Here is a 115,343-nt window from a genome sequence, read left to right as displayed (position 1 = left end):
TAGATGATTATCGAGTAGATTTAGAGAAGCTGGAAGCGATCGTGTCCAGAATGCAGGACGTCGAAATTGTCTTTTCCACCGATTCAGCGAAGGAAGCCTACAGGCGGGTAAAGAACGGAGACATTGATCTGCTGCTTGCCGATATCGAGATGCCCCATATGTCTGGCTACGAGCTTGCTGATTTGATCAAATCCCATTCACTTGATGTGGATGTGATTTTTGTTACCGGCCACGGCGGTTATGCGGTTCACGCCTTTGACCTGAACGTCCATGATTATATTATGAAGCCGTACTATGCCGACCGTCTGGCCGCTTCCTTCGACCGGTACTTGAAAAAGAAAACGGAAACGAGTTTGAATGGGCGTATATTGATAAAGCAAAAGTCTGAAATGCACGTCCTGCAAAAGAAGGATATTATTTTCGCAGAACGGACGGGACGTTCGACGACGATTGTGACAACCGCCGAAGAGGTGCAAACGTATCAAACATTAAATGATATTAAAGGCGACCTGCCCGAAAAGGATTTTCTTCGTTCGCATCGTTCCTTTATTATCAACATTCATTACATAAAGCATTTTTCCGCTTATACCAAGCATTCATTCACAGTTTCCTTTGAGGGAACGTCTAAAAAAGCGATGATCACCAAGCAGCAGCTTGATTATTTTCAAAACTACTACTTTTGAGGAGTTCAGAACGTGATTACCCTTTTTCAATGTCTTTATCTGGTTTTATTTAGTTTCATATGTTATCAGGGAGCTGCTGCTCTTTCACACAGCACAGCCGCCTCTTGGCTCACCGCTGTTTTAGGCGCAGCTGCTGCAGGATTGTACATTTGGAATACGAAGCGGGTGTGGGACTGCTGTTCCTTCCAGCTTTGTGCGTGGATTGCGGTGATTCAAGTGATGTCGGCGGGAGTAGTGCTGATCGGCACAGACATCATGCCGGCATTATGTGTAATCGCGATATTTGCAGGGTGTGAAGGGCTCCGTATCGGACAGTCTGCTTTGCAGGCAAGGCTTTCTGATCAAATTGATAAGCTGACTCAAGCTGAACAGCACGCCAATCAAATGCTGATTGATGTCAGAAGCCGGAATCATGACACAATGAAACATATCACTGCAATCAAATCAGCTCAGCCCAAGGCAGATACACAAGCATATATTCAAAACTGGGCGGATCAATACAGTCAATATGACCGATTTTTGAAGGGAGAGAACGCGTACGTTGCAGGGGTGCTTTATGATTTTTTAGAAAAAGCCCGCGCCTCGAATGTGAGTGTTTCGCTGCATATGCATACACCGCTTTCTTCCCTTCCATTTTCGCCTGCTGATCAGGTCAGCTTGGTCGGCAACATATTAGAAAATGCGCTCGACAGCGCGGAGGAGGCCCGAGAAAAAGCAGAGATTAAACTCGAGACTTCACTGCGCAGCGGACTTTATGTACTGACTTGTGAAAACAGCACTCCCGGGATGGACCCAAAAGTGCTCGATACAATCTATCAATCGTTTGGCCGCTCAACGAAAAACGGCGCTCATGAAGGCATGGGCACATATATCATTCAAAAACTGGTGAAGGGCGCTTTTGGCAGGCTGGATTTTACCTACCGCCACTCCGTCTTCCGGTTAGAAATCAAAATTCCGTTTCAGAAATAAAAAAACCTTGAAAAGCCTGGCTTTTCAAGGTTTTTTCCATTATGAGGATAACGCTTGTGCAAAACGATCCGCTTCATCCTGCAGCGTGCTTTCAATTTCTTTGTAACGGCTGGAAATCGTTGATGCGCTGACGCCGTATTTTTTCGCCAGTTTAGCTTGAGAAACGGACGCGCCGTTAAGAGAAATTGCGTTTACATAATATTCAACTGCCGCAGCAAAAGCTTCCGGCTTTCTGATGACAGGTGATTTTTTCTCGCAGAATGTTTTCCAAATGTCAATAACAGCTGGGATCAATTCAGTCGGATACTCTTCCCCGCTCATGCCTTCTTCAATAGCCGCAGCGGTTTCTTTCTCCAAATCGTTTGCCCACTCAACAGTGCTTACTTCCGCTTTCTCTGCTTGTGGCTCTTCATCTTTCTCAGCTAACAACGCGAACAGAACGTTGTTGAATTCCTGCTTCATGAAGTCCTCCGGCGTTTTGCCTTCCTTCACAGCGGCATCCGCATATTTCTTCACCTTGCTGATCAGCGCTCCTGTTCTCTTCACCGGGAAGATCGTGAACTGCATGAAGAATTCTGCTTTTTCCGCTTCGTGGATTGGATATCCAAGAATCAGGCTTCCCACTGGAGGAAGGTCTTGATTGCTGGCGTCCATTTCCACTTCGAATTGTTTTGCCGTAATGACATCTTCAAAGTGAATGATGCCTTCCTTCAGGTCCTTCAGCAGCAATAAAGCAGGCGTCATGCTCTGCCATGATTCTACGATCTCACGCGTTTTCGGACGAGTGATCGAATCGCCTTTTTTCTGAAGGTACTCTTCGAAGATTGTCTTCTCACCAGCAAGCGGGTGGAAGAAGATTCCCCAGATTCCTAAGTTAAATACGCTGATGTCTTTCGTCTGTCTGTCCATAGCAGAAAGAAAATCATGCTGGTTGATAAAGCCTGAAATGCTTTCTCTATGTACTGTGAAGGCATACTCCACTAAGTCTTCCTGAATTTGCTTCGCTTCTTTTGCCGCTAGTTCCGCCGGGAAGTCGACAACTTTACTTCCGCAGCATTTTTTATATTTCTTGCCGCTGCCGCATGGGCAAGGGGCATTTCGTTTCACTTTTCCCACAATAAACCCTCCGAATTCTGTTGTAACTTTTCTATTTTAACAAAAATAACTTCTGAGGGCTTGGTTTCGGGCTAAAAAAGAATTTGGTAATGTGATAAGCTGGCTGATTATGCCAATTTACCTATGACATTTTCACCAACTTTTGTGATTTAAGGCTTATCACCTATTCCCACTTTAGGCCCTTCTTTTTTACAATCATTAGGTATTTATTTAACATTTTAAGGAGTGTTTCTATTGGAACTAGCTGGTTTCATGCTGCGCGCCTGCGCGCTTGTACTTGATGTAATCATTGCCGCAGCAGTGATTTTGGCAGCCGGATTTACGTTTGGCGATGGGTCCGCCGGTGTCATTATTGTCGCCATATTGATGCTGATTGTGTATCCTTTGCTGATGCCGCTGACAAATTGGAAGGGCACACTGGGCAAAAAAATCATCGGGCTGCAAATCGTGAGGGACGAAACATATAAAAAAATATCCTTCCCGCAAGCCATTGTCCGTTACCTGATAGCGTGGGTGCATGTATTCTCCCGCCTGATCTATTTGACAGCCGCATTTACGAAGAAAAAACAAACCGTTCATGATATGGCGGCGAAAACCATTGTGCTAAAAGCAGAATAACCTTGAAGAATAGGACTCTTCAAGGTTATTTATCTCATTAGTTTGTATTCTGGCCCCCGCCGTTCAGCCCTTCTTTAATCAGGCTGTTGACTTGGCTGCTGTACAGAAGGCCGATGTGTCCAACGCCATGGATTTGAACGTTTCTAGCACCGTCTAATCTTGATAAATAATTCATGACAATCATATCGGCACTGCTGTAAATGGATGTGTATAAAATCTTTTGATTTGGATCTGTTCCCGGAAGCGCCTTGCCTGTCGTCAAACGGTTGGCGCCGCCAAGCGTCACGACGTTTTCAACTTTATTTCCGCCGTCCAGATTTTTTATGTAGTAAAGTGTGTTCGCGCCCCCCATGCTGTGAGCGACAATATCCACTTTTTTCGCACCCGTTTCATCTAAAACCTTTTGCACAAATCGTGACAATACCGGGCCATTGTTATAATTTGTGCCTGTCTTGTCCCAAAAATCAACTGCATACAGCTTGTCCCGCGACCAGCCCTGAGATACGAGATAGCTCTTAATTCCCGCAAAATTGAATGATGCCCCTCCAATGCCGTGAACCATAACGACTGGATTGTGTTCAGCGGCTTTTGCTGACGGCTGCAACGCAAACAGCGATGTAACAGACAGCATCAAAATTGTTACAAGTGCAATGATCCTTCTTTTTACAAATTTCATAATATCCTCCTTTTTTTGTAACAAATTCTCCAATTATATTACGTTACCAAATTAATTAAGTAAAGGGTAATTTTGGCTTATTTTTAAAGAAATTTTAAGATTCAGAGGTCATTATTGGTCCTAAAAAGCCAAAAAAAAGAAGGCTTATTGCCTTCTTTTCTTCAATACTCATTGAAATAAGCTTGGATTTTTTGAGGATCATTTGTTTTGGTAAGCGCAAGCATCAGCAACATCCGTGCTTTTTGGGGGTTTAAAGAGTTCGATGCCAGCAAGTCCTTTTCCGCATAGTCTTGGTTTGGTGTGACGACACCATTTCCCGTGCGGGTAGAGCGCACCACTGTAACGCCTTTTTTGACTGCGCTGTCCGCCCCTTTTTCGGCTGCATCAGATAAAGACCCGTTCCCAGAACCGGCAAATACAATCCCCTTTGCTCCGGCTTTTACAGCAGCGTCAAACAGGTAGCTTCCGTCATTTTGGTATCCATAGATAATGTCAACCTGCGGCAGCTCATCAAGATTAGAAACCGAGAAATCCGTGTCCTTCGTATGCTTACGGGTAATCTCATTATTAAAATAGATATCATCTGCAATTGTTCCGACGAAGCCCATTTCTTCTGATTTAAATGTATCTGTTGTAGTTGTGTTTGTTTTGGTGACATATCGGGCTGAGGCAATCCGGTCGTTAAGAACAACAAGCGTCCCTTTCCCTTTTGCCTCAGGGGCACCTGCCACTTTCACTGCATTGTACAGGTTAGAAGGCCCATCAGCGCTGATGGCTGTGGAAGGTCTCATCGAACCGACAATAACAACCGGTTTATCACTTTTCACGGTAAGATTCAAAAAATAAGCGGTTTCCTCCAATGTATCTGTTCCATGAGTCACGACGATTCCGTCTACATCATCTGAAGCGAGCAAGTGGTTGATGCGTTTCGCCAGCTTCAGCAATATTTTATTATCAATATTTGTGCTGCCGACGTTAACAATCTGCTCGCCGCTGACGTTTGCAATGTCTTTCATTTCTGGAACTGCCTCAATCAGTGATTCAACGCCGACAACACCTGCTTTATATTCAGTCGTTGAGGTTTTCGATTGATCGGCACCAGCTATCGTGCCTCCTGTCGCTAAAATTCTAATGTTTGGCAGACCTTTTTTTTCAGAGGCAGAAGCCGAAGAGACTTTTTGTGTCTGCGTTTTTTCTTTCGGGGATTCTTTTGTTTCAGGAGAATGTGAACATCCGGTAAAAACAAACAATAGTGCGGTAAAAAGTACGAGCATTCGTTGTTTTTTCATCTATTTCTCTCCTTACATCCATATGATGATTAATCATTGAACATTTTATCTATTCAGTCAAAAGATCAGTCAGCTTTTCTCTCAGTATTTTTTGTTGTCATATCCTTCTTTTTTTGTCTTTTCATACAATGAATTTTTCTTGACAATTGATGATTGAATCAAGATAATAGACCAGTCACTATATTTTTGATTGCAATTCAGTAAGGTGGGAATGTTATGAGTTATGGAGATTCCCGTGAGAAAATCCTTTCGGCAGCTACCCGGCTTTTTCAGCTGCAAGGGTATTACGGCACGGGGCTGAACCAGATTATAAAGGAAAGCGGTGCGCCTAAAGGCTCTCTTTACTACCACTTTCCCGGGGGTAAAGAACAGCTTGCGATCGAAGCCGTAAATGAGATGAAGGAGTATATCCGTCAGAAAATCGCGGACTGCATGGAAGCCTACACCGACCCAGCGGAAGGCATTCAAGCCTTTTTGAAGGAGCTCTCCTGCCAGTTTTCATGTACGGAAGACATTGAAGGCTTGCCTGTGGGCTTGCTAGCGGCTGAGACGTCATTGAAAAGCGAACCGTTGCGCGAAGCCTGTCATGAAGCCTACAAAGAATGGGCCTCTGTATATGAGGAAAAACTGCGGCAGACTGGCTGCAGCGAGAGCCGTGCAAAAGAAGCCAGCACTGTGGTTAACGCGATGATTGAAGGCGGTATTCTTTTATCTTTGACGGCAAAAAACAGTACGCCGCTCCTTCATATCTCCAGCTGCATTCCTGACCTGCTGAAGAGATAAAAAAACGACATCCTACATGCAGTTGATAGAGAGGGGAAATGATTTTGGAAACAACAGCTAAAGCATCTCAGCAATACAAAGTGATGCCGATTATGATTTCCTTGCTGTTGGCCGGTTTTATCGGCATGTTCAGTGAAACAGCACTGAATATTGCGTTAACCGACCTTATGAAGGAATTGAACATTACAGCGGCAACCGTCCAATGGTTAACGACGGGCTACCTGCTTGTACTCGGTATCCTTGTTCCTGTTTCAGGACTGCTGTTACAGTGGTTCACAACAAGACAGCTTTTTACCGTGTCACTAATCTTTTCAATTATAGGAACCTTGATCGCGGCGCTTGCGCCGAGCTTCTCGTTTTTATTAGCAGCAAGGATCGTTCAGGCACTTGGAACCGGTCTTTTACTGCCCCTAATGTTTAACACAATCTTGGTGATTTTCCCGCCTCATAAACGGGGCGCCGCAATGGGAACGATCGGTCTTGTCATTATGTTCGCGCCCGCCATCGGCCCAACTTTCTCAGGATTGGTTCTGGAGCACCTCAACTGGCACTGGATTTTCTGGATCTCTCTTCCATTCCTTGTGCTGGCGCTTGTGTTCGGTATCGCATATATGCAGAATGTATCTGAAACGACAAAGCCGAAAATCGATGTATTGTCTATCATCCTGTCGACGATTGGCTTCGGCGGCATTGTGTTCGGATTCAGCAACGCGGGTGAAGGCTCCGGGGGATGGTCCAGCCCGACTGTTATCGTGTCGCTGATTGTCGGCGTTGTCGGCCTTATCCTATTTTCAATCCGCCAGCTGACAATGAAGCAGCCGATGATGAACCTCCGTGCGTTCAAATACCCGATGTTTATTTTGGGTGTGATCATGGTGTTCATTTGTATGATGGTCATTCTGTCATCTATGCTGCTTCTGCCGATGTATCTGCAAGGCGGCTTAGTCCTGACTGCATTTGCATCTGGTCTTGTTCTCTTGCCGGGCGGTATTTTAAATGGATTTATGTCCCCTGTTACAGGCCGCTTGTTCGATAAATACGGGCCGAAATGGCTTGTCATTCCGGGATTTGTGATTGTCACAGTTGTACTATGGTTCTTCTCAAATGTAACGACCACTTCAACAGCTGTGCTGATTATCATCCTGCACACCTGCTTGATGATCGGGATTTCTATGATCATGATGCCTGCACAGACAAACGGTTTAAACCAACTGCCGCGTGAATTTTATCCAGACGGCACCGCCATTATGAACACGCTGCAGCAAATGGCCGGCGCTATCGGAACAGCGGTTGCGGTCAGCATTATGGCTGCAGGCCAGCATGATTATATGAGTACAGTTAAAAACCCTGCCGATCCGGCAGTCATCCCGCAAGCTTTGACAGCGGGTGTACAGCACGCATTTGTGTTTGCAATGATTGTTGCCATTATCGGTTTAATTGGCGCTTTCTTTATGAAGCGCGTGAAGGTAGATCATTAATATGAAAAGCCCCTGACTAATGTTCAGGGGCTTTTTTATGTTTACTTGTGGATCGTTTTCGCCGCGATTTCATCAATCGCGTGACGCATTTCCTCCTTCGTATTATAAAAATGGGGAGCGAGACGGATAACATTTTCCCGCGGCGCGCAAATCACTTTTTTCTTTTTCAGCAACGCCGCCGTTTCCGATGCCCGCTCATCCCGGATCGCAACCATGCCTGGCTGATCCCCACCTTGTGCCGCCGCCAGCTGCAGGCCTTTTTCAGCGGCATATTGAACTGCATCGGCACAGATCGTTTTCACATGATCCCTGATATGAGAAACCCCAATATGATTCAGCAGCGATAAAGCCGCTGCAGCTGCGTATACGCTGATAAAAGCTGGGGTGCCCGTTTGAAAACGGCGCGCGTCTTTTGCATAAGCCCCATCAAATCCGCTCTCTCTGCCGAACCAAGCTGATGCTTTCGGCTTCAGTGCGTCAGCCAGTTCCTTTCTCACATAAAGAAACGCCACACCCGGTATGCCGAGCAAATACTTCCGGGTGCCTGCTGCCAGCATATCTACGCCCCATTCCTTCACATCAATGGGAATATGCCCGGCTGATTGATAAGCATCTACAAACAATAAAGAGCCTTTTCTCTGAGAAATCTCGGCAATCGCTTTTATATCCTGAACATAGCCGTCACGATAATGAACGTGAGGAACACACGTCAGTACTGTTTCATCCGAAATATGCGTTTCATATTGTTCAAGCGGCAGCACGCCGTCTATTGATGGAATGACGGATACGGTATAATCGGAGTGTGCCTGCCAAACATGAGGCACCGCCGGAAAATCCATATCTGTATATACAACGTGCTTCTTTCCAAATGCAGTTAAGGACGATGCTACAGAAACCAGTGCATCAGAAACTGACGGCACAATCGCCACTTCATCCGGTTCAGCCCCGATCAGCTTTGCAAACTCGTTTCTCGCAAACTCTGTTTTTTCGATCGCTTCTTTCCAGTTCGTCCCCATATACAACAGGCTATCATGATAATCCTGAATCGCCCTTGATACAGGCTCTGCCAATGCGCTCTGAGAACAGCTGGCAAGCATCGTATGCGTCTGCAAGGTTGGGAATAAATGACGATACTGCTGCGGCAAATGCTCCATTATGATTCACTCCTTTACATTATTTTGATGAAAAACCCATAAATAAACAATAGAATAAAAGAAAAAGGAGATGGGAGAATGAGAAAAAAAGTGCTGATCACTGGCTTTGACCCTTTTGACAAAGAAACCGTCAATCCATCATGGGAAGCGGCGAAACGGCTTAATGGCTTCGAGACGGAAGAAGCCATAATTACAGCGGAACAAATTCCAACCGTCTTTAGATCCGCTCTGGGCACTCTGCGCCAAGCCATTCAAACACATCAGCCGGATATCGTAATTTGTGTCGGCCAAGCAGGAGGACGGATGCAGATTACACCGGAACGGGTGGCGATCAACCTTGCAGATGCGCGAATCCCCGATAACGAAGGACATCAGCCGATTGATGAAGAGATTTCTCCAGATGGGCCCGCCGCTTACTGGACAGGGCTTCCCGTGAAACGAATGACTGCTAAGATGAAGGAACATGGCATTCCAGCTGCGGTTTCCTACACAGCAGGGACCTTTGTATGCAACTATTTGTTCTACGGGTTAATGGATCACATTAGCCGGACATCCCCGCACATTCGCGGCGGTTTTATTCATATTCCTTACATTCCGGAGCAAACAATCGACAAAACAGCGCCGAGCCTCAGCCTGGACACGATTGTCCGGGCATTGAGAATCGCCGCTGTTACGGCCGCACAATATGATGAGGATGTGAAGTCACCGGGCGGTACGCTGCACTAAGCGGCCGCCGCTGTTTCTTCCCTCAGCCTCTTTTTATAGACAAACGCCGATAGGGTGACACTCACTTCAAACAGGACAAGAAGCGGGATCATCACGAGAAAATCAGAAATAAAATCAGGCGGTGTAATTAATATAGATACGACAATCAGCAGAAAATAGGACAGCTTTCTCGCTTTGGCCAGTCTGTAAGGATTTAAGATACCCAGCCTTGTTAAAAACATCACTACCAAGGGCATCTCAAACAAGAAGCCGAACGGCAGGCTCAAATTCACCATAAACCTAAAGTAGCGGTCAGCCGTAAACATCGTTTCAAAGTGGCCGGAGGATAAATGAGTCAAAAAGCTGAGCACGATCGGAAACAAGACAAAGTATCCGAAGGAGATGCCCGCCAAAAACAACGCAAATAAACCTGGTATGTACATGAGCGTCACCTTGCGCTCCATTTTCGTCAGCGCCGGTGCAACGAAACGCCACAGCTGGTACGCGGCAACAGGGATAGAAGCCGCAATGGCACAAATGCCGGAAAGCATCATATACACCCAGAGGATTTCACTCGGCCCAAGCACAGCCAGCTTTCCATCCAAATCCCTGATCAGCCAGTCATAAATGTCCTGTACGAACAAAAAAGCCGTGATGAGAAATAGAAAAAATGCCGCAAGGGTGACGATAATCCGGCGGCGAAGCTCTTCTAAATGCCCGATCAGATGGGTTTCTTTTTTATCCATTCAAAAAAGCCCTCCCTTTCATAAAAAAAGAGGCAGACCCGGTGTCTGCCTCATCAACATTCAGCCCGCGTTTTTGTCCTGCTTTACCGCTGTCAGCTCAGCTGATTTCTCTTCTTTTTCATCACCAGACACAAGTGATTTTGTGGCGCTTTTAAATTCCAGCAGTGTCCGTCCGGCAGCACGCCCGATTTCCGGCAGCTTGGAAGGGCCAAAAATAATGAGGGCGATGACAAAGATCAGAATCAAGCCCGGTATTCCAATGTTTGAAAACATAATTTCCACTCCTTAATTCGTGATTTTTGCCCGCTTCTTAATCATTTGTTTTTCGTGGGCTTTGTTGTGCGCAAAGAAACGATCCTCTTCGACCTCATCGGATTGCTTCACCCCGCCTTGGATTGTTGTGGATGATACCTTTCTCAACCCAGTTTGGTCTTTCTGGTAAACGAATGAAGCCCTCGTGGAAATGGCTGCGCCCGGCTCGGTCACAAACGGCATCACCCGATAATCGGCTTTCCACTGGTGAGGCGTCACTGTACAGCGGACATATCCGCGATAGTCGTTAAAGAACTTGATGTGCGGATTTTCTTTTAAAATTTGGTCCGTATCCGCTCGCTTATCGGCGCCGTTCCCTCCGGAAGTGATCGAGGTTCCGACAAATTCGGCTCCGAATATTTTTGAACTTGTCTTCTCGAAATCGACATGCAAGTTCGATGCCCAGCTTGCGTGTACATCACCTGTCAGTACGACAACATTATTCAGATTTTTGCTTTTAATGAAATTGATCACCCGTTCGCGCTGAGCCGGGTAGCCGTCCCACGAATCCATGCTGTAGATCGGGCTTGCGCTTGTCCCGAAATTCCACTTGGCAAAGAAAATCTGCTGCGCCAGCACATTCCAGTGGGCTGTCGAACTGCCCAAATTGTTGAAGAGCCACTGCTCCTGTTCTTTTCCAAGCAGGGTCCGATTCGGATTGCGCGATTCATCAGAAGGCGGCTTATTGCCGTCGTTATTGGCTTGGTCGTCCCTGTACTGGCGGGTATCAAGCACATTGAAGGACGCCAGGTTTCCGTACGTAAAGTGCCGGTACAGCTGCATATCTGGGCCATTCGGCAAAGAGGAAATGCGGAGCGGCATATGTTCATAGTATGCCTGGTATGCTGCCGCGCGGCGGAGCACGAATGCTTCAACCGACTGTCCTTTTTCAGGTATTTTATTGGCATAGTTGTTTTCAACTTCATGGTCATCCCAAGTTACAACCCAAGGGAATGCCGCATGTGCAGCTTTAAGATTGGCGTCAGAACGGTATTGAGCGTGACGGTTCCGATAGTCTTGCAGCGTAATGATTTCCGCGCTGTTGTGCGTGCGGACATTGCCTGTTTTTGATACATATTCATTTGGGCCGTATTCATATATGTAATCACCGAGATGGAAGACAAGATCAAGCTTTTCCTTTGCCATATGCTTGTAGGCCGTATAATATCCGTGCTCATATTGCTGGCAGGAAGCAAATGCAAAGGTCATTTGCGGTACATTGGCGCCAGGGGCAGGCAGTGTTTTTGTTTTTCCGACAGGGCTTAGTTCATGTCCGGTTTTGAAACGGTAATAGTACACTTTGTTCGGCTCAAGCCCGTCTGCTTCCACATGAACGGAATGGGCAAGACTCGGTTTAGCCATTTCAGTGCCTTTTCTTACGATTTTGCGGAAATGCTCATCCTTTGCGACCTCCCATTTGACAGGCACGGCTTGCTTCGGCATTCCTCCGCCGTTCAGCGGATCTGGTGCCAGGCGCGTCCAGAGCACGACACTGTCAGAAAGCGGATCACCTGACGCTACCCCTAATGTAAACGGATAGCTTGAGAATTTAGGCGCAGCATTTACTTCAAAAGCCCCAACCGACTGGGCAATCGTTAATCCAAGAGAAAGTCCTGCAATCTTCCCCGCTCCTTGAATAAATTTGCGGCGGTCAAACGTATTGTTTTGAAAGCTTTCCTCTTTCAGTTTCTGTACCCATTCATCAAAACGACTGTCGTATGCCATTCAAGATCCCCTCTCTCCTCATTGATCGTCTCCATTATAGGAAATCGTTGTTAAACGACTGTGAAGAAGTGTGAACCGATTGTAAGCGCTGAACATCAAAAACAGGTCTTCCCTCACAAGCCTGCCGCTGAAACATGCCGAAAGCTGGCTGAATGACGCGTTTTCTGCATATCCTGTCGTTTGCAAGCCGCCCATTCGGACTATTTTTCTTCACATGATCTTAAAAAAACAAAAACACCGAGCCATTTCGCAGAATGGCTCAGTGCCTTATCAGTTATTTCGAAAACAATCTGCTGAAAAAGCCCTTCTTTTTCGGCTTTTCAGCAGGAGGCTCTTGTTCTCTTACAATCCCTTTTTCCTTCGCTTCTTTCAGCCAAAATGGAAATTCAGCAAGCAGAGCATCATAAAGCTCATCATCAGAAATGCGGTCAATCTCTTCGATATGCAGGAAATTCGTGTTATCAGTGACACGCCCTTCTAACGTATCCAGTTTATTGAGAAAATCAAAGTTTCCGTTTCCGATGCCGACAAACTGCCAGAACACCGGTTTATCAGAAGAAGCTTCAATTATCGGTTTGATTGACTTTTTACAGCCCCCGTCATTGATAAAAACAATGAAAGCAGGATACGAGCTCGGTTCCTCCGCAACATATTTGCGCAGCACGTCCTTCATGACTGGCGGCTCATCATTTCTGCCGAATTTATGCAAGCGGTCATTATTTAAAATTTCACGATCGACATAGCCCGAAAAATCCTTTTCTGAAACTGGCTTTAATCGGGAAAATTCATTATCATACACCCATACATCCAGCAAACCGTTATCATCAAACTGATCAGCCACTGCCAAAATCCGCTCCACCACATTTTGAACCGTCCCGTTTTTGTAGAGCGGTCTCATCGATCCCGTAATATCAAGAACCAGTCCGACACGAGCCGTCACCTTCGTTAACTGCTTTTTCTCCAGTACGATCTTTACACTTTTCTTTTGCAGGTCAATTGTTGCCATTCTGTCATCTCCGTCAGCTCTTTTTTCTTCGATTATCTCACAGGAATATTTTCCATTGCATCTTTTCAAAGAAAAACACCGTTCAACTTGAACGGTGTCCTGTCTCTAAAATGTGTTATATACATTTTCACACGTCTCCGCCGTCGGCTGATAAAAGCAGTGTGACTTAAATCTGGCCACAAACGGCTGGTTATACCACTGGGCTGGACAGTCCCCCTCCGGCCTGAAATACCATAAACTAAATTTTGCAGGCCAGCGCCTTTCACCATTAATCGACCGGCGTGCAAGGGCACGCTCGCTATCCCGCGCTCTTTGATAAAAATATCCATGAGTCACAGCCTCAAACGCGTGTGGCTGATAAATCATCTGCCTGATGGTGCGGAGGCCTTTAAAATCTGAGCAATTCGCCCGCAGCCGATTAATTCCAACGTTGCCGACAAGCAGCATCCCCTGCTTGCCTTCACCTTCCGCTTCCGCTCTGAGCAGCCTTGCCATCAAATCGACATCCGCACTCGTTGCTCTCACGACCGCCATCACGTCACCTCCCCTTGATCTCTTTTCATCATATTTCATTACTTCTGAAGTGATGACGGAGGGACAGGAGAAGTTTTTAAATTTATTCATCTAAAAACAGCAAACATAATGGGCTGTTGGGCATCAAAGCAGCGTCCGGTGCAGTACAAGCTTCACATTTCCGCTGTCGAAGCGCCGCAGCCTCAATTCCTGGATTCACATCATTGACCCCTCCCCAGCAGATTTGCACCCGCCTCCGAAAAAAAATAAGGTTTAACTTTTTACATTTGAGGAATTATACATAACAAATCAAATGACAAAAGGAGGAATTGTAATGACACATGTGAAAGCGCTCGCTATTAAAGGTATTATGACGATTATTGTGTTGTATGTGGTGCTTGGTCTGGGCTTTGGGTTCACGTTTGGTGATACGCTGCTAATGACGATTGTGTTAGGGGTTATTTCTTATTTACTGGGCGACCTTTATGTATTGCCGAAATGGAATAATATGATTGCAACTTTGGCTGATTTTGGTTTGGCCTTTCTCGTGATCTGGCTGATGGGCATGCCGCTTTCTATGGGGATGACTGGCGGTGAAGTTGCATTGGCGGCTTTATTCGGCGCGATCGTCATGGCAATCGGTGAATATTGCTTCCATTTCTATATGATGAGCAAAGAGATTGGCAAGAAGCATTATCTTGAAACAAGAACAGACTCATAATGGAAAGGCCGGTGCTGACAGCATCGGCCTTTTATACATATTGGGCGCCTTTGTTTACGCATCCTGCTTGTCCGCATTCCTGATCGCCATGTAGGAAAAGAACAATCCGAATGCCGCTAACGATAACGGGATATACACAACAGATGAAATCGAGAAGCCCGGACTTGTTGAGCTGATGAGCATCACAATTACTACAGATGAAATGATGGTCGCCGGAACCGAGTGTCTACGCATCCCAAAAAAGATGGGAACTAAACTGGTTCCAGCGGCGCCAAAAGCGAAAACCGCCATTTTGACCGCCTGTTGAGAAATGATCTCGGAAGTAAGCTCTCCCGGTATGAAATGGTAGATCGAGTTCAGCCAAAAGAAACCGGCGGCTATGAGTATATTTGAAAGTAAAATCGTGATAAACGTCAGTCCGCCCGCGATCATGAGCTTAGCGGTGAGCAGCTTTTTACGGCTGATCGGGTACGTGAACATCACAAGAATGGTTTTGTTTTTATATTCCGAAATCACCAATTTTACGATCAGCACAGCGCCAAATACGATAAATACCGCTCTGACGAAGGTACCGATGATGAGGAATGCTTCATCCGTACTTTGGAACGAAACCCCGCCATCGGCTTTTTCGGAATAACTGATCAGCCACATAAAACCCATAATGATCACGTTGGCAATAAGGGCACCTCTGATATACCAGCCCATTTTCATTTTTCTTAATTCGATTCTGATCAAATTCATCAACGTGTCTCTCCTCCTTTACGCACTGATGCTATTGCCGTTGATCAATTTGATAAAATAATCCTCCAGCGACGTATACTTTTTGTTCATTGATTCAATGTCTACATCATTTAAAATCAATGCTTTGGATATGGCAGCCTGAGAGGCTTCAGCCTCGTAAATTCGGATTGTTTTCTCATTTAAAATTTTAAAGTTGGTTAATTGCAGCTCTTTCTCAAGAACAAAGCAGGCCTTTGTCTGATTCGATGTAACAAGCTCGATGTATTCAGTGTTCTGGCCCCTGACATCCTCCATTGATACCTCTTCAAGCAGTCTGCCGTCCCGAATGACGCCGATCGTGTCCGCAATTTGTTCGATTTCACTCAGTAAGTGGCTTGAGATCAGCAGTGTCATCCCGTACTCTTTGCTCAGCACTTGAAACAATTGCCTGATCTTTTTAATGCCGATAGGGTCAAGACCATTCACCGGCTCATCCAAAATGAGCAGGTCCGGCTTCGTGAGGATGGCACGCGCAATTCCAAGGCGCTGCTTCATTCCGAGGGAAAAGGTTTTGACGGGTTTTTTGTCGATTTGTTTTAAATTCACCATATCCAGCACTTCTTGTATGGCTTTTTTATTGTGGTATCCCATATATTCACAATGCAGATCTAAATTTTCTTCAGCTGTCAGGTTTTCATAAAAAATCGGATATTCAATCATGCTGCCGATGTTCCCCAGCACCTCATATGACGTGTGGGTGAACTTGTTCCCAAGAATGATGATTTCACCGCTTGTCGGTTTGACAAGGCTCGTCAGCATTTTCATAATGGTTGTTTTCCCCGCGCCGTTCGGGCCGAGAAAGCCGTAGATTTCACCTTTTTTAATATGCATGCTGACATTGGATACGACCTCTATGCCCTGATACGTTTTGGTCAGCCCGTTTGTTTGTACGATATAAGTCAACTTTGTTTCTCCTTCCCTCTCTTTTCCTGTTTTCTATTGTAGCGGCGAGCCCTGTCATTTTTATTTCTCAAACCTTAAGAAATTCTTACGATTAATATGTCATGCGTTTCAATGTGATCGTAAATGCAGTCCGTTCGTACGGCTTGCTTTGGACGGATATCGTGCCTCCCATTTTTTCTGTAAGCCGTTTTGTGATGGTTAAACCCAGGCCGCTTCCTTGAAATGCTTTATTTCTGGATTCTTCAAGTGTGTACAGCCTCTCAAACACCCGCTGCTGATCGGTTTCACTAATCCCTTTTCCGCGATCCCATACGGTGATGGCGATGTTCCTCTCATCATAAGACAGCGTCAGCCCGATTAACTTGCCGGCCGCGCCATATTGAATCGCATTGGACAATAGGTTTTGCAGGATTCTGTCCAGAGCCTCTTCATTCGCCTGCGCATACACCGGCGTATCCGGGATATCGATGGCTGCTTGAAAGCCTTTTGACTGAACAGCGTCATAATAGTGCAGGATATTTCTTTTGCATATGTCATTCATATGTACTTTGGTGATCGGGATCTCTTTATCTTCAGATTCTAATTTCGCTAAATCAAAAAAGGAGTTGATCATCTGAATGAGTTCATTTGTTTTCTGGCGGAGCTTCTCCAGCAATCTTTCCCGCTCTTCGTCCGGCATGTTCGGATCACTTTGAATCGCTTCGATATAACCAAGAATGACTGTTAACGGCGTTTTCAGGTCGTGCGACATATTGGTCAGCATCCGCTTCATGGATTGCTCTGTTTTGGCAAATTGGGCGCTGATCTGCTGACGATTCTCAACGATAAGATTGATGTTAACAAGCAAGCCTTTGAGCGTATGATCGTCTGTAGGAAGCAAAATTTGCCCTGCCGAATCCCGGCTGAGCATGTAGCTAAGCTGGTCAGCCGTGTAAGCCAGATTCCCGTCCCGCTTCTTTTTCATTATGAATTGAATCACATTCAGACACGCCAGAGCGATGACAGCGGCCACCCATAGCACTGTCATTCTAAAACTCTCCTAATTTATAACCGATGCCCCATAGCGTTTTAATATATTGAGGGGAGGAGGGGTCATCCTCAATCTTTTCTCTGAGCCGCCGCATATGTACGTTAATGATGTTCTGATCATCAAAGTACTCTTCATTCCAGACGGAACGGTAGATTTGTTCTTTCGTAAACACTTTTTTAGGATTTGATGCAAATAAGCACAGCAGCTGCCATTCTGTTGACGTCAGCTGGAGCGGTTCTCCGTTTTTCAAAACGGACACATTGTCTACGTCTATCGCAAGCTGGTGAATCCAGATCACCTTATTCACAGCCGGCTCCTCTGCCGAATATTGCGTCGCCCGCCGTATCGCGGCTTTTACTCTGGCTGTCAGCTCAATCATCGAAAACGGTTTGGCGATATAATCATCCGCCCCAAAGCCCAGTCCCAATGCCTTGTCCACATCTCCGTCTTTTGCCGAAATCATTAAGACCGGTATATTGCTTTTTTCCCGGATGATTTTCAGAAAATCCATGCCGTTCAGCTTCGGGAGCATGATATCAAGGAGGACCAAATCGTATGAACCCTGCTGAAACAGCCGGATGCCCTCTTCTCCGTCGAAAGCATGCACAATTCCAAAGCCTTCTTTTGTTAAATAATGATCGACCATTTCACTGATTGAGTGGTCGTCTTCTACAAGCAATATGCGCTGCATCTTCTCACCTAACCTTTACAAAATCAAAAAACACACACGTAATTACACTTATTGTAATTGAAAAACGTATGCGTTTTATAAAAATTATTCATTTTTTCCTGTTTTCAGCTTCCTGTATTCCATGCCCGTAATGACAAAGAATACAGCAGTGCATCCAATGACTTGAATAAGCCGAAGCCGTTCACCGAGAAATAAAGCTCCATAGAAAATCGTCAGGATAGGCCCTGCCATTGAAATGGCGGCGGCTCGCTGTGCCCCGATTCGTTTTATGCCCTCAAGCATTAGCACAAATGGAATCACAGTGGTCACGACTGCAATTACCGCGAACAAACCATACATAGAAAGCGGATATGCTGCGATTGGCGTATTCATGCCAGCCGCCGATTTTATCCCTGTGTAAAGCATCATGGCAGCTCCAGCAGCTGTCATCCCGTATGCATTGAGACGGATCCCCCCGATTTGATGGACGAGATGCCCGGAAAGGACAAGATAACCAGCATAGACGGCCGAAGATAACAAAATGAATACAGCTCCAATCATATTCGCCTGGAAAAGCTCAGCATTCCAGCCGCCCAGCGCCAAGAAAAGCCCAAACATGACCGCCAGAACTGCGAAAAGGTCCTGAATTGAGGACATTTTCCGGTCACGACACGCGGTGAATCCAAACACAAACAACGGATAGCTCATCAGCAATATACGTTCAACCATTGCGGATACATGGTTCAGCCCGATAAAATCAAGCAAGGGAGACAGAAAAAAACAAAACACTCCCGCGCCACAAGCCTTCCATAGGTCTCCTTTTTTCTTACCGTCTGGCATTGGAGGACGGTATATTAAAAAAATCAGCCAAAACAGCGGAACAGCCAGCAGCTGCCTGTATAGCAGCACGGCATCTGGCTCAGCACCCATTTGGTATGCCCATTTTATCCAAATCGATTTAGACGCAAAACAAACTGTTCCGATCAGCAAAAAAATCGTACCTGCTGCGGCCTCACGAATCTTACTCTGCTCTTCTGCTCTCATCTCAGCTCAGCTTTTCTCCTTTACTTATTCAAATGCTTTTGGATAAAATCCAGAAGCGTATATCCTTGAGCAGTCAGAATAACACCTTTTCCGTTGCAGGCCGGGCAAGGTGTTCCTTCGATTTCTCCCGCTCTTTCACATTTAGGACATGCGACCTCAAGATCATCAGTTGCAATGACCATTTGATATCCTCCTTTCTAACTCATCTGCTATGCCACCACCAGCCATCGTCCATTGGCCGTCACCTCCTTTAAGAAACACAAAAACCCCCGTCCTATGCAAAGGACGAGGGTCTCGCGGTACCACCTTTATTAACAGCTATACAGCCGTTCACTCTAAGTACAGAAAACCTATGTTTCGATACTCCTCTCTTGGTAACGGGGAGAGAAACCCGGCATCGCCTACTATCCGTTCAGCAAAGCAATTCAGAAGCCCATTCGGCATCAGGAGAGGATCGGTTCACACCTGCCACCGACTCTCTGAACCTCCATTCTGATGCGTACTTGCTCTTCCTCACGATTGTTGATCCGTTCTATTATTTGTAGAGTTTATAATACTCGGTTCATGAAACGAAGTCAATTCTTAATCCGATGTTACACCGAGTGCTTCCAGCGCCATATTGACGTGCTCCTCCTGCTGTGTTTGCAGAGCGAATTTAGCTATTTCCAACGGATATGCCGCTTGCATCTCTGAGATGTGTTCCTGCATTTTTGCCCATTTCCGGCCGCCTGCTTGATCATAGTATTCAAGCAAACGGGCAGTTTCTTTTTCTCCGAAAATGGTTTGATAAAGAACAAAATCCTTAGCTGGGTCAGCAACCTTCGCTTCTGTCCAATCCAGAAGTCCTGTGACACGTCCATTTTGATCGATAAGGATATGCGGCGGGTGGAGATCGCCGTGTATCAAAGAAGAGAAACCCGGCCAGTATGCATCATCATCTATCCACTTTTGCCATCTTTCCCAAAGCGTCGTAGATACGCCGAGCTTATTCTTCACATCAACCATAGAGTCTGCTGTCATTTGCCTGAAATCTTCTGGCCTTATCACTTCTATTCCGGATTGCCCAGCAGATATTTGATCCGTGCCATGTAATTCAGCCAGTATGTCGGCAAGTGTGCGGACAAAGTCGTCTGACGGCGGCTGATGATCCATATTCCATACATATTGCTTTTGTTCCAAGTCAATTCCAGCAGCCGGCGTTCCTTTTAACATTGGGTAAGCGATCAATTCCGGTGTATGAATTCTCCAATCCGGCACATCAGCAGTCAGATTCGCGCGGAGAAAGGCAAGCGTTATGCCTTCTGCAGATGCTCTTTCCACAACATCACTTCGCCGCGGTTTTCGCAGCACCCATGGCATACCTGTGTCGTCCTTGGCAAATACAACTTGAAAGTCCATTCCAGTTTCATTCAATTGCGCGTTCTCAGAATGAACCGTCAAACCTTGGCTGCGTGCAAGCCCGACAATCTCAGTGATAAGCTGTTTTTCGTTAAGGTTTGTCATCCCATTTCCCCTTTCTCATGCTCCGGCCTGCAGTAGAGAGAAGGGATGCTTGAAGGCACAAAAAAGGGCAGGCACGCCACCCTCTTTTTTGATAATCATGTAAGGGCTCATACATAGGCGGATTCATCCCGATTCTCTCGCATTCAGGCGAGAGTTGTTCACTATTGAATTCGTGTCACTCGGAATCTAATGAATGCCATGCTGTAACCCCTCCGTTTCCTATACGCTGATTTTCATTTTACAGCATATTCCATCTTTCCGCTATAAAAACATGAATCAAGTCACTGGAGCAGGATTAAACAAGCACAAATCATTATGAAGGCCCCAACGGTCTGCCCACGTTTGTTTGCGGCCGCTTGCCACATCCAAAATCGTCCTGAAGATTTCCCAGCCTACGTCTTCGATACTGGCCTCTCCTGTCGCGATTCGGCCGGCATTGATATCGATTAAATCAGCCCAATGCTCTGATAAGGAATGCCGCGTCGATACTTTCAGCACCGGTGCAGCAGCCAGGCCATATGGTGTTCCCCTCCCTGTCGTAAACACCTGCAGATTCATGCCCGCAGCCAGCTGCAGGGTGCCGCACACAAAATCGCTTGCCGGTGTCGCCGCGAACAGCAGGCCTTTTTGCTCTGCTCTTTCACCAGGGCCGAGCACGCCGGAGATGGGGCTTGTGCCTGATTTCGCTACCGAGCCTAACGCTTTTTCCACCACATTGGATAATCCGCCTTTTTTATTGCCTGGTGACGGGTTTGCGCTTCGGTCTGCGTCTCCCCGCCGGAGATAGCTGTCATACCACTTCATCTCTTTGATCAGTGATTGTCCGACCTCTTCACTGACAGCCCGCGGCGTTAATAAATGAATGGCATCCCGCACCTCTGTCACTTCAGAAAACAAAACCGTTGCACCTGCGCGAACCAATAAATCAGCCGCATACCCCACGGCAGGGTTCGCCGTCACGCCGGAAAACGCATCACTGCCGCCGCATTGCAGACCGATAACCAGATCCGAAACAGGGCATGACACCCGGGTTCTGCTGTTCAGCCTGATTAACCGATCCTCCGCCATTTCCAAAATGGATTGGATCATCGCCGCAAAACCTCGGTGATCCTGGAGCGATAGAATGTCATCATCATTTTCGGAGGCAATTCTTTCCGGGAGGAGCTTTTCACATCCCAATCCGATTACCATTACTTCTCCGCCGAAGTTCGGATGCTTTGCGAGATTTTGAATCGTGCGGATCGGAATGACAGCGTCGGGCGCATTGATCGCCACGCCGCATCCGTATTGATGATGCAGCGGCACAACGTCATCGACATTTGGGTATTTCGGCAGCAGCTCTTCTTTTATTCGTTTGACTGCATAATCCAAAACGCCAACAACACATTGAACACTTGTCGTGATGCCGAGGATATTTTTTGTCCCCGCACTGCCATCCGCATTACGGTATCCTTCAAACGTGTAGCCTTCAAGAGGCGGCCGCGGCTGCGGCACCCTGTTTGCGAGAGGAAGATCGTCTAACGCCGGAGGAGCGGGCATTCTCACGAGGGCTTCCCGTATCCAGCTCCCGCGTTTGATCGTCTCATCAGCAAATCCAATCACCTCTCCGTAACGCACGATCTCGTCCCCTTGATTAAGATCGGTGAGGGCCACCTTATGGCCTTGAGGAACATCCTCTTCAAGTACGAGCCCGCATGAGAAAACAGTGCCCTTTGGCAGTCCTCCATCATTTACAATAATCGCGGTGTTATCTATTTCATGCACTTTGATGTAAAGGGGCGCTTGGTTCTTCCTGAGGTTCATCGCCATATGAAAATCACTCCTCATATCTTGGTAAGCGTTTTCTAAATTAGTTTTAAAAAAACCGCAGCTCTTACGTTTCAACTGCGGTTGCTCACCATTATTTTTCATCCATTCCTTTTAGAATTTTGTCACGGACAAATTTCAGATGCTCATACATGTGGTAATGTGCTTTGTACGGATCTCTTTTGGCAAGGGCATCGTAGATTTTTTTGTGATATTCGACCGTTACATCTCTCTCCCTGTACGGAATTTGGCTGTCAATTTTCGCATGGGTGATCAGCAGGGACTGAATCATCCCTTCAACGACGGGGTTATTGGCGCTTAACGCAATAATTCGATGGAACTCTTTATCCGCTTCACCATAAAGATTGTCAGTGCTGTTGGCAATATCGTCGATCGTCTTCTGCAAACGCTGAAGCTCTTCCTCATTGATTTTTTCCGCGGCAATTGTCACGAGTCCGAGTTCTAGCGCCATCCGCGCTTCAATGATAGCCGGAAGATTATCAGTGGCCAAGGCAAGCATGACGGAAAACGGCTGCATGCCGATTTTATCGTTGAAATATGTGCCCCCTCGTGTTTTTCTCGTAATGACGCCCAGCGTTTCAAGTGAACTGAGTGCCTCCCGAAGCACCGGCCTGCTGACATGCAAAATGTCCATCAGTTCCATTTCTGTCGGCAATTTGTCTCCGGCCCTCAACTGTCCGCTCGATAATAAATGGACAATCCGTTCGATGACCTGCTTGGCTAATGTTTTCCGATTGACTGTATCGACTTTCAAATCCTCTAAACCTTCGTACACGAACAACTCTCCCTTCAGTTGTTCAATTGTAAGACAAAATAGCGGATATGACAATATTTACAATCAAACTTATCGCACAAGACATGGACGCTTCCGGTCAAATTCCCAGTTGCTGATCAGGAACTGCATTGGGATCGCGTCATTCCGTGCGCCTAAATTCATTTTCCGGTAGATCTCATGCGCTTTTTCCACTTGTTCCATATCAATATCGACGCCTAGTCCAGGCTTATCCGGCACCTTGACACAGCCAGAAGAAATCTCAAAAGGCTGTTTCGTTAATCGCTGCCCGTCCTGCCAGATCCAATGGGTATCAATCGCCGTGATCCGCCCCGGAGCCGCTGCTGCCACATGGGTAAACATCGCAAGGGAAATATCAAAGTGGTTGTTGGAGTGTGAGCCCCATGTCAAACCCCAATCATGGCACATTTGCGCAACCCGCACCGATCCTTGCATCGTCCAAAAATGCGGATCAGCCAGCGGTATATCGACCGAATGGAGCTGAATCGCGTGACCCATTTCCCGCCAGTCAGTCGCAATCATATTTGTCGCAGTCGGAAGCCCTGTCGCGCGGCGGAATTCAGCCATTACTTCACGAGCGGAGTAGCCATTCTCATTCCCGCACGGATCTTCCGCATACGCGAGCACATCTTGCTTTCCTTTGCATAATGCAATAGCTTCCTCTAATGACCATGCCCCGTTCGGATCTAGAGTGATCCTTGCCTCTGGAAAACGTTTCGATAATGCGGTAACAGCTTCGATTTCCTCTTCTCCCTGCAGCACCCCGCCTTTCAACTTGAAATCCTGAAAGCCATAGCGCTCCTGTGCGGATTCGGCAAGACGCACAATGGCCTCCGGCGTCAGCGCTTCCTCATGGCGCAGACGGAACCACGCACAATCTGACTGCTCATCGCTTTGATACGGCAAGGTCGTCCGCTTTCGGTCGCCGATGTAAAAGAGGTAACCGAGCATTTTTACTTCATCACGCTGCTTCCCTTCGCCCAGCAAAGCCGCGACCGGTTCCTGAAGAAACTTTCCAAGCAAATCTAACAAAGCCGCTTCCAGTGCAGTGACGGCGTGCACAGTGGTGCGCAAATCAAAGGTCTGGATTCCGCGTCCTCCCCTGTCCTGATCGCCAAACTGCTTTCTGACTCTTTGCAATATCGCCTGGTACGCACCGATAGATTTTCCGACAACAAGCGGCTCTGACAGCTCCAGTGTGCGGCTAATATGCTCTCCGCCAGGCACCTCGCCGACTCCCTGATTTCCGCTGCTGTCCGTTAAGATTACGATATTCCGGGTAAAAAACGGGCTGTGTGCTCCGCTTAGATTCAGCAGCATGCTGTCATGTCCCGCAACAGGAATCACCTTCATTTCAGAAATTGAGGGAATATTCGATCTTTTCTCTTTTTGAACCTGCTCTTGTATCGGTGAACTCATGCATTTTCCTCCCTTTATAAAGCGCTTTCATAAATATTAGACAGGCAACGATTGATCGGGGTCTTGTTCTTGTTTCTTTAACATGACCCGTTTGATCGGCCCGACCAGCAGCAAATAGCTGAGGATCGCCGCAATCGCGTTAGCGCCGACAAACACAAGCGCGCCATTGAAAGATCCAGTGGCATTGACAATGTATCCGATAATAATCGGTGTTGTAATTGAGGCAATATTCCCGAAAGTGTTGAACAAACCGCCGCTTAATCCTGCACATTCTTTCGGAGACGTGTCCGACACGACAGCCCAGCCCAATGCGCCGAAGCCTTTTCCGAAAAACGCGAGTGACATAATGACAACGACGAGCCATGCTGAATCTGTGTAGTTGCAGACAATCATACTGCAAGACAGCAGCATGCCGGCAATGATTGGCACTTTTCTTGCAAAGGTCAGTGAACGGCCTTTTTTGAGCAAGATGTCTGACACAATGCCCCCAAGGACGCCGCCGGCAAATCCGCACAGCGCCGGCAGGGAAGCGACAAACCCAGCTTCAAGAATAGACATGCCGCGGGCCTGAACCAAATATACCGGAAACCATGTGAGAAAGAAATAGGTGAGAGTCGTAATACAGTATTGCGCGATGTACACGCCAATCAGCATGCGGTTCGTTAACAGCTGTTTGATATACGGCCATTTCGATTCTGTTTCTTGTTTGCTTTTACTGTCATCCATGGAAATCAGCCCGCCGCCCTGTTCGATGTAAGCAAGCTCAGCTTCATTAACCTTTGGGTGTTTTTTCGGTTCATACACCGTTTTTAGCCAGATGACAGCCAGAAGAATGCCCGCAATACCCATGACAACGAAGACGGAATGCCAGCCGAAAGAGTGGGTAAGCCAGCCCATTAAAGGAGAAAAAATGACGATTGCGAAGTATTGTGCTGAATTAAAAAAGGCTGAAGCTGTCCCGCGCTCGGAGCTTGGAAACCATGAGGCAACAACTCTGCCGTTTCCGGGAAATGAAGGCGCTTCTGATAAACCAACCAGAAAACGCAGTGCAAACAGCAGGATAATCGCTGTGCCGGCGGAGAAAAAGCCAATCGCCCCTTGCAGCAGCGTAAAAAACGACCAGAAAAAGATGCTTAACGCAATGATAGTCTTTGAACCAAAACGGTCCAGCAGCCAGCCGCCCGGAAGCTGTCCGATGACATAGGCCCAGCCAAAGGCAGAAAAGACATATCCCATGGCGACCGAGTCCAATCCCAAATCGTGCTGGACGGAATCTCCGGTGATGGAAAGCGTCGCTCGATCCGCGTAGTTAATAGAGGTCACAAGAAACAGCATAAACACGATAAACCAGCGCACGGACGTTTTTTTGCCCGCCGGTGTAACATTCGCAAAGTCTTTTTTCATAGTATCTTCTCCTTTTCAAAGTAGAGAATCATATGCTGGCTGTGATAAAGCTGGGAAAGAGACGCATGCCTCTTTCCAGCACCATTACGGCTTCACAAAAACGGTTTTGATCGCTGTGAAAAAGTCCTTCGCTGCCTCACCCTGTTCTCGGGAGTGGGAGCTCGACTGCTTCATGCCGCCAAAGGGAGCCTGCAGCTCAACACCTGCGCTTTCTGCATTGATCCGAACCAGTCCGGCATCGATTTCATCAATGAAAGAAAGCATTCGGCCGATGTTTTCCGTGAAGATGGATGCACTTAAACCGAACTTCACATCATTGGCAATGTTCAGCGCCTCCTCCATCGAGTCCACCTTGATCAAGGCGATCACCGGACCGAAAATTTCCTCCTGGGCAATTGTCATCTCAGTTGTCACATTGTCAAAGATGGCAGGCTGAACATAATAGCCGTTTTGATACTTTCCGTTCTCCAGCTTTTCTCCTCCTATTAAAAGGGAAGCGCCCTCCTGTTTGCCTTTCTCAATGTATGACAGGCAGTTATCAAGCTGATTCTTGCTGGCTATCGGTCCCATCCATACATCCTCTTTTAAGCTGTCTCCGATTGTAATATCTTTTGTGCGCTGGAGCAGTTTTTCTTTAAAGCGCTCATAAATTCCGCTTTGTACAATGACACGGCTTGTCGCAGTGCATTTCTGGCCGGTTGAACGGAAGGCCCCTGTTATGACTGCTTCTGCCGCAGCTTCAAGGTCAGCGTCATCAGCTACGATGACAGGGTTTTTGCCGCCCATCTCAAGCTGGTACTTAGCTCCCCTCGCTAAAGCGGCTTGCCCGATGATTTTTCCGACTTGATTTGAACCGGTAAACGTAACGGCGTTTACACCGTCATGCTCAGCAAGCCCCTGCCCGACAACAGAACCCGGGCCTGTCACCAAATTGATGACCCCTGCCGGGAGCCCCGCTTCCTCAAAGCAGGCAATGATCTTCGCGCATGTCACAGCTGTTTCTGTCGCCGGTTTGATGACAACGGTATTGCCGTATACCAATGCCGGCGCCATTTTCCAAATCGGAATCGCCACTGGGAAGTTCCACGGAGAAATCACGCCGACCACACCGAGCGGAACACGGGTGGTAAACATGAGCGCGTCTTTGTCAGTAGACGGAATGACGTCACCCGTTTTTCGCATGCCCTCTCCGGCGTAATAGCGCAGAATGGCAATCCCCCGGGCTGTTTCTCCCTTCGCTTCCGGCAATGTTTTACCCATTTCACGCGTTGCACAGGCGGCGATTTCCTCCAAGCGCTGCTCCATGATATCCGCTGTTTTGTATAAGTATTGGCCGCGCTCGGCACCCGTCAGCTTTCTCCAAGCCGTTTTGGCTTCATTGGCGGCGGCGACGGCACGTTCCACATCTTCAGCCGTTGAATTCTGTACATATCCGACAATATCATTCACATCGGCAGGGTTTTCGACCTTGACCATATCGCCTGATTGAGACTTAACCCACTCTCCTTTAATAAAGTTGAGGTACGTGTTTTGTTCCGTGATCACAGACATGCCCATTGCCCCTTTCGTGTTTTTTCTGGTCAAACCGTCGCGGCTTTTTTCGGAAAACGGTCAGCCGCCTGCTTCAAAATTGCTTCCAATTGCTGATAATGATCTTTTTCAACCGGGCCGACAGGCGGTCTGGCTGTATTCCTTACATTCAAACCCATGATTTCCATACCGGCTTTAATCAAGGATACGGCGTAGCCTTTTCGTTGTTTGCGAATGTCGTTGATCGGCAGAATCACATGCCGATAGAGTTCCTTCACAAGCTCGTCATTTCCGTTTTTCAATGCATCATAGAACATTCGCGAAATATGCGGGATATAATTTGAAATCGCTGAAGAGTAAGAGTGGAACCCGATCGGCAGATATGCCGGCATCGTCACTTCAGCCATCGGCATTCCGTTGAGCCATCCCAAGCGGTCGCCGATCGTATAGACGAGGTTGATATTCAAATCCATATTTCCTACCCCGTCTTTGACACCGACAAGCTGTTCACATTCGGTCAGACGTTTGATCTGTTCAACAGAGAGAACTGCGTTATCGCGCTGATAAAGAATCGCGTTCAAGTCAGTGCTTTCAATAATCGTTTTCGCATACTGGTACAGCCCCTCCTGTTCGCCATGCACCAAATACGGAGGCAGAATCAAGTAGCCGTCGGCGCCTTTTTTCTCCGACAGCTGCGCCCAATCAAGCGCTGTGCTGAGGTTGCCGCCCACCCCCGTGTAGACCGGCACCTTTCCTCCGGCTGCCGAGACTGCGACTTCCACCATTTGCTCATATTCCTTCTGGCTGAGAGATTGGAATTCACCAGACCCGCAAGCGATAAATATCGCTTCCAAGCCCTCATTCAGCAAAAACTCAATGTTTTGAAAAAGAGCTTCTTCCTCCAGTTTTCCTTGTGTGTTAAAAGGAGCAACCGGAAAACCTAAAATTCCAGCGGGTGCTTTTCTGATACGGCTCATCAACATAACCTCCTGTTATTTGTGTATACAGCCTCTATCTGTAAGCGCTTTTATTAATTTTTCTTTCACATCCGCTCCTTCCCCATATATCCTTTTGTTTAATTGTAAGACAAATAAACAATAAGTCAATATCTTTATTTTCTGATATTTTATAAAAAAGCGGCAAATCACTGTCCGGCCGGGATTCTGCGCAGCAAAAAAACAGCCTGGTCAGCCGGCTGTTTGGTTTATATCCTTCTTTGTTTCATCGTCTCATGCAAAAGCTTTGCTTCCAAAAAAAACACGTGGATGAATTTTTTCATATTTATTCTAGCAGGTGCAAGGGGTTTTGCATCCTTGGATTGGAGTTCTTTCATTTTCTGGCTGACAACCGGAAAATCAAAGAATTTCGATGCATAGGTTTCAAATTTTGGATTCGAAAAATCAGTTGTGCCCAGTGAAGCAAAATGGTGCAGCGAATGAATAATCGCTCTGCGGATACGCTGCTCCGAGGCTTTCATTTCGCGATTGACGTCCGTTTGTGAGGCCCCTGTCCCCAGCTTCCGTACCGCTACTTGGGTGAATATTTGTTTTAACGAAGGGCTTTGTTTTTCGTGCGGCTCGGATTGCTCGTGTTCTGCTAAATACTGCAGGACCGCCATGAGATCATGTGCGCCGCCTTCTCCCATCATGCCCAGCTCGGACAACAGGAATGTTCCTGCCTCTTTTAAACCGCTGTCACTCTTCTGCTGGGGACGCGCTTTCCGTTCAGTCCGATTGACAAGCCGGCTTAGAGAATGCTGGATGGCTCCAATCGAGTGTTCAAGCTCGATCCGCTCCTTCACCTTTTGGAGAACCGTGACAATTTCAATGCGGTTAATCGGCTTATGGATAAAATATTCGATGCCGAGCGAGTACGCTTCCCCGACCATTTCCTTCGCCTCCACTTGAGAGATCATTACGATTTTGCCGGAGTACGTATTCTGGATCTGACGAATCGTCTCAATGCCGTCTCTTCCGGGCATTAACAGATCGATTAATAAAATATCAATCTGCTTAAATTGCAGCATATGCCCTTCCACTTGGCTTCCGTCGTCAGCTTCACCAGCAGCTTCCCCGAGATCTTCGTCCTCAATGATCTGCCTTAAAATTGACCGCACCGCACGGTCATCATCTGCAATAAAAAAACGCATAGCTTTCGGTTCACCCTTTCTGAATCAAATGCCGGACAGGCAGCCTGATGGCAAACACCACTCCCCGCTGCTGATTATCAAACGTGATATCCCCTTCTAGCTCTGTCACGATTTCCTTTACGTAGGAAAGTCCGATACCTGTAGAAGGCGTGCCAAATTCGTCATATTTTGAAGTAAAGCCCGGGTCAAACACAATGTCTCCGATTTTCTCGGAAATCCCTGGGCCATTGTCTTCCACCTGGAATTCTACCATACTCTCATTTGGCTTACGGAGCCTCAGGCTGACCATTCCCTCTTCATCCATAGCCTCTACCGCATTTGCTGTTAGATTATTAATGATCGAAAGCACGATAAATACGTGATATTCGTCATGCTCTCCCTCGATCGAGCAGTAAAAATCAATCTGCTTCCCTAGTGCTTCAGCGTACTTTTCATTCATTCGAATCACGAGCTGCAGCAAATCAGAAGCCCTCATATAATCTCTCAAACTCTCATTCGAAATCAGTTTTGAAAGCCCTGCGAATATCCGCTGGTTGTCCTTTTTCACTTCATGAATTTCTCCGGCCAGTCTCAGGATTCTGCCGCTCAGCTGAACATCCTTGCCCTTCATTTCCCGATAGAGCTGATACGAATCGTTTGTCACTTTCTCTGTCGTTTTCAATGTCTTTTTTAGGTGCACCGTTTCTTCATATAAATTGGAAACGATCATCAGCATGTGCTCGTGCTGCTGCCTTGTCTGTTTTTCTCTCGATTGTGTTTCATATAGCTTCAGCACACTATAAAAGCTCATCACAATAAATGTGTGAGAAATCGCAATCACCGCAATGTCAGTGATTTTCTCAGGCGTGACAACCGTATGAAAAATGAGAAATTGCACAGCCAGCTCGACACAATCTGACACAACTTCAATCATAAACCCAATGAAACCGAGCATAATCGGCCGTTCACGGAAACGATTGGCCTTTAATATGGAAAACAGACAGGCATAAGTCATATAAAAGAAAAAGCCAGACGCTTGATCATACAGAATCGGAGTCAGTCCATTGTGTCCTCCGCCCCATAATTCCAGAAAGACGCGAAAGATGAAAACAGCCGCTCCAGTCAGAAAACCCGGCAGCACAGCGGGCACATGCCGCAACAATGATAAAAAGAAGAAAAAAACCGGTGCCCCAAAGCTGACCCGGAATTCTTCATTGAGGGGATAAAATTTCAGTTCACCGGCCAGCGGCACCGTAATCAGCATGAGGGCCAATATATATCCGTCTTTTTCAATAAACCGTTCCAGTTTTATGTTGATCACATCCTCGCTTTTAATTTTGGGGAATCGGGAGAAAACCTGCAAATTGCTTTTGACCCAGAACATGAGGTTTTTATAAATCTTACTGCTTATTTTCAAAATGTTTTTGTCGTATTTTGTATGATTCTGTAGTCTCCATTATACAGTAATTATACCTTCCGCTATTATGAAAGCGTTTAACGCCCCCTTAGCCTTCGTTTTGATACACCTCAGTCCTTTAAGAAAAAATCAGTGAGGAGGAATTCGATGAAAGAATTGATAAAAGAGCACCAGAAAGACATAAACCCGGCGTTACAGCTTCATGATTGGGTTGAATACTATCGCCCTTTTGCCGCCAATGGACAAAGCGCAAACTATATCCCCGCTTTAGGAAAAGTCAATGATTCACAGCTCGGCATCTGTGTATTGGAGCCTGATGGAACGATGATACACGCCGGCGACTGGAACGTCTCTTTTACCCTGCAAAGCATTTCAAAAGTGATTAGCTTTATTGCCGCCTGCATGAGCCGCGGCATTCCCTATGTGCTTGACCGCGTAGATGTCGAGCCGACAGGTGACGCCTTTAATTCAATTATTCGGCTCGAAATCAACAAGCCGGGAAAGCCCTTCAATCCCATGATCAACGCGGGTGCCCTCACCATCGCTTCGATCCTTCCCGGAGAATCGGCATACGAAAAGCTCGAGTTTCTTTACTCGGTGATGGAAACTTTGATAGGAAAACGGCCGAGAATTCATGAGGAAGTATTCCGTTCTGAATGGGAAACCGCCCACCGCAACAGAGCGCTGGCCTACTATTTAAAAGAAACAAACTTTTTAGAAGCTGACGTAGAAGAAACACTTGAGGTGTACTTGAAGCAATGCGCTATGGAGAGCACCACAGAAGACATTGCGTTGATCGGCCTGATCCTTGCTCATGACGGGTATCATCCGATTCGACGCGAGCAGGTGATTCCAAAAGATGTGGCAAAATTGGCCAAGGCATTAATGCTGACGTGCGGCATGTACAACGCTTCAGGCAAATATGCGGCGTTTGTCGGCGTGCCGGCCAAAAGCGGCGTCTCCGGCGGCATCATGGCGCTGGTGCCTCCAAGTGCCAGAAGAGAACAGCCTTTTCAATCCGGATGCGGCATCGGCATTTACGGGCCTGCCATTGATGAATACGGCAACAGCCTCACTGGCGGTATGCTGCTGAAGCATATGGCGCAGGAGTGGGAGCTCAGCATTTTTTAAACATGAAAAAAGAGGTGATTGTATGCAGCAAATCCTGGAACATATCGTCGGTATTGCAAATGATCTTTTGTGGTCAAAGCTATTAATTGTTTTGCTCCTTTCTCTGGGAATCTATTTTACGTTCAGGCTTAAGTTTTTACAGGTTCGCATGCTGAAAGAAATGGTCAGGGTATTAAGAGAAGGTGCTGCTTCCCGGTCAAAAAACAGCATTTCTCCGTTTCAAGCCTTTTGCATCAGCATGGCGGCCCGTGTCGGAACGGGAAATATTACGGGTATTGCCATCGCCATTGCACTCGGCGGGCCCGGTGCAATCTTCTGGATGTGGATTATCGCTATTATCGGATCAGCATCCAGCTTTGTGGAAAGCACACTGGCTCAGATTTATAAAGTAAAAGATGTAAACGGCTTCCGCGGCGGGCCGGCGTATTACATGGAAAAAGGGCTGAACAAAAGGTGGATGGGCGCGCTGTTCGCTGTGTTAATCACCTTATCGTTCGGTATCGTCTTCAACTCGGTTCAATCCAATACAGTCAGCCTTGCCTTTGAAAACGCGTTTGGCACAAACCGCCTGACATTGGGACTCATTTTAATTGCTGTATTCGGCACGATTATTTTTGGCGGAGTCAAGCGCATTGCAAAGCTGGCTGAATCCATTGTCGTCGTATTGGCTGTCCTGTATATCGGAGTTGCGTTTTTCGTCATTTTCTCCAACATTACGCAGCTGCCAGGTGTGCTTGCGCTAATCGTGAAAAATGCGTTTGGTTTTGACCAGGCCGCCGGCGGGGCTTTGGGCGCGGCACTCATGCAAGGCGTCAGACGGGGAATCTTTTCAAACGAAGCGGGAATGGGAAGCGCACCGAATGCCGCTGCCACCGCCACAACAAGCCATCCCGTCAAACAGGGGCTGATCCAAGCTTTTGGTGTACTGACAGATACACTGGTCATTTGTACAAGCACCGCCTTTATCATCCTGTTTTCGGATGCCTATCATACTCCGGGTCTGAGCGGAATCGCCTTGACACAAGCCTCTCTCAGCTCCCATGTCGGATCATGGGCATCAGGCTTTCTCGCCATTCTGATTTTGTTATTCGGATTCTGTGCTTTAATCGGAAACTATTATTATGGCGAAACCAATATCGGCTTTTTGAACAAAAGCAAAAAACTGATTTTTGTCTACCGTATCGGCGTGCTGGCAATGATCGTGTTTGGCTGTGTTGCCAAAGTCCAGCTCGTCTGGGATCTTGCTGATTTGTTCATGGGTTTGATGGTCGTCGTGAATTTAATCGCGATTTTCTTACTATCAAAAGTTGTTTTTACGGCGCTGAAAGACTATACACGCCAGAAAAAAGCAGGCAAAGATCCGGTCTTTTATAAAAATGTGCTCAAAAACCACAATGGCATTGAGTGCTGGCCGGTTTCAGACACAAAGACTGACACGCACAACAAACAAATATCATAAGAAAAGGTGTTCAGACATATGGGCTGAACACCTTTCTCTTTTTGCGTTTATTGACAAACACGTAAGCCTCCATTACGATTTTCATATCTTTTTCAAAAAAATCTGAAAGAAGGCATCGGTACATTCTATGAATCCTATCCAACACATACTAGATACATACCCGCTTATTGTGCTAGACGGCGCCATGGCGACCGAGCTTGAACGCAAGGGCTGTAATTTGAATGACAGTCTGTGGTCGGCAAAAATCCTGATGGAAGAGCCAAATCTGATTAAACAAGTACATACTGATTATTTCGCGGCAGGCGCCGATTGTGCAATCACTGCCAGCTATCAGTCTACATTTGAAGGCTTTGCCGCACGCGGGCTGAGCGAAGCGGAAGCACGCCGGCTCATCGAGTTGTCCGTCAGCATCGCAGCTGAAGCACGTGATGAATTTTGGTCGCTTGAAGAGAACCGTTTGAATCGGCCAAAACCGATCATTGCGGCTTCTATAGGCCCTTATGGCGCTTATCTTGCAGACGGGTCTGAGTATCGCGGCAACTACGCAATATCAGAAGATGAACTGATTGAATTTCATCGCCCCCGGATGAAGGCGCTGATTGAAGCCGGAGCTGATGTTTTGGCATGCGAAACGATTCCATGTCTGACTGAAGCCAAAGCGATTGTTCGGCTGTTGAAGGAATTTCCTGAAACGTATGCATGGATCAGCTTCAGTGCTAAAGACGGCCTGCATATCAGTGACGGAACACCTGCAGCTGACTGCGCATCATGGCTTGATGAACACCGCCAAATTGCAGCACTCGGCATCAACTGCACGCCGCTTCAGCATATCCCTTCCTTGATAGAGGAGTTAAAAAAGAACACGTCAAAACCGATCATTGTCTACCCGAATTCAGGTGAGCAATATGATCCGGAAACAAAAACATGGAACGGCGCAGCATGCGCAGAATCTTACGGGGCGAGCGCCCGCACCTGGCATGAAAAAGGAGCGAGGCTGATTGGCGGCTGCTGCCGGACAAAACCCGAAAATATTCAAGAAATTGCGGCTTGGGCCCGCTCTTTAAAAACAACTTGACTTATCGGAATAGTTTGTATATTCTAACTTAAAGCCGGTTCGCCGGAGTCTCGTGTCACTTTCTGACATGAGATTTTTTATTAGGAGGAAATAAATCGCTGATAGAAAGTTGGAAAAAGATGAACTCTGCCCACAACAAGAATGAGACAACCTTTCAGAGAAGTATGAAAAGCCGGCACCTCTTTATGCTTTCCTTGGGAGGTGTCATCGGAACCGGGCTGTTTTTAAGCTCAGGTTATACCATTCAGCAAGCAGGCCCGGCCGGAACGATACTCGCCTACTTAGTCGGGGCCGGCATCGTCTATCTGGTCATGCTATGCCTCGGTGAGCTGTCAGTCGCCATGCCTGTGACCGGCGCCTTTCACACCTATGCAGCCAAATACATAGGGCCGGGCACCGGATTTACGGTCGCTTGGCTGTACTGGCTGACATGGACCGTGGCATTGGGATCAGAATTCACAGCAGCCGGCCTGTTAATGCAGCGCTGGTTCCCCCATACATCGGTTTGGATGTGGAGTGCCGTCTTTGCGCTGTTCATCTTCTTGCTTAACGCATTTTCGGTCAAGTTTTTCGCTGAATCAGAATTTTGGTTTTCCAGCATCAAAGTATTAGCCATTGTATTATTTATTCTTTTAGGCGGCTCTGCCATGTTTGGCATCATTCCGATCAAAGGCGGAGAAGCCGCTCCGATGCTGTCCAACTTCATGGCGGAAGGCGGGCTTTTTCCAAATGGATTTGTCCCGATTTTGATGACGATGCTGTCCGTTAATTTTGCCTTTTCGGGAACGGAACTAATCGGAATCGCAGCCGGTGAAAGCGTTGATCCTGACAAGACAATACCAAAAGCGATTAAAACAACGGTCTGGCGTCTCTCACTCTTCTTTGTCGGAACAATTTTTGTGCTGTCAGGGCTGATTCCGATTCAAGATGCAGGTGTCATCAAAAGCCCGTTTGTCGCTGTCTTTGACAGAGTCGGTGTACCATACGCAGCCGATATCATGAACTTTGTTATCCTGACAGCGATCCTGTCAGCGGCTAATTCCGGACTCTACGCTTCTTCCCGGATGCTGTGGTCTTTATCAAAAGAAAAAACGCTTCATCCGACATTTGCAAAGCTGACGTCAAAAGGAACCCCTTTTAACGCGCTGGTGTTCAGCATGATCGGCGGCATTCTGTCGTTGCTGTCCAGCGTATTTGCGCCAGACACTGTATACGTTGTGCTCGTGTCGATTTCCGGTTTTGCCGTCGTTGTCGTGTGGATGGGAATCGCTGCTTCTCAATTCATGTTCAGAAAACGTTATATTGAAGCGGGAAACAAGGTTACTGATTTGAAATACAGAACCCCTTTGTATCCGTTCGTGCCGATTGCCGCGTTCCTGTTATGCCTGGCTTCCGTTGTTGGCATTGCCTTTGATCCGAATCAAAGAATCGCACTCTATTGCGGCGTTCCATTTATGGCCATTTGCTATGCAATATATTATGTAAAAAACCGCAAAAGCCAGCCGGCTGCTGATATGACTCATTCAAAATAAAAAGAACCTGCCTCCGGGCAGGTTCTTTTTCAGTTTTCACACTTCCACTGTCCAGTTAAACGGGCCCTTCACCTTGCCAAGCTGAATATCTGTTATCGTTTCATACAGCTTTTTCGAGAGGTCCCCGATTTGCCCGTCGCCTACAATTACCGTTTTTCCATGAATATTGAGTTCACCGACAGGCGTAACGACGGCTGCCGTGCCTGTGCCGAAGACCTCTGTCAATTCTCCGCGTGCAGAGGCCGCATACACCTCATCAATCGATATTCTCTCTTCACGAACCGGAATGCCCCAGCTTCGAATCAGTTCAATCGCAGACGCACGTGTAACCCCGCTTAAAATGCTTCCGCTTAAAGCAGGTGTGACAGCTTCCCCGTTTATGACGAAAAAGATGTTCATGCTCCCTACTTCTTCCACATATTTCTTTTCGATGGCGTCCAGCCACAGTACCTGGTCATAGCCCAGTTCATTCGCTTTCCGCTGTGCCTGAAGACTGGCGGCATAGTTTCCAGCCGTTTTTGCAAACCCGACTCCTCCGTTGACCGCCCTCACATACTCATCTTCGACATAGATTCTAACCGGCTTCAGCTGATCGTCGCCATAATAGGAGCCGACAGGCGAAAGCACGATCATAAATGTATAGCTCCTGGATGCCTTCACACCGAGACTCGGTTCTGTGGCAATGACAAAAGGACGAATATACAGTGACGTTCCTTTTTCCTTTGGAACCCAATCTTTCTCCAGCTCAACTAATTGCGTCAATGCCTCAAGCACCAGCTCTTCGTCTAAAGGGGGCATGCTCATGCGCTCACACGATCTGTTCAGCCGTTTGATATTTTGATCCGGACGGAACAGCAGCACCCTGCCGTCGTCTGTTCTGTATGCTTTTAATCCTTCAAAAACAGCCTGGCCGTAATGAAAAACAGATGAAGACGGATCAAGCGTAAGCGGTGCGTACGGCGCAATTCTCGGATGATGCCATCCAATCCCCTCTTCGTAGTCCATCACAAACATATAATCTGTAAAATATTGTCCAAACCCCAAGGAAGACGGGTCGGGCTTTTCCTTATAATATACAGTTTTTTCTCGTTCAATAAGCTTATTCAATCTAATCAGCACACCTTTCGCATAATTGTTTAAATATTCAGTCTTTTTAAAGCTGCAAAAAGTATACAGCCTTTCCTTTAATAATACGCCGCTTCACACCTATAAATTTCAGAATATTCTTTAGGATCATCAGCTATTATACACCACATTCATTGTCAGATGAAGCTGAAATTAAAGAAAAACAGCCAGTTTTATTCTGGCTGTTTGATTTAGACCGCTAAACAAAGGACGACAATGTGGCAAATCAGCAAAATATACACTGCGAACACTAATTGCCAATTGATCTTCCGCGCCCATGCAAACACCACCATCAAAACAGGCAGCATCACAGTCCCCGCCAGCTTGTTAACCGTCAGATTCGGACTGTTCGCAACATCATAATGAATCGGCATCTGCGTCGGCAGAGAAGGGTAAAATAAATACTATTGAAAGGATGAATGCAGCAATCACTGCTCCCCACAGCACTTTTCCATTCGTCAATAAAAACATAGAACCACCATTCCCTTCTTAAAACACATTGCTTTATGAATGATATGACTGTTCTATGGTGAATTTCGTTCGGTCTCCCCGGGTAATAATTTGCGCATATTCCACCACTTCTTCATTTTTATCATAGGTAAGGGATTCTGATAAAAACGCAGGCGCTCCGACATTGGTTAATAAGTGGCCGCTGATCGTTTCATCCGTTAAAATCGGTTCGATCGATTCCGTGCCCCTGCTGATTTCAATATTGTATTTTGTCCTTAACAATTCAAACAGCGAGCCGGTGCATTCCTCCTGCACCAGCCCCGGTGCCGCCTTCCAGGGAATATATGAGGTATGATACTGCAAAGGTTCCCCCTCGGCGTATCTGACTCTGACAAGCTTGTTGACAGGTTCATTCTCTTTCATTTTCAAAAGCTCGGCAATGGAGTGATCGGCAGGAATCACAACAAGCTCAAGCACTTTTGATTCAGAACGAAGGCCTCTCATTTGTTCTGCAAAGCTCGTAATCTTATGCGGAATCGGCGTTTGTATTTTTGCCGCCGATACAAATGTCCCTTTTCCTTGAATTCTTTTAATATATCCCTCAAGCTCTAGCTGCTGCAGAGCCAGTCTCACAGTTGTTCTGCTGACATCATATTGTTCGCAAAACTCACTCTCTGTCGGCAGCTGATCATTCGCCTGATATTTGCCCGATTTAATTAACTCAATGATTTTAAACTTGATAACAGAATATAAAGCTGTCATTTCATTCTCCCCATTCTGTATGCAATCCGTTCTTTTTCATTGAGACCATAATACCATTTGCCATCCCAATATGAAAGATTTGTATCCTTCTTTTATAACAAATTTTCAGAAATTAATATTGACAGTTTAATAATGTTGGTGCTAAATTCGTAATGACAAGTATTATAAATTGGTCATAACAAATATGGTGCTTGTCTATCTCTTTGAGGGGGTGTCACATGAAGATTCTGATCGCCGAGCACTACGAAGAACTCTGTAAGTTAAGCGCTGCCATTATTAAAGAACAAATACAAGCTAAGAGAGATGCCGTTCTCGGCCTGGCAACAGGAAGCACACCGGTCGGCTTGTATAAGCAGTTGATTTCAGGCTATCAGGCAGGCGAAATTGATTTTTCAAAGGTTACTACATTTAATTTGGATGAATACGCTGGTCTCTCTCCATCTCATCCGCAAAGTTATAACCACTTTATGCATGAGCATCTATTTCAGCATATCAATATGCAACCTGATCATATTCATATCCCGCAAGGAGACAACCCGCAGCTTGAGGCGGAATGCAAAGTATACGAGGATCTCATCCGCCAAGCGGGAGGCATTGATGTCCAAATTCTCGGCATCGGCGCCAATGGCCATATCGGTTTTAATGAACCGGGATCTGATTTTGAAGACCGGACACGTGTTGTGAAGCTCTCGGAAAGCACGATACAGGCAAATGCCAGATTCTTCGGCGGCGATCCAGTGCTGGTGCCGAGACTCGCGATTTCAATGGGCATTAAAACCATCATGGAATTCAGCAAACATATTGTGCTTTTAGCAAGCGGCGAGGAAAAAGCAGACGCTATTCAAAAGATGGCTGAAGGTCCTGTCACGACAGATGTACCAGCCTCTATTCTTCAAATACACAATCATGTAACCGTTATCGCCGATTATAAAGCAGCTCAAAAATTAAAGATTGCACCATGCTCATAAAACAATAAAAGGAGACTGTCATGTTTAAAAAGGCATTTCAAATTCTGCAGCAGCTTGGCCGCGCGTTGATGACTCCGGTTGCCGTCCTGCCGGCAGCCGGTCTTTTGCTCCGTTTCGGAGACAAGGACTTACTGAACATCCCTATTATAAAGGATGCGGGCGGCGTTGTATTCGATAATCTCCCGCTGATTTTCGCCGTGGGGGTCGCGATCGGATTAGCCGGCGGAGAAGGTGTAGCCGGACTTGCCGCTGTCATCGGATACTTAATTTTAACCGTCACCCTCGACAATATGGGAAAATTACTCGGCCTTCAGCCTCCGTATGAAGGAGCCGAGCACCTGATTGATATGGGGGTTTTCGGAGGAATCATTATCGGGCTTCTCGCCGCCTATTTATATAAGCGATTTTCATCAATCGAGCTGCATCCGGTCCTTGGATTTTTCTCTGGAAAACGCTTTGTCCCGATTATTACTTCCGTCAGTTCATTGGTGATCGGTGTCATTTTCTCATTCGTTTGGCCGCTGATCCAAAACGGAATTAACGCAGCCAGCAGTTTAATTGCCGATTCAACAGTCGGCCTGTTCTTTTATGCAACGATCTATCGTTTGCTGATTCCTTTTGGCCTGCATCATATTTTTTATACGCCTTTCTATTTTATGATGGGAGAATACACAGACCCATCAACAGGCAACACCGTAACCGGCGACCTGACAAGGTTTTTCGCGGGAGACCCGACAGCCGGGCGCTTTATGATGGGGGATTTCCCTTACATGATTTTCTGTCTGCCGGCCGTTGCTCTTGCCATTATCCATACCGCGCGTCCGGAAAAGAAAAAAATGATCTCCGGCGTGATGATTTCTGCGGCGCTCACATCTATGCTGACCGGAATTACAGAACCGGTTGAGTTTTCTTTCTTGTTCGTTGCGCCCGTGCTCTATTTGATTAACTCTATTCTTGCCGGCGTCATCTTTGTCGTTTGTGATTTATTCCATGTCCGCCACGGCTATACGTTCTCAGGCGGGGGAATTGACTACGTCTTGAACTACGGACTGTCTACAAATGGCTGGGTTGTCATTCCTGTCGGGATCGTGTTTGCTTTCATTTATTATTATTTGTTCCGATTTGCGATTCTGAAATGGAATTTGAAAACGCCCGGCCGTGAGACAGATGAAGACGGTCAGAATGAGGAGAAAGCTCCAGTTGCAAAAGACCAGCTTGCCTTTCACGTGCTGCAGGCCTTGGGCGGACAGCAAAATATCGCTAACCTGGATGCATGTATCACAAGGCTTCGTGTGACCGTTCATCAGCCAAGCCAAGTCAGCAAGGATGAATTAAAACGGCTTGGTGCAGTAGGTGTGCTGGAGGTCAACAACAACTTCCAGGCAATATTCGGAACCAAGTCCGATGCCTTAAAAGACGACATCAAAACAATCATGGCCGGAGACGTCCCTGCCACCGCCGCCGCGCTGGACACGGTAACTGACAAACCGCTGAAGCCCGATTCCGGTGAGACCTTTATTTATCCGATTAAAGGAGAAACAGTCTCTTTAGGGGATGTGCCTGATCAAGTCTTTTCAGAAAAAATGATGGGCGAGGGATTTGCGATTATACCATCAGAAGGAAAAGTCGTTGCACCTGCGGACGGCGAGATCGTCTCGATTTTTCCGACAAAACACGCCATCGGCTTTATGAGCGCCGGCGGCACTGAAATCCTGATTCATGTCGGCGTTGATACCGTCAAACTAAATGGGGAAGGCTTTGAAGCACATGTCACAAGCGGACAAGCCGTCAAACAAGGCGAACTGCTTCTCACCTTTGATCTCAATTACATCAAGCAGCATGCCGCTTCAGCCATAACACCGGTTATTTTCACAAATACCTCTGAAGAAGATCTAAAGCACATTCAAATGAAGTAAAAAAGTCCCCCCTGCTGCGGGGGACTTTTTCGCCAACATAATGAAAGCGCTGTCAAAATAAAATAACTTGAAAAAAGGTGTTTGCATTTGAATCACGAATGATATGAATATGCCTACATTCTATCGTTCTAAAGGGGGATTCATTTGAAAAAATTAATCGCGTTTCAAATTTTAATCGCTTTGGCTGTCGGCGCGGTGATCGGCCACTTTTTTCCTGATTTCGGGATGGCACTGAGGCCTGTCGGAGATGGATTTATCCGCCTGATTAAAATGATTGTTGTGCCGATTGTGTTTTCTACCATTGTCATTGGAGCCGCAGGAAGCGGAAGCATGAAAAAAATGGGCAGTCTCGGCATCAAGACGATCATTTGGTTCGAAGTGATTACAACGTTGGTATTAGGGCTTGGACTTTTATTAGCGAATGTCTTAAAACCAGGTGTCGGGCTTGACCTCTCCCATTTGGCAAAAAAAGATATTCATGAACTTTCCGGCTACACAGACAAAGTTGTTGATTTCAAGCAAATGGTCCTGGATATTATCCCTACAAACATTATTGATGTCATGGCCAGAAATGATTTGCTTGCCGTTATTTTCTTCGCCATTTTATTTGGTGTCGCCGCAGCTGGTATCGGCAAAGCTTCTGAACCAGTAATGAAGTTTTTTGAATCTACAGCTCAGATTATGTTCAAGCTCACGCAAATCGTCATGGTCACTGCTCCTATCGGCGTGTTAGCCCTGATGGCTGCTTCTGTAGGCCAATATGGCATTGAACTCCTCCTCCCTATGTTTAAGCTGGTTGGCACCGTATTCCTTGGCCTGTTCCTGATCCTCTTTGTCCTCTTTCCGCTTGTCGGTCTCATCTTTCAGATTAAGTATTTCGAAGTATTGAAAATGATATGGGATCTGTTTTTAATTGCATTTTCCACCACCAGCACTGAAACCATTCTCCCTCAGCTGATGGATAGAATGGAGAAATACGGCTGTCCCAAACGAGTGGTATCATTTGTCGTTCCCTCCGGCTTGTCATTGAACTGTGACGGCTCCAGCTTATATTTATCGGTTTCTTGTATCTTTCTCGCACAGGCCTTTCAAGTAGACATGACATTGTCCCAGCAGCTGCTCATGATGCTTGTGCTTGTGATGACCAGTAAAGGCATTGCAGCTGTACCCTCAGGATCGCTTGTAGTTCTTCTGGCGACTGCCAATGCTGTAGGACTGCCGGCTGAAGGCGTTGCCATTATCGCGGGTGTTGACCGCGTCATGGACATGGCGAGAACAGGCGTGAACGTACCGGGACATGCGATCGCCTGTATCGTGGTATCAAAATGGGAAAAGGCCTTCCGCCAAAAAGAATGGGTTTCCGCAAACAGCCAAACCGAAAGCATATAGAAAAAAGAACACCTCAATCCGAGGTGTTCTTTTTTTATTCAGCAGCAGCGTGATCTTCTGTTTCAATCGCTGCCAGTCTTGCGTTTACTTCTTCTTCTGTCATATTATGCTCTTTCACATACAGGTTTCTTGGGTTCGTGCGGCATTCGTGGCTGCAGCTGCGCATATATTTATACTCATTTTCCGGTGTGCATATCATTTTTTTATTGCAAGATGGATTTGCGCAGTTCACATAACGCTCACACGGTTCTCCTGTAAAGTAGTCCTTGCCGACAATCACATGCTCGACACGGTTGACAGGCACGCTGATTCTTTCATCAAATACGTAGCACTGGCCGTCCCAAAGCTTGCCTTGCACCTCTGGATCTTTTCCGTATGTCACGATTCCGCCGTCAAGCTGTGCTACATCTTCAAAGCCTTGCTTCACCAGCCATCCTGAGAACTTTTCACAGCGCACGCCGCCTGTACAGTACGTTAAAATCTTTTTGCCTTCAAGCATATCTTTGTGTTCTTCAATCCATTCAGGTAATTCGCGGAAGGCTTCGATGTCAGGACGGACCGCACCTCTGAAATGGCCAAGGTCATACTCGTAATCGTTACGCGCGTCGATGACAATTGTGTTTGGATCCTGCATCTTCTCATAAAATTCTGCAGGCTTCAAATGCTGGCCTGTTGTTTCGTTCGGATCGACATCATCTTCAAGACGAAGCGTTACAAGCTCTTTTTTATGGCGGACGAAGATTTTTTTGAAGGCATGGCCTTCTGCTTCATCAATTTTAAATACCATGTCCGCAAAACGAGGATCAGCTTTCATCGTTTCCATATATTTTTCAGTCTGTTCAACCGTACCTGATACCGTACCGTTAATTCCTTCAGAAGAAACAAGGATACGGCCTAACAAACCAAGCTCCTTACAAAAAGCCAGATGCTGCTCTCTAAACGCCTCTGGATCTTCAATCGGAACATATTTATAGTAAAGTAATACTCTGTATTGTTTTTCCATGCTTTAAACACCCTGTTCAATTATAGTTAGTTGCTATGCACACTCTTACTATATCATACAGGAAAATGCCACAAAGATGAACAGATCCGCCCAGACTGATAAAAATATCCAAGCTCTTACAAACCTAAGCGGCACAAGGGTTTCTCACAGTAGACAAGTATTTTCCATTCATTTACTAATCAATGTAGTTATCTGAAAACTATCAAACAAAAGGTACACTCCATCTGTTATAGCACAGGGGACACCGCTCACTTGATAATGACAGAGGGCGTGATATGCTCCAGCCAAATGACACCGTCATATTGTTCCTTAAGGATCATCTGCTCTTCCATGTACCCCCAATAGAGCGCAGTCCGCGGGGTATACATCCACGAAGTGCCTTTCTTGTTTTTTGTATGGAGAAAATCAACAAAAACAACTGGATGATCCGCAGCTTTCAGCAAAGCTTCAAGACTTCCAGACGGCGGCGGGCTTGTAACCGGCATAACCGTCTTATTATCAGAACTATCCAGACTTGCACCTGAGTAAGCATAAATGCCAATCGTATATGTTTGTTTTTTCAGCCGCTCCGGCAAATAATCACCCATGTTAGGGCCGTTTAGCTGTACCCAGTCCTTTATCATCTTCGTATTCTGTTTGCGTAGATGGTAATTGTGGCCCCAGACAATGATTTTCTTTTTCGGATAAAGGGTGTCAGCTACCCACTGAAATTGTTCAGCCATCATGCGGTCTCTCATAAAGAATGAAAAATCCTCAATATTCTCCGGATACTCCTCTAGTTTTTCTTTCATTTCTTCCAGCATATACGTTTCCATTACGTCAATTCTTAGCTGAAGAGACCGCATAAACATCTCATAAGCTTTCGGCTCTTTTGGAAGGTTTTCTTTTAGCTCTGAAGCATGTGTTTCAGCGAACTTGATCAGCTTCTGATAGTTTTTCACAAGCTTTTCCTTCTTTTGCGAAAATTCATCAAACGTATTGCTGTCTGTCACTAATGTTGAAAAATTATTTTCTGATTGGGAGAGCAACTCTGCTTTCTCAGGGTTCACCGCTTTTACCCATTGAGTCGCAGCATCATTGAATGAATTCTTCATGCTTTGAATATCAAAACCGGTAAGGATCAGCGGATCGCCTTTCTCTTTTTGCTCTTTCATGTAATCAAACAATTCAACGACATCTTCTGTGTGCCATACAGCGTAAATGGAGTTTTTCATCGTGCTTTTAGGGGTTAATTGGTCCATATTAAGGTAGGATGCATTTGTATCAGGAAAACCGGACTCAAAGGCCAATACATCGTATCCCAGCTCTTCGTGGAGATATTTGATCATTCTGACCTTTGTGGCGTTGATTTCACCAGCGCCGTGTGTGGTTTCTCCTAACTGAACGATTCGTTTTCCCTTCAGCACCTTCTTCAGAAAGCGAAGGTCTTTGTTTGAAGCATTGGAAGCACCCAGCGGCTGTGCATGTCGTTCAATCCATGAACCCCAATATTTTTCTTCAGAAGCAGCACGGGCAGAGGCTGAAAAAGAAGAAAACGCCAGACAAACGATCAGCAGCGGCAGGGTCATTCTCACTATCATTCGTTTCAATTCTATCTCTCCTTTTCTGCTAGGTTCTCTAGTCATTACGAGATAGATATAGAAAAAGTTTCCTTTTCCTGCCAACAAAAAAAGCTTCCCTGTTGAAAGAAGCTTTAGCTGGATTCTCTCATCACCTGATGAAAGTAAAACCGATACGTATTTCGTAAAAATGTCTCAACCGGAAGCTGCACATCCGCTTGGTATTTGCTGATGATGAATGGAAACCGCTCGATTCCTTTTTCGCGCAAATTGTTCGCTTGTTCATCATCTATTGCCTTCTCTTGCAAAACCGCTTCAACGATCGGCCAGCACACTTCTCGCACTTGCCGCAGGACGGCTTCATCTCCGGTGTTCTGATAATCTGTAATCCAGCTGATGATTTGTTTCTCCATAAGTCTCACCTTTCTTCAAAAAAAGAGGCGCTGCGTTTATGCAAGCTCCTCTTTTTACTCTTCATAACCTATCAGTTCTCCGACTTGAACTTCTTGGCCTTCTGCTAAATGGGCGGACGGCTGGAACGCGTCTTTTTCAAAAATCAAAATGACGGTTGACCCGAATGAAAAGTATCCCAGCTCTTCGCCGATCTCCAATTCAGCACGGGTGCTCGTCTGCACGATAGAATTAATATTCATCGCGCCGACAGGAATCATCAGGACATTTAGGCTGCCGCTATTCAGCTCGTACACAAACCGATAATTTTTCGACAGCACATCTTTCCCGTATTTTAAGCCTAGTTGATTTACCGGGTATGAGCGATTTCCGAGCTCGGCCAGCTTTTGATACCTGCAGCTGATCGGAGAATGGAAACGGTGATAATGCCTCGGGCTTAGATACAGCACGACGAAGTATCCGCCGTTGTATTGATGGTCTGCGCTTTTACAGCCGGTGAGTTCAGCGAATGAGTAATCTTTTCCCTTCACCGTAAAGGTTTGATTCGGGTTGATGATTCCTACCGTCTGAACCACACCGTCAACAGGGCTGACCACCGCATGCGCCTCTTTTGACACAGGGCGCCGCTCCAGATTTATTTGTCGAATAAACAATTCAGACAGCGATCCGTAATCAGCAGCCGTACCGTCCACATCATCCCAATTCAGCCGAAAATGTTTTGAGAAAAGCGGAATGACCGGTTTGCTGATTTTTGACTCGCAAAATCCTTTAATCAGATAGGATGACAGACGATGATTCGTCAGCTCTATCAATGATCGATACAGAATCTTTACAGCCGTATTAAACATGAATAATCCCTATAACCCTTCCGATTGTAATAAAAACAAAGCACCATAAAAAGGCGCCGATTGCCGCAAACGCAACATACGTTTTCAGATCCATTTTGCCGATCCCCGAAAAGTAGCACGTCACATGTCTGACGCCGGGAATAAAATAACCTAAAATAAGAGAATATGGACCGTATTTCTTCATCCATTTTTCCACTTTCATCATTCTTTTTTCTTTTAAGCCGACCCACTTGCCGTACTTGTCGATAAACGGGCGTCCGGCTTTTCTGCCAATCATGTAGCTGATCAGCATACCTAACAAAGCCCCGACAAAACTAATCAATATCGAAAGCTCATAATTCAATACATCGGTATGCGTGAAATAGCCAACAACGGTCATCATCACTTCATCTGGAATCGGCAATCCTACAATTCCTAATACCAGCATCAAAAAAATAGCGAGATAACCGTAATCCGCTATGAGCTGCTGAACTAATTCCATCTCCCAGACTCCAGGTTTTCTGCCGCATGTTTTTTAAAATGAGGGAATTTTATTTTACTCACCATCAAATATGAAAGTCCGCAAGTGCCGATTGCCAGAAGGATCGGGTTATAGGTAAAGCTTAAAATAACGAGACACATGCCCGCAAACGGAATCGGCATACCGATAAACGTCGGGAGCTTGCTTTGTTCAATGTTAAATTTAGAGAGGCGAAGCATTCCGCAAATGCTGTACGTCAATGCGCATAAGATCCCGATAAATGGCAGGGTATACAACGCGACACTGTAAGCAAGCATAGCAGGAGCCACCCCAAACGTAACCAGATCGGCAAACGAATCCAGTTCTCTCCCCATATCAGAAACGGCATTCAGCTTACGAGCAGCCATCCCGTCAAAGAAATCAAGGAACATGCCTGTAAAAATAAAAAGCACTGCTGAATGAATGTTGTGATATAGCAAGGAATGAATCGCCAGCAATCCGCAAATGAAGTTTCCTATCGTAATCATACAGGGGATGTAATTCACAGTGTAACCAAACCTCCAATTGTAAAACCATCTATATTATTTGACGATAGTGATCGAATAGCGTTACAGGAAAAATTTTTCTCCAATAAGCATGATAACATAGAATGCTCCCAAAAAAAGCAGCATTCAAATTCTATTATTATACAACATTTGTTACCTTTTGAAAAATGAATGCCAATCTTTTCATGTTCCTTACTAGTTTATCCCCCCGCATAAAAAGGACAAGACGCGTTGATTGACGTACTCTGGCTGCTCCAGAGATAACAGATGTCCGGCGTTCTTTACGATTTCAGCCTGAATTCCCGGCACCAATACCGAAGCCCGCTCAAAGGCCATTTGCTGATGGTACATGACCTCGTGCTCACCGAACATCAGCAGTACCGGGACTTGTATCGATTTCAATTCCTGGTCTGTGAACACGTACGGAAAGCCGTTTTCTGTCGGCTTCAGGCTCCTTTGTTCATCCTTCCATTCCACGCCCGCCACAATTTGTCTTTGCAGTAAAGGATGCAGATCATAACTGTCGCCTGTGATCCACTTGATATATGATTCAGCTCCTCTTGCCCCTGTAAGCTCTGCAGCGTATTTATAGACATCCGGATGAAATGAAATAAACGCTTCAGCGGGACTCATAACAACCGCCCGCTCTACTCTTTCAGGCGCGCGGAGTAAGAAATTCACGATATGGGACCCGCCAAGCGAAAGGCCGGCCAGGTGTGCCGTCTCTAGTCCAAGAGAATCAAAGACATCTTTCATCCATTCTGCAAAATCAGCTCTCGTTTCCATTGCTGCTGATGGTATACTTTTATTTTTGTCTCCTATTATATCGACCGCATATGTACGAAATTGACGGCTCAACGCCGCGATATTCGGATACCACATTGCAGAGCTGAAAAGGCCCCCGTGAAGCAAAATGAGCGAAGGTGCGTCCTTTGGCCCACTTGCAATGATATGTGTTTTTCCAAAACGAGTAGAAACATAGAATGCTTCCGACTCAATCGGCCACAAAGAAAGGCTTTGATCATATGCCTGGTAAAAGCGCAGACCACTTTCAACCGCGGCAAACTGCATTGAATCTTGTATCATCTTCTTCTTTTTCCTCCGGGTTTGATTAATATAAAATAAAGGATAACGCCCCTTTTGTCTCGTAAGAAAAAATACCTATTTCTTATTATCTCACATAATAAATTTCCAGTATATAGTTTGGTTTCCTGCAGTAAATAAAAAAGGCAGTTCCCTTAAAATCAAGGAAACTGCTATTCTTTGAAGACTAATGGAATGGCATGATCTTTTTTATCCTCTGTTAACGAGATGTGATGGGTTACTGATGTTTCACCCTTCGTCAACGCGACTGAGTAATCGCCTTTTCTGCCGGTATCCCATTTGATATCTCCGTTTTTGTCTGTTTTACCGAGTATCTCGCCAATCTCTGTACTCGGCTCCTCATCTGAAGAGGGCGCTTTGACAATCGTCACTTGAACCCCTTCGACCGGCAGCCCCTTAGCATCCTCCACATGAAGAGTGACAGGAATAGTCGTTTCTTTTGGAGAAGAATGCGTCTGCGAACTGCACCCGCATAAAAACAAAATAGACATGAATATGGCTAGTTTGCTGTATTTATTGATTTGCCCAATATTGAATATTGTTGAATACATCGTTCGTCACCCTTGTTCCCAAGTTATATGACGATCCTCCGTTCGTGTGAATGGCAATAGCTGTCTGCCCTGTATCACTGTAGTTTCGATAAACAGGCGAGCCGCTTTGGCAGCCGTACGTATCGGTTGTATAGGTCAGCTTATACGTTTCAGCGGAGCGAATCGGCTTTGTATCAGACCACATCGTGCCAAAGGTTTTGTCACACGGGAATCCTGTCACTGACGAGGAAAGGCCCACGGGACTGCTGCTGTTTGTAGTCCGGTAGCCGTACCAGCCAACCGTGTTTCCAGGAGAACCGTTTAATTTAATAGCTCCGTAATCATAATTGGTGTCTTTGCTTTCCGTCCATCCTTTGACGGAGTAAAACATCGTGCCTGAATAAGTACCGTACGGATATGACGAACCATTGCGGCCCGGCGCGGCGGTTATCGTCGAAGCCCATCCATGATCCTGGCTGTACACACAATGTCCAGCCGTGACGACTGTATTTGGATTGACTAAAAATCCAGTACATCCATAAGTGCTTGAAGTGTTGGGATACTTGATTGACAATTGAACGGTTGCTCTATATGGAAAAGATGTCGTGCTGGAGATTCTGGTGCGTTCATCAGTTCCGATAATGCTCGAAGGCTGTAAGGTTTGAATATTTTTCTCCAGTTCCGTTTGGCCGCCGTATAACGATTTACTTGTTTTTCCGGTTCCCTCATAAGGGGCGGAAACCTGTTCTGCTTTTGACGTTTGGTTTTTCGTAGCATCAGCTTCTTGACCGGTATTCGATACAGAAGTTTGCGGGTTCTCTGCCGCTTTTGCCGGTACGCCAAAAGAAACCGCTGCTGCCAAAGCCAAACACAAAACCGTTAAGTAAGCGAACCATTGTTTTCTGAATCTTGGAACTAATTTCATTTTGTCATCTCCCTCCTTTAGTGTCAACCACCCGCATTGATGGAAGACTTTTACATTATAATCAGGTTTCTGATTCTTATGATAAAACTTTTATGGAGGAAGAAAAAAACAAGCCTTGTACCATGACAAGGCCTGCTCAAACTCTATTTTATCGTTAGCTGGTCCAACGCTTTCTTTGCATTCTCTCTTGCCGTTTCAACTGTATCAGCAGCAGAAAGCGCAACTGCCATACGACGTCCGGCTTTCGTTATCGGCTTTCCAAAGACGCGCATTTGAGTCTTTGGGACTGCCAGTGCGTTTTCCAATCCTTCAACAGTGTAATCCGCTAATTCTTCCGGCGCTTTGAGGGGCCTGCTGGCGCCAGGAGAAAGCTGTGTGATTTCTGTAATCGGAAAGCCGAGAATCGCCCGGACATGCAGCGCAAATTCTGACAAATTTTGCGTCACCAGCGTGACAAGACCCGTATCATGCGGACGGGGAGATACCTCACTGAAATATACCCTATCTTTCGCAAGGAACAGCTCAACACCAAACAGGCCGTATCCGCCAAGCTCATCCGTGATCGTTTTCGCAATATGCTTCGCTTCTTCTATTTGCTGCTCTGTCATATCATGCGGCTGCCATGATTCGATATAATCCCCGTCCTTTTGCACATGACCGATCGGCTCGCAAAATGCCGTACCGTTAACCGCACGTACGGTTAAGAGTGTGATTTCTGATTCGAATGGGATAAACTCCTCAACGATCACGCGGCCGTTTTTCACCCGTCCGCCTTCCATCGCCGTCTCCCAGCAGCTCTCTAAATCCGCTTCAGAGCGGCAGATGCTTTGGCCTTTTCCAGAAGAACTCATCAATGGTTTAACGACACAAGGAAAACCGATCTGTGCTGCCGCTTGTATAAATTCATCATATGTATTCGCAAATTCATAGCCAGCCGTCGCAAGTCCAAGCGTTTCCGCCGCAAGCCGTCTGATGCCTTCCCGATCCATCGTCAGCTTGGCCGCACGGGCATTCGGGATGACGTGAAATCCTTCCTCTTCAAGATTCAGCAATTCATCCGTCGCGATCGCCTCAACCTCAGGCACAATCAAATCCGGCTTTTCTTTCTCAATAATAGTTCTGATCTGCTCTGGGTCCAGCATATCAACGACATAACTGTTATGCGCGACCTGCATCGCCGGAGCATGCTCGTAACTGTCAACTGCCACCGTCTGTACCCCAAGACGCTGGGCTTCAATCACTACCTCTTTACCTAATTCACCTGAACCTAACAATAAAACCTTCTTTGATTGATACATCTTTGCCCCTCCTATCTGTTCCAAACCATTATAACTGAAATATTTGAAAAATAAATTTTTATTAAAAAAGATAAAATAAGAATTCATCACGAGTTGCATGATTAGAAGGCTTTCCACAAAAAAATGGCTGGCGAACTCCGCACATACCGTACAGTACCACCTGAAATCTTCAATATAAAAACTGAGATCTGGAAGCCACCAAGAATGGGTACGACAGCTGATTCCAGTAGATTTTATATCTGCGAGTAAAATGAATAATTAGAATCAGTAAAAAAGTACTGTTTTTCCTTGATTTCTCAGTTTGCGCTCCTTTCCTAAATTCACCATGGTACCATATTTACAGGAAAATTCAGGCGAAAGGACATGTATTAAATGAAGATTCTTGAAGTAAGTACGATTTTAGAAACTGCCGAAACGCGCCTTAAAGCCTACCAAACATTGAGAGAGCACATGGCTACATTGAAAAAACAGTTCAAAAAGATGGCAAACTTGGATGATGCCATGACAGGCAAAGGAGCTAACGCAATTAAAGCCTTCTATAAGGAACAAGCGACAGGGGCGGATCTGTGGCTGGACCTCATTGACATGAGAATCGCTTTTTTCAAAAATATTCCATCCGCTATTGAAGCAGCAACATTTGATGACGATGCATATATCGAGGAATCTTATCTCGATAACGAACTGTATAATGGTCTAGTCAAAGCAGACGGTATTATAGAGGCACAGCAAAAAGAAATTAAATCAATTCTGAATTCTATTGATGACATTTTACCGCTGTCCCTCTTTGACAATTCCACAGTGACCGATAAACTGGATAAAGCAGATAAAAAACGAAAAAAAACGATTACACATCTGCATAACCTTGATGAGAAACTGAACAGTGATTACGAGGCCTCCGAAGTTGTAGAACATGAGGTTCGGGCATTTTTCGAAGCGCTGACCGGTGCCACCAGCAAAGGCGGAAGTACCAACCCAATAAGTTTTAATGCAAAAGCCTTTCACGAAACAGATGTTTATCAAAACAAAGCGGATATACACAAACAAGCTCAGCAGTTCATCAAAGCAAAAAAACAGGAAGAAATCGAGTATCTCAAGAAAAAACTCGACAAAACTACTGATCCTGATGAATACCTGAAAGTTGCAGAAAAGATTGGCACTGACAACCTGAGCGCTGAGCAATTACAATATTATTCAAGCATCGTTCAAATGAAAGCACAGCAGCAAACAGGAAAAATGCTTGTCGAAGGAGGAAAAGGTGTAATTGTCGGGCTTTGGGATGCCGGAAAGGATATCGTTACCGGTGCATGCGACCTCGCAGTCGGTGCTTACGATCTTGCTATATGGTCGTATAGAGCACAGGGCAAGATGGGCATCGAAGAACAAGTCAAAGCCGGACAGGAACTCCAAAATATCATTTATAGCGCTCCCGAAACTTTTGAATACATGGTCGATTCATTTAAAAAATCTTGGAACGACAATATGGTTCATGGTGATGTCTATAGCCGCTCCCACTACATCACCTACGCAGTTGCTTCCCTTTTTGGCGCCAAGGGACTCGGAAAAGTGGCATCTGCAACAAAAGCAGGGAAATTCGTGACAAAGGAAACAAAGGCTTTTGTGAACGATCATAAATCTATAGCAAAGAACATTACTGAAAAAGCAAAACCTTATTTCAAATTGCCAAGTAACAATCAACTAGAATCTGCAATACAAGGAGTTGGGAACATTGAAAGCCCTATTCCGAAACTAGAGAAGGGTTTTGATAAGAAACTTGAAAACTTTGTCCAGATTAATAGCAGCGACCATAGCAAATCAGGTGGCGTAGGACCAAATGAAAATTCTAAAATTACACGTGATATTAAAACCGTAGAGGAAGCACACCAATGGGGGAGCAAGTATTATGACGATTGGATTAAATCATTAACCCCAAGTGAACAAGAAGCAATTAAGCAATATACTGGTGATGATTATAAAAAAATAAATGATTATCTAAGAGGAATTAGTGATTCTTTAGATGGCATTGATTTAGATACAATCTATAATATAAAGAATGGGTTGGATAAAGCGCGAGTTCCACACAATTTACAAGTTTATAGAGGAACAGACCTAAGACCTTTAGAGTCATTAATTGAAATTAACAAATATGGAGACATTAATGCTGAATCATTAATTGGAAAGATTTTCAGAGACAATGGTTTTGTTAGTACAGCAATTGTTAAGGAATCATCCTTTGATCACATGGAAGTCTCATGGGAAATAAATGTTCCAGCAGGAACCAATGCAGCCTATCTCGGAAAGATAAGCCACTTTCCTAATGAAGCTGAGTTACTTTTAAATTTTGGGCAAGAGATGGTTATTAAAAGCGCACATGTTGATAGCAACAATAAGTTACATATTATTTTAGACTTAATTTAAGTGGGTGAAAAAATGAGAGGCAGAAGAATGATAGATAGATGGGAAGATGACAATAAGAGCTTTCTTAAACTTAATATAAAAAACAAAGTTCTTCCAACAATATACGGTGGCATTATAGGAGATATGTTAGGAGTCCCTGTTGAATTCAAAAAAAGAGGAGATTTTCATGTGCAGGATATGGTAGGATACGGCACCTATAATCAACCTCCTGGAACCTGGTCTGACGATACATCTCTGACCTTGTGCCTGATGGAGAATATGATTGAAAAAGGGAACATAAATGATTTAATGCAGAAATTTAAACTGTATCAAGATGAAGGTTACTGGACGCCGTATGGTGAAATGTTTGACATTGGCAGGACGACCGTTGAAGCAATTACCCGATTTAGGAAAGGTGTTCTGCCAGAAAAATGCGGCGGTCAGTCAGAATTTGATAACGGAAATGGAGCATTAATGAGAATTTCACCATTAGTGTTTATTTTGCATAAGGAATTCGATTTTGTGAAAAAAGCAGAGATGATCAAGAAATACACTGAAATAACCCATGCCCATCCGCGTGCTATAGTTGGTTCCATTATTTATGTTGAACTATTACTAAGGCTATATTATAACAATTCAATTGATACATCTTTAAGAGAAGTGAAAGAGCTTTTCGACGAGAATTTCAAAAAAGAACATATATACCATAAAGAGTTAACACATTATAAAAGAATTTTTGAAAAAAGCTTTTTGAATACACCAAGAGAAGAAATTCGATCAGACGGGTATGTCGTTCATACTTTAGAAGCGGCAATTTGGTGTTTCGGCACTACATCTTCATTTACCGAGGCTGTACTAACAGCAGTGAACTTAGGAGAAGATACTGATACTGTAGCATCAATAACAGGATCGATAGCAGGAATGTATTATAAGCTAGATGGGATCCCAGGAGATTGGTTAGAAAAAATAGCTCGTAAGCAAGATGTTGATAAATTAATAGAAGAATTTTATCAGTATTGTGCAGATAAAGCGATTATCGAGCAATATGGGGATATTTAGATTTACGTTAAAATACTTAATCATACAAGGTAACGAAAGCAGACCAATAACGGTCTGCTTTCTCTATTCCTAAACAGCAACATCATACAAGAAATCCCCCTAAATCATGCTACACTTAATCCAAGACCACCACACCGACAGGAGGCATCCCATGCAAAACGAAACCCGCACATTGCAGCTTGACCCACACCTTCATATAGAAGCCTACCGTTTCAAGGGAATTATGCAAAAGTTCCCGAACCACTTTCACGATTATTATGTGATTGGATTTATTGAAAAAGGGCAACGGTATCTGGCCTGTCAGGATCAAGAATATATCATCAATCCAGGTGATCTTCTCCTCTTTAACCCCCGTGACACGCATAGCTGTGAACAGATTGACGGCCGGACGCTTGATTATCGGTGTATCAATGTTATGCCGGATATCATGGAGAAGGCGGTGAAAGAGATTACTGGCTCCGGGCATCTCCCTTATTTCTCCCAGCATGTGTTATTCCGCCATGAGCTGACAGCCAGCCTGCAGGAATTGCATATTTTGATATCCGAGGAAAAACAAGCTTTGCGTAAAGAGGAGCTGTTTCTTCATCTATTAGAAGAGCTGATCCGCCATTATTCAGATGTCACGTTCCTTAGCAGCGTTCCAGAACCATCAGACGAAGTCAAAATGGTTTGTGAATTTTTAGAAGAGCATTATGCCGAAAATGTCACACTCAATGATTTGAGTGAATTAACAGGCTGGAGCAAGTATCATTTATTGCGTTCATTTACAAAACAAAAAGGCATTACCCCTAATAGCTACATGGAAACAATCCGGATTAATCAAGCGAAAAAACTTCTTGAACAAGGGGTAAGGCCGATTGATGCGGCATTTCAGACAGGATTCAGCGATCAGAGTCATATGACGAAGTTTTTTAAACGGCAGGTGGGGCTGACGCCGAAGCAATACATGAAGATTTTTGAAAAGGAGCTTCACAGATGAACATACAAAGAAAAACTTCGGGGCATATCGCAGCCATTGTGACCATTCTGATTTGGGGGACGACCTTTATTTCGACAAAAGTTCTGCTGGCTGACTTCTCTCCAATGGAAATATTATTTTATCGGTTTTTGATGGGCTTTATCGCTCTTATCCTCGTCCGTCCCAACATGATTCCGTTCAGAAATTGGCGGCAGGAGCTGTTGTTTGCCGGGGCTGGTTTATTTGGCGTAACCTTATACTTTCTATTAGAAAATATAGCTCTCACCTATACATACGCATCCAATGTCGGCATGATCGTGTCCATTATACCGATGATCACTGCGGTTTTGGCCCATTTTCTGCTCGAAGGCGAAAAACTGCGTCTGACTTTTTTGATTGGATTTGTCTCGGCACTGATCGGGCTTTTATTGATTACGTTTAACGGCAATGTGGTACTTCGTCTAAATCCACTCGGAGACATCATGGCAGCCGGGGCTGCTCTCGTGTTTGGCGGATACTCGATATTCATGAAAAAATTAAGCGCTTACAAATACCACATCATCGAGCTGACACAGAGAGTATTTTTGTATGGTTTATTGTTTATGGTTCCCGCTTTATTTTTGTTCGACTTCCATTTTGACCTAAGCCGATTTTCATCTGCTTCAAATATACTCAACATGCTTTTCTTAGGGATTGGCGCTTCGGCCCTGTGCTTCGCCACTTGGAATTATTCAGTCGGCGTGCTCGGAGCCGTCAAATCCAGTGCGTATATATACATGGTCCCGGTTATCACAATCGCCGCTTCCGTCCTGATCCTGCATGAAAACATGACATGGATCGCTCTTCTAGGAGGCGCCCTTACGCTTTTAGGCCTCTACATCTCGGAGATGAAACCGAAAGCGAAGCTGTTGGAGAATGGATGTAAAATGGATGCTTAACGGCATCCATTTTTTTATTTTGTCCTACGTTTGCCACCTATAAATGAACGCAATCTAACAAAGGAGGAATCGAAATGGTTGATGAAATGGTCTTAATCACACAGCAATGGCTGAACGATACGTACAGCGGCAAACATGGGTATAACCCTGTAGAAGAAAGCGGGAAAACTGGGTGGGATACGATCTACGGTCTGACTCGGGCGCTTCAAATTGAATTGGGTATCTCAGAGCCAGCCGATAACTTCGGGCCGACAACACAGCGTTTATTTAAGCCTCTTAAACGCCAAGCTCCAGATTCAAAACCAAGCAACATGAATTTTATTTTACAAGGGGCTTTATGGTGTAAAGGCTTTAATCCCGGCGGTTTTACAGGCGTCTTTTACGAAAAAACAGAAAATGCGGTAAAAGAATTTCAAAAAGCTGCCGGACTGACAACACAGGATGGGATTGTCACCACGTTAATTATGAAAGCCTTATTAGACATGAGCGCTTTTAAGCTGGTGTCTGGGGGTGATTCAAGAATTCGCCAGATTCAACAAAACTTAAATCGGGACTACAATGACTATATCGGGTTAATGCCTTGTGACGGACTGTATGGCCGCGATACAAATAAAGCTCTTATTTATGCCCTGCAAAAAGAAGAAGGCATGAGCACAAGTGTTGCCAATGGATTTTTCGGAAACGGCACCACAAGTTTATGCCCTACTTTAACTCCCGGCGATTCAAGAACAGGATTTGTCTTAATTGTACAGTACGCCCTCTATTGTAACGGAAAATCGTTCGATCCTGGTGAGTTTGACGGCAAATATGGTGTGGGTGTTGTTTCAGCTGTTAAAGCATTTCAAGAGTTCATGTGCCTGCCGCAAACAGGTTATGCAGATATGCCAACCATTAAAGCTTTATTATCAAGCTCAGGAGACACAACTCGCGCCGCTTCTGCTTGTGACACTGCTACAATTATAACCGCAGAAAAAGCTCAAACACTACGGAATAACGGTTATAAAACGGTTGGCAGATATTTGACCGGAAATGTGCGGACAAGCAGCGGCCTCACATCAAAAGCCCTGACATCTAAAGAGCTTGCAGTTATTCTTGATGCCGGATTGAAGGTTTTCCCAATTTATCAAGACGGCGGCTATGAATCTTCTTATTTTGTCAAAGACCAAGGCACAAGAGATGCATATAGTGCCGCTTCTGCTGCTAGAAGATTAGGTTTTCCGTCAGGCACGACCATTTATTTCGCTGTCGATTTTGATGCATACGATTATGAAGTGACCGATAAAATCATTCCTTATTTCCAAGAGATTAAGTCAGCATTTACAAAAATGCAGACATTTTCAACCGCACCTAAGTATGAAATAGGGGTTTACGGACCAAGAAACATTTGTATCCGTACATCAGAAGCAGGAATGACAAAGTATAGTTTTGTGGCAAATATGTCAACAGGATTTAGCGGCAATCTCGGCTATCCGATGCCAAACAATTGGGCCTTTGATCAATTTTATGAAGGAACCATCGGAAGCGGCTCTGGAAGCATCGGGATTGATAAAGACGGGTATTCAGGAAGAGACTCAGGTGCAAGCAATGTAAATCCGCCGTCTGATCCGGTATATGATGCAAGACTGCGTACACTGACAGACATTTTATCTACCATTCCAGCTTTAGAAAATCTAACAAGTCTGGCAAACGCGATGTTTGAATTTGATACGACAGAAACCATTTTCACATCACCTGAGTTGGATATTATTCTATCAACTTCACTTCTGGCAACCATACCAAGTGAAGGTTCACCAAACACAATTACCATTACAAATGGTAAACCAGGTGCCTATATCACGGGTTTATTGGGCGACACTCAAACGTCTCTCACTGCGTCACAAATCGACTCTTATCAAAACCTTTTAAATAGTCTGAGCTTATCAGTACGCAACGGTTATTTGGAGGTTTATGTAAATCCAACAGCTGAATCTTTAAACATTCAAATTAAAATCTATACACCTGATATTCCAGTAGGTGACAATGTCACAACTGGACTAACGACTACGATTACGTTTAAAATAAAACAGAAGCACTTTACTTTACCAGATACTGAGGAAGTATACTCACCAGATTGGGATACTATTGTCAACAACATGCTTGTGGTAGGTACAGGTATCTTAATTGTTGCTGGTATTGGTGCATTAGTATTAACGGTAGGTCCTGAAATGGGAGCTGCTGCAATACTCTTCCGTACATTTTTAGCACTTTTTAAATAATATTGTTTCTCCATGATTCCTGTAGGGATTCATGGAGTTCTTCTTAAAAAAGGGGGGATACTGTATGAAAAGTAATATACATAAATATCAGGAGATCACAAAAAAAATAGAAACCGACTTGTACCCTATCAGTCAAAACGATAATGATTTACTTTTGTACCTAATGAAACAAGACTCTTTCACACTCAACCAAATGAAAGTGTGTTTAATTGAACCACAGCTCACATTCAAACACACTGTCAAAATCGTATTTACAGTAACATTAATAACGTTATATATTTATTTTTTCAGTTCTCATTATAATGATTTAATAGAAATGGGTATACAAATGTTTTTTGTGTTAATTGGCCTAATATGGGTATTTGGTGTTTCCCCATTTTCAAGAAAAGTTCAAATTTCTGAACGCTTCAAACAAAAATCCGAAAACGCCCGCATAGTCGGTATGATCGACTTCGTATTAGAACAAAAATACAAAAAAAGCATCTCTGAATAATCCCAAATCAGAGATGCTTATCCTCTGCTCTCATCACTTCTCTACCACAGACGCACTGTCTCGCGTAACTGCCGCTGGCTCCCTCAGCATCACATTCATTACGCTCGCAAGCACGAGCATTCCAATCGACAAATAAAAAGCCAGTGTATACTCACCCGTTACCGTGTAGATGACGCCGGGCACATATGCACCTAGTGCCGATCCGATCTGATGGGCGAGTGACAGCCAGCCAATCATGAGGCCGATCGAGTAGTTTTGAAAGTACTGGGTGGCGAGTATTTGAGTCGGTGCTACCGTTGCAAAGTCCACTAATCCAAACAGAATCGCAAAGGCTAAAAGCAAGTAGGGCTCGTGGCTGTAAATAAGAATCACGATCGACAGCGCCCGCACCGCATATAAAAAGCACAGGATTTTCCGGCTGCTCCACCGGTCCGCTACAATTCCGGACAGCAAGATGCCAGCAATATTAAAGCCTGCCAGCAGACTGACAGCAGTACTCGTGACTGTCGTTGAAAAGCCATGATCATGAGAAAACGGAATCAAATGGGTATCCATCAGCCCCACGGTCGTAAATCCACAGATCAAAAACGGAAAAATCAAGAACCAGAATTGCCTCATACGAAACATCCCGGCCACTGAAAGAGCTGTTGTTTTGGGTGCTGTTTCTTTTTCTGATGCAGCCAGTCCGCCTATCGGCTCTGTATTCTTTTCTGAAGGATTGTTCCGCAGCATCAGCAGCGCAGCCGGAAAGACAATCACGATTAACAGCAGTCCCAACACCACAACCGTCAGCTTCCAGCTAAACCAATGGATCAACATGAGTGAGCCGGGAACGAGAAGCATTTGCCCCGCGCCAAAGCCTGCTTCCATGATCCCAAAGGCTAGTCCCCGCTTTTTGCTGAACCAATTGACGACCAATACACTTGCCGCCACATTCGATGCTCCGCCCACTCCAAGCGAGACACCCAGCCCATAAAGCAGAAACAGCTGCCAAGGCGAAGTCACTAGGTATGTTAAGAAAATGCTGACTCCTGTCAGTAACGCACTCCATGCCAAAACAGCCCGGGCACCCCATTTGTCCACAAGCCGCCCAATCACAGGCTGTGATATGCCATAAACAATAAAACTCATCGTCGAAATCAGCGAGATGGTGCTTCTATCCATTGAAAACTGCCGTTCCCACGGCTCCACAAACGCACCAAATGACAGCCGCACCCCCTGAACCGCCAATAAGATCAAAAAGGTGACGGAGACGATGATCCACGCATAATGCAGTCTTTTCATGACAGTTCCAAATCCCACCGTTCTTCTGTCAGCTGCTGTCCCCATAATGGCGCTTCTTGTTTTACTTCACTTATCCTGAATCCAAATTTTTTATAGAGCGGACGAGCCTCAGCCATGGTACTCACCGTCCAAAGGAAAATGCGGTCAAACTTCATGTCTTGGCAGTATGCAACCAGATGCTCCAGCAATTGCGTGCCGAGCCCCCTGCCCCGAAAATCCGAATCAACCAGAAACCATCTGAGCTGAACTGTCTTTTCATCATGCTTGACCAACCCGACAGAGCCGGCAAATTTCCCGCCGCTTTCCGCAATCCATATTTTTTCGATTTCAGCGTCAAATGTCTCCTGAAGATAAGCTAAAAACGTGTCATCCCAACCGTGAGCCTCCGCGTAAAATTGTCTTTGTTTCTCAATAAGGAGTTGAAGATCCTCCGAGAGAAAATAATCTCTAATCGATATCTCTGATGATCTGGCAGAAAGCGACTGTGAAAGGATCGCTTCAATCTCTGCCATCGCCTCGGCAAGCTTGTGCTGCTCCTTTTGGTTGATTTCATTCAGCATCAGTTCTACTTGTTCGTTGGCTTTCTCCTCCAGCTTTTTATAAATCGTTTTTCCTGTTTCTGTGACAAAAATATAATGGTGGCGGGCGTCATCTTTGCTCCTCTGTTTATAGATCAAATCTTCTTTTTCAAACTGCTTCACAATCCTGCTGACATATCCCCGGTCAAGCCCCAGCTTATCCTGAAGAGCTTTTGCCGTACAATTAGGCGTATTATAAATCTCAAATAAAATCCGTGTTTCTGTTAAGGAAAACGGGCTGTCGTAAATGTGCTCATTAAGGAAACCAAGGACGTTTGTATAAAATCGATTGAACTTTCTGAATTTTAATCCGACAGATGATTCTCTTGTTTTCAAATCAATCCCCACTTTCTAATATTGTTGACTAAGCCAATTATAATCACATATAGTTGCCTTAGTCAACGATATGTTAGAAAGTGAGGTCTTTTTAATTTCCTGATTCCTTCCTTTTCCTTACCACAATCAATGTGATATAGGATAAAGCCAGAGAAACCAAGCTATAGACAACAGCCCATCCCAAAAATGATTCATTAAAAATGGTAAAGGTGAGCACAAGAGAAATCACCAAACTAAGCATTGGCATCAGATACGGATTTTTACAAATACAGGTCCCGACAATCGATAGCAGCATAATTCCTAACGGTAAAATAAAGAATGCGATATCTAATTCATCCACCTTTAAACAGCCTCCCTCCAGATTTTTATGTTACTAGTAAAAAACATAACTTCATTTAGTAAAAGGATAATATTTACTTCCCTAAGGCCCAATTTGAAAATTACCCGTTTACATTCGCTCCGGACTATGATAATTTAAGAAAGCGCTATCATGATAAGTTAATAGCTTGGATGGAGATGAGGAGAGCCAGGAATCCAACCCCTTTTGACAAGGGGTGTTTTCTGGCTCTTTTTGTTTTTCGGGAAAGGAGGCACGCCACACATCCAGCACAAACAGCAAAGGGGGATAATTGTTAATGCTTAATATATTTAAACCGGCTCCTCACATTGAGAGACTGGATGATTCAAAGATGGATGCGGCATACAAACGGCTCAGGCTGCAAGTATTCATTGGTATTTTCATTGGCTACGCAGGCTACTACCTGCTGCGGAAAAACTTTGCCTTTGCCATTCCTTATCTGCAGGAACAGGGATTTTCGAAAACAGAACTGGGTTTGGTGCTGGCCGCTGTGTCCATTGCGTACGGCTTCAGCAAATTCATCATGGGAATGGTGTCTGACCGCTGTAATCCGAGATATTTTCTGGCGACAGGCCTATTTTTATCAGCAATCGTTAATATTCTATTCGTTTCAATGCCTTGGGTGACTTCGAGCGTCACCATCATGTTTATTTTTATGTTTATCAACGGATGGTTTCAAGGAATGGGCTGGCCGCCATGCGGCAGGACGATGGCCCATTGGTTCTCTATAAGTGAACGCGGCACAAAAATGTCGATCTGGAATGTCGCCCATAACATAGGCGGCGGTATTCTTGCTCCGCTTGTGACTCTTGGGATCGCGATGTTCGTCACTTGGAAAAGCGTGTTTTTCTTCCCTGCCATCATCGCCATTATCATTTCATTTTTAATTGTTTTATTGGTTCGTGATACACCTCAATCCTGCGGACTCCCGCCAATTGAAGAGTATCGGAATGACTATCCAAAACACGCTTTTAAAAATCAGGAAAAAGAATTAACAACAAAAGAAATTCTTTTTCAATATGTGCTGAACAACAAATTTCTTTGGTACATCGCTTTTGCCAATGTATTTGTTTATTTCGTGCGATACGGCGTGGTTGACTGGGCGCCTACTTACTTAACAGAAGCCAAAGGCTTTTCTCCTGAAGACTCACGCTGGTCGTATTTTCTTTACGAATACGCAGGCATACCGGGAACGATCTTGTGCGGCTGGATCAGTGACCGATTCTTCAAAAGCCGCCGGGCACCGGCAGGCGTTTTGTTTATGGCGGGTGTTTTCATTGCCGTATTGGTGTACTGGCTGAATCCGGCCGGCAATCCGCTCGTAGACAATATCGCCCTGATCAGCATTGGCTTCTTAATCTACGGACCTGTTATGCTGATCGGCCTGCAAGCGATCGATCTAGCACCGAAAAAAGCAGCCGGAACTGCAGCCGGTTTGACCGGATTTTTCGGATACATCGGCGGATCCGCCTTCGCAAACGCCATTATGGGCTTTGTCGTTGACCGCTTTAATTGGAACGGCGGCTTTATCATGCTGATCTCATCCTGCATTCTTGCTATCGTCTTCTTGGCTTTGACGTGGAATACAGGAAAACGGGCGGAACACGTTTAAGAAAGAAACATAAAAGATTAATCATTTTCCAACACGCCGTTTACATCCGTTTTTTAATATGAAAGACAGGTAGTGCTTATCTATAAGGAGGAGAAATCATGAGAAAAAATAGAATACTGGCCTTGTTTGTTCTGTCGCTGGGATTACTCTCATTTATGGTAACGCCAGTGTCGGCAGCGTCAAAAGGAAACCTGCTGTCACCTGACCGTATCCTGACCGTCGCGCACAGAGGGGCTTCTGGATATGTGCCTGAGCACACGATTCTGTCTTACGAAACCGCTCAGAAAATGAAAGCAGATTATATTGAATTAGATCTGCAAATGACAAAAGACGGGAAATTGATTGTCATGCACGATGAAAAACTGGACCGTACCACAAACGGAACGGGCTGGGTGAAAGACCATACGCTCGCAGACATTAAGAAGCTTGACGCCGGTTCTTGGTTTAATGAAGCCTATCCGGAAAAAGCAAAGCCGCAGTACGTCGGCCTTAAAGTTCCTACATTAGAAGAGGTATTAGACCGTTTCGGAAAGCACGCGAACTACTACATTGAAACAAAATCGCCTGACACCTACCCAGGTATGGAAGAAAAACTGATCGCTTCTTTGCAGAAACATAAATTACTGGGGAAGCATTCTAAGCCAGGCCAGGTGATCATTCAATCGTTCAGCAAAGAAAGTCTGGTAAAAGTCCATCAATTACAGCCAAAACTGCCGACCGTTCAATTGCTGGAAGCCAAACAAATGGCGTCAATGACAGATGCTGCCCTGGAAGAAATCAAAACATACGCTGTCGGTGCGGGCCCGGATTATAAAGCTTTAAATCAAGAAAACGTCCGTATGATCCGCAACCACGGCCTCCTGCTTCACCCTTACACAGTCAATAATGAAGCTGATATGCATCGCCTGCTTGATTGGGGCGTAACAGGAGTGTTCACCAACTATCCTGATCTTTTCCACAAAGTAAAAAAGGGTTATTAAAAGCAAAAAACCTTGCGACAACTATCGCAAGGTTTTCTTCATATTTTATTCTTTTCCGGCAGCAGCTTCTGACTGTCCATTAAGCAGCTGAGAATTTATCTCTTTCGCATCCTTTAAGTATTCTGTCTGGTAGCCGCTCTTCAGCGCCCACACATAGAATACAAGTGATACCATCGCAATCAGAACCATATCCCAGCCATAATGAATGACATTCAGGCCGCCGAATTTATCACTGCCCAAATAAGAAATGACCATCATGGCCAGCAGATAAAACACCATCCAGACGCCGGCTTTGAAGTTTCGGCCAAACCCTTTCCATTTCGCCTTCGCCTGATAATAGAAATAAATCGGAAGACCGATCAGGATAATAAACAGAACCTGTCCTGTTAACGGCCAGCGCGCCCAATACAGCACCAGTGACGCAAAGATAAATCCAAGCGGCGCAATCACGTTTAAGCCTTTTAAACGAAGAGGCCTGTACAGGTCTTTCCCCGTCCGTCTCAATGTCATGACTGTGATCGGGCCGGTGATATAAGAAATTAACGTAGCAACGGAAATAATTTCCGCTAATACGCCCCACCCTCTGAACAGGAACAAAAAGATGAACGACACAATCAAGTTAAAGAACATTGCTTGTCGCGGAACGCCGTAAATCGGATGAAGCTTCCCGAATATACTCGGCATGTATTTGTTTTTTTCCATTCCGTAAATCATTCGGGACGTTGTCGCCGTATACGTAATCCCTGTTCCAGACGGTGATACAAATGCATCCGCATATAACACAATAACTAGCCAGTTAATATTCAGCGCAATCGCCAGATCAGCAAAAGGAGAATTAAAATTCAGATGGCTCCAGCCGTGAGCAATATCAGAAGGATTCACAGCTCCAATGAAGGCGATCTGCAGCAGGACATAAATCACTGTCGCAACGAAAAGAGAGCCAACAACCGCAATCGGGATTGATTTCCCCGGGTTTTTTGCTTCACCCGCCATATTAATCGGGCTTTGGAAACCATTAAACGCAAAAACGATACCTGAAGTGGCAACCGCCGTCAGCACACTTGCCCAGCCATTCGGCGCAATGCTTTGACCGCCAGTAAAGTTTTCTCCGTGGAATCCGACAAACAGCAAAGCTCCAATCGTAAGACCCGGAATAATAATTTTAAAAATCGTAATTAATGAATTCGCTTTCGAAAATAGATTGACTGTCCAGTAGTTCAGCAGAAAATAAATGAGAAGCAATACAGAGGCAAACGCTAGTCCTTCCCCAGTCAGCGTTCCATTCTTCACCAAACCGCTTGTCCATTTCGCCCATTCCCAAGGCCAAGAACTCATATATTGAACGGAGGCCACCGCTTCAACCGGAATGACGGACACAATCGCAATCCAGTTGGCCCAGCCCGCAATAAAACCGATAAACGAACCGTGTGAATATTGCGTATATTTTACCATTCCCCCCGCTTCAGGGAACATAGAACCTAGTTCACTATAAGAAAGAGCAATAAATAAAATGACGACCATTCCAATAACCCATGAAATAATAGCAGCTGGTCCTGCTATTTGAGCAGCACGCCAAGCCCCGAACAGCCAGCCTGAACCGATCATCGACCCGAGCCCGACCATCATGAGGGAAAACGTTCCCATTCTTCGATGCAATTGATTCATATCGTAAACACCTTTCATGTATGATGACATTCTCTTGCTAATTATATTATTATTCTGATTACTTTACTTTGTCAATATTTATCGAATTTTGACTGAAACTATAATAAGTCAATGTATATTACCTTCCAATACAGGAATGAAGTCACTAATTTCTTCTTAAATGGAATTTACTGTTAATCCCAACGATAAAAACACAATAGGTTTAGCTATTTCCAAAACGGGAATGATACAGGAAACACTATTCTTAAAATAGAAAGGAGTATCACCATGAAACAAAAGCTGTTACTTTCAGGTCTCGCTGTTTCAACTGTCGGCATCACTTCTTATCTATTAAAAGACCCGTCAAATCGCCAAAAGGCAAGAGAATTCATTCACAGCATGAAGATGAAAATAACAAAACAGCCCGATATGGAAACGTTCCCAGTTGATAAAGCCGGCCACCCGGACCCGCAAGATATCGAGGATAACAAAATGGTATCAGAAGGCTCCATGTATCCCGTCCAATACTACGATGAAAAAAAGAAGTAATCAAAAAGCTCTCTTCGATAAAGGAAGAGAGCTTTTTGATTTAACTTTTTCGTCTGATTCCGCTCATTACGAAGCCGCTTTCAGGCAATGACGGCATTCTGGCGAGACTGTAATGCAGTGATTGTTCCGGAACATCGTATTCAATCTGATGGACGAGGAAATCCAGGCTCGCTTTCATGACTTCAATTGTAATGCCTTCCCCTGGACAGCGGTGGCCTTTCTCGGCGTGCCCCCCGCCTTGAGGAATCATATCAAACGGATTTTCTTCCCGCTCCGCAAATCGTTCCGGCCGGAATTCATCGGGATGATCCCATAGACGAGGGTCGTGGTTCGTTCCATATACATCAAGCAGCACCGATGTGCCCTTCTTAAACTCACAGTTATTCCATACAAAATCTTTTTTGACAAGCGCCCCTAAAAACGGGCCGAACGGATAATATCTGCGGACCTCCTGCACAAACATTTCTCTTTCCCTGCTGTTTCCAGACCGCAGCCATTCCTTGTACTTCGGATGCTCATGAAGCGCCAAAGCTGAAAACACAAGAAAGTAAGAAATGGCGACAATAGGCCGGAGTACATTAATCAGCTCAATGGCTGCCATGCGGGAATCCAGCTGGCTTCCATCTTCTAGTGTGTGAAAAGCCATTTCATGCAGCGCTGTTCCGGGAGTCGTTTTCAGCAAGCCGGCACGAGCATCTTCAATCATGACTTCAATCCACTCTTCCGCACGCGGCCTTGCTTTTCTTCCCTTCCAATGCCGCGGTCCCACAGCACCGAACGCATCGACCATGTCAATGAAGTCATCCGCTCTCTCTTTGACTTCCGTTTCCTTCAACGGAACACCTGCCCAATAGCACGCTACCCGGCACAGGATTTCTTTTGCTTCTTCAAATAACACAACCTCATCTGCCTTCTCCCATCTTGTGACTGCTGCTTTCCACTCCTCTGTCATCAACTCAGCCAAACGTTTTTGATGCGGCGGTGTCATCAATGATAGAAAAAGCATCTTCCGATGGATATGCGCGCTGCCATCCATTCCCTGAATCGCATTAACACCAAACAGCGATTTCTGCACCCGCTTAGGCAAAGCGTTCTGTCGCTGGAATCGATCCGTATCATAAAACACCTTCGCCGCGTCAGCGCCAGTCATGCAAATAAAGTTTTTTCCCAACAAACGGGCCTGAAACAGATCTGAATTGTAGCGCTCTGTTCTGTTTTTAATAAATAAATACCCTTCCTTCAGCAGCGTCAGGCTGTTATCGAGACTTTTGTCATGTGGAATCTGCTCATTCATCCGCTTACCCTGCCTTCCTTTTTACCCTCTATTTTCACGTTATCTTCCGAATATAAACCCAGTAACAGTATTTGTTTACAAAACCAAATTTAAGCGCTTTTTGATTATTTTTTAAAGGAAGAACAAATGAAAGAGAGAAAAGGTAGTTAATCAAAACAAAGGGGAGAACAAAATGAAAAAATGGATATATGTTGTGCTTGTGCTGAGTATTGCAGGGATCGGCGGCTTCTCCGTCCACGCAGCGTCATCTGCTCATGAAAAATACTTGAATGTCAGCAGAATGAATGTCGATGATGAATTCAAGGATACGGATGGAACCTTCATTCTTCACGATTTACAAAAGGAGCAGACATTTGTCTATAACAGAAAACGGGCAAATCAAAGACAAACTCCGCAATCCACCTTTAAAGTCGTGAACGCTTTAATCGGTTTGCAGGTCAAAGCTGTAAGAGATGAATACGATGTTAAACGATGGGACGGGGTCAAGCGTGAATTCGAATCATGGAACCGCGACCATACGCTTGGCTCGGCCATGCGTGAATCCGCAATTTGGTATTATCAGGCATTAGCGAGAGATATCGGCGAGGAAAGAATGAAAACATGGCTTCATACACTATCTTACGGCAACAAGGATATCAGCGGGGGAATTGACCAGTTTTGGCTGCAAAGCTCGCTCACAATATCTCCGCTGGAACAAGAAACCTTTTTGGAGAAACTATTTAAAGAGGAGCTTCCATTTGACAAACCGGTGATGAAAATCGTCAAGCGCATGATGATTCAAGAGGAAGGCGATCATTACACGCTCTACGGGAAAACCGGAACCCGCCTGACTGATATGGGATTAGGATGGTTTGTCGGATTCATCAAAACAGAGCATGGCTCTTATGTCTTTGTCACCAATGTCGATGATTCCGGCACAAAAGCCAAAAACATCACCGTGGATATCCTGAAAAAGTATGGCCTGATTACATCCTAAATAAAAGAGCCCTGCACGGCAGGGCTCTAAATCTCATGCTCAAAACAATAATGATTCACAAGCTCTTCAATCAAATCATGATCGGGATATTCCCCGTTAAATTCAAATTCGATTTCTTCCACAAACTCTCCTTGATGGTACACATGGATGGCTCCGTTTTGACGGACAACGCTAAACTCCGGCTGAAATGTATATCCGCTTCGTTCAATTGCTCCCATTTCTTACCCGCCTTTCTCAAAGCAGTAATTCATACACCTCGTTTAATTCCTTGGCCCGTTTTTGATCCTGTTCATTCTGGGCATACTTAATTTCTTTTTCTAATACATGGTTCAAAAAAGACATTTCATTATCATCTAAGTCTTTTACAAATTCCTCTTCATTTGCATAACGCTTCGCCAGCATCTTCTTGCAAATACGCTGGCAGACTTCATTTTCTAGATGATTCGAAAGTGATTCGCGCAAATAACCGAGTGTAACATCCATTTCATGAACACCTTTCCTTCTGCTATCTTTACCCTATAGCTTGCTAAAATAGGGAAAATCCATACGCGAAAAATAAAAAAAGAGACATCCGTGAATGTCCCTTTTTTATCGTTATTCAGCTGCTTGTTCGCTTTTTGTCAAATTGGCCTGCGTGCGTTTGCCAATCCCAAACACATAATAACTAATGACCACAAGCGCTAAGAAAATTACGCCTACAATCAGAGAGATACGAGTATCATCGTTAAACCACATGCCAACCAGAACCATCAGCAAGAAAGCAATCGTCAAATAGTTAGTAAAAGGAGCAAACGGCATTTTGAATGGATGTTTATCTAATGCAGCACCCTTCGCTTTTCTGAATCCGATATGGCTGATCAAAATGATAAACCAAGGAATCATCCCTGGGAGCACGCTTGCGCTGTATACATAGACAAAGATCTTCGGCGGCGCGATATAGTTCAGTACAACACCGACAGCCAAACCGATCAACACCGCAATTGTGCCATACAGCGGCACACCATTGCGTGAAATCTTCTTAAAGAATTTCGGTGCTTGTCCATTGACACCCAGTGTATACAGCATGCGGCCCGCGCTGAAAATACCGCTGTTACAGCCGGACATTGCCGCAGTAATCACGACAAAGTTAATAATGCCGGCTGCTGCCGTAATCCCGATTTTCGAGAACGTAGACACAAACGGACTTCCGAGTGAGTTGAGCTCATCCCAAGGATACACCGTCACGATCACAAAAATAGCGCCAATGTAGAAAATCAAAATACGCCAGATAATACTTTGAATCGCATTTCTTAGCGTGTTTTGCGGATCCTTTGCTTCACCCGCTGTAATCCCGATCAGCTCAACTCCTTGATAGGCCGCAATGACAAGAGACAGTGCAAAGAAGAAACCTGAGAAACCTCCTGCAAAGAAGCCCCCGTGAGACCACAGGTTCGACAAACCGATCGCATCTCCGCCATTGCCAAAACCGAAGAAAATAATTCCGATTCCCGCAATAATCATCAAGATAATCGTCACGATTTTAATCATCGCAAACCAAAACTCAAATTCCCCAAACGACTTAACAGAAATTAAATTCGCCGCACCAAGAATCACCATTGCCACGATACCAGGTATCCAAGCAGGCAAATCCGGGAACCAATACTTCATATAAGAACCGACAGCGATAATTTCTGACATGCCGACGATAATCCACTGGAACCAGTTGCTCCATGCTGTTATATAACCTGCCATCGGATGAATATATTGATGGCCGAACGTCGCAAAAGAGCCTGTGCTCGGCTCGACATACAGCATTTCACCCATCGCACGCATAATAAAAAAGATAAAAATTCCGCATATTGCATAAGCCAGAAGGACAGATGGGCCAGTCCATGAAATCGTGCTGGCAGAACCCATAAACAAGCCAACACCGATTGTACCGCCCAAGGCGATCATCTGAATATGGCGCGCGCCCAGGCCCCTCTTTAATTCTTTATTTGCCACTCCTCTTCCTCCTCCTAACAAAATACTCATAAATGAGAAAACAGCAGACCTGCTTGCCTTCACATGAATCAGTGATAACAATCAGAAAATTCAAACTTAAAATTGTTATATAATCTCCTAAATTACTTATTTCATCATAATAAATTTCTCTGGAAAATACAATTGTTTTTTTCAGGTAAACACCTTTGTTCAGAGTTTTGAATCGTTCACTTCTTTTAAAATCTTTTATATAAAAATAATAAAATTATTTGAATATTTAAATTAATACACCCCTTAGATTCTCATAAAAAATAAGCTGTTCTACATGAACAGCTTACCTAATAATTCACACCCGTTTGACGCTTTAATGCTTCAAGCCACCCGGTATCTCCGGTCCCATAGCTCTTGCTTTGTCCCACATCTCTCAGAGATCCATTGCTGTAATCAATTGATAGGATGAAATCCGGAATGGCATTATACCCAGCTTCCGCGATTTTACTGAGCTCTGAACGATAGTAAGATATAGCATAAGAAGCCGTTTGCTTCTGCACTGGATCTTTTTCAAGCTCTTCCTTATATACATCTATTAAGTCACGTCCCTCAGGCGTGACGTACCGCCCATCAATCACTTCTAAATCCTTCAAATGGTAGCCAGTGACTTCGTACATCTCACGAGCTGCCTGATACTTTTGATAGGCCTCTTCGGAAAATTGTGCTGAATCACTGCTTTGGCTTTTCATGATGTGCAAAAATAGCTCTTTGCTGTTGTCTCCAGATTGCAGCACTTGCTCAATTTGCTTGATCAGATCCTGATCGTCTGTCCCGCTCACCCGCACCTGATAGTCAATCGGTGTGATTGTAAACGTCAGCTCTGTCCCCTCTGGAATATGAATATGGTTTCGATTCAACAGCACTTGCAGCTGCTGGTTAACCTGTCCCCGCTGATACACCTTTTCATTCTCAGCTTCCACTTCCCCATGAAATGTGACATTCCGAAACGCAGCATCCTGAAGGTTATAGTTTTGCGCCTTCCCTTTGAATAACCATTCTGTTTCATTATCGTAAGCGGCCTGTCTTTCTGCAGCTGACAGATCACTTCTGAAATAAGGAGACTTTGAATTTTGGTACTTATCCTTAATATAGCCTAAGGGATCAGACTTTGTTTTGTTAATCGCATTCATCCTGCAGTATTTTTCATCTAGTATTTTGGTTCTGATATCACTCTCAGATTCATAGGGGTTTTGGGATTGAATCACTGTTTCTTCCCCTGTGTCTGTCACTGTTCGATCATTCGCTGATTGATACACTTTGCTGAACGTCCCGCTGTTTCCCGACACGCTGGTTTTAGAATAATTGAACTGATTGATTCCCCCAGTTGAAGATTGTGATTTAAGCCTGCTGTATGCCTTTTCCAGAACTGCCGCTGGATTTTCAGTCGCATTCTCCCGTTTGGCAGGCGCATTCTTGCTCAATATGTTCTGTGCCATCAGCTGAGTGCGTATAAATTGCCGATTCAGACGCATTGAATTCCCTCCCGAGTATTCTCTCTTATTCTTTTTTATCGGCAAAGATAATGTATATATTAACCTCAAAAAACATTTATTTACACCCAAATCGTTATTATGTATGATGGAAATAAAAGGAGGTTGTTTGCATGGTGAAAAAATGGCTTATTCCATTCGCTGTTATGCTGTCTGTCTTATTCACCTTTACGTATTCGGCATCAGCTGCCGGAGTCACTGCTATCACAGGAAACAATTCATTTGATACCGCAATGCCGATCGGTTATTGGAAATATAAAAATATCGATACAACAATACTGGAAGCTGGACAAGATGAAGCCTATTTCACTTTTACGGCTAATAAGGGAGAAAAAGTATACGTGAGGAGTACATACCAGAGCGCGTATACAGGGATGAAAATTGAAATTTATGATAAGAATAGAATACCTGTTTCTCAAGGGACAGAAGTCATTAACCCTAATACGTTTTCTTCTTTTATTTATGCAAATGCATACGCCCAAAACACGACAGATACCTTTTATGTGAAAGTGTCACGAGGCACCTATACCGGAAACATGTATTTTACACTTTCAATTGAAGACCGAATCAAATCAGGCAGTGGAACATTCCAATTCAGCGGCGTTGCTGAAAATAAAGGAAATACAAGCCTTAGCCTCTCAGGTTCTGACTCCAGCGTGATCAAGGTTGATTTAACAAACCAATCTGGGATACCGCGTGATGCCATTGTAACCAGAGTTCAGACAACCGCCACTCAAACACCAAGCCAGGGAAATACACGCCACCTGATCATGACGAGCGAAAACAACGAATGGCGCCGTGCTCTTGTAAACAGCTCGACTTCAGGGTCTTATGATATCTCTTTGTCAGATCAACTCAGTGTGGCAAAGGTATGGAGTTTTAAATATAATACATTAGCGACTGCCAGATCGACGATGAGCAATGTTAAAGCAAAAATAGATTATGAATACGACGTAACAAAGCAGTTTTAACTTATACCGAGCCGGTTATCCGGCTCTTTTTTATTCTCCGGCTAGAAGGTAAACTATAGTCAGTACAACTTTCATAGCGCTCCTTTCACATGATACGAAAAGGATACGATATGAAAATAAATTTCTATTAAACCTAGTAAATATTTAATTCTAAGCAAAAAGACCGCCTCTTATTTACAGCGGTCAATACTGCTAATTGTATATTCACTAACTATCGGAATTTTGTTCCAATTCTTTCTTAGTCTCTAACACTCGATCTTCAACCTCTTTCAAAGCTGCATCATATTTATTTGCACCAACTATTTTTCTAATTTTTTTCTTATTAGTATTTGATAGTGAGAAGTCTTCCACTTCAATTACCTTATCATTATTAATTACGTTCCCTTTATCATCAAAGGAAATACTTACGTTAAAATCATCAGAGTCATTTTTGAAACCAGGATTAAGCTTTTCAGGCACAAATGATGAGCCTGTTCCATTCTTCTGTTTTATATAGATAACATAGTATTTATTATCTTGATCAGATACCATATTATCTGAATATGAACTATCTTGTTTTTGTGTTTTTCCAACTTGATTTTTGTTCATATTATTTTCATCATCTGGTTTATTCGTTGAGAAAGAATAGGCAGCTATAATTAGACATAATAATGCAAACACTAAACAAATCGTAAGAAATTTTATTTTTCTTTTCAAAAATGTTTACCCCCAATTTGTATTAATCACTCTTTAATTAAGACTTGTTTAGTAACATTATATTCTCTAATAATCAATAATATACTTGTTAATAATATGTCTAAAATCGCCAACCATAAGGAAATTTCACCCAATAACGCAATATTTCCAGATACATAAAAGCTAACCATAAAAGTCAGACTCCAGAAAACCAACACCGAGAGATAGACCAAATAATGCTTCTCAAAAAAGCTATAACCAAATATCCATTGTATTGATAATAGCTTTTTGTTCATTTCTAAGTAATAAACTGCCGAAAAAATTAATAATACTACAGCTAACAAAAGAAATACCCCACAATATATAGCCGTTAACTGTAATGCTTCTTTATCATTGGCTATCTTTAATTCGACATTTGAATAAGCAATAGATACAGGGCTCCATATGTTGTTTAATTCATATTCCTCTAATGTTCTTTTTATTATTTTGAAAGGATCTTTACCTTCACTAATTTTGGTATAAAAACCATACCCCATAGAAATATTATTAGCTAGTATCAAAGGGTCAAATTTATTATTAACTATTACGGCAATCGGATCTACAATCTTATAGTTACTGTTTTGAGCTGAATTTGTAGAAAACGTAAAATAAGATTGGTTATTCTGGACATAGATAATATTTATTTTTACAGGAGCAGCACGTTTTATATCGTATATACCTTTATAATCTTCTGCTAATGATCTTTCAATATCTTCTTTATACATTTTAAATTTTATTGGTACTAACACATTTATTACATCTTTATTAGAGGAAGGTATCCCCACATCTTTTCCATGTATATCTTTTATCATATTAACCGATAAATAATTCTTATTTATTTCTACTTTTCTTCCCTCTTCTCCCCATGGATTTATGTCTTGAGATGTAATTTGTGAATCATTCGAGTAAAAGTCCGAAGGATATATAAAAAACGCCCCTTGGGATTCTAGTTTTTTATAGAAAAGTTGAATTTTTTTTCGCTCTTCTTTATCTTTTTGAAAATTAAGAGTTTCTTGTTTTTGCTCTGGTGAAGCTATCATCCCTAAATAAGAATATTGTTTTAACAAAGACCATTTTTCTTGATTCGAAACCGTACTTTTTAACACCTGAAATTTGCTAATCCCCTGCTCTAAACCTAATAATAGAAAAACTGCCAGTACAAAGCGCACAATAATATTTAAATAAAAAAACATTCTTACAGGTTTTTTATTTTTAATCATTTGTGGGATATTGATACTTCCAGTACTAAACCATATTATTAAAAAAATGATTGTAAGTATTATTGATAACAGAGCAATGTTTTTCGATAAAAAATATACGAACTCAATGAATTGTTGATAGTGATTATACCAATATAAATATAATATTAAACCTAAACTTCCAACAAGCAAGGAACTTATAATGATAGGAATATATTTTCTGAATAGATATATTCCTATATGAAATAAATTACATCCTAACATATACCTAACAGCGATTTCTTTATAGTTATTACTTACATCATATAATATTGTAAGCATTATCAATAAGCATAAAATCAATGAGCTTATATACATCATTTCTTGATAAGGATATGGTGTACTCACACTTTGTGAATCTTCATTTTTTGATAACTTAATTGAAAAACCATGCTGTAATGCGATTTTCTTAAAATTTTCAGCATGTTTTTCACCTATTACAGTATAGGTACCTTTAATATCTTTTGTTTTTTCCGCAGCAATCATTGGCCTAATTTCAATAGGTTCAAAACTATGAAATATCTCTAATGTTCCTATCTGATGCTTATTCTTTGTTTGAACAGTAGATAGAAAATCATTAGAACTACTATTGCTTCGCAAAAATTCCCCATATCTTAGTTTTAGATCTTTAAAATATTCTGATGCATTATAGAGAACAACATAATACACTACTTTATCTTTATTATTATCATTTTCATATGATATGCGTTGCAAATTAACTTTGGATTCAAATGCTATTTGTTCTAACATTTTGAAATTATCTTTTTTACCGATTTTAGAATTCCCTTCATCTATAACAACATTCCATGCATCATGAACATTATCATGATTAAAAGATTGAAACTGTAAATATTCAAATTGCTTTATCGATAGGAAACTTACAACTATAAAGGTAGTAATAACGAGAAGGAATAATAATTTTTTCACAATCTATTCCCCCTTTATAATTGTAGAGTTCTTGAAAAAATTTTTATTAGTTCTTTATCGTGAGTTACCATAATGATTGTTTTCTCTTGTTTATGTAGTTTTTGAAAAAGAGATATTATAATATCTCGGTTTTCAGTATCCAATGATCCCGTAGGTTCATCAGCTAAAATCAAAGTAGGATTTTTAAGCAGCAGTCTTGCAATGGCAACGCGTTGTTGTTCCCCACCACTTAAAGTATGAACTTTTTCTTTACCATAGTTATCTAAACCAACTTCTTTTAATGCAGAAGACATAGCAGTTCTTTTTTGTTGTCTATTCATCTTCTTATGTTTAAGTGCGATTTCTAGATTCTCATTCACAGATGCATTATCAATTAATGCATAGTTTTGAAATATAAATCCTAAGTGATGTCTAAGTAAATATCTTTTATTTCTTTTTCTATTTATATCCCTATCTAATATTTTTATAGAACCACTATCTGCTTTTTCTAACGTGCCAATTATATTTAGCAATGTAGTTTTTCCCTTTCCACTCTTTCCAATAATTCCAATAAACTCCCCAGGTTCAATAACCAAATTTAAGTTTTCAAAAATTTTTCTTTCATTGAATGATTTGTTCATATTTTTTATTTCAATCATATTTTCTCCTTATTTATCTTAATACAAAAGGGACTTATATTTTATAATATAAATCCCTTTTGAAAAATTTTCTATTTGTAAACGTGTTTGTGGTAGGAAACTTTATAAGGACCGGTATAATCAAGTCTTAATTTGGACCAATATCTAGGTTGTGCAATACGACCTGGATAATTTATACCTTTTTTTGTTATTGACGAATTGTGACGATAAAGCCAATGGTAGTAATCATTGTAATCCTGCATTTTCTTTTTGTCATAACCATAGTTCCACTTTTCCCCGCTTCCAGCAGATACTGTGACAGGAATTATCGTGCTTATCGCTACTATTGTTAATAGTAGAAATGCAGCAATCTTTTTCTTCATTTCCGTTCCTCCTTTAGAAACTAATAACTTATATAGGTAATATTATCATTTTATATGCCTTTTTTCAACATTTTTTTCAAATATTTAACTTATTTTTTCTCTAACAGTATTTAATTATTATGATATTTAAAATTTAGGTTAGGAACTTTTTTGAATTGTTTTCACTTGATACTCGTCAAATAGTTAAATTGTTAAACGCCTATAAATGAATATTATAAGCAATCAAAAATTTTTTCAAAAAGTGATATATTCCTTTCATTAGCCTATATATATTAGTTCTTTTAATTTTAATGTTTTTATAGATCCATTTATTAAATTTGATTTCTTGGAGCTGGAGTTATTTGGAAAGCATTGCTTCTTTCCCAGAATGTCTCGGATACTACTAATAAACAAAATCAAGACGCCACCTTCTCACAATGACAGCTCCCTATTCATTTGAAGACTGACAAGAACCGCTCGACAAGATGTGCCGCAGCACCTATACGCTCAATATGCTGGGTCAAGGGGAGAACAATCGGCACTTTTAAATACTCCACCGCGGGTGCACACCTGCTGTCAGCCATCAATCCCCCGCAGCACAGGCAAAAGCGCTCGCAAATTTGCCAACAAGTACTTATTTAAACCGATCGGCATGAAAGAAATCCTGCATTATGAAATGAAATCATTCGGCTTTGACGATCTATTCGGTAAACATGTGAGGGGTTGGGTGAACGACCCTGAAATTATGGTACTTGGAAGAATCAACAGATCATTCCTGAGTCATTGGATTGACCAATCAACAAAGATGAACGCCAATAACTATGGCTATCTATGGTGGCTTCGTGATGAGGACAGTGTTTTTTCATACTCAGCACTAGGCGATGGCGGGAATGTGATTTGCTGTGTTCCGGTGAAAAACCTGGTTGTAGCCATTGCATCGGAGTTCTTCATGCATGCTCGTGACAGGTGGCAATTGATTAAGGAGTATTTAGTTTCTCAATGAAATTATGAAAATTGACAACCGAGAATTCCTTATTGACAGCCTGCTCTAAGGAGCACGATATTGAGAAGGCTGCCATTCTTTCTTATGTCAATTAAACTTTCACAAAACAGAATTCAGCGATATTTTATCCATGTAGTAACACAAAGTCACCACAAAGCTTTTTTCTCTTCTTCCTGCTCGATAAACAGATAATTTTCAGGACGGGCCAAAACAGAAAAAAGTGCCAAAAGCAACTTCCAACCTCGAAGCGGACTTCCGCATCTAAACTTCAACACTTCTCCTTCCGCTAAAGTAAACCTCAAAGTTGGGCTTGTACACCAAGCAATCTTCACTTGAATAACATGCTCACCAGGCAGTAAATCAATTCGCAGCCTTCCTCCATCTTTGATAGTTCCCATCTCAGCCCCATCAATTAGCACTGAATACTCTCTCATTTTGTTGATGTACTGCGATGTCCTGCTCATTTCAATGTACGTCTTTTGATTCACGATGACACATCCTCAAAGTAATGATCTTACAGGCGAGAAGCGCTAGAACCCTTCCGCCATACCGTTATTTCCCTTCCTAGTATATTATAACTTGCTGTGCTTCAGCTCTCCGTCGGCAAAAATCCCTTTCAGCTTCAGTGTGCCTTCTACTTGAGCTTTTTAAAAAAACACCCGCTTGTATAACGAGCGGATGTTAGATCTTTCGAAATTATTGATTGATATCTTTTAGCGCTTGTTTCGGTTGCGAATTGAAAATCAGCAATGATGCAATAATGGCAATCATAACCCCTAACGCACCAACCCAGGTAATCGAGGCCAATGATACGTTTTCCACAAAAACCCCTCCTATACCTGCGCCGACCGCCATGGCGAATTGCATCATTGACTGATTCATGCTAAGCAAAACACCTGACATTTCCGGTTCTATGGTAGCCAGGTGAAATTGCTGTGTCGGACCTGTAGACCATGCGGCAAACGACCATAATATAAGAATCACCAACACTCCGATATAGGAATGAGTAACAAGTGACAGCAGAATCAGTGTGACGATATGCAACGTCATCCCGCCAACGAGTGTAAAGGACACTCCCCATTTATCGGTGCTATATCCCCCAAACTTCGATCCAACCAAACTGGCAATTCCAAATATAAGCAAAACACCGCTGAGCAGCTTGCCATTTATACCTGAGATGTTCAAGAGATACGGTGACAAATAAGTGTAAGCAACAGAATATCCCCCGAGCCAGAAGAAAGTGATTGACAATCCCATAGCCACTTTCCGTTTTTTGAAAAGAGCAAGCTGTTGAAGCAAAGGCACAGGCTTATCCCCTTCAGTATGCGGAAGAGTAAAGAAAATAACGACCATTGCGATCAATCCCAACAAAGTAATGGCTCCAAATACAGACTTCCAGCCTAGTGCAACTGCTATCATTCTTCCAAGCGGAACACCAATGATTAAAGAAGCGGTAAATCCCATCACGACCGTAGCGATGGCACTGCCCTGCTTCCCTTCCGATGCAATCTTAGCCGCAATCGTTAATGCGGTGACAACAACCACACCTGCTCCCATCGCCATAATGATCCGCGCTGCAATAAACCATCCATAACCAGGCAGTACAAAAGCCAGGACATTACCGAACACAAACAAACCTAGGGCATACATCATCAATTTGCGTCTATCCATACTTGCTGTCAACGCCATAAGTACGGGTGTAGAAAGAGCATATACAAGTGAGAAAATGGTAATGAGCTGGCCCGCGGCAGCTAAAGTGATCCCGAGAGTATGAGCAATTTGATCCAAAATTCCGGAAATGATGTACTCTGAGGTTCCAACTAAAAAGCTGACAATGGCTAAAATATAAATTTTCCAAGTGTTAGACATAAAACATTCACTCCTCAATTATTAATAAACATATCACGAATTATCGATATGTTATTATAAAAAATAAACACATCGTAATATGTCGATATGTATGGTGTAAAAATAAACATCTTTTGATGTTTATTTTTATATCTCTGTTTTAAGAAAGTCAGCAAGTTTCCCAATGGCTTCTTCATCTCTTTTGTAATACGTGTACTTTCCAATACGCTCCGCCTTAATTAGGCCGGCTCTTAAAAGGATGGTAAGATATTGGGAAGCCGTCGATTGCGTCATTTTCAATTTGTCTGTTATTTGACTGACACATACCCCGATTGTGTTCATATCAATCCCTTCATGGGGTGCAAAATGACGATCCGGTTCCTTCAGCCATTGCAAAATTTGCAGCCTTGATTCATTTGATAAGGCTTTGAATACTTCAATTGGTTCCATATCGATTATTATATCGTTATATTTCGATATGTCAATCCGTTTTTTTGGATATATTTAATTAAAGCTAATTCCGTGAAATGAAACTGAAGACAGCATATCAATTTTGTTCACCGCTTAAATTCATCATCAAGCTTTACGAAATTGGTCTCATAATTGTGTCACTAAACACTTGGGGGAACCCGGCAGGTGACAAGGATTTTTTCAAATATTGTTCAAGTGACTAATCACCAGCATCAAATTCATGTATTTAAAATAGATGTAAAAAAACATCCGCTCATAACAACAGCGGATGTTAGATCTTTCGACAGGAATAACAAGACAGTATACTATGAATTGACATCTCTTTATGTCCGCTTAGGATATGAATAAAAGTTATCAATGATGCCATAATTGTAAAACAAAAGAATCGGCAGTTCATTATGTTCAATTCACAACAAATTCCATACCGTCAAAACATTTATTTTCTTTAGATTATAAGATCTTTTCCAAATTTTTCTCTAGATCATTACATAATTTAAACACCATCACTCGTTCACCTGTCCGGGAGCTTAAATCAGTATGAAAACTTTTCACTTTTTCTCCGGTTATTTTTAAGATAATATCCTTAAGGCCTTCTATACCTGATTCGACTAACTCCGAACGAGTTTGTTTGATAGATAACATACCCTCTTTTGATCCACAAACTACATATTCAGCTGGTGTTAAAATCCCTTTTAAATTGACGATGATCATGTCCCGCAGTATATCAGTCTTAACAGATACAGACCCCCGCCCAAGATAATCCTTCTCCCATTGAGTAATGGACTTACTGATCTCTGATTCAATAGAACCCTTCGACTTTTTCATATCTAATACATCTCCTGAGCAAAAAAATTGGCATATTCTATTTGTGATTTCGTCTATTAATATTCTCTTACAACATATCCTTCATATACACCTTCAATATCCAAATCAGTTTTACCGTTTCTTGTGACCACTATCATTTTGGATAACATATTTTCTTCCATCATAGAGTGGACATGCAAAAATCGAACGTTTCCTGAATGGGTTTCCTCAACTTCTTCATAAGATTTTAGATGATAAAAATCAATTGCTTTTCTAATTAGTTTTTTCATACATTCCATATTTTCACGATCAAACGAGTTCATTTCCTCGATTGTTTTCGTGACAAAATCAGTTAAATTAGCGCTCATACAATCTCCTTAGAACTGCTTTCTCCATATATGGGTGCGTTTAGAAGTTGAACCTGTATTTCATCGTGACAAGCAATGATCAGGTAAGGCTTGACCTGTTTTAACATCAGGAACCTTCACGATTGAGGGTTTTCCATCATTATGATGAACGAATAAACCTCTAACTTTAACATATGACGGCACTAGGGGATGACGTCGAATCATATCAACACTTTTTTCAATGGTGTCACTGCTATTTTCATTTAGCCATTCATCGACCGTACCACCAAAAAATTCAGGCTTGCAATTTTGAAAGAGATAATCCAATGTTTGTATTTTATCTTTCATTGTTTCAAGTTGAGTTAGTCCATTACCTGCGGAAGTCTTCTTATCTTTTGTTCCTACTACAAAAATCTTCTCAACATCTTCCTGGTAAATCGCAAAAATAACAGACCTCATAATTTCTCCATAAGGATGTGAAATACTGGCACCATAGCTTTGTATAGTCAACATATTCTCTGCAGAAGTGTTAGTCGCTTCTTGTAAAATAGGCTCCAAACCGTTTTCAATATCCGTCAAAAATAATACTTTTTTATTTTGGTTTACATTCATACAGCACACCTCTTCCTTATGTTTATCATTTTTGTATTGAGTAACAAATCCATTTGATAAATGCTTAGATTCATCATTACCAGCTTTCCCAACATCCTTCTGGATCAAGACTAGCCAGTCGGACCCATCCATTTTGAACTTTTTGCAGAAATGCTGAATCATTATTTAATAACCGTTCTACATATTCTCTAGGTGCTTGGATGAGTATCAATAAACGAAGAGGAGAATGATAGGCCTCGTGATCTGATTCCATGACGGATTGCCAAGGCAGTCCGGCTAACAAATCGCTTGCATTCCCCTGCATAACGCCGAGACCTGCAGTAACGGTTTGAGTTGCTTTATTTCCGCTGCCATAATAATGAGGTGCTACCGTTGATGCGTAATATTGTAAATTAATCCATTGGGCTACAGTTCCAGGTCCTGCAATAATATTTGCTAGGAGTTCACCGCTTTCATCCTGCTTCCAATCATAATTATGGAGAAAGGCTCTGCCTTCCAAATCACAATCCTGAGTTAGTTCACGTTTACCGATAATAAAGGCGGCATTACGAGCCAGTCCCCATTCCGGACGTATCTCACTCCAATCTTCCGCAAATCGGTTTGCCTCAGCCTTCGGATTTTTTAGCTTCGATTGGAAATTCGGTAATTGGGCTAGACGTTCTGCGTTTACATGATGTCTCACTTTCGGCATAACGGCTTCAATTTGTTCAAATGCTTCTTGTGCAGCTTCGGAAAGCTCTGGTACATAAAGCCAATGTAACTCATCTACTGTTGTATTATGTTCAGCCGCTGCAAAAACCGTATCCTCAGGGATTTTAATTCCTTCAGTTAAAAGAGCTTCTCGTACCTCTGATAGATTACATAAAGCAGCTAAAACTCTTGCATTGAATCCACCGGCCGCTCCACCGCAGGCACCACAATCAAGGGCTGCAGAATAAGGATTATTAGTACTTTGACTGCCATGCCCGCAAATCACGACCAATGGTGCGATGTTCTCTGTTAACCCCATCATTTTTAATGCTTGGCGAGCATAGTTCACTTTTTCTTCATCAGTAAAACCCACAGGTATTTCTGCCTCTGTAGCATCATGATGAAGCGAGAGTTTTGTATCAGGTTTGCGTAACCAAGCCTCACGGAGATTACGAATGAAACGACCCGCCTTTCTTGGCACAAAGCTACGGGCTGCCATTTGCAGTGTAAGCCAAGGTCCGCTTAGCTCAGGCAGTAGTAAGCTCGAAAGCGCATTCTGCTTCATCGTTTTAAAGGTATGGCTTAAAGAATGAATTGCTTGCTTCCGTTGATTGTATTTTTTGAATACATCCTCATCTGCGAACTCTTTTATTTTATTTTGCGGTTTTTGTATGATCGGCAAGGAAGCATGACTGTGTTTACTGCCAAGTTCACAAGTTGCAATCGGCACCCCGAAGAAACCAGCAATACCAATCGTTTCAAACGGGCCTTCTTTTTCTAGTTGACGACGAAAAGGTTCTGATCGTACATCGATGCAGAATGCTAATTGAGCTAATGCAGATTTTTTACGGCCGGTTTCACGTAGTTTCGAGATGATCTTCTGGCTTAATCGATCAGTGTACGTTTGTTCCCAAGCTTCTAACCAAAGTTTCTTGCGAAGTTTCTCATCAAAGCTGTAGGCAAATGATAAATATTCGTTTTGTTCAATGGCCGTCATCTGTGACCATTCTTCTAATGTAAGCCCACCCCAATGAATCCAAGCTGCTATAAGGGGAGCAATTGAAATTGTTTTCTTAGATCGTTCATTAGTCAAAGGTAAATATGGCTTTATAAGAGCCCACTCCATGGATATTCGAACCGCTAAATATTCTGTTAGGAGTGCATGTTCGTGGCTCGATTGCTGGGAGCGCCAAAGCATCATCCCTGCCCATCCAGGTAATGAAAGTAAATGACCTTCAAGATAAGTCTGGATTTCTGACTCTGGGATTTCTAGTGCGAATAAAGCTTTCTGTAAAGCCAAATGTGCCTCTTTCGGCCAACCCTTTACCCTTTCCCGTTGCTTTTTGCTAAGTGCTGGATCATATTGAATAAGATGCTGCCAAGCACGATAGAAACCTTCCTCACGATTAGGCATTGTCCAGCCTGCTTGAGAGTCATCAAGATATAATTTACTCCACTTAATGACATGATGATCTAGTATATTGACTAGCCTTTCACCATCTTGATTCTCTATATACGAACTTAGTGGTTGCATAAACACATTCTCGATATGATCCAATCCACTACATTCACCTACTAATTTCTCCAGCTCATGTGATGATAAAAGGTCGGAAGGCAGGGGATCTAACTTTAATGCAGCATGACAAAATCGCTCTGCCACGTCCCGTGGGATGTGATAAGAATGTGAATCAAGCCAACGCTGCAGCCCCATTTCCACAAAATCTTCATCAATCTCACCTTTATTCTTTGCTGAACGGATCATAGACGCACTAGGGTATATATCAACATCGCGAGTGTTTTTCAACCAACTTGCAACCTGATCAAAAGGTTGGTTTTCAAGTCCCATCCACGGATTACGTGCAGCAAATGTAGAAATAGGCCAAAGTGGCGCAATCACTCGGCTGGCAGATGTAATGAAAACGTTAAGATCCCTTTCTTGAACATCAATATCTGTATCTATCTTTTTTACATTATCTTTCGTTAATACGGATGTAATGCCCATCTCAGATTAGCTCCTTATGAAATATATTGTTTAAGGTAGTCTGGGTGACTCTCTACTGACTTTGGTTTTGCTTCACCTAATCGAACTAACCAAAGATAGAGCACCGCGAAAAAAACGGAAGAACGATAACGAGCAACCCATGTACCTAAAGCACTGCCAAATAATAAGAGACATACGACAATCATGACAGCTGACATTGGAGGTTGAACACTTTGAAAAATGGTTGTATGCAGCCACTTATAGAAAAGGTTATGAATGATAAAATATACGAGGGCTGCTCCTCCTAAAACAGTTAAGCCGGCAATTCGGCCAATTCGACCCTCTCCAAAAGCGACAAGCTGATTCCAAGAAACGGACAATGACCACCCTAAGATCAGCGCACTAATGAATTGATATACCTCTCCAGGAGCAGCGAGCCAAAAAGCAACGCCTATTACTAAGGATAAAATCCGACCAGCCATGACCCATAAATAGGATGTTCTTTCATTAGTGCGAGCCGATACTTCATGACGCCCTACTGCTGAACCAGCTTGTAGAAACAACGTAGCTTTGAATAAACCATGTAAAATAAGATGAATAATGGCTGCTATATAGGCGCCTAATGCACATTGAATGAGCATAAACCCCATTTGTCCAATCGTGGAGCCTACTAACTGACGTTTATAATCAACCTGGACTAAACTAATTCCAGTTCCAATCAATACAGAAATGCTAGCAAGCAGAAGTAAGATAATCGAAGCGATACCACCATGAAATAGAGGTGAAAATCGAGTTAGTATTATTCCTCCTGCATTTACTAAACCTGCATGCATAATTGCAGAAACAGGGGTTGGAGCAACAATAGACTCAACCAACCATCTTTGGAACGGCCATTGAGCTGCAGGAATGATCACCGCCAGTACAATCAATAGCTGAATCCCTGTTCTCTCCCATTCTCCCAGCCCAGCTATACTTTCATTTGTTACAACCAATGATAACTGCCATTGACCTGTGGCATGAAAAAGCCACGTCATCGCAAAAAACAAAGAAAACCAACTTAACAAAAATAACCGTCCAGAAATTTTGGCTGCTTCACTAGCCACTTGCCAAGCACTGTTTAACCTAATAAGTAAGGTTAATCCAACAAGAGTCGCTCCCCAAAATAGAACCATCAAGCGGAGATCACCACTTAACCATGTCATTGAAGCAGCTCCTGTTGTGAAAGTAAAAAGCGTAAAATATTTTCGATAAGATCGATCCCCCATTAAGTAACGTACAGAAAAACGCTGAATGATGAATCCAATTGCAAGAACAAAGAAAGTCATTAAACAAGCTAAGGAATCTAAGTGCCAAGGGCCAACATTTCCACTCACACCACTATTGGCAAGAATCAGTAAGGAAACCAAAAGTGGTAAAGCCAAGATCCCAATATGAATGCGAACAAAACTCAAGGGTACTCGCGGATGTAAAAACAATAGTCCACTAATCCCAGAAGCCATAAGCATAATAAAAAATAATGTTAATAATGATGACAAACTCAGCGAAACTAACATTCTAAATTCTCCCTTTTTTAAAACTCATTATTGGTCAAAAGACCTTTCAATCAGATCATATTTGTCTATTATTTATTTCAATTTTTATTTATCTCTATTTTTTTCCAACAAAAAAGCCGACAACTTCAAAATTTCAATGATTATGTTAGATCATTGAATCCTGAAAATTGTCGGCTTCACTTCAACTAACTTCAGCGAAGTTTTTTGAAGAGCTACCTTATTATTGGTCTTTACTTTATGCTATGTTTAATTTCCTTTAATATAGTCCTGATTATCAAATAAATCGACTTATGTTTCTCTTCCTTTTTAGTTAGGATGCTTTTTCATCCTATCATATTTAAAATGAAATATGAAAAGAATGCTAAAGGCCTACATATTTTAAAAGGAAAAATAAACATCGGCATCGATTATTAAGTTACGTATAAGATATGATAAATTTTAAAAGTTGTCAAGTTTATCAGTAAACTGGTCTTTACTTTCCTCTAAAATAATCCAACCCATTATAGATGATTCACTTTCAATGAGGAACATCCATTTCAGATGAAGCTCGCTTTTCCAGATCGAGGAGCAGTGTCTTCATTTCAAATCCGCCCCGATAGCCAGTTAATGAGCCATTCTTTCCTATTACACGATGGCACGGTACAGTAATTAATACCGGATTAGCCCCAATAGCCGCACCTACAGCACGAACAGCTGCTGGTTTATTTATATCATTTGCAATGTCGGAATAGGATTTCGTCTGTCCATAAGGAATTTCACAAAGTGCATTCCAGACGGCTATCTGAAATTGCGTACCGGCGTACTCAACTGGAACAGTAAAGTTTTTCCGCTTTCCTTCTAGATATTGAGTGATTTCAACGGCATAGGGTTCAAGCTTATCATCATCTTCAACAAGAAGACTTCCTGGAAAGCGTTTCTTAGCCCATTCGAACAATTCCTCGATTGGTTTGTTCTGTGAGCCTACAAACACAAGCCCCTTTAAAGTTGAAGCAATATAAAAATTCCAATCCTTGAACATTAATAAAGACCAATAAAGGGTTGCTTTATTCTTTGTTTCCATTGTATGTTTCCTCCATTTTACTCATTTGACGAAATTGTGCTGGTGTCTGTCCAGTTTTCTTTTTAAATAAAGTAATAAAATAAGGCGCGTTAGCCATACCCACACATGTAGCGATATCTCCAATCGCTTTATTTGTCTGAATCAAATACTTTTTAGCCGCGTGTACTCTAACTTGTTGTATATACTCAACCAGTGTAATGCCTTTAATTTTTTTAAATGTTCGATGCAGATGATACGGACTCCCATGACAAATATCTGCTAACGATTCTAGCGTTAATTTTTCTGAGAAATTTTTATCAATATATTCAGTAATTAAATCAACCCACTCGCGATCAGGCATTTTTTCATTAGTGGGCTTGCAACGTTTACAAGGGCGAAAATTTGCGCGGAGAGCTTGTTCTGCGTTTGGAAAAATACATACATTTTCTTTTTTCGGAACACGAGATTTACAGGATGGTTTACAGAATACCCCTGTCGACTTTACAGCGTAGAAAAATTGATTATTATACGTTGCATCATTATTTATAATTGCTTGCCACTTTTCATCTGTTATTATTTCTGCATCATTCAAAATTCTATGATCATGGCTCTCTTTATGTCCGTTATTGATATTATCCGACATTTATCTCACCTGTCCTTACATGGCTCATCTAATTCATTTTGAATTAAATCCCAATTTAAATTTTCGACACGCGATTTTTATATCTTGGGCCATTTTTATCTACTCCCGTTTAACATTCTTGATAACTACACTATAACCTCATAAATAGAAAAAAATAAGATGGTTAGAATGTAATAGCAAGATAACAAAATGAGTAAAGATGATTATGTGATAAACTAATTTCAACCAGCGTGAGTCTTCTTATAATTATTTAAGATAAGGAGAAAGAAAAAGTGGCATGGCATGAAGTCAATGATGTTATTGTCATTACATTACCTGAAATTTTCGACATGAATGCTAACCTTGGCTACCTAACCAGGGAAAAAAATGAATGCATGTATGAAATAGAGAACAATATCATTACAAAAGTTATAGCCATTGGGGAAATTCGGTCCTTAGTGCAGGTAAGCGTAATCAATAATAAACAAATGATTGTTCAATTCCTAAACGATTCTAGACCTGTTGAGCAGTGGAAACGGGAAGAGATTGTAAAATATATTCATGAATGGTTTGATCTTGATAACGATTTAACTCCATTTTATGAAATGGCAAAAGCAGATCCATTACTTAAAATGCCTGCCCGAAAATTTTATGGGTTGCGAGTGATCGGCATTCCCGATTTATTTGAAGCTTTATGTTGGGGAGTTTTAGGGCAACAAATTAACTTAGCCTTCGCGTACTCCTTAAAGAAGCAATTTGTAGAAGCATTTGGCGATACTATTGAATGGAATGGTAAAAAGTATTGGGTGTTCCCACCGTACGAGCGAATTGCACGGTTAACCCCTACCGACCTGGCAGATATTAAAATGACGGTAAAAAAAAGTGAATATATCATTGGAATAGCCAGATTAATGGCAAGTGGGGAATTATCGAGGGAAAAATTAATGAAAATGAACTTTAAAGATGCTGAAAAAAACTTAATTAAAATACGAGGAATCGGTCCTTGGACAGCCAATTATGTTCTAATGCGCTGCCTTAGGTTCCCGACAGCTTTTCCGATCGATGATGTGGGTCTAATTCGTTCGATAAAAATATTACGTAATATGAATCGAAAGCCTACGAAAGATGAAATCTTAGAAATATCGTTTTCATGGAAAACATGGGAGTCATACGCTACCTTTTATTTATGGCGTGTCCTTTACTGAATCATTTCAACTTAAACCGGAATGTACTCAATAAAAAAAGAATGAGCTTTAAAACCTAAGGCCTACAAGTACATTGTAAGTGCGACTTCTAGAATTCTTTGCCTTTATTAATTGACAATAAAAAAAAACGTTATCATTCCAATAGGCTCTCCGGTTTTCGGATTTCTAGCATGCTAAATTCCAACTGCTATCAAAAGCGTATCTTAATGAGGAACTGCTCTCTTATATCTGTATTAACATCAGAAAACTCAGTTAGGCAAAAGTCTTAATGCCTTTTAACCTGATTGACCGACCTTATGTGGAAACATCTTAAATCTATAGCTATGGCCGATCGATAGTCGGGTCCTGTACCATCAACTTCTTTAATCCATTTTTCCACTGTAGACGTTCTTTCTCTTTTGGACATAAAAACACCCCTTTAGATAATCTTATCCAAAGGGGTTAAACATTTATTACTCCACAGTAACACTCTTCGCAAGGTTACGCGGTTTATCAACATCACAGCCGCGATGCAGTGCAGCATAGTAAGCGATCAGCTGCAATGGAACAACAGATACCAACGGAGCAAGCGCTGGATTTACTTCCGGCAGTACGAATCTGTCATCCGCATCGTCTAGGCCTTTTAGTGAGATGATGCATGTGTTTGCTCCGCGAGCGGCAACTTCTTTGACGTTTCCGCGGATGCTTAGGTTTACGTGCTCTTGAGTTGCCAGTGCGAATACTGGTGTTCCTTGTTCGATCAAGGCAATCGTTCCGTGCTTCAGCTCACCGCCGGCAAAACCTTCTGCCTGGATGTAAGAAATCTCTTTCAGCTTCAGTGCGCCTTCGACACATACGAAGTAGTCAAGGCCGCGTCCGATGAAGAAAGCGTTTCTGGATACAGTCAGGTATTCACGGGCGATCATTTCCATTTCGTCTTTCTGGTCGCATAGAGCTTCCATTGCGTTTGCAGCGATACCGAGTTCTTTGACGAGGTCAAATCCGATATCGATGCCGTTTTTGTCAGCAGCCACAGAAGCAAGAACCGCAAGAACTGCGATTTGTGCAGTGTATGCTTTCGTTGACGCAACAGCGATCTCAGGGCCTGCATGAAGCAGCAATGTATAGTCAGCTTCACGAGAAAGCGTTGATCCAGGTACGTTTGTGATTGTCAGGGCTTTGTGTCCGAGCGCTTTGACTTGAACGAGAACCGCGCGGCTGTCTGCTGTTTCTCCGCTTTGAGAAAGGAAAATGAAGAGCGGTTTCTTAGACAGAAGCGGCATGTTGTAGGAGAATTCACTCGCTACATGCACTTCAACCGGCACGTTTGCCCACATTTCAATATATTGTTTACCGACAAGTCCTGCATGGTAGCTGGTTCCGCAGCCAATGATATAGATGCGGTCCGCTTCCGCTACAGCGGCAGCGATATCGCCAGGCACAGACAGCTTGCCGTTTTCATCTTGATACGTTTGGATGATTTTGCGCATAACAACAGGCTGCTCATCCGTTTCTTTCAACATGTAGTGAGGGTACGTGCCTTTTTCGATATCACTGGCATCAAGCTCAGCAATATAAGACGCACGTGTAATCACGTCACCATCAAGGTTTTTGATGACAACTTGGTCATCAGTGACGATAACCATTTCTTTATCCATCAGCTCAACATATTCGTTGGTTACTTGAAGCATCGCCATCGCATCAGATGCTACGACGTTGAATGTATCTCCAAGACCTACTAATAGAGGGCTTTTGTTTTTCGCTACAAAAATCGTTTCTCTGTTGTCGTTATCGAATAAAGCAATTGCATAAGAGCCTTTTAACAGTGTAAGTGTTTTGCGGAACGCTTCTTCTGTCTCAAGTCCTCCATTGACGAATTGCTCGATTACTTGAACGACTACTTCTGTATCGGTGTCACTTTTGAGCTCTACATCTTGCAAATACTCTTGCTTCAGCTGAACATAGTTCTCGATCACGCCGTTATGAACAAGTGTAAAGCGGCCCAGTGCGCTTTGATGCGGGTGAGCGTTCAGATAGCTTGGTTCGCCGTGTGTCGCCCAGCGAGTATGCCCAATTCCGGCTTTCGCTTCTACATTGGCATCCACAACTTCACGAAGATCTGCAATGCGTCCTTTTTCTTTGAACACATGGATTCCCTGTTCGTTTGCAACAGCAATACCAGCAGAGTCATAACCGCGATACTCAAGCTTTTCTAACCCTTTTAATAAAATTTCCTTCGCATCAAGCTGACCGATATAACCTACGATTCCACACATATTTTTCTTCCTCCTAAGATTGTAAAAGGAGACGAAGAAAGTCAAATTTCAAGGGGACTTTCAATCGTCCCCTCCTACATGTTTTTTGGAAGATCATGTGATTTCTCTTTGTTCAAGGAGTCACCCCCTTGGTTTGAAGAAATCCTTACGGCTGTGATCTGCACACTCAGCCGGGAGGCATCCGCCGAAAATTCGATAACCTCCATCCTCGTCAACTAAGCCTTTTTCCGGGCGCTTAGTTCGGGCGCTATAATTATAGGTAAAGCAATAATCCCGTCTTCTTTTCCTATTGAGAAAATAAGAACAAGACAAGCTTGATTTTACAACATGTGGCATAAACGGTCAATTGTTTTTTAAACAACTTTGCCGTATGTCTCACAATTATCTTATGTAAACCTCGCTTGTCTTGTTCACTCTCTGATAATAGACTTCGTTACTCTAATCCCATTTCTGACCGGACGACTTCAACAATGCGATTGACATACTCATCGCACAGCTCTTTCGTCTTCGCTTCAGCCATGACACGGACGAGCGGTTCAGTTCCAGAAGGGCGCACCAAAATCCGGCCGTCGCCGTTCATTTCTTTTTCAACTTCAGAAATAATTGCTTTTACTTTTTCATTTTCTTCAACTTTATATTTATCAGTCACTCTCACATTGACTAACAGCTGCGGGAACTTCTGCATTTCAGCTGCAAGCTCTGACAGCGGCTTGCCTGTTGCTTTCAAAGTGTTCATCAGCATAATAGCAGACAATAATCCGTCCCCTGTCGTGTTGTAATCAAGGAAAATAAGATGTCCTGACTGTTCTCCGCCGACGTTGTAGCCGTCTTTTTTCATTGCTTCTACTACGTAGCGGTCGCCGACAGCTGTCTGTACGCTTTTGATGCCTTCTTTTTCGAGCGCCTTATAGAAGCCGAGGTTGCTCATCACGGTTGAAACCACTGTATCATCCTTTAAACGGCCCTCTGATTTCAGATGTTTTGAGCATATGTACATGATTTGGTCGCCGTCTACAATATTTCCTTTTTCATCGACAGCAATCAGGCGGTCGCCGTCACCGTCGAACGCAAGACCGAGATCCGCGTTTTTCTCTTTGACAAACGCGCTGAGCGCTTCGGGATGAGTCGAACCGACGCCGTCATTAATGTTTAATCCGTTCGGGGAAGTCCCCATTGTAGAAACATCTGCATCTAAATCAGCAAACAGGTGTGTCGCCAAGGATGACGTTGCGCCATGGGCACAGTCCAATGCCACATGAATGCCTGTGAAATCTTCATCAGCTGTCTGTTTTAAGAATTGCAGATATTTTTGTCCGCCTTCAAAATAATCGTTTACAAGTCCAAGGTCTGCTCCGACAGGTCTTGGCAGCTTATCCTCAGGTTCGTCCATCAGGCGCTCAATTTCAGCCTCCTGTTCATCAGAAAGCTTAAATCCATCTCCCCCAAAGAATTTGATGCCGTTATCCTGCACTGGGTTATGAGAAGCGGAAATCATGACGCCCGCCTCTGCATCCATCGCTTTTGTCAAATAAGATACACCTGGTGTAGAAATGACACCCAGGCGCATGACTTCTGCGCCAATGGATAAAAGTCCGGCGACAAGGGCTCCCTCCAGCATATGGCCGGAGATGCGTGTATCGCGGCCTATCAGCACTTTTGGACGTTGTTTGTCTTTTGTCAGCACATAACCGCCGAAACGTCCGACTTTAAAGGCCAGCTCAGGTGTAAGCTCACTATTGGCGACACCTCTTACACCGTCTGTTCCAAAATACTTGCCCATTTTATAATCGCTCCTTTTTTATTCCGATGAGGATTGTGAATTTGCAGTGGATTCATCCTCATCCTGATCTTGGTTTTGATCTTTATTTTCGTCTTGGTTTTGATCGTTGTTGTTTTTATCAGTGTTCTTTGTATCTTCTTGCTGATTGTTCTTTTGATCATTTGTTTGTTTATCTGTGTCATCCTGGTTCCCTGATGTATTGCTGCTGTTATCATTCGTTGATGTATTGCTTTTCTTAGACGTCAGCTTGATTTTGGCGGTTTTCCGCCCCAAGGACCAAGTTACATTCTGTGGCCCGTTCACTTCAAGCTTCACGCTATGCTCCCCGTCCTCTAAATCTGAAACATTCACATACAATTCAATATCTGATTTTTTCAGTTTATTTATATTCGTGGGAGAGCCTTTAGCCGTTACATCTATCGCTTGTGATTCAGGATCAAGAAATTCAATGTTTTGTGAGCTGCTCAGCCCTACAGTCTTGATAGGGACATTCTCGAACCTCTGATCCGCTTCACTATCGACTTCTATATGCAAAGTCACCTTTGACGGTGAGATTTTTTTGACACCGTCAGGAAGCGGAATATCTGCCTCGATATCGGAATCCTTGTTAATTTTACTTAAATCTAAGCTGACGCCGTCAATAAATTCAAGAGAATCCAACACATCCTGTGAGCCGTAAACCGTTACCTCACTGGGGCTGGATTCAATATTCGCTATGCTGACACCGTCAGGAAGGCTTCCTGTCCGTTCAATTTTAAAGGGCACTTTTTTACTCGGGCTTGTCACCGGAACGGTAATCTTGATGACCGAGGGCTCCACGTCGACAGGAAGCGCGTTTCCGTCTTTATCATAGACAGTCACTTTCGCTTCCTTTTCAATCGTTTCATCTGCGTTTTCCAAATTCACTGAAGCTTTTACAAGAGAAATATTATCGATGACATTTTTCGATCCGGTAATCTGCACATTTTTCGGACTGACAATCGGCTGCTCCGGAGAATAGCCTTTTTTCATCTTGCTTTTGTTGTAGTACTCCACTTCTACGGGAAAACTTTTGGTCGTCCGTTCCTGAATGGTCACTGTCGTAACAGACGGATTAATTGAGATTGTCAGCCCATCCGACACGTTTTTGGCCTTAAGCTCAACCTTATGTGTGCCGGTTTTCAAATGTTCCATATCAGCATATATTTCAAAGTTCTTGGTCTGCCGAGCCTTTTTCACGGCGCTTGTCGAGCCTTTTATCGTGACATTAACCGTTTGCGGAACACCCGTCACGACGTAATTTTCATCATCATAATACGCTTTAACCGGAATATCAGTCAGAGTTGCTTCATCAGTTGTTGATGTCGGAAAGAAAGATTCACCCGGTTTTTTCGGAGTCGGTGCTTGGTTGCTGTTAACCGCCACATAAAGCAAGAGCGCGAAAAGTAGAGCAATGATTTTCACAGCCCAGCGGTTGTTTAAGAATTTATCCATTTTTCTTGCCCCTCCAATACCAGCGGTTAGAAGAAGTGTCTCTGGTGTTTTTCTTAAACTCGGCTTCAAGCATTTCTTTCAGCGCTTCTTCTGTAAGCTCTCTGTGAAGGTCGCCGTTCTTTGCCACACTGACGCCGCCGGTCTCTTCAGACACAATAATCGTCAAACTGTCTGTTACTTCACTGATACCGACTGCCGCTCTGTGCCGCGTGCCCAGTTCCTTTGAAATAAACGGGCTCTCAGAAAGCGGCAGATAACAGGCGGCTGCGGCAATTTCATTATTTTTCATAATCACCGCACCGTCATGAAGCGGGGTGTTTGGAATAAAAATATTGATCAGCAGCTCAGAGCTGACTTTGGCATTTAGTGGTATGCCGGTCTCAATATAATCCCCCATTCCAGTATCCCGCTCAATGGTCAGCAGGGCGCCTATACGGCGTTTCGCCATATAATTGATCGCTTTTGTAATGGCCTCAATCGTTTTCTGCTGCGCTTCTTCAACAGGCGTGCCGCTCCTCGAAAAAAAGCGGCCGCGGCCTAGCTGTTCAAGCGCTCTTCTCAGCTCAGGCTGAAAAATAATAATAATTGCTAAAAATCCCCATGTTATCGCTTGGTCCATCAGCCATTGAAGTGTGCTGAGGCCCAAATATTGGCTGGCCATACGAACAAGCACGATGACTACAATTCCTTTTAACAGCTGAACCGCTTTCGTGCCGCGTATCACCATAATCAATTTATATATCACATACCAAACAAGGAGAATATCAACGGCATTGCCGAGGTACTGCAAAAAAGGGATATCCTCAAAAGCCATTTCCTCGTCCTCCAAGATTTCAGTCATTTCGTATTTTGTGTTTTACGGGTTACGCATATGTACTTTACATAGCGAGCCCATTATACCACATTTCGATTTAGCAAGTGAAATGTGCCAGCCCTCTCAGCCCGCAAAAAAAGAGCAAAGCGGCTAACGCGCTTTACTCTTCTCCGTTCGGACTGAATGCATCGAGTACACTTTTCCCCGCAGACTTCATCTTGTACCATGTCCAGTCGAATAATTGATTGATTTCTTCAATCTGACCGGTGACTTGTCCAGCAGAGGCCATATACTTTTCGCCGTTTACGACGGTTACATCCCCGTCTATTTTGCCTTTAATAATCAGCTTGCCGTTTTTGACAGTGACATCACCTTTGACCGTCTCACCTTCTGGCACGGTCACAGTATGGTTATGAACCACAAGATTCTGCTGCTTGGACACGCTGAAATTGTGGTCATTATGCCAGCTGTTAAAAAAACCCCCGCCCATCAAAATGATGAATACCGCAGCAGCTGCGATAACGGGATGGGATCTGAACCATCTTTTTACAGAAGCTCTTTTCTTCTCCTTAGGCAATTTTGCCATGACATTAGCGGTAAAATCCGCGGGGGCTTCGACATGCGATGTGCTCCGTACGAGCGCTATGGATTTCTCCATCTCGTAAAAATGCTTTCTGCATTTCTCGCATGTCTCCAGATGTTCATTTAATACGTGTTCATCTTTTGGAAGGATATCTCCATCAAGATGCATATGCATAAGCTGCACAATTTGTTCAGGACAGCTCATTTCATCACCCCACTTAAAGATCCCTTAATTGTTTTCTAAGAGCCTCTCTGCCTCTGTGAATCCGCGTTTTCACAGTCCCCACAGGAATGTTTAGAATCTCCCCGATTTCAATTAATGAGAGTTCGTCAATATACTTTAATACGATGACTGTTCTGTATTTGTCAGGAAGCTTTAAAATTTTCTGCTGTATCGTGTTTGAGAGCTCCAGCGACACAACTGCATCTTCAGGCAAAACACCATCTGCGGCGATTTGAGAATACATGGTCAAGCCTTCCGTACCAGCCACCTCTGCATCGAGGTAATAATCCGGCTTCTTTTTGCGAATGCGGTCAATGGTCAAATTGGTCGCGATTCGATAAAGCCAAGTTGAAAATTTCCGGTTAATATCAAAACTGTCGATATTAACGTACGCTCTGATGAAAGCTTCCTGTGCAATATCCTCCGCCTCATGCACATTGCCAAGCATACGGTAGCAAAGCTGATAAATTTTATCTTTGTAAATATCTACGATGTCCGCAAATGCATCCTGGTCGCCTTTTTTGACTTGTTTAATTCTTTTTTTAATCATCATTTCCATATTTATCTAACCTCTGCCTTCACCGGTCTGTATGTATACGAGCTTCGTTTCAAAAGGTTTCAATTTTTTTATAAAATAAGTTTATCAAATTTTTGGCAGGGTGTAGATGGTAATTCGTGAATAAACTACCTTAACATATTTTTAAAATTATTATACAGACTGAACAGTTAGAAGTTGGAATGATTTTTCCGAAAAGAAAAAAGACACCTTTTGATCAAAGGTGTCTGTGACTGGGCTAGCTGGATTCGAACCAACGCATGACGGAGTCAAAGTCCGTTGCCTTACCGCTTGGCTATAGCCCAATAATGGTGGAGGGGGGCAGATTCGAACTGCCGAACCCTGAGGGAGCGGATTTACAGTCCGCCGCGTTTAGCCACTTCGCTACCCCTCCACATAAAATTTTGAAAAAACAGTGCCGGCAAGAGGACTTGAACCCCCAACCTACTGATTACAAGTCAGTTGCTCTACCAATTGAGCTACACCGGCAAGATGGTGGAGGATGACGGGCTCGAACCGCCGACCCTCTGCTTGTAAGGCAGATGCTCTCCCAGCTGAGCTAATCCTCCAAATGGTGACCCGTACGGGATTCGAACCCGTGTTACCGCCGTGAAAGGGCGGTGTCTTAACCGCTTGACCAACGGGCCGTTGTGTTCTCGTCGAGCTGACAAAAGTTATTATATACAGGTCACCCCCTGTTTGTAAAGAGGAAAATTAAATTTTTTATTTTCAAACTTTTTAACTCCTTTTTTAACTGAAAAAGCCTCCCAACTAAAGCCATTTATTTTATGATAGAGACAAGCAAAGCAAGAGAGGAGAACCCAATATGATTCTAGTCAGTTCTTGCCTTGGAGGCATTGAATGCAGATATAACGGCTCTCACGCAGCGTCGGAGAAAATCAGAAAACTAGTCGATGAAAAGAAAGCAGTCATGGCTTGCCCTGAACTTCTCGGCGGCTTCTCTACCCCACGCGAACCCGCAGAAATCATAGGAGGCACCGGCGAGGATGTCCTCAATGGAACAGCGAAAATCGTGACAGCTTCAGGAGAAGACGTCACAGAACTATATATGGAAGGCGCCGCGAAAACATTGGCTTACGCAAAAGAAATCAACGCTTCTGCCGTCATATTAAAAGAAAACAGTCCATCTTGCGGAAGCGGTTTTATCTATAACGGCACATTCTCTGGGAAAAAAATCACCGGCAGCGGAGTAACCGCCGCACTGTTAAAACAAGCGGGCTACCGCGTCATTTCGGAAAACGAGCTTGACGACATATTGTAAGGAGGCCACCCCATGACTCAAGACATTTCTTTATCCTTCTATAAGCCTGAACACTTGCCCGAGCTTCAATCATTCACGCTCACCAACGATGACAAACGCTTTACCTCCCTCCCGAAAGAGGTGCTGTCTCAGGCTCTGGGCATACAGGACCGATACCCGGTTGTCATCTTAAAAGACGACCTTCCAGTCGGTTTTTTCATTTTACATGCATCAAAAGAAACGCTTGCTTCCTATTCTAACAATCCATTTGCTTTACTGCTCAGCTCCCTGTCTTTAAACGCTGCGCATCACGGAAAAGGCTATGCGAAAAAAGCCATGCTTTTGCTTCCCGCTTTTGTGAGCGGATATTTTCCATGGTGCGACGAAATCATCTTGGCCGTCAATCATCTGAACATACGCGCAAAACACCTTTATATGAAAAGCGGGTTCCTTGATAAAGGACGGCGAAGAATCGGCCCGCTTGGAGAACAGTTGATCCTTCATCATTTCTTATAGTCTTGAGTGAAATAAAATTTCAAAAATTTAAAAACATAGTTGAAATATCATAACAGAGATGAATATACTGAATATTGAGATATATCATTTTAAAACAGGGGGCATCCTCATGTCAGAACCATTAAATCTTCACCGTCTCACAACGGAATCACGCAATAGCCAAACAGTTGAAATCCACAAAGCAAACACTCTTGGCATCCTCAAAATGATCAACAACGAAGATATGAAAGTCGCTGCAGCCGTTCAGGAGGTTCTCCCCGACATCAAAACAGCTGTAGACTGCGCATATGAATCGTTTCAAAATGGAGGCCGGCTCATATATACAGGCGCCGGCACAAGCGGCAGACTCGGCGTCATGGATGCTGTTGAATGTCCTCCTACCTACAGCGTAAGCCCTGATCAGGTCATCGGAATCATGGCTGGAGGCCCCAAAGCCTTTTTACAGGCAGCAGAGGGCATTGAAGACAGTGAAGAAGCAGGAGCTGAAGATTTAAGAAACATACAGCTCACTTCAAATGACACCGTCATTGCCATCGCAGCAAGCGGCCGCACACCGTACGCCGCAGGCGCCCTAAGATACGCCCGAAAAGTCGGAGCACACACCATCGCCCTTACTTGCAATGAAAACTCCGCCATCAGCAAGGATGCGGATCACAGTATTGAGGTTGTCGTCGGACCTGAGGCCATTACAGGATCAACACGTATGAAAGCCGCAACCGCTCATAAAATGATTCTAAACATGATATCTACCGCTGTAATGGTCAAAATCGGCAAGGTTTACGAAAACTTGATGGTAGACGTCAACGTCAGCAACAAAAAACTAAAAGAACGCGCCATCAGCATCATCCAAAGCCTTACAAACGCTTCATACGACACAGCAAGATACACTCTGGAACAAGCCGATCATCACGTCAAAACAGCAATCGTCATGCTCAAAACAAGCACAGATCAGAAACAAGCACAGACATTACTCGATGAAGCAAACGGTTTCATTGACAAAGCAATCGAACATTACCATCCATGATAAGGAGAGAACTAGAATGGCCACAGGCGGTTTAGCGATCATCCAATCAATGAAGCATAAGCTCCCTCCATCCGAGCGCAAACTTGCAGATTATATCCTAGCCCATCCCCACAAAGCAATCGAAAGCACGGTCAACGAAATCAGCGCCTTAGCCAATTCAAGTGACGCTGCCGTCATCAGGCTCTGCAAATCACTCGGTTTAAAAGGATTTCAAGATTTAAAAATGAGAGTAGCAGGCGATCTGGTAAAGCCTACGTTTCAGGGCTACCGGGATATTGTTCCCCACGAGCCGCTGCCCTCCATTTCCGAAAAAACGGCCGGCAATGCCATTCAAGCCATTCAGGATACTTCAGACCTGATGGACTACAAAGAGCTTGAACGAGCGGTTTCTCTGCTTCTCAAAGCTCATACCGTGCATTTTATCGGCCTCGGGGCTTCCGGCATTGTCGCCAAGGACGCCCAGCAAAAGTGGCTTCGCATTCATAAACAAGCAACCGCGTTTACAGACACTCATCTTGTGGCATCTTTAATCGCAAATGCAGATAAAGACGACATCGTATTCGCCATTTCGTTTTCAGGAGAGACACAAGAAATCGTTGAACTGTTCGCCATGGCTAAGGAAAAAGGCATCACAACGATCAGCCTCACACAATTCAGTCAGACATCCGTCTCCGCACTGGCTGATGTCCCTTTGTATACAGCCCATTCCAATGAAGCCTTGATTCGAAGTGCAGCCACTTCTTCCCGCCTCGCCCAGCTTTTTATAATTGATGTTTTGTTTTTAGGCATGGCGGCTGAGCAGTATGAAACGACAACCGGTTATATCGATAAAACGAGAGCAGCCATACAATCTATGAGAATAAAATAAGGCATCTTGAAGGGGAGGGGTTTTAATGAGCAAAGAAAATAACTACCATCATCTCGCACAGAAAATCCTTGAGCTATGCGGAGGAAAATCCAATATTTCTTCATATACGCATTGCATGACACGCCTGCGCATTACGCCTTACGATGAAAGCAAAGCAGATGCTCAGGGTTTAAGAAAGCTTGACGGCGTATTGGGGGTCGTTGAAGCTGAAACCTTACAAATTATCCTCGGCACAGGAGTCGTCAATCATGTTACAGCTGCTTTCTCAAAGCTCGTGTCAGCAGAAGAAGGTGCCGATGTCAAAGAAGCTGCGGCCAAAAAGAAAGCCGATATCAATCGAAAAAACGCCACTCCTTTTAAACTTTTCTTACGTAAAATTGCCAGCATTTTTATCCCTCTTATTCCCGCTCTAGTCGCTTCCGGTTTAATTACTGGGATTACCAAAGCAATTATTCAAGCAGGCTGGCTCTCTGCAGACTCACAAATTGCGATTATCCTGACAGTCATCGGATCAGGGCTGTTCACTTATCTCGGCATTCTCGTCGGTATTAACGCTTCGAAAGAATTTGGCGGGACACCCGCACTTGGGGCTTTGGCCGGGATCTTGATTATCAATCCGGAGATCGCAAAAATCAGTTTATTTGGAGAAGAGCTTCTCCCGGGCAGGGGAGGTCTGATCGGCGTCCTTTTCGCAGCCATATTCATTGCTTACACCGAACAATTTATTCGCCGTTTTATTCCTCAATCACTCGATATCATTGTCACACCCACCGTTTCACTGTTAATCACCGGAATCGTAACGTATGTCGTATTTATGCCTTTAGGCGGATTCATTTCTGATGCCATTACATCCGGCCTTCTGTCCATCCTGGACATCGGCGGCATCGCTGCAGGCTTTATTCTGGGCGCAACCTTCCTTCCTCTCGTCGTAACCGGACTGCATCAAGGCTTGACGCCTGTGCACATGGAACTGATCAATTCAATTGGCGATGATCCTCTGCTCCCTATTTTGGCTATGGGAGGTGCAGGACAGGTAGGCGCGGCCTTTGCCGTTTTCGTGAAGACGAAAAAAACAACACTGAGGAAAGCAATCGCCGGCGGGCTTCCATCGGGACTGCTCGGCATTGGTGAACCGCTTATTTTCGGAGTCACGCTGCCGCTTGGCCGTCCGTTTTTAACAGCATGTTTAGGAGCTGGAATCGGTGGTGCCTTTCAAGCGTATTTTCAAGTAGCCACCATTGCGATTGGTGTCTCCGGACTGCCGCTTTCCTTTCTAGTCCTGCCTTCGCAAATCATCCTGTATATCGTTGGGCTCTTTATTTCCTACGCGGCCGGCTTTTTATTGACCTATGCATTCGGATATAAAGATGAAATGGCTTCTCAGTTCGATTAAATTGTTTCTGTTTTAGGGATAGTAAACGGGATAGAAGCACAGAAAGGGGCTAGCCTGTGAAAACAAAGACACTGTTCATATTCAGTGCCATTTTAACCCTATCGATATTCGCGCCAAATGAAACCTTCGCACAAACAGCAGACAACTTGGTTGAGCCGAAAACCATAAATGCAGAAACTGCACAATTCTCCACGAAGAAGCTAAGGAAGGTAGATCAGATGATAGAACGGGATATTGCAGCAGGATTTCCAGGCGCCGTTCTTGTGGTGGTGAAGGATGGACGCATCATAAAAAAAGCAGCATACGGCTACAGTAAAAAGTACGAAGGATCAGAACTGCTGCGCCGTCCGGCCAAAATGAAAACCCGCACGATGTTTGACTTAGCCTCAAATACAAAAATGTACGCAACAAATTTTGCATTGCAGCGCTTAGTCAGCCAAGGAAAACTTGACGTCTATGAAAAAGTTTCTGCATATTTGCCGGGTTTCAAGGATCAGCCGGGTGACCTCATAAAAGGAAAAGACAAGATACGTGTCATCGATGTCCTCCAGCACCAATCAGGGCTCCCATCAAGCTTTTACTTTTACACGCCGGAAAAAGCCGGCAAGTACTATTCCCAGGAACGGGACAAAACGATTGAATATTTGACGAAAATTCCGCTCGATTACCAAACTGGGACAAAGCACGTATACAGTGACATTGGATATATGCTACTCGGATGTATTGTCGAAAAACTCACCGGCAAACCGCTTGATGTCTACACGGAGCAAGAGCTCTACAAACCGCTCAGGCTGAAGCATACCTTGTACAATCCGCTGCAAAAGGGCTTTAAACCGAAACAGTTCGCAGCTACTGAACGCATGGGCAATACACGTGACGGCGTTATTCAATTCCCTAACATCCGCACAAACACGCTGCAAGGAGAGGTGCATGACGAAAAAGCGTTTTACTCAATGGATGGCGTGTCTGGGCATGCCGGATTGTTCTCAAATGCAGATGATATGGCCATACTGCTGCAAGTCATGTTAAACAAAGGTTCATACCGAAACATTTCTTTATTTGATCAGAAAACAGCCGACCTGTTTAAAGCACCTTCAGCAACAGACCCGACATTCGCTCTTGGCTGGAGGCGGAACGGAAGTAAAAGCATGGAATGGATGTTTGGCCCTCATGCCAGTGAAAATGCTTACGGGCATACCGGCTGGACAGGGACAGTTACAATTATTGATCCAGCATACAATTTAGGCATCGCATTGTTAACAAATAAAAAGCATACACCAGTTATTGATCCGGAAGAAAATCCAAACGTCTTTGAGGGTGATCAATTTGCAACAGGCAGTTATGGAAGTGTCATAACCGCGATTTATGAAGCGATGGAGTGAATGATTAGACGATAGGAGGAAGTTTCTATGAGACCTGTCTTTCCGCTTATCCTTTCAGCCGTTCTCTTTCTTTCATGCTTTTTCGGGGCCAGACAGACAGAAGCCTCTGCATCCAAACGTTCAATCGATGCCAATCAGATTGTCAATCGTATGTCGTTAGATGAAAAACTCGGCCAGATGCTGATGCCTGATTTTAGAAATTGGCAAAAGGAAGGCGAGTCCTCTCCGCAAGCCCTTACAGAAATGAATGATGAAGTCGCCAGCCTCGTCAAGAAATATCAATTCGGAGGCATCATCCTTTTTGCAGAAAATGTAAAAACAACAAAACAAACTGTCCAGCTGACAGACGATTACCAAAAGGCAAGTCCAAAAATCCCGCTCATGCTGAGTATTGATCAGGAAGGCGGCATTGTAACGAGGTTAGGGGAGGGCACTAATTTCCCAGGGAATATGGCGCTGGGCGCAGCCAGAAGCAGAATCAATGCGTATCAGACCGGCAGCATCATCGGGAAAGAGCTCTCTGCCTTAGGCATCAATACAGATTTCAGCCCTGTCGTGGACATTAACAATAATCCTAATAATCCTGTAATCGGCGTACGGTCATTCAGCTCCAATCGAGAACTGACATCACGCCTCGGTTTATATACGATGAAAGGGTTGCAGCGGCAGGATATCGCGTCTGCCCTCAAACATTTCCCGGGACATGGAGACACGGACGTTGACAGCCATTATGGACTGCCGCTCGTTTCCCATGGCCAAGAACGGCTTCGTGAGGTCGAGCTTTATCCTTTCCAAAAAGCAATTGATGCTGGTGCTGATATGGTGATGACAGCCCATGTTCAGTTTCCCGCCTTTGATGACACCACTTACAAAAGCAAACTCGATGGATCGGACATTCAGGTTCCAGCTACACTTTCAAAAAAAGTGATGACAGGTCTTCTTCGTCAGGAAATGGGCTTTAATGGGGTCATCGTTACCGATGCGCTCAATATGAAGGCAATTGCAGATCATTTCGGACAGGAAGAGGCTGTGGTCATGGCCGTAAAAGCTGGTGTCGATATTGCATTAATGCCAGCCTCAGTCACTTCAATGAAAGAAGAACAGAAATTCGCACGTGTTATTCAAGCTTTGAAAGAAGCCGTGAAAAACGGGGATATCCCTGAACAACAAATCAACAAATCAGTTGAAAGAATCATTTCCCTGAAAATAAAACGCGGCATGTATCCAGCGCGAAACAGCGACAGTACAAAAGAAAAAATAGCCAAAGCCCAAAAAATCGTAGGAAGCAAGCAGCACCTGAAAGCAGAGAAAAAAATAGCTGAAAAAGCAGTAACTGTATTAAAAAATGAACAGCACACTTTGCCGTTCAAGCCTAAAAAAGGCAGCCGAATCTTAATTGTGGCACCTTACGAAGAACAAACTGCTTCAATCGAACAAACCATTCACGATCTCATCAAGCGAAAGAAAATCAAACCCGTATCTGTCGACAAAATGAATTTTGCCAACCAAATATTTAATGCCGAGCATGCAAAACAAGTAAAAAAGGCTGATTATATCATAACCGGCTCCTATGTCGTCAAAAATGACCCTGTCGTCAACGACGGTGTCATCGACGACACAATATCAGATTCAAGCAAATGGGCCACCGTGTTTCCGAGAGCTGTCATGAAAGCCGCACTGCAGCACAACAAACCATTTGTCTTAATGAGCCTGCGCAACCCCTATGACGCAGCCAATTTCGAAGAAGCAAAGGCACTGATTGCAGTCTATGGCTTTAAAGGATACGCAAATGGCCGTTATCTTCAACCTAATATTCCGGCCGGAGTGATGGCGATATTCGGCCAGGCAAAACCTAAAGGCACACTTCCAGTTGACATTCCGTCAGTCACGAAACCAGGGAACACCCTTTACCCATTTGGCTACGGATTAAATATCAAAACGGGAAGACCGCTTTAATAAGGAGGGACACATGAGAAAAACAATATTCGCTTTTCTGACAGGGCTCATAATGTTCGGAACGATAACCGCTGCCTCTGCTTCAAACGATTCAAAGAATCAAACGGCTAAAAAACCTAAAGTCCAGACTGGGATAGACACGCTCTTGCCAGACTATAAAAAACAGCTCAAGGGAAAACGCATCGGACTGATCACCAATCCAACCGGAGTAAACGCATCTCTGAAAAGCAGTGTCGATATTCTTTACGAGAACCCAGATATCAAACTGACAGCTTTATTCGGCCCTGAACACGGCGTCCGCGGTGACGCCCAGGCTGGAGACGAAGTAGGCTCTTACATTGACGAAAAAACCGGGGTTCCCGTATACAGCCTCTACGGAAAAACGAAAAAACCGACTCCAGAAATGCTGAAAAATGTCGATATTCTAATGTTTGACATTCAGGATGTCGGGACCCGTTTCTACACGTACATTTATACAATGGCATACGCAATGGAAGCCGCTAAAGAAAACGGCATTCCATTTATGGTGCTGGACCGTCCGAATCCTCAAGGCGGGAATCATATTGAAGGACCAATCTTAGAACCTGAATACGCCTCATTTGTCGGATTGTATCCCATTCCATTGAAGCATGGGATGACGATAGGCGAATTGGCTTTACTGTTCAACAAAGAATTTGATATTGATGCCGATCTTACAGTGGTAAAAATGAAACACTGGAAACGAAAAATGGATTTTGACGATACCCGATTGCCTTTCGTCCTCCCTTCGCCTAACATGCCGACGGTGGAAAGCACATTTGTTTATCCTGCAACCGGGCTGATTGAAGGAACAAATATATCCGAAGGGCGAGGGACAACAAAACCATTCGAATTGATCGGAGCTCCTTTTATCAAAAGCACAGAACTTGAAGAAACATTAAACAGCCTCCATTTGCCGGGCGTTACATTTAGGGCAGCATCCTTCACACCGACGTTTTCTAAACATCAAGGAACGCTTTGCCACGGTGTGCAGCTCTATGTGACAGACAGAGATAAGTTTGAAGCCGTTAAAACGGGTCTTTCAGTCATTAAAACCATACACGATCTCTATCCTGAGGATTTTGAGTTCCTATCAACAGGTTCATTCGATAAACTGGCAGGCAACAGCTGGATCAGGACAAAAATTGAAAATGGAACTTCGATTGAGAACATCATAAACAGCTATGAAAAAACACTCCAACAATTCAGCAAAACAAGAAAAAAATATCTCATTTATTAGAATGTAAGCATCGTATGTTACACGTGTAACATATTCTTACTGAACGAAAGACCCTTACTTTTACACATAAGTAAGGGTTTTTTTCATGCTAAAAACCCACCCGCTTTATATAGGAAAACTTTCATTTATTTGGTACAATTTTTATTGAAAATGATTATCAATTGAAAGTTTCTGAAAAGGTGGTCTACTCGTGCAAAATGCAGTGATTTATCAACCGGTACAAATTGAATATCTAAAAAAGACAAGTGATCTCTTCTCAGAACAGCAATTAGCCGATTCATTCGTGCTGATTTTTCATTTAAAAGGAAACGGCTATATTTCGATCGGAACAAACACCAATCCTTTGCAAAAAAAGACACTTTATGTTTGCCCGCCTAACGAGACCTTTGGCTTTACGCCAGCAGCCGATGGACATATAGATGCCTGTCTGATCAGGCTTCAAAGCTATATCAAGGAAGCCGGCCAAGATATTTACACACCGTGCACAGAATCGGAATTAGCCAACCTGAAGCTTATGAATGTTTCGCATATCGAGAATCTTGCAGTCCGGCTTCAAGAGCTTGCCGCACTATGGAATGAATCGTCTCAGCTTTCTCAGCTAAAATGTGGGATTGAAGTACAAAGCCTGATTTATGACCTTTTTACTGCCAGTTTATCTGATCAAACGGATACACATTCAGCAATCGAAAAAACAAAACACTACATCGAAACCCATACCGATACAAAAATCACGCTAGCCCAGCTGTCGCAAATGGCAGGAATCAGTGCCAAACACTACAGTGAAAGCTTTAAAAAATGGACAGGACAGAGCGTAACAGAATTTATTACGAAAACACGAATCACAAAGGCAAAACGGCTCATGGCAAAATCAAACTGCAAATTGAAAGAAATCGCACACCAAACCGGTTATCAAGATGAATTTTATTTCAGCAGAATCTTTAAAAAACATACAGGCTGTTCACCTACAAGCTATATGAAAAAACGCCGAAAGAAAATCGCCGCATACGGAAGGGGCACAATGGGCCATCTCATCCCTCTTCACCACATACCTTTTGCGGCCGCTCTGCATCCGAAATGGACGTCTTACTACTATCAGCATTATTCGACAGATATACCCGTCCAGCTCAGTGCATACCGGTTTAATGAAAAGTGGGAAGAAAACCTGTACACGTTATCACAGGCAGAACCAGATGTGATTGTCAGCATGGATTCTATTTCCCCAGAAGAACAAGATCGCCTGAATCGCATCGCAGAAGTCATGTACCTTCCTTCAGAGGAAAGCTGGAGAACCCACTTTCTGCAAACTGCCTCATTTTTAAAGGAGGAGTCCGAAGCAGAAAAGTGGCTAGCGGATTATGACCAGCAGACAACAGCCGCCAAAAAAACACTTCAACACGTTCAAGGGCTGCGTTTTCTCTTTTTGAGGCTGCATAAGCAAAACTTCTATCTGGCACATAACCGAAGTGTCCGCGAAGTTTTCTTTGGGGATTTAGGATTCAGCTCGGCAACAACGGCTGACACACCTTCAGAACAAGCGATTTCGTTAGAAAATATCGCAAATTACCAAGCTGACTGTATGATGCTTTTTCTTTTTAAAGAGCCGGAGACCATAGCTTACTACCAGCAATTACAGCAGACAGAAGCATGGCAAAACCTAAGCGCGGTACGGAATAACCGTGTTTATCTTCTATCCCTGGACCCGTGGAATGAATACTCAGCTTGCGGGCACGAACGCATCGTTCAGCAAACTGTTTCTTTATTATCCGGAGATTGTCCATGATAAATCAGGAATTTGTCCATGGTGTTATATCTGTTCATTCTCTATAATTCCAATTGATAATAGTTATCAATTGAACAGGAGGCTCTATAGATGAAAAAGATATCTCTTACCTTATTAATCTTGCTTCTCGCGCTGACAGCGGCAGCTTGCGGCAGCAAAAATGAATCAACTGTCAGCAAGGCAAGCGGCACAGCATCTGAGAAGAAGAAAATTGAATACCTTGATAAAACATATGAAGTAACTGTACCGACAGACAAAATCGCCATTACGGGAAGCGTTGAATCAATGGAAGACGCGAAATTGCTTGACGTTCATCCGCAAGGCGCAATTTCATTCTCCGGTAAATTCCCGGATATGTTCAAAGACATCACTGATAAAGCCGAACCAACCGGAGAAAAAATGGAGCCAAATATTGAAAAGATTCTTGAAATGAAGCCAGATGTTATCCTTGCTTCAACAAAGTTTCCGGAAAAAACGCTTCAAAAAATCAGCACAGCAGGCACGACGATCCCAGTTTCTCATATCTCTTCAAACTGGAAGGAAAACATGATGCTGCTTGCCCAGCTGACTGGAAAAGAGAAAAAAGCAAAGAAAATTATTGCAGACTATGAACAGGATCTAAAAGAAACAAAAACAAAAATCAATGATAAAGCGAAAGATTCAAAAGCGCTTGTCATCAGAATCAGACAAGGCAACATTTACATTTACCCTGAACAGGTGTATTTCAACTCCACACTATATGGTGATTTAGGCCTTAAAGCGCCGAACGAAGTAAAAGCTGCAAAAGCGCAAGAGCTGATTTCATTAGAAAAATTAAGTGAAATGAACCCGGACCATATTTTCGTCCAATTTTCTGATGATGAAAATGCAGACAAACCTGATGCCTTAAAAGATTTAGAGAAAAATCCAATCTGGAAAAGCCTTAAAGCAGTCAAAGAAGATCATGTGTATGTCAACTCAGTGGACCCTCTCGCACAAGGCGGTACAGCTTGGAGCAAAGTCCGCTTCCTGAAAGCGGCTGCTGAAAAATTGACACAAAACTAATTCAGAGTAGGTTTTTGTATGTATTCAAAACAGTGGACACGTATCATATTGATTACTTCTCCATTTGCTATAGCGCTGTCACTTTTGCTTTCAATCCTTTATGGGGCAAAGCATCTTAGCACAGATATTGTTTTTACATCTCTTATTCATTTCGATCCGGGAAACACAGACCATCAAATTATTTGGCACTCCCGGATTCCAAGGGCTGCCGGCGCTCTGCTCATAGGGGCAGCCCTTGCTGTTTCTGGAGCGCTTATGCAGGGCATTACGCGCAATTATTTAGCTTCGCCATCCATTATGGGTGTTTCAGATGGTTCAGCGTTTATCATTACGCTTTGCATGGTTCTGCTCCCGCAATCATCTTCGATTGAAATGATGATATACTCTTTTATCGGCTCAGCGTTAGGAGCGGTGTTAGTATTCGGCCTTGCCGCCATGATGCCAAACGGATTTACCCCCGTGCAGCTCGCCATCATCGGCACAGTCACAAGCATGCTGCTCAGCAGCTTATCAGCGGCCATGTCGATTTATTTTCAAATTTCTCAGGATCTCAGTTTCTGGTACAGCGCCAGACTTCATCAAATGAGTCCGGATTTCCTGAAGCTCGCCGCTCCGTTTTTCCTGATTGGCATTATAATGGCCATTTCTCTCAGCAAAAAGGTGACCGCTGTATCATTAGGAGACGACATTTCTAAAAGCCTGGGGCAAAAGAAAAAAACCATTAAAATCATGGCGATGCTTTCCGTCATCATTTTAACCGGCAGTGCCGTAGCGCTGGCCGGAAAAATTGCGTTTGTCGGGTTGGTTGTTCCGCATATCACGAGATTTCTCGTCGGCTCTGATTACAGCAGGCTGATTCCGTGTTCCTGTATTTTGGGCGGAATCTTTTTAACCCTGTGCGATCTCGCAAGCAGATTTATCAACTATCCGTTTGAAACACCGATTGAGGTCGTAACATCCATTATCGGCGTACCTTTCTTCCTTTATTTAATTAAACGAAAAGGAGGGGAGCAAAATGGCTAAAAAATATGCATTGTTCATCGCTTTGATTCTTGTTGTCAGCTATTTCAGCTTAACGAGCGGATCATTTTCTGTTCGTCCTGCTGAGCTGCTCTCCACTCTTTTTCAAATCGAACCGAATCCGCAGTATGAAATTTTGCTGTTCGATTTAAGACTGCCGCGTGTTGTTATGGCTGCTATTATTGGACTCGGTCTTGGCATTGCAGGCGCTGTTATCCAGGCCATCACGAGAAACGGGCTTGCTGACCCTGGAATTCTCGGAATCAACGCAGGGGCAGGAGCCGGCATTGTAGCGTTTATGCTCTTATTCCAAGGCCAGAAGGAAGTGACATCCATAGCTGCAGCGATGGGAATGCCGCTCTTCGGATTGATAGGCGGGCTCATCGCGGCGATCCTGATTTACATATTTGCATGGCACAGAGGCAATTTAGATTCAGGAAGAATTATTCTGGTAGGGATTGCGATCAATTCAGGATTCAGCGCCCTGTCTTTGTTTTTATCTTTAAAAATGGACCCGCAAGACTATCAAATGGCCATGGTGTGGAAAAACGGAAGCATCTGGTCTGCCAACTGGACGTATATCACAGCCGTACTCCCATGGATGCTGCTGTTTATACCGATTCTTATCGGCAAATCCCGCCTGCTCGACACCATTCGTTTTGATGAAGACACAGTCAGAAGCCTCGGCATTTCATCAAATAAAGAAAAAACCATCCTGCTCGTAGCCTGTGTAGCAATCATCAGCGCCTGTGTCTCCGTAGCGGGAAGCATGGCGTTTGTCGGCTTAATTGCTCCCCATATCTCACGGAGACTGGCTGGCGTCGAACATCGCTATATCCTGCCACTGAGCGGTTTAATCGGGATGCTTCTTGTGATAAGCGCAGACTTTGCCGGAAAACTGTTTTTTCAGCCCGCAGAAGTGCCCGCAGGCATCATTTTGGCGATCCTCGGAGTTCCTTATTTCTTATATCTGCTTTTCAAGCAAAAAAAGGGGGAGAATGCTTGAAAGGATCTCTTTCAGAACACAAAGCCGGCAACAGGAGGTTCACGCTGTACCTCCCTCCTTCCTACAGCACAGACAGCGGGGGATTTCCTGCTGTTTACGTGCAGGATGGCAGTTCTTTGTTCCAAAACCAAATCGAATTATTAGAAAACGCATTTCAACAGCGAAGGCTGCCTAAACTCGTGCTGATCGGTATCGAACCCGAAAACCGGCTAAATGAATACACACCTTGGCCGGCTGCATCACTCAGTGATCGGTTCACGGACTTCGGCGGAATGGGATATCACTATCTGTCTGATATAACGAACCAGTTCATTCCGCTAATCGAAGAAAACTGGAACGTCACCAGGGAACCGCAGTCAAGAGGAATGATCGGTGCCTCATTAGGCGGCCTCATCTCAATGTTCGCCATATTAAAATATCCGTCAATGTTCGGGAAAATAGGCTCTATATCAGGTTCATACTGGTACGAGAACGCAGCGGAAACCATTCATATAACTTCTTTAAAGCCCGGCACTGTACGTGTTTTCATGTCTGTCGGGAGTGAAGAAGGCCGTGAAAAACAATCCATTCAGCGACATATGCTGAAAAAAACAAAGCAAGTTCATCAAAGTCTAAAAGAAAAAGGCTTCACTGAAGACCAGTTGTATCTTTCAATTGAAAAAGGAGCGGTGCATCACCGCAAGTATTTCTGCAAACAGTTCATCAACGCGCTCGAATGGCTATACGGAAAAAACCGCTCAACCCTATGAGCGGTTTTTTATACTTTCTGCAACATTGGTTTTAATTCAAAACGATTCAGCATATAGCCAAACAAAGCAGCCAATATCTGCTGAAACAGCATGCCAATCACAACAGGAACGGCAACCTGAGACGGGAAGAACGTAACGGCAAGAACTGCGCCGGCACTAATATTCCTCATGCCTCCCGTAAATATAAGAGAGACTATTTCCTCTTGCCGCCTTTTCATCATTTTTCCGATCAGCCAAGCAGCGGCATAACCTGTTAACGCGATAAAGAATACCGTTACAGCTATTCCTGCAAATCTCAAATCAATGGATTTGAAATAAGGAGCAATCGCTGAACTGTTAATCGCAATCACTGCCATCAAGCAAAGCTTTGAAAAAGGCGACAGCACACTGCTCAAAGACGCTGTTCTTTCTGGAGATGACATCTGATTAAACAGCATGCCCAGAAAAGAAGGAATCACGACCATTACAATCAGACCTTTCATCATTCCCCACACATCCATATGAACCTGAGCGCCGGCCAGCAATGAAAGACTCAGCGGTACGATTAGCGGTGACAGCACAGTATCAATTAAAATAATCGAAAGTGTCAAACCGACATTCCCTTTGTACATCGCTGCCCAAATCAGGCTTGTAATCCCCGTAGGAATCACAACAGCCAATGTTAAACCGGTAATCGTCAAAGGATCACCTTTAAATATAAGATGGCCGCTGCCCCAAGCAAAAAGCGGCATGAAAATATGAAGAACGAATAGTGCAAGAATCATAGGGAGAGGGTGAGACAATGCATGTCTCAAAGATTGAAAGTTAGCGCTTAAACTGCCTGCAAACGTAATAAAAGCAAAGATCCAAGGCACAGCCCATTCATACCCATTTAAAAACTGAGACAGCAGCACGCCCAGCACCACACTAGTCGGCGTCAACAGCGGCATCACTCTCCCCAATACACGGTTCAGCTTCTGAAGCATCATATGCAAGTCCCCTATTTAAAATTTCTCTTCTCTCTATTATATCAATGCTGCTTAAGTGTATGTTATATAAAAAAGCCCAGATCTCATTCATCTGGGCTTCTCTATTTTATGCCATCTGTTTCATTAGAGATTTACTCGCTTTATTCAAACCTTTTAACTCAGCTTCAATGCCTTGTTCCTTAAACTTCGCAACAATCTTATCAAGTGCGGCCGCTCCAGAATCGTCCCATACGTGAGCTTCAGTTAAGTCAATCACAACCCGCTCAATATCCTCTTGATATATAAACGCATTCGTAAGATCAGTCACTGACGCAAAAAAGATTTGCCCCTTCACTTGATACGTTCTAAGCTTTTGATCCTCTGCATGAGAAACGATTTTCAGCTTCGAGATTTTTGCTACAAAGAACACGGCACTTAAAAGAACACCGACAAATACACCCTTAGATAAGTCATCCGTCACAACAACCGTAACCACAGTCACAACCATGACAATCGAGTCCGTGAGCGGCGCTTTTTTGAGACCTTTTAAAGAAGACCAATCAAAAGTGCCGACAGACACCATAACCATTACAGCTACTAACGCCGCCATTGGGACTTTCACCACGACATGACTTAACACCGCAATTAAAAACATCAGAAAAGCACCGGCAACAAATGCTGACAAACGTCCGCGACCGCCCGCTTTTGTATTAATGACAGATTGTCCGATCATAGCGCAGCCTGCCATTCCGCCAAAGAATCCAGTCACGATATTCGCAATTCCCTGTCCGCGGCTCTCTTTATTTTTATCACTGTCCGTATCCGTCATTTCATCAATAATCTGCGCTGTCAGCAAAGATTCAAGCAACCCGACAAACGCTAAAGCAATTGAATAAGGAAAAATAATTTGCAGTGTTTCAAAGGTAAACGGAACATCAGGGATTAAGAAATGAGGCAATGAACTAGAAATATTGCCCATATCACCAACCGTCCGCACATCCACATGGAAAGTGACCGCAATAATTGTCATCACAATAATCGCCACAAGCGGAGACGGAACAGCAGTCGTAAACCTTGGCAGCACATAAATGATAACCAACGACCCGGCAAGCATCGCATACATGCTCCAAGAAGCACCTTCAAACTGGGGAAGCTGCGCAGAGAAAATAAGGATCGCCAGCGCATTCACAAACCCGATCATCACAGAACGCGGGATGAATTTCATTAATCTTGCAATTTTACTGATACCTAAAATCACCTGAATAATGCCTGTCAAAATCGTAGCCGCAAATAAATACTGAAGCCCATGATCAGCAACCAGCGACACCATAACGACTGCCATTGAGCCTGTAGCAGCTGAAATCATGCCAGGTCTGCCGCCAAAAATAGAAATAATAATGGCTATACAAAATGACGCATAAAGACCGACCATCGGATCCACACCGGCTATAATAGAAAAGCCAATCGCTTCAGGAATTAATGCTAACGCAACTAAAATGCCAGCAAGAATGTCTTTTCGGATATTGCCGAACCATTGCTGTTTTAATGTAAAACTATTATTCAAATATAACGACTCCTTTTTAGTAAAAAATTAATCCGCACCATATCTATTGTATTGGGAGCTTTTTTTATTTTACGGGAGAAAATGAAAAGAAAAACGACCGGGGAAAACGGGGAAACGTTGAGTATATTGTATTGAGGCAAGGAGTTGTCATACAAAGAGTATCATAATAAATTTTTATCAATTACGCAAGATGAATGCTGAAGAAAAAAATGGCTTAAATATAGTCTGAGACATTTTATCATATC

At 43.7% G+C, this 115,343-nt stretch carries 109 protein-coding genes, 5 tRNA genes, 2 pseudogenes and 1 other annotated feature (1 of these 117 running past the window's edge); of the genes and pseudogenes, 41 read left to right on the top strand and 75 right to left on the bottom strand.

Translation table 11 applies throughout. The features are described 5' to 3' along the window. Both natR and natK read left to right on the top strand, forming a co-directional pair. Positions 1-683, top strand: the 3' portion of a protein-coding gene (natR, locus tag MHH82_RS38355) for a two-component system response regulator NatR (protein ID WP_003234759.1). 19 nt of this gene lie to the left of the window's left edge; the window shows 683 of its 702 coding nt (coding positions 20-702); its start codon lies off the left edge, out of view; the stop codon is at positions 681-683. 12 nt (positions 684-695) lie between these two features. Beyond that, on the top strand, positions 696-1,652 hold the full coding sequence (natK, locus tag MHH82_RS38350) for a two-component system sensor histidine kinase NatK (RefSeq protein ID WP_015715194.1): 957 nt from the start codon (positions 696-698) through the stop codon (positions 1,650-1,652). A gap of 39 nt (positions 1,653-1,691) precedes the next feature. Here natK and MHH82_RS38345 read toward each other — a convergent pair whose 3' ends face one another. Further along, complete coding sequence (locus MHH82_RS38345; protein WP_015715193.1) at positions 1,692-2,768, bottom strand: helix-turn-helix domain-containing protein; 1,077 nt, start codon at positions 2,766-2,768, stop codon at positions 1,692-1,694. A gap of 234 nt (positions 2,769-3,002) precedes the next feature. Between MHH82_RS38345 and MHH82_RS38340 the strand changes: the two genes are divergently transcribed. Then, on the top strand, positions 3,003-3,386 hold the full coding sequence (locus tag MHH82_RS38340; RefSeq protein ID WP_015715192.1) for an RDD family protein: 384 nt from the start codon (positions 3,003-3,005) through the stop codon (positions 3,384-3,386). Between the two features lie 37 nt (positions 3,387-3,423). On the opposite strand, the gene lipA is transcribed toward MHH82_RS38340, so the two are convergent. Together lipA and ansZ are read right to left on the bottom strand one after the other, a co-directional pair. Continuing rightward, a complete protein-coding gene (gene lipA, locus MHH82_RS38335) occupies positions 3,424-4,062 on the bottom strand; it encodes a lipase LipA (RefSeq protein WP_015715191.1) in 639 nt (212 codons plus the stop codon). Positions 4,063-4,223: 161 nt separating this feature from the next. Next, complete coding sequence (ansZ, locus tag MHH82_RS38330) at positions 4,224-5,351, bottom strand: asparaginase AnsZ (RefSeq protein WP_003234769.1); 1,128 nt, start codon at positions 5,349-5,351, stop codon at positions 4,224-4,226. A gap of 216 nt (positions 5,352-5,567) precedes the next feature. On the opposite strand from ansZ, the gene lmrA reads away from it, so the two are divergent. Then, positions 5,568-6,134, top strand: a complete 567-nt coding sequence (gene lmrA, locus MHH82_RS38325) for a transcriptional regulator LmrA (protein WP_003234771.1) — start codon at positions 5,568-5,570, stop codon at positions 6,132-6,134. Between the two features lie 38 nt (positions 6,135-6,172). Beyond that, positions 6,173-7,612, top strand: coding sequence for a lincomycin efflux MFS transporter Lmr(B) (gene lmr(B) / locus MHH82_RS38320; protein ID WP_003234772.1), 1,440 nt, complete (start codon positions 6,173-6,175; stop codon positions 7,610-7,612). A 41-nt stretch (positions 7,613-7,653) separates the two neighbouring features. On the opposite strand, the gene MHH82_RS38315 is transcribed toward lmr(B), so the two are convergent. Next, positions 7,654-8,766, bottom strand: a complete 1,113-nt coding sequence (locus tag MHH82_RS38315; protein ID WP_015715189.1) for an aminotransferase class V-fold PLP-dependent enzyme — start codon at positions 8,764-8,766, stop codon at positions 7,654-7,656. Between the two features lie 78 nt (positions 8,767-8,844). Between MHH82_RS38315 and pcp the strand changes: the two genes are divergently transcribed. Beyond that, positions 8,845-9,492 (top strand): pyroglutamyl-peptidase I, encoded by a 648-nt coding sequence (pcp, locus tag MHH82_RS38310; protein ID WP_015715188.1) that lies wholly within the window; start codon positions 8,845-8,847, stop codon positions 9,490-9,492. On the opposite strand, the gene tatC is transcribed toward pcp, so the two are convergent. The 6 genes from tatC to cwlJ all read right to left on the bottom strand — a co-directional run bounded on the left by tatC (position 9,489) and on the right by cwlJ (position 13,794). Beyond that, positions 9,489-10,217, bottom strand: coding sequence for a twin-arginine translocase subunit TatC (tatC, locus tag MHH82_RS38305; protein ID WP_003234779.1), 729 nt, complete (start codon positions 10,215-10,217; stop codon positions 9,489-9,491). The genes pcp and tatC overlap by 4 nt on opposite strands. A 60-nt stretch (positions 10,218-10,277) precedes the next feature. After that, the gene (gene tatAD, locus MHH82_RS38300) at positions 10,278-10,490 is read right to left on the bottom strand and encodes a sec-independent protein translocase protein TatAD (protein WP_003223835.1); all 213 of its coding nucleotides are present in this window, start codon (positions 10,488-10,490) and stop codon (positions 10,278-10,280) included. Between the two features lie 12 nt (positions 10,491-10,502). Then, positions 10,503-12,254, bottom strand: a complete 1,752-nt coding sequence (gene phoD, locus MHH82_RS38295) for an alkaline phosphatase PhoD (RefSeq protein WP_014475691.1) — start codon at positions 12,252-12,254, stop codon at positions 10,503-10,505. 18 nt (positions 12,255-12,272) lie between these two features. After that, positions 12,273-12,449: a hypothetical protein gene (locus MHH82_RS38290; RefSeq protein WP_015715187.1), complete on the bottom strand. Its 177-nt coding sequence runs from the start codon at positions 12,447-12,449 to the stop codon at positions 12,273-12,275. Positions 12,450-12,528: 79 nt separating this feature from the next. Continuing rightward, on the bottom strand, positions 12,529-13,260 hold the full coding sequence (locus MHH82_RS38285) for a vWA domain-containing protein (protein ID WP_041520541.1): 732 nt from the start codon (positions 13,258-13,260) through the stop codon (positions 12,529-12,531). Between the two features lie 105 nt (positions 13,261-13,365). Then, the gene (gene cwlJ / locus MHH82_RS38280) at positions 13,366-13,794 is read right to left on the bottom strand and encodes a cell wall hydrolase CwlJ (RefSeq protein ID WP_015715185.1); all 429 of its coding nucleotides are present in this window, start codon (positions 13,792-13,794) and stop codon (positions 13,366-13,368) included. Between the two features lie 313 nt (positions 13,795-14,107). Between cwlJ and MHH82_RS38275 the strand changes: the two genes are divergently transcribed. Continuing rightward, positions 14,108-14,494: a YndM family protein gene (locus MHH82_RS38275; RefSeq protein ID WP_019712574.1), complete on the top strand. Its 387-nt coding sequence runs from the start codon at positions 14,108-14,110 to the stop codon at positions 14,492-14,494. Next, positions 14,454-14,588, top strand: a complete 135-nt coding sequence (locus tag MHH82_RS38270) for a hypothetical protein (RefSeq protein ID WP_119122840.1) — start codon at positions 14,454-14,456, stop codon at positions 14,586-14,588. The genes MHH82_RS38275 and MHH82_RS38270 overlap by 41 nt, the downstream gene beginning before the upstream one ends. Here the strand turns inward: MHH82_RS38270 and MHH82_RS38265 are convergent. From MHH82_RS38265 to glnK, 15 genes are all read right to left on the bottom strand, one after another. After that, a complete protein-coding gene (locus MHH82_RS38265) occupies positions 14,549-15,235 on the bottom strand; it encodes an ABC transporter permease (RefSeq protein ID WP_080121049.1) in 687 nt (228 codons plus the stop codon). The two genes, MHH82_RS38270 and MHH82_RS38265, sit on opposite strands and share 40 nt — an antisense overlap. Before the next feature lie 18 nt (positions 15,236-15,253). Continuing rightward, complete coding sequence (locus MHH82_RS38260) at positions 15,254-16,177, bottom strand: ABC transporter ATP-binding protein (protein ID WP_340796513.1); 924 nt, start codon at positions 16,175-16,177, stop codon at positions 15,254-15,256. A gap of 91 nt (positions 16,178-16,268) precedes the next feature. Then, on the bottom strand, positions 16,269-17,204 hold the full coding sequence (ycbM, locus tag MHH82_RS38255) for a two-component system sensor histidine kinase YcbM (protein ID WP_046380758.1): 936 nt from the start codon (positions 17,202-17,204) through the stop codon (positions 16,269-16,271). Between the two features lies 1 nt (position 17,205). After that, positions 17,206-17,886, bottom strand: coding sequence for a two-component system response regulator YcbL (gene ycbL / locus MHH82_RS38250; RefSeq protein WP_340797478.1), 681 nt, complete (start codon positions 17,884-17,886; stop codon positions 17,206-17,208). Between the two features lie 96 nt (positions 17,887-17,982). Beyond that, complete coding sequence (locus MHH82_RS38245; protein ID WP_340796509.1) at positions 17,983-18,921, bottom strand: DMT family transporter; 939 nt, start codon at positions 18,919-18,921, stop codon at positions 17,983-17,985. A gap of 20 nt (positions 18,922-18,941) precedes the next feature. Next, positions 18,942-19,103 carry an anti-TRAP regulator gene (rtpA, locus tag MHH82_RS38240; protein WP_340796507.1) on the bottom strand — a complete coding sequence of 54 codons (162 nt, stop codon included), beginning with the start codon at positions 19,101-19,103 and terminating at the stop codon, positions 18,942-18,944. A gap of 96 nt (positions 19,104-19,199) precedes the next feature. Further along, positions 19,200-19,447, bottom strand: a binding site (T-box leader). 56 nt (positions 19,448-19,503) lie between these two features. Next, positions 19,504-20,424, bottom strand: a complete 921-nt coding sequence (gene mphK, locus MHH82_RS38235) for a macrolide 2'-phosphotransferase MphK (protein WP_108029159.1) — start codon at positions 20,422-20,424, stop codon at positions 19,504-19,506. 276 nt (positions 20,425-20,700) lie between these two features. Next, on the bottom strand, positions 20,701-22,233 hold the full coding sequence (gene garD / locus MHH82_RS38230; protein WP_338732102.1) for a galactarate dehydratase: 1,533 nt from the start codon (positions 22,231-22,233) through the stop codon (positions 20,701-20,703). 91 nt (positions 22,234-22,324) lie between these two features. Continuing rightward, positions 22,325-23,026: a FadR/GntR family transcriptional regulator gene (locus MHH82_RS38225; protein ID WP_003234813.1), complete on the bottom strand. Its 702-nt coding sequence runs from the start codon at positions 23,024-23,026 to the stop codon at positions 22,325-22,327. Between the two features lie 69 nt (positions 23,027-23,095). Next, a complete protein-coding gene (gene gudD / locus MHH82_RS38220; protein ID WP_340796500.1) occupies positions 23,096-24,463 on the bottom strand; it encodes a glucarate dehydratase in 1,368 nt (455 codons plus the stop codon). Between the two features lie 36 nt (positions 24,464-24,499). Next, entirely contained in the window at positions 24,500-25,867 is a 1,368-nt protein-coding gene (gene gudP / locus MHH82_RS38215) for a glucarate transporter GudP (RefSeq protein ID WP_340796498.1), read from the bottom strand. Between the two features lie 84 nt (positions 25,868-25,951). Then, positions 25,952-27,418 (bottom strand): alpha-ketoglutaric semialdehyde dehydrogenase GucD, encoded by a 1,467-nt coding sequence (gene gucD, locus MHH82_RS38210; RefSeq protein ID WP_340796495.1) that lies wholly within the window; start codon positions 27,416-27,418, stop codon positions 25,952-25,954. 29 nt (positions 27,419-27,447) lie between these two features. Next, entirely contained in the window at positions 27,448-28,374 is a 927-nt protein-coding gene (gene kdgD / locus MHH82_RS38205; RefSeq protein ID WP_003246372.1) for a 5-dehydro-4-deoxyglucarate dehydratase, read from the bottom strand. A gap of 227 nt (positions 28,375-28,601) precedes the next feature. Next, entirely contained in the window at positions 28,602-29,546 is a 945-nt protein-coding gene (gene glnL / locus MHH82_RS38200; RefSeq protein WP_041850656.1) for a glutamine utilization two-component system response regulator GlnL, read from the bottom strand. A 10-nt stretch (positions 29,547-29,556) separates the two neighbouring features. Continuing rightward, positions 29,557-30,789, bottom strand: coding sequence for a two-component system sensor histidine kinase GlnK (gene glnK, locus MHH82_RS38195; protein WP_072692859.1), 1,233 nt, complete (start codon positions 30,787-30,789; stop codon positions 29,557-29,559). A 300-nt stretch (positions 30,790-31,089) separates the two neighbouring features. Here glnK and MHH82_RS38190 point away from each other — a divergent pair, with 300 nt between their 5' ends. From MHH82_RS38190 to mmuP, 4 genes are all read left to right on the top strand, one after another. Continuing rightward, a complete protein-coding gene (locus MHH82_RS38190) occupies positions 31,090-32,073 on the top strand; it encodes a glutaminase (RefSeq protein WP_032724836.1) in 984 nt (327 codons plus the stop codon). Between the two features lie 22 nt (positions 32,074-32,095). After that, on the top strand, positions 32,096-33,532 hold the full coding sequence (locus MHH82_RS38185) for an alanine/glycine:cation symporter family protein (RefSeq protein ID WP_049140302.1): 1,437 nt from the start codon (positions 32,096-32,098) through the stop codon (positions 33,530-33,532). Positions 33,533-33,659: 127 nt separating this feature from the next. Continuing rightward, positions 33,660-34,607, top strand: a complete 948-nt coding sequence (gene mmuM, locus MHH82_RS38180) for a homocysteine S-methyltransferase (protein WP_021481888.1) — start codon at positions 33,660-33,662, stop codon at positions 34,605-34,607. Positions 34,608-34,726: 119 nt separating this feature from the next. Next, positions 34,727-36,139 carry an S-methylmethionine permease gene (mmuP, locus tag MHH82_RS38175; RefSeq protein WP_128992358.1) on the top strand — a complete coding sequence of 471 codons (1,413 nt, stop codon included), beginning with the start codon at positions 34,727-34,729 and terminating at the stop codon, positions 36,137-36,139. Positions 36,140-36,175: 36 nt separating this feature from the next. Here mmuP and MHH82_RS38170 read toward each other — a convergent pair whose 3' ends face one another. The 3 genes and pseudogenes from MHH82_RS38170 to gamR form a co-directional block, all read right to left on the bottom strand. After that, on the bottom strand, positions 36,176-37,246 hold the full coding sequence (locus MHH82_RS38170) for a branched-chain amino acid aminotransferase (RefSeq protein ID WP_003246499.1): 1,071 nt from the start codon (positions 37,244-37,246) through the stop codon (positions 36,176-36,178). Between the two features lie 209 nt (positions 37,247-37,455). Next, positions 37,456-37,735 (bottom strand): annotated as a pseudogene (locus MHH82_RS38165) (DUF1648 domain-containing protein). Positions 37,736-37,768: 33 nt separating this feature from the next. After that, positions 37,769-38,476 (bottom strand): transcriptional regulator GamR, encoded by a 708-nt coding sequence (gene gamR, locus MHH82_RS38160; protein ID WP_041850654.1) that lies wholly within the window; start codon positions 38,474-38,476, stop codon positions 37,769-37,771. Positions 38,477-38,694: 218 nt separating this feature from the next. Between gamR and nagB the strand changes: the two genes are divergently transcribed. The 3 genes from nagB to gltP all read left to right on the top strand — a co-directional run bounded on the left by nagB (position 38,695) and on the right by gltP (position 42,749). After that, the gene (nagB, locus tag MHH82_RS38155; protein WP_032724821.1) at positions 38,695-39,444 is read left to right on the top strand and encodes a glucosamine-6-phosphate deaminase; all 750 of its coding nucleotides are present in this window, start codon (positions 38,695-38,697) and stop codon (positions 39,442-39,444) included. 20 nt (positions 39,445-39,464) lie between these two features. Then, complete coding sequence (ptsG, locus tag MHH82_RS38150) at positions 39,465-41,360, top strand: glucose-specific PTS transporter subunit IIBC (RefSeq protein WP_032724820.1); 1,896 nt, start codon at positions 39,465-39,467, stop codon at positions 41,358-41,360. Positions 41,361-41,504: 144 nt separating this feature from the next. Further along, a complete protein-coding gene (gltP, locus tag MHH82_RS38145) occupies positions 41,505-42,749 on the top strand; it encodes a glutamate-aspartate/proton symporter GltP (RefSeq protein ID WP_014478694.1) in 1,245 nt (414 codons plus the stop codon). 34 nt (positions 42,750-42,783) lie between these two features. Here gltP and trhO read toward each other — a convergent pair whose 3' ends face one another. The 10 genes from trhO to purT all read right to left on the bottom strand — a co-directional run bounded on the left by trhO (position 42,784) and on the right by purT (position 51,456). Beyond that, complete coding sequence (gene trhO / locus MHH82_RS38140; RefSeq protein WP_003246287.1) at positions 42,784-43,752, bottom strand: oxygen-dependent tRNA uridine(34) hydroxylase TrhO; 969 nt, start codon at positions 43,750-43,752, stop codon at positions 42,784-42,786. A gap of 248 nt (positions 43,753-44,000) precedes the next feature. Next, positions 44,001-45,341: an erythromycin esterase family protein gene (locus tag MHH82_RS38135; protein ID WP_072175262.1), complete on the bottom strand. Its 1,341-nt coding sequence runs from the start codon at positions 45,339-45,341 to the stop codon at positions 44,001-44,003. A 104-nt stretch (positions 45,342-45,445) separates the two neighbouring features. Then, positions 45,446-45,724 (bottom strand): hypothetical protein, encoded by a 279-nt coding sequence (locus MHH82_RS38130; RefSeq protein ID WP_021481898.1) that lies wholly within the window; start codon positions 45,722-45,724, stop codon positions 45,446-45,448. Between the two features lie 54 nt (positions 45,725-45,778). Continuing rightward, the gene (locus MHH82_RS38125) at positions 45,779-46,570 is read right to left on the bottom strand and encodes a phosphatidylserine decarboxylase (RefSeq protein ID WP_072175263.1); all 792 of its coding nucleotides are present in this window, start codon (positions 46,568-46,570) and stop codon (positions 45,779-45,781) included. Then, positions 46,563-47,051, bottom strand: coding sequence for a DedA family protein (locus tag MHH82_RS38120; RefSeq protein WP_003234861.1), 489 nt, complete (start codon positions 47,049-47,051; stop codon positions 46,563-46,565). Before MHH82_RS38120 ends, MHH82_RS38125 begins: the two co-directional genes overlap by 8 nt. Next, positions 47,042-47,575 (bottom strand): CDP-diacylglycerol--serine O-phosphatidyltransferase, encoded by a 534-nt coding sequence (pssA, locus tag MHH82_RS38115; RefSeq protein ID WP_038827915.1) that lies wholly within the window; start codon positions 47,573-47,575, stop codon positions 47,042-47,044. The genes MHH82_RS38120 and pssA overlap by 10 nt, the downstream gene beginning before the upstream one ends. A 195-nt stretch (positions 47,576-47,770) precedes the next feature. Next, entirely contained in the window at positions 47,771-48,661 is an 891-nt protein-coding gene (cesB, locus tag MHH82_RS38110) for an enantioselective carboxylesterase CesB (protein WP_072175264.1), read from the bottom strand. Positions 48,662-48,831: 170 nt separating this feature from the next. Next, positions 48,832-49,230 (bottom strand): YbfJ family protein, encoded by a 399-nt coding sequence (locus MHH82_RS38105; RefSeq protein WP_015715171.1) that lies wholly within the window; start codon positions 49,228-49,230, stop codon positions 48,832-48,834. Next, positions 49,193-50,134 (bottom strand): extracellular metalloprotease Mpr, encoded by a 942-nt coding sequence (mpr, locus tag MHH82_RS38100; protein ID WP_041850652.1) that lies wholly within the window; start codon positions 50,132-50,134, stop codon positions 49,193-49,195. The genes MHH82_RS38105 and mpr overlap by 38 nt, the downstream gene beginning before the upstream one ends. 143 nt (positions 50,135-50,277) lie before the next feature. Further along, the gene (gene purT / locus MHH82_RS38095) at positions 50,278-51,456 is read right to left on the bottom strand and encodes a phosphoribosylglycinamide formyltransferase 2 (RefSeq protein ID WP_284675359.1); all 1,179 of its coding nucleotides are present in this window, start codon (positions 51,454-51,456) and stop codon (positions 50,278-50,280) included. 348 nt (positions 51,457-51,804) lie between these two features. Between purT and MHH82_RS38090 the strand changes: the two genes are divergently transcribed. From MHH82_RS38090 to MHH82_RS38065, 6 genes are all read left to right on the top strand, one after another. Continuing rightward, the gene (locus MHH82_RS38090; protein WP_021481904.1) at positions 51,805-53,847 is read left to right on the top strand and encodes a T7SS effector LXG polymorphic toxin; all 2,043 of its coding nucleotides are present in this window, start codon (positions 51,805-51,807) and stop codon (positions 53,845-53,847) included. 12 nt (positions 53,848-53,859) lie between these two features. Continuing rightward, on the top strand, positions 53,860-54,885 hold the full coding sequence (locus MHH82_RS38085) for an ADP-ribosylglycohydrolase family protein (protein ID WP_015252933.1): 1,026 nt from the start codon (positions 53,860-53,862) through the stop codon (positions 54,883-54,885). 151 nt (positions 54,886-55,036) lie between these two features. Beyond that, the gene (locus MHH82_RS38080; RefSeq protein WP_003246321.1) at positions 55,037-55,864 is read left to right on the top strand and encodes an AraC family ligand binding domain-containing protein; all 828 of its coding nucleotides are present in this window, start codon (positions 55,037-55,039) and stop codon (positions 55,862-55,864) included. After that, positions 55,861-56,781: a DMT family transporter gene (locus MHH82_RS38075; protein WP_072175266.1), complete on the top strand. Its 921-nt coding sequence runs from the start codon at positions 55,861-55,863 to the stop codon at positions 56,779-56,781. The genes MHH82_RS38080 and MHH82_RS38075 overlap by 4 nt, the downstream gene beginning before the upstream one ends. Before the next feature lie 74 nt (positions 56,782-56,855). Next, a complete protein-coding gene (locus MHH82_RS38070) occupies positions 56,856-59,036 on the top strand; it encodes a glycoside hydrolase domain-containing protein (RefSeq protein WP_038827921.1) in 2,181 nt (726 codons plus the stop codon). 64 nt (positions 59,037-59,100) lie between these two features. Continuing rightward, positions 59,101-59,529, top strand: coding sequence for a hypothetical protein (locus MHH82_RS38065; RefSeq protein WP_038827922.1), 429 nt, complete (start codon positions 59,101-59,103; stop codon positions 59,527-59,529). A 33-nt stretch (positions 59,530-59,562) separates the two neighbouring features. Here the strand turns inward: MHH82_RS38065 and MHH82_RS38060 are convergent, their stop codons facing one another. From MHH82_RS38060 to MHH82_RS38050, 3 genes are all read right to left on the bottom strand, one after another. Next, a complete protein-coding gene (locus tag MHH82_RS38060) occupies positions 59,563-60,813 on the bottom strand; it encodes an MFS transporter (RefSeq protein WP_038827926.1) in 1,251 nt (416 codons plus the stop codon). Next, positions 60,810-61,727, bottom strand: coding sequence for a bifunctional helix-turn-helix transcriptional regulator/GNAT family N-acetyltransferase (locus MHH82_RS38055; protein ID WP_072175267.1), 918 nt, complete (start codon positions 61,725-61,727; stop codon positions 60,810-60,812). The genes MHH82_RS38060 and MHH82_RS38055 overlap by 4 nt, the downstream gene beginning before the upstream one ends. 91 nt (positions 61,728-61,818) lie before the next feature. Then, positions 61,819-62,067, bottom strand: coding sequence for a YbeF family protein (locus tag MHH82_RS38050; RefSeq protein ID WP_015715167.1), 249 nt, complete (start codon positions 62,065-62,067; stop codon positions 61,819-61,821). Positions 62,068-62,362: 295 nt separating this feature from the next. On the opposite strand from MHH82_RS38050, the gene glpT reads away from it, so the two are divergent. Then, positions 62,363-63,697, top strand: coding sequence for a glycerol-3-phosphate transporter (glpT, locus tag MHH82_RS38045; RefSeq protein WP_003246460.1), 1,335 nt, complete (start codon positions 62,363-62,365; stop codon positions 63,695-63,697). Positions 63,698-63,795: 98 nt separating this feature from the next. Then, positions 63,796-64,677, top strand: a complete 882-nt coding sequence (locus MHH82_RS38040; RefSeq protein ID WP_038827925.1) for a glycerophosphodiester phosphodiesterase — start codon at positions 63,796-63,798, stop codon at positions 64,675-64,677. A gap of 45 nt (positions 64,678-64,722) precedes the next feature. Here MHH82_RS38040 and MHH82_RS38035 read toward each other — a convergent pair whose 3' ends face one another. Further along, positions 64,723-66,342 carry an APC family permease gene (locus MHH82_RS38035; protein ID WP_003246447.1) on the bottom strand — a complete coding sequence of 540 codons (1,620 nt, stop codon included), beginning with the start codon at positions 66,340-66,342 and terminating at the stop codon, positions 64,723-64,725. Positions 66,343-66,609: 267 nt separating this feature from the next. On the opposite strand from MHH82_RS38035, the gene MHH82_RS38030 reads away from it, so the two are divergent. Beyond that, entirely contained in the window at positions 66,610-66,870 is a 261-nt protein-coding gene (locus tag MHH82_RS38030) for a hypothetical protein (protein ID WP_003234883.1), read from the top strand. 40 nt (positions 66,871-66,910) lie between these two features. Here MHH82_RS38030 and cypC read toward each other — a convergent pair whose 3' ends face one another. Continuing rightward, the gene (gene cypC, locus MHH82_RS38025) at positions 66,911-68,164 is read right to left on the bottom strand and encodes a fatty-acid peroxygenase (protein ID WP_072175268.1); all 1,254 of its coding nucleotides are present in this window, start codon (positions 68,162-68,164) and stop codon (positions 66,911-66,913) included. 172 nt (positions 68,165-68,336) lie between these two features. Between cypC and blaOXA the strand changes: the two genes are divergently transcribed. Then, positions 68,337-69,140, top strand: coding sequence for a class D beta-lactamase (gene blaOXA, locus MHH82_RS38020; protein ID WP_038827933.1), 804 nt, complete (start codon positions 68,337-68,339; stop codon positions 69,138-69,140). A 26-nt stretch (positions 69,141-69,166) separates the two neighbouring features. Here blaOXA and MHH82_RS38015 read toward each other — a convergent pair whose 3' ends face one another. The 4 genes from MHH82_RS38015 to MHH82_RS38000 all read right to left on the bottom strand — a co-directional run bounded on the left by MHH82_RS38015 (position 69,167) and on the right by MHH82_RS38000 (position 72,625). Further along, complete coding sequence (locus tag MHH82_RS38015; RefSeq protein WP_003234886.1) at positions 69,167-69,358, bottom strand: DUF5370 family protein; 192 nt, start codon at positions 69,356-69,358, stop codon at positions 69,167-69,169. 16 nt (positions 69,359-69,374) lie between these two features. Then, positions 69,375-69,623, bottom strand: coding sequence for a sigma-G-dependent sporulation-specific acid-soluble spore protein CsgA (gene csgA, locus MHH82_RS38010; RefSeq protein WP_003234887.1), 249 nt, complete (start codon positions 69,621-69,623; stop codon positions 69,375-69,377). Between the two features lie 111 nt (positions 69,624-69,734). Next, entirely contained in the window at positions 69,735-71,123 is a 1,389-nt protein-coding gene (locus tag MHH82_RS38005) for an amino acid permease (RefSeq protein WP_015252942.1), read from the bottom strand. A gap of 317 nt (positions 71,124-71,440) precedes the next feature. Further along, positions 71,441-72,625 carry a DUF4885 domain-containing protein gene (locus tag MHH82_RS38000; protein WP_038827935.1) on the bottom strand — a complete coding sequence of 395 codons (1,185 nt, stop codon included), beginning with the start codon at positions 72,623-72,625 and terminating at the stop codon, positions 71,441-71,443. Positions 72,626-72,756: 131 nt separating this feature from the next. Between MHH82_RS38000 and MHH82_RS37995 the strand changes: the two genes are divergently transcribed. Beyond that, positions 72,757-73,614 (top strand): hypothetical protein, encoded by an 858-nt coding sequence (locus tag MHH82_RS37995; RefSeq protein WP_072176032.1) that lies wholly within the window; start codon positions 72,757-72,759, stop codon positions 73,612-73,614. A gap of 207 nt (positions 73,615-73,821) precedes the next feature. Here MHH82_RS37995 and MHH82_RS37990 read toward each other — a convergent pair whose 3' ends face one another. From MHH82_RS37990 to MHH82_RS37975, 4 genes are all read right to left on the bottom strand, one after another. After that, positions 73,822-74,310: a hypothetical protein gene (locus MHH82_RS37990; protein WP_072176033.1), complete on the bottom strand. Its 489-nt coding sequence runs from the start codon at positions 74,308-74,310 to the stop codon at positions 73,822-73,824. 26 nt (positions 74,311-74,336) lie between these two features. Next, entirely contained in the window at positions 74,337-76,493 is a 2,157-nt protein-coding gene (locus MHH82_RS37985) for a DUF1430 domain-containing protein (protein WP_072176034.1), read from the bottom strand. A 14-nt stretch (positions 76,494-76,507) separates the two neighbouring features. Further along, a complete protein-coding gene (locus tag MHH82_RS37980) occupies positions 76,508-77,131 on the bottom strand; it encodes an ABC transporter ATP-binding protein (protein WP_072176035.1) in 624 nt (207 codons plus the stop codon). Between the two features lie 71 nt (positions 77,132-77,202). Beyond that, positions 77,203-77,493, bottom strand: coding sequence for a lactococcin 972 family bacteriocin (locus MHH82_RS37975; RefSeq protein WP_072176036.1), 291 nt, complete (start codon positions 77,491-77,493; stop codon positions 77,203-77,205). Between the two features lie 401 nt (positions 77,494-77,894). Here MHH82_RS37975 and MHH82_RS37970 point away from each other — a divergent pair. Next, positions 77,895-78,475: pseudogene (locus tag MHH82_RS37970) on the top strand (serine hydrolase); the annotation flags it as partial. A 146-nt stretch (positions 78,476-78,621) separates the two neighbouring features. On the opposite strand, the gene MHH82_RS37965 reads toward MHH82_RS37970, so the two are convergent. From MHH82_RS37965 to MHH82_RS37920, 10 genes are all read right to left on the bottom strand, one after another. Next, positions 78,622-78,963 carry a hypothetical protein gene (locus MHH82_RS37965; protein WP_038827944.1) on the bottom strand — a complete coding sequence of 114 codons (342 nt, stop codon included), beginning with the start codon at positions 78,961-78,963 and terminating at the stop codon, positions 78,622-78,624. Between the two features lie 208 nt (positions 78,964-79,171). After that, positions 79,172-80,344, bottom strand: coding sequence for an MFS transporter (locus MHH82_RS37960; protein ID WP_070548416.1), 1,173 nt, complete (start codon positions 80,342-80,344; stop codon positions 79,172-79,174). Between the two features lie 126 nt (positions 80,345-80,470). Further along, positions 80,471-80,773 (bottom strand): ArsR/SmtB family transcription factor, encoded by a 303-nt coding sequence (locus MHH82_RS37955; RefSeq protein WP_003234907.1) that lies wholly within the window; start codon positions 80,771-80,773, stop codon positions 80,471-80,473. Positions 80,774-81,244: 471 nt separating this feature from the next. After that, the gene (locus tag MHH82_RS37950) at positions 81,245-81,619 is read right to left on the bottom strand and encodes a DUF2294 domain-containing protein (RefSeq protein WP_003246482.1); all 375 of its coding nucleotides are present in this window, start codon (positions 81,617-81,619) and stop codon (positions 81,245-81,247) included. A gap of 56 nt (positions 81,620-81,675) precedes the next feature. After that, positions 81,676-81,966 (bottom strand): DUF6407 family protein, encoded by a 291-nt coding sequence (locus tag MHH82_RS37945; protein ID WP_014475635.1) that lies wholly within the window; start codon positions 81,964-81,966, stop codon positions 81,676-81,678. Positions 81,967-82,026: 60 nt separating this feature from the next. Further along, positions 82,027-82,557, bottom strand: coding sequence for a carbonic anhydrase (locus MHH82_RS37940; protein WP_041850637.1), 531 nt, complete (start codon positions 82,555-82,557; stop codon positions 82,027-82,029). Between the two features lie 76 nt (positions 82,558-82,633). After that, a complete protein-coding gene (locus tag MHH82_RS37935; protein WP_041850636.1) occupies positions 82,634-85,249 on the bottom strand; it encodes a DUF2309 domain-containing protein in 2,616 nt (871 codons plus the stop codon). Positions 85,250-85,263: 14 nt separating this feature from the next. Further along, complete coding sequence (locus tag MHH82_RS37930; protein WP_038827949.1) at positions 85,264-86,781, bottom strand: NADH dehydrogenase subunit 5; 1,518 nt, start codon at positions 86,779-86,781, stop codon at positions 85,264-85,266. Positions 86,782-87,298: 517 nt separating this feature from the next. Further along, positions 87,299-87,841 (bottom strand): methylated-DNA--[protein]-cysteine S-methyltransferase, encoded by a 543-nt coding sequence (gene adaB, locus MHH82_RS37925; protein WP_032724778.1) that lies wholly within the window; start codon positions 87,839-87,841, stop codon positions 87,299-87,301. Continuing rightward, positions 87,825-88,463: a bifunctional transcriptional activator/DNA repair enzyme AdaA gene (locus MHH82_RS37920; protein WP_072175816.1), complete on the bottom strand. Its 639-nt coding sequence runs from the start codon at positions 88,461-88,463 to the stop codon at positions 87,825-87,827. Before MHH82_RS37920 ends, adaB begins: the two co-directional genes overlap by 17 nt. Positions 88,464-88,735: 272 nt before the next feature. Between MHH82_RS37920 and alkA the strand changes: the two genes are divergently transcribed. Next, positions 88,736-89,647 (top strand): DNA-3-methyladenine glycosidase II, encoded by a 912-nt coding sequence (gene alkA, locus MHH82_RS37915; protein WP_041850634.1) that lies wholly within the window; start codon positions 88,736-88,738, stop codon positions 89,645-89,647. A 265-nt stretch (positions 89,648-89,912) separates the two neighbouring features. On the opposite strand, the gene MHH82_RS37910 is transcribed toward alkA, so the two are convergent. The 12 genes from MHH82_RS37910 to MHH82_RS37855 form a co-directional block, all read right to left on the bottom strand. Then, positions 89,913-90,053 carry a hypothetical protein gene (locus MHH82_RS37910; protein ID WP_120027725.1) on the bottom strand — a complete coding sequence of 47 codons (141 nt, stop codon included), beginning with the start codon at positions 90,051-90,053 and terminating at the stop codon, positions 89,913-89,915. A gap of 46 nt (positions 90,054-90,099) precedes the next feature. Further along, a complete protein-coding gene (gene glmS, locus MHH82_RS37905; RefSeq protein WP_015252962.1) occupies positions 90,100-91,902 on the bottom strand; it encodes a glutamine--fructose-6-phosphate transaminase (isomerizing) in 1,803 nt (600 codons plus the stop codon). A gap of 433 nt (positions 91,903-92,335) precedes the next feature. Beyond that, positions 92,336-93,682, bottom strand: coding sequence for a phosphoglucosamine mutase (gene glmM, locus MHH82_RS37900; RefSeq protein ID WP_015382618.1), 1,347 nt, complete (start codon positions 93,680-93,682; stop codon positions 92,336-92,338). A gap of 18 nt (positions 93,683-93,700) precedes the next feature. Continuing rightward, positions 93,701-95,155, bottom strand: coding sequence for a CdaA regulatory protein CdaR (gene cdaR, locus MHH82_RS37895; RefSeq protein ID WP_041850633.1), 1,455 nt, complete (start codon positions 95,153-95,155; stop codon positions 93,701-93,703). Beyond that, the gene (gene cdaA / locus MHH82_RS37890; RefSeq protein ID WP_003223651.1) at positions 95,148-95,969 is read right to left on the bottom strand and encodes a diadenylate cyclase CdaA; all 822 of its coding nucleotides are present in this window, start codon (positions 95,967-95,969) and stop codon (positions 95,148-95,150) included. Before cdaA ends, cdaR begins: the two co-directional genes overlap by 8 nt. Before the next feature lie 160 nt (positions 95,970-96,129). Next, positions 96,130-96,756 (bottom strand): anti-sigma-W factor RsiW, encoded by a 627-nt coding sequence (gene rsiW, locus MHH82_RS37885; protein ID WP_072175817.1) that lies wholly within the window; start codon positions 96,754-96,756, stop codon positions 96,130-96,132. Between the two features lie 13 nt (positions 96,757-96,769). Next, a complete protein-coding gene (gene sigW / locus MHH82_RS37880) occupies positions 96,770-97,333 on the bottom strand; it encodes an RNA polymerase sigma factor SigW (protein ID WP_003223646.1) in 564 nt (187 codons plus the stop codon). Between the two features lie 230 nt (positions 97,334-97,563). Beyond that, positions 97,564-97,635, bottom strand: a tRNA-Gln gene (locus MHH82_RS37875). Positions 97,636-97,639: 4 nt separating this feature from the next. Further along, a tRNA-Tyr gene (locus MHH82_RS37870) sits at positions 97,640-97,724 on the bottom strand. A gap of 22 nt (positions 97,725-97,746) precedes the next feature. Further along, positions 97,747-97,819: transfer RNA gene (locus MHH82_RS37865), tRNA-Thr, on the bottom strand. A gap of 4 nt (positions 97,820-97,823) precedes the next feature. After that, positions 97,824-97,899 (bottom strand) — tRNA-Val (locus tag MHH82_RS37860). A 3-nt stretch (positions 97,900-97,902) separates the two neighbouring features. Then, positions 97,903-97,977, bottom strand: a tRNA-Glu gene (locus tag MHH82_RS37855). 179 nt (positions 97,978-98,156) lie between these two features. Between MHH82_RS37855 and MHH82_RS37850 the strand changes: the two genes are divergently transcribed. From MHH82_RS37850 to MHH82_RS37790, 13 genes are all read left to right on the top strand, one after another. After that, complete coding sequence (locus tag MHH82_RS37850; protein WP_021481932.1) at positions 98,157-98,612, top strand: DUF523 domain-containing protein; 456 nt, start codon at positions 98,157-98,159, stop codon at positions 98,610-98,612. 12 nt (positions 98,613-98,624) lie between these two features. Beyond that, positions 98,625-99,107 carry a GNAT family N-acetyltransferase gene (locus tag MHH82_RS37845; RefSeq protein WP_021481933.1) on the top strand — a complete coding sequence of 161 codons (483 nt, stop codon included), beginning with the start codon at positions 98,625-98,627 and terminating at the stop codon, positions 99,105-99,107. 109 nt (positions 99,108-99,216) lie between these two features. After that, positions 99,217-100,131, top strand: a complete 915-nt coding sequence (gene murQ, locus MHH82_RS37840) for an N-acetylmuramic acid 6-phosphate etherase (protein WP_041850631.1) — start codon at positions 99,217-99,219, stop codon at positions 100,129-100,131. A gap of 16 nt (positions 100,132-100,147) precedes the next feature. Next, on the top strand, positions 100,148-100,999 hold the full coding sequence (locus MHH82_RS37835) for a MurR/RpiR family transcriptional regulator (protein ID WP_041850630.1): 852 nt from the start codon (positions 100,148-100,150) through the stop codon (positions 100,997-100,999). Between the two features lie 25 nt (positions 101,000-101,024). Further along, positions 101,025-102,392, top strand: coding sequence for a PTS transporter subunit EIIC (locus MHH82_RS37830; RefSeq protein ID WP_041850629.1), 1,368 nt, complete (start codon positions 101,025-101,027; stop codon positions 102,390-102,392). A gap of 56 nt (positions 102,393-102,448) precedes the next feature. After that, positions 102,449-103,774, top strand: coding sequence for an N-acetylmuramoyl-L-alanine amidase (gene amiE, locus MHH82_RS37825; RefSeq protein ID WP_038827952.1), 1,326 nt, complete (start codon positions 102,449-102,451; stop codon positions 103,772-103,774). Between the two features lie 27 nt (positions 103,775-103,801). After that, the gene (gene nagZ, locus MHH82_RS37820) at positions 103,802-105,730 is read left to right on the top strand and encodes a beta-N-acetylhexosaminidase (protein WP_072175426.1); all 1,929 of its coding nucleotides are present in this window, start codon (positions 103,802-103,804) and stop codon (positions 105,728-105,730) included. A gap of 13 nt (positions 105,731-105,743) precedes the next feature. After that, positions 105,744-106,988, top strand: a complete 1,245-nt coding sequence (locus MHH82_RS37815; protein WP_072175427.1) for an exo-beta-N-acetylmuramidase NamZ family protein — start codon at positions 105,744-105,746, stop codon at positions 106,986-106,988. A 190-nt stretch (positions 106,989-107,178) separates the two neighbouring features. Next, the gene (gene btr / locus MHH82_RS37810) at positions 107,179-108,768 is read left to right on the top strand and encodes a bacillibactin transport transcriptional regulator Btr (RefSeq protein ID WP_072175428.1); all 1,590 of its coding nucleotides are present in this window, start codon (positions 107,179-107,181) and stop codon (positions 108,766-108,768) included. Between the two features lie 90 nt (positions 108,769-108,858). After that, a complete protein-coding gene (gene feuA / locus MHH82_RS37805) occupies positions 108,859-109,812 on the top strand; it encodes an iron ABC transporter substrate-binding protein FeuA (protein ID WP_072175429.1) in 954 nt (317 codons plus the stop codon). 18 nt (positions 109,813-109,830) lie between these two features. Then, entirely contained in the window at positions 109,831-110,835 is a 1,005-nt protein-coding gene (locus MHH82_RS37800) for a FecCD family ABC transporter permease (RefSeq protein WP_003234979.1), read from the top strand. After that, entirely contained in the window at positions 110,828-111,838 is a 1,011-nt protein-coding gene (feuC, locus tag MHH82_RS37795; protein WP_072175430.1) for an iron ABC transporter permease FeuC, read from the top strand. Before MHH82_RS37800 ends, feuC begins: the two co-directional genes overlap by 8 nt. Then, the gene (locus tag MHH82_RS37790; RefSeq protein WP_041850625.1) at positions 111,835-112,587 is read left to right on the top strand and encodes an alpha/beta hydrolase; all 753 of its coding nucleotides are present in this window, start codon (positions 111,835-111,837) and stop codon (positions 112,585-112,587) included. Before feuC ends, MHH82_RS37790 begins: the two co-directional genes overlap by 4 nt. An 8-nt stretch (positions 112,588-112,595) precedes the next feature. On the opposite strand, the gene MHH82_RS37785 is transcribed toward MHH82_RS37790, so the two are convergent. Next, positions 112,596-113,516, bottom strand: a complete 921-nt coding sequence (locus MHH82_RS37785) for a bile acid:sodium symporter family protein (RefSeq protein ID WP_072175431.1) — start codon at positions 113,514-113,516, stop codon at positions 112,596-112,598. A gap of 145 nt (positions 113,517-113,661) precedes the next feature. After that, positions 113,662-115,098, bottom strand: a complete 1,437-nt coding sequence (locus MHH82_RS37780) for a SulP family inorganic anion transporter (protein WP_042975706.1) — start codon at positions 115,096-115,098, stop codon at positions 113,662-113,664. Positions 115,099-115,343 lie beyond the last annotated feature (245 nt).

The organism is Bacillus sp. FSL K6-6540 (assembly GCF_038007545.1).
This window is presented reverse-complemented; position numbering and strand designations above follow the sequence as displayed.

Excerpts from the sequence above, each read along its gene's own strand:
- lipA (WP_015715191.1), bottom strand. The coding sequence starts at position 4,062 with ATGAAATTTGTAAAAAGAAGGATCATTGCACTTGTAACAATTTTGATG.
- ansZ (WP_003234769.1), bottom strand. The coding sequence starts at position 5,351 with ATGAAAAAACAACGAATGCTCGTACTTTTTACCGCACTATTGTTTGTT.
- lmrA (WP_003234771.1), top strand. The coding sequence starts at position 5,568 with ATGAGTTATGGAGATTCCCGTGAGAAAATCCTTTCGGCAGCTACCCGG.
- MHH82_RS38315 (WP_015715189.1), bottom strand. The coding sequence starts at position 8,766 with ATGGAGCATTTGCCGCAGCAGTATCGTCATTTATTCCCAACCTTGCAG.
- pcp (WP_015715188.1), top strand. The coding sequence starts at position 8,845 with ATGAGAAAAAAAGTGCTGATCACTGGCTTTGACCCTTTTGACAAAGAA.
- tatC (WP_003234779.1), bottom strand. The coding sequence starts at position 10,217 with ATGGATAAAAAAGAAACCCATCTGATCGGGCATTTAGAAGAGCTTCGC.
- tatAD (WP_003223835.1), bottom strand. The coding sequence starts at position 10,490 with ATGTTTTCAAACATTGGAATACCGGGCTTGATTCTGATCTTTGTCATC.
- phoD (WP_014475691.1), bottom strand. The coding sequence starts at position 12,254 with ATGGCATACGACAGTCGTTTTGATGAATGGGTACAGAAACTGAAAGAG.
- MHH82_RS38290 (WP_015715187.1), bottom strand. The coding sequence starts at position 12,449 with ATGGGCGGCTTGCAAACGACAGGATATGCAGAAAACGCGTCATTCAGC.
- MHH82_RS38285 (WP_041520541.1), bottom strand. The coding sequence starts at position 13,260 with ATGGCAACAATTGACCTGCAAAAGAAAAGTGTAAAGATCGTACTGGAG.
- cwlJ (WP_015715185.1), bottom strand. The coding sequence starts at position 13,794 with ATGGCGGTCGTGAGAGCAACGAGTGCGGATGTCGATTTGATGGCAAGG.
- MHH82_RS38275 (WP_019712574.1), top strand. The coding sequence starts at position 14,108 with ATGACACATGTGAAAGCGCTCGCTATTAAAGGTATTATGACGATTATT.
- MHH82_RS38265 (WP_080121049.1), bottom strand. The coding sequence starts at position 15,235 with ATGAATTTGATCAGAATCGAATTAAGAAAAATGAAAATGGGCTGGTAT.
- ycbM (WP_046380758.1), bottom strand. The coding sequence starts at position 17,204 with ATGACAGTGCTATGGGTGGCCGCTGTCATCGCTCTGGCGTGTCTGAAT.
- MHH82_RS38245 (WP_340796509.1), bottom strand. The coding sequence starts at position 18,921 with ATGAGAGCAGAAGAGCAGAGTAAGATTCGTGAGGCCGCAGCAGGTACG.
- rtpA (WP_340796507.1), bottom strand. The coding sequence starts at position 19,103 with ATGGTCATTGCAACTGATGATCTTGAGGTCGCATGTCCTAAATGTGAA.
- mphK (WP_108029159.1), bottom strand. The coding sequence starts at position 20,424 with ATGACAAACCTTAACGAAAAACAGCTTATCACTGAGATTGTCGGGCTT.
- garD (WP_338732102.1), bottom strand. The coding sequence starts at position 22,233 with ATGGCGATGAACCTCAGGAAGAACCAAGCGCCCCTTTACATCAAAGTG.
- gudD (WP_340796500.1), bottom strand. The coding sequence starts at position 24,463 with ATGAGTTCACCGATACAAGAGCAGGTTCAAAAAGAGAAAAGATCGAAT.
- gudP (WP_340796498.1), bottom strand. The coding sequence starts at position 25,867 with ATGAAAAAAGACTTTGCGAATGTTACACCGGCGGGCAAAAAAACGTCC.
- gucD (WP_340796495.1), bottom strand. The coding sequence starts at position 27,418 with ATGTCTGTGATCACGGAACAAAACACGTACCTCAACTTTATTAAAGGA.
- kdgD (WP_003246372.1), bottom strand. The coding sequence starts at position 28,374 with ATGAGCCGTATCAGAAAAGCACCCGCTGGAATTTTAGGTTTTCCGGTT.
- glnL (WP_041850656.1), bottom strand. The coding sequence starts at position 29,546 with ATGCGTTTTTTTATTGCAGATGATGACCGTGCGGTGCGGTCAATTTTA.
- glnK (WP_072692859.1), bottom strand. The coding sequence starts at position 30,789 with ATGCTGATTACGGTGCCGCTGGCCGGTGAACTGAAATTTTATCCCCTC.
- MHH82_RS38190 (WP_032724836.1), top strand. The coding sequence starts at position 31,090 with ATGAAAGAATTGATAAAAGAGCACCAGAAAGACATAAACCCGGCGTTA.
- MHH82_RS38185 (WP_049140302.1), top strand. The coding sequence starts at position 32,096 with ATGCAGCAAATCCTGGAACATATCGTCGGTATTGCAAATGATCTTTTG.
- mmuM (WP_021481888.1), top strand. The coding sequence starts at position 33,660 with ATGAATCCTATCCAACACATACTAGATACATACCCGCTTATTGTGCTA.
- mmuP (WP_128992358.1), top strand. The coding sequence starts at position 34,727 with ATGAACTCTGCCCACAACAAGAATGAGACAACCTTTCAGAGAAGTATG.
- gamR (WP_041850654.1), bottom strand. The coding sequence starts at position 38,476 with ATGACAGCTTTATATTCTGTTATCAAGTTTAAAATCATTGAGTTAATT.
- nagB (WP_032724821.1), top strand. The coding sequence starts at position 38,695 with ATGAAGATTCTGATCGCCGAGCACTACGAAGAACTCTGTAAGTTAAGC.
- ptsG (WP_032724820.1), top strand. The coding sequence starts at position 39,465 with ATGTTTAAAAAGGCATTTCAAATTCTGCAGCAGCTTGGCCGCGCGTTG.
- trhO (WP_003246287.1), bottom strand. The coding sequence starts at position 43,752 with ATGGAAAAACAATACAGAGTATTACTTTACTATAAATATGTTCCGATT.
- MHH82_RS38130 (WP_021481898.1), bottom strand. The coding sequence starts at position 45,724 with ATGGAGAAACAAATCATCAGCTGGATTACAGATTATCAGAACACCGGA.
- MHH82_RS38125 (WP_072175263.1), bottom strand. The coding sequence starts at position 46,570 with ATGTTTAATACGGCTGTAAAGATTCTGTATCGATCATTGATAGAGCTG.
- MHH82_RS38120 (WP_003234861.1), bottom strand. The coding sequence starts at position 47,051 with ATGGAATTAGTTCAGCAGCTCATAGCGGATTACGGTTATCTCGCTATT.
- cesB (WP_072175264.1), bottom strand. The coding sequence starts at position 48,661 with ATGATACAAGATTCAATGCAGTTTGCCGCGGTTGAAAGTGGTCTGCGC.
- MHH82_RS38105 (WP_015715171.1), bottom strand. The coding sequence starts at position 49,230 with ATGTATTCAACAATATTCAATATTGGGCAAATCAATAAATACAGCAAA.
- mpr (WP_041850652.1), bottom strand. The coding sequence starts at position 50,134 with ATGAAATTAGTTCCAAGATTCAGAAAACAATGGTTCGCTTACTTAACG.
- MHH82_RS38090 (WP_021481904.1), top strand. The coding sequence starts at position 51,805 with ATGAAGATTCTTGAAGTAAGTACGATTTTAGAAACTGCCGAAACGCGC.
- MHH82_RS38085 (WP_015252933.1), top strand. The coding sequence starts at position 53,860 with ATGAGAGGCAGAAGAATGATAGATAGATGGGAAGATGACAATAAGAGC.
- MHH82_RS38080 (WP_003246321.1), top strand. The coding sequence starts at position 55,037 with ATGCAAAACGAAACCCGCACATTGCAGCTTGACCCACACCTTCATATA.
- MHH82_RS38075 (WP_072175266.1), top strand. The coding sequence starts at position 55,861 with ATGAACATACAAAGAAAAACTTCGGGGCATATCGCAGCCATTGTGACC.
- MHH82_RS38070 (WP_038827921.1), top strand. The coding sequence starts at position 56,856 with ATGGTTGATGAAATGGTCTTAATCACACAGCAATGGCTGAACGATACG.
- MHH82_RS38065 (WP_038827922.1), top strand. The coding sequence starts at position 59,101 with ATGAAAAGTAATATACATAAATATCAGGAGATCACAAAAAAAATAGAA.
- MHH82_RS38060 (WP_038827926.1), bottom strand. The coding sequence starts at position 60,813 with ATGAAAAGACTGCATTATGCGTGGATCATCGTCTCCGTCACCTTTTTG.
- glpT (WP_003246460.1), top strand. The coding sequence starts at position 62,363 with ATGCTTAATATATTTAAACCGGCTCCTCACATTGAGAGACTGGATGAT.
- MHH82_RS38040 (WP_038827925.1), top strand. The coding sequence starts at position 63,796 with ATGAGAAAAAATAGAATACTGGCCTTGTTTGTTCTGTCGCTGGGATTA.
- MHH82_RS38035 (WP_003246447.1), bottom strand. The coding sequence starts at position 66,342 with ATGAATCAATTGCATCGAAGAATGGGAACGTTTTCCCTCATGATGGTC.
- MHH82_RS38030 (WP_003234883.1), top strand. The coding sequence starts at position 66,610 with ATGAAACAAAAGCTGTTACTTTCAGGTCTCGCTGTTTCAACTGTCGGC.
- cypC (WP_072175268.1), bottom strand. The coding sequence starts at position 68,164 with ATGAATGAGCAGATTCCACATGACAAAAGTCTCGATAACAGCCTGACG.
- blaOXA (WP_038827933.1), top strand. The coding sequence starts at position 68,337 with ATGAAAAAATGGATATATGTTGTGCTTGTGCTGAGTATTGCAGGGATC.
- MHH82_RS38015 (WP_003234886.1), bottom strand. The coding sequence starts at position 69,358 with ATGGGAGCAATTGAACGAAGCGGATATACATTTCAGCCGGAGTTTAGC.
- csgA (WP_003234887.1), bottom strand. The coding sequence starts at position 69,623 with ATGGATGTTACACTCGGTTATTTGCGCGAATCACTTTCGAATCATCTA.
- MHH82_RS38000 (WP_038827935.1), bottom strand. The coding sequence starts at position 72,625 with ATGCGTCTGAATCGGCAATTTATACGCACTCAGCTGATGGCACAGAAC.
- MHH82_RS37995 (WP_072176032.1), top strand. The coding sequence starts at position 72,757 with ATGGTGAAAAAATGGCTTATTCCATTCGCTGTTATGCTGTCTGTCTTA.
- MHH82_RS37980 (WP_072176035.1), bottom strand. The coding sequence starts at position 77,131 with ATGATTGAAATAAAAAATATGAACAAATCATTCAATGAAAGAAAAATT.
- MHH82_RS37975 (WP_072176036.1), bottom strand. The coding sequence starts at position 77,493 with ATGAAGAAAAAGATTGCTGCATTTCTACTATTAACAATAGTAGCGATA.
- MHH82_RS37960 (WP_070548416.1), bottom strand. The coding sequence starts at position 80,344 with ATGTCTAACACTTGGAAAATTTATATTTTAGCCATTGTCAGCTTTTTA.
- MHH82_RS37955 (WP_003234907.1), bottom strand. The coding sequence starts at position 80,773 with ATGGAACCAATTGAAGTATTCAAAGCCTTATCAAATGAATCAAGGCTG.
- MHH82_RS37950 (WP_003246482.1), bottom strand. The coding sequence starts at position 81,619 with ATGAAAAAGTCGAAGGGTTCTATTGAATCAGAGATCAGTAAGTCCATT.
- MHH82_RS37945 (WP_014475635.1), bottom strand. The coding sequence starts at position 81,966 with ATGAGCGCTAATTTAACTGATTTTGTCACGAAAACAATCGAGGAAATG.
- MHH82_RS37940 (WP_041850637.1), bottom strand. The coding sequence starts at position 82,557 with ATGAATGTAAACCAAAATAAAAAAGTATTATTTTTGACGGATATTGAA.
- MHH82_RS37935 (WP_041850636.1), bottom strand. The coding sequence starts at position 85,249 with ATGGGCATTACATCCGTATTAACGAAAGATAATGTAAAAAAGATAGAT.
- MHH82_RS37930 (WP_038827949.1), bottom strand. The coding sequence starts at position 86,781 with ATGTTAGTTTCGCTGAGTTTGTCATCATTATTAACATTATTTTTTATT.
- adaB (WP_032724778.1), bottom strand. The coding sequence starts at position 87,841 with ATGGAAACAAAGAATAAAGCAACCCTTTATTGGTCTTTATTAATGTTC.
- MHH82_RS37920 (WP_072175816.1), bottom strand. The coding sequence starts at position 88,463 with ATGTCGGATAATATCAATAACGGACATAAAGAGAGCCATGATCATAGA.
- MHH82_RS37910 (WP_120027725.1), bottom strand. The coding sequence starts at position 90,053 with ATGTCCAAAAGAGAAAGAACGTCTACAGTGGAAAAATGGATTAAAGAA.
- glmS (WP_015252962.1), bottom strand. The coding sequence starts at position 91,902 with ATGTGTGGAATCGTAGGTTATATCGGTCAGCTTGATGCGAAGGAAATT.
- glmM (WP_015382618.1), bottom strand. The coding sequence starts at position 93,682 with ATGGGCAAGTATTTTGGAACAGACGGTGTAAGAGGTGTCGCCAATAGT.
- cdaR (WP_041850633.1), bottom strand. The coding sequence starts at position 95,155 with ATGGATAAATTCTTAAACAACCGCTGGGCTGTGAAAATCATTGCTCTA.
- cdaA (WP_003223651.1), bottom strand. The coding sequence starts at position 95,969 with ATGGCTTTTGAGGATATCCCTTTTTTGCAGTACCTCGGCAATGCCGTT.
- rsiW (WP_072175817.1), bottom strand. The coding sequence starts at position 96,756 with ATGAGCTGTCCTGAACAAATTGTGCAGCTTATGCATATGCATCTTGAT.
- sigW (WP_003223646.1), bottom strand. The coding sequence starts at position 97,333 with ATGGAAATGATGATTAAAAAAAGAATTAAACAAGTCAAAAAAGGCGAC.
- MHH82_RS37850 (WP_021481932.1), top strand. The coding sequence starts at position 98,157 with ATGATTCTAGTCAGTTCTTGCCTTGGAGGCATTGAATGCAGATATAAC.
- MHH82_RS37845 (WP_021481933.1), top strand. The coding sequence starts at position 98,625 with ATGACTCAAGACATTTCTTTATCCTTCTATAAGCCTGAACACTTGCCC.
- murQ (WP_041850631.1), top strand. The coding sequence starts at position 99,217 with ATGTCAGAACCATTAAATCTTCACCGTCTCACAACGGAATCACGCAAT.
- MHH82_RS37835 (WP_041850630.1), top strand. The coding sequence starts at position 100,148 with ATGGCCACAGGCGGTTTAGCGATCATCCAATCAATGAAGCATAAGCTC.
- MHH82_RS37830 (WP_041850629.1), top strand. The coding sequence starts at position 101,025 with ATGAGCAAAGAAAATAACTACCATCATCTCGCACAGAAAATCCTTGAG.
- nagZ (WP_072175426.1), top strand. The coding sequence starts at position 103,802 with ATGAGACCTGTCTTTCCGCTTATCCTTTCAGCCGTTCTCTTTCTTTCA.
- MHH82_RS37815 (WP_072175427.1), top strand. The coding sequence starts at position 105,744 with ATGAGAAAAACAATATTCGCTTTTCTGACAGGGCTCATAATGTTCGGA.
- feuA (WP_072175429.1), top strand. The coding sequence starts at position 108,859 with ATGAAAAAGATATCTCTTACCTTATTAATCTTGCTTCTCGCGCTGACA.
- MHH82_RS37800 (WP_003234979.1), top strand. The coding sequence starts at position 109,831 with ATGTATTCAAAACAGTGGACACGTATCATATTGATTACTTCTCCATTT.
- feuC (WP_072175430.1), top strand. The coding sequence starts at position 110,828 with ATGGCTAAAAAATATGCATTGTTCATCGCTTTGATTCTTGTTGTCAGC.
- MHH82_RS37785 (WP_072175431.1), bottom strand. The coding sequence starts at position 113,516 with ATGCCGCTGTTGACGCCGACTAGTGTGGTGCTGGGCGTGCTGCTGTCT.